We start from the raw sequence: 115,343 nt of genomic DNA, 5'->3' as shown, positions 1-115,343 counted from the left end.
CATTGCTGCAGGCCGATGGTTCTATCGAACCTCGGCAAGACCGATTACAAATTGATATGGGCGCGCGCAATCTACCGCTGTTCCTGGTAGATATTGTCGGTCTCTCTCTCCCTAACTCCCTTGAAGGGGAGTTGAGCTTGGATGGCAGGGTTGATGGGGCTATTTCAAACCCGCAGATTAAAGCCAACCTGATCGCCCAGGGAGAATTTCATCTGGAGCCCTGGCATGTACAGGGTACTTTGGACTATGCAGACAGGAGCCTGGTAACTGATGGTATCGAGCTGCTATGGGCGGGTCGCAACCAATTATCGATACTGGGTAGCTTGAATGCAGAGCGACTGGATTTAGAGTTGCGCGGCCAGGGTGATCTATCGGATTTGGCGAATAGTTTTTCTAGCGGTAGGGCGGGTAATGGTGATGTCAGCCTTTATGCCAGTATTGGTGGAAGCCCCAAGCAGCCTGAATTCCAAGGGGAGTTGCGAGCTACCGGAGAAGCCCTGGGGCGAGGGCAGCGCGGAATCCAGGTTCAACCGCTTTCGATAGTATTGGATTGGCAGACAGAGAATGGAGAGCTGGATGCATCCCTGATTGCCCAACACGGCGGTAGCAACGCAGTAAATAGCCAAGCAAGTGTATTGATTGCACCGATCTTCGAGCAACTATTTGCTGAGAATAATCAAACTGGTGGCCTGCGAAATGTGCCCTTTCAATTGCAGGGGCGCGGTACGGCCGATTTGTCAGTGATTGCGGAATATATTGATCCCCGTGTCCACCGTATGCGCGGCTTGCTCAGTTTCAATGTTGACGGTACCGGGAATTGGCAGCGTCCTCTATTAACCGGTGATATCGAATTGAGTAATGGTCGTTATGAGCACCGGCCGAGCCATACTCGCATTGCGGATATTAACTTCTACGCGCAGCTGTCTCCTGAGGAGTGGCGGATTGTACGAGGAAGCGCTACCGATGGTGATGGTGGGCGGATAAACCTGGGAGGGGCGGTCTTTTTACCTCCGGATAGCTCGCCCAGTTTTGACATCGTATTAAGCCTCAGTCGGGCCCACTTGCTGAACTCACCGGGAGTACGCGGTGCAATATCCGGTGATGCCCGTTTGTCGGGCTCAACCCAGGATGCAGAAATTACCGGGCGATTCACTTTGAAGCCGCTGGCCTTACAGATTGAGCAATGGATTGGCAGCAGTGTTCCGGAAATCCAGGTGGTGGAAGTTCAGGTCGATGGCCCACAGGTGCAGCGATCTTCTCCCCTGTTTAGCAAAATTGGATTGGATGTAGAGATTGTTTTGGACCAACAATCCTATGTGCGCGGACTTGGCTTAAATTCTCAATTGCGCGGCGTGGTGGATATTCGAGGCACCGCAGATAAGCCAAAAGCCTCTGGCGAATTAACAATTGTTCGCGGCAGCTTTGATTTATTCGGTAAGAAATTTGATCTGGAAGATGGAGAAATTCGCTTCGAGAATAATGAGGTCGCTATCCTGGTTGAAGGTGTCTATGAATATAGCGATGGAGAAATAACCGCGCAGATATCAGGTACTGCTGCGGACTTGGATATTACATTTACCTCTGACCCCTCGGCCTCTCAGGATGAGATACTGGCGCAATTGCTTTTTGGGAAGTCATTATCAGATATTTCACCTTTACAGGCTGTTCGCTTGGTTAGTGTTGTTCGCAGTTTGCAGTCGGGTCGAGCGGTATTGGACCCTATCGCTAAGACACGCGAGCTGTTGCACCTGGATACACTCAATATTGAGCAGGAGGAGGGAGATGAAGGTGATGAGTACGCATTGAGCTTGGGCAAATATATTACCAATCGAATTTATGTGGAATTACAGAGAAGTACCGACCCTCTCAGTCCATGGCAGGCGGAGATGCAAATAGAACTTAGGGATAACCTCAACCTGGAGTTTAAAAGTGCCGATGACGGTGATAGCGGTTCCGGTAGTGTAGAGTTACAGTGGAAAAAAGACTATTAGGGTTTTCGCCACTAACCCCCTATCGTTGTAAGAAGCATCGTTAATATTTGGTGATTAGCATATCCGTTATTTTTAACGTGCAACCTGGCTGGGGTGGATTGTTGACGCCCCAGTTGTCGATCACGATCATCATGGATTCATCAAAAATTGCAGGCCCCTTTTCCCGGTAGGCGTGCCAAAGCTGATTTGAATCATCGCACTTGGACGCAGATGCTTCACACACTCTTATATCCCATTGATAGGTTCCACTAGCTTCACCCGATATGATTTTCTTGGATGTAAAAGTTATATGCTGTTGGGCACCACTCTTCACCTTTAGGGGGCCTGTTTGGCTTGTCCACGCCGCCTGACTGGGAAGCCCTCCCCAATTGGAAGCGAAACTTCCCGGACCATTAGAGCCTGTTGTTTCTACAAAATCGACTTCCCGCTGCCCTCCGGCCCAACATCCACCAGGTTGTCCACACCAGGGAAACATATAAACGGCAATCCACTCTTTAGCACCACACTTACCTGGGGGCACGTCAACCTTAAAGTCAATTGCTGAAATATCTTTCATTCTAATCTCGGTATTTCCACACTGAACCGCAGATGTATAAGCGCAGGAGCCTTTGGTATCGTCATCCATAATAATAACGCCGGATCCTTCCGTATTGCTTGGTTGAAAGCTGATTTTAGTGCAGCGATTGTTTTCGGCCACTTTGTCATCTTGATGATTGAATATGGGCTTACATGTTGTTGCTGATGCCAGATTTAAGGTGGATAGGGCAGCAAAGATCAGGAAGAGTCGGGTTGCTTGTAGCATGGTGTGGAGCTTGCAAACTATAAAACTCAATAAATTATAGTTTGTGTCTTGATGATCAGGCTTTAGTAGAAATGTTTAGCCTGTCAATAAGATCAATTTTGGCTGGTAGCACAAAGGTCACTTTCACTTATCCAGAAGGTAACCTTTTTATAGATGAAGTCCAATGATCATTGAGTGCTTACAAATGATTCTGAACGTAACTTAAAACATCTGTTGGAGTGCAATTGTCCATAAATCTATCTTGCAGGCTGTAGGCCATTTTTTCCAGAGGTGCACCGTTGTAGCCGTAGGTCTGAATTTCACTGATATAACGTTTGATAAATGACTCTGCTCCCAAGAGAGACCATTGGTGGACATGGATTAACTCATGGAAATGGAGGGAAATGTCCGCAGCAAAAGGTGTTTTGACAAAGTAGGTATCTTTGTAAGTGATACCGGCTACTTCCATGTCGACAAAGTCACCCAGACCAGCCTGGTAGAGCTCGGGAAACCTCGGTTTTGGAATATTATCAACCACTACAAAGTAGCTTTTGCTAAGAAATTCTTCCGTATAATACCCTGAAAACTTCTCTGTGAACCTTGCGCAAGATTGTCTCTCTTCTTTGAAGTCTATCAGTGTTTGATCAATCCAATGGTCTATTTTTTGCAACATCTATATCGTCCTGATTGGGAGGCAACTCTGGGGCTTTGCTCACCCCAGAACAGAATTTTCAATATACGAAATAAAGTTGTGCTGAGAGTTATACGTAGGAGTATATCACCGATCCACTTTCTTTTTTCTTTTGAAGATATTTCTTACAGGGATAGTAAAGTATCGCAATCAGAGCAATCCAGTAGGCATAGGTTCTCAGTAAATTAGGTGTGTAGCCTTCAGGCCATACTTTGGAGCCGTTGAAGAAGTTGGTTGCTACTCCAAACTCTAAGTAGCTCCATAGGTGTGCGGACAGATTGATCACTGGGACATGGAGTAAATAGAAGAACAATGAGGCCTGCCCAAAGAGGAGCAATACATCCAGTATTCGGTTTTGTCGATTTTCAACGGTAGCCATGATCAGGAAAACTATACTCATTGTCATAAGGATATAGCTGAACGACATTGGGTATTTGGCGGTGTTGATAAAGCCCAGAAGCCCCTGCTGTGAATTCCAATCATTGGGGTCGCCAAAGCCTATTAGTCTAACTGCAATAAATATAATCGATAGCGCAGTTGCTGTTGTTATTAGTAGACGCACTCGTTGCTTGTTTGCCATCTCGTAAAGAGGCCCAAATACATAGCCAAGGTACATAAGAGCAAAGAGGGGAATAATATTGTAAGCAGCAAAAATCCCGGTGTTGAACTCGAAAAATCTAAAACTAGTGCGTACATGCGCAAGAATCCAAAGCCATTCATAGCCACCTAATAGCTGGCGCATGAAGTCATCATTCAGGTATCCATGTAAGGATATTACGGCCAGGCAAACGATGGTGGTCCATATCATTGGCAAATAGATTAAGCCCGCCAGTATGATCATGGATACGCCCAGGGCCCAGATTACCTGTACAAAAGCGTAATTATAAGCAAACTGCCAAGAGAGGTTTACCAAGGTTAGTTCGAGGATAACTAGTACTAACCCTCGAAGTATTAAGAATTTTGCCAACTCCGGCTTGGAGTTAAGTTTTTTACCGTGAAAGTAGGCACTCAACCCTGTAAGAAATATAAATCCAGGGGCACATATATGCGTGATCCAACGAGTTAAAAACAAAGCGATGGAGGATTGGGATAGGTCCAATGGGTCAAACTGGGTCGAAGTCCAATAATCTCGAGTATGATCGAGGGCCATAATAATTACTAATATACCTCTAGTGATGTCTATTGCTGGATATCGCAATTTGTTATCTCCAAAGTTAGTGAGTTCTATAGCGTTTTCTCTCTAAGGGTTCTTGTTACCATGAGGTTGGAATGTAGAGGCGGTTAAAGAGAGCTATAAATGATGTCTCTTGGTCTTTGTTTGTTGTTGTTTGGAGGCAGGTGGGAGCTGTCTGCCTTTCATATTGTACATATATTCTTCAAGCAACCAATTGCTTTTTAATTGTGTGATATGTAGGTGGAGGGACGATAGTGTAGGAATTTTTGGTTCTGGCAAGGCCAAGAAATTTTGCCTATCTAATAATCAATATTATTTAATTTGTTTGGTTTTGCTTTTAGCCTAGGGGCAGCTAGAGGCCGGATTATGGATTTGAAAGTAAAGCAAAATCAGTGATCGCGGCCTGTTCCCAGTGAATATATTTTCCTGTGGTTAAAAGAGGGGTTTTATCAATAACGGCTTCAAAATTATTAAGCTACAGGTGGAGCATATCAGTTTACTTCGATATTACCGTGCTTCGCCTGAGTCACTACGGTATACGGCAAAACAACGGTATCAGCGGCTACAGAAAAAACAGCATCTATAGCTACCAGTGGAACACGGTTGATAGTTGATCCAGTATTTACAGTCTGACTGGGTTCGCTATTTAGCAAGCAAAAGGAGTAAGAGGTTCCGCTATAAACTCTTGGAATACTTTCGCAATAGCTTTTGTGGCCTCTATGAGTGATATCTACCTGATTATTCTTAGGGTTAACTGTCTTCACTGTGGCGCATGAGACACAAACTAGAGAGGCTGATACTAAAGAAATAATACGTTTCACAAACTAATCCTTGCTGATGTGATCTTTTGCGGGGCTATAGAGTAGTATTTTCTAAATTGGTTCCAGATTTTGTGTGTACTATAAGTATTATCTGTACTCAATTGGAAGTGAAGAAAGTCAAAATTTTCACATCTGAGGTTTACTTTGTCGCTGCTTAGCGGTATCTCAAACTTAGAACATTAGTTTCAAGTAATGGGCAGGCTGATATACGGTATTGGTTAGAATTTAAATATTTTTTACCTGATGGTAATTTTTTAGAGTTATACCCATTTGGCTTCTATGCCTTTTCTTTTGAAATCTTCTAAAATTTTTGGATTTTCTTCATTGTAGAAAAGTATGAGCTTTTTCAGGTTTGGTAGGAGGTTTGTGTCTTCGGTGGAATGGATATCAAAGTCGTCAGTAGTTCCACACCAGAAGGGAATGATTTGTAACCAGATATGGCCACCCCCATCCTGATGAAGGTCAGTTATATCGTTTAGCCATTCTTTCTTAATTGGAATGGACCGGAAGTGGTCGAGAGCTTCGGGGATAGGCTCGTACCCTTCTTCTTCTATATCTATATTTCTTTTGGTGTAACTATCGGCAAACTGAAAAATATCGAATTCAGGCTGTATTACCTTATAATGGTACATTAACTTATCCAGGACTAATAACCTGAAGTTTTCATCCTTGAATTCCGCATATTCACTCATTTTTAAGTCTACCTTTACTTTCCATATAAGTATTGTGAGATCCATTTTTTTCATTGTCTACAATATATTTCGCAATAGGGGAAGTTCTTTCGGCTTGAGAGAATAAAAGTAGTTTTTACTAGGTCAATCAAGAATTTTAGGTATATCTTTGGCGGTTAAGTAATGCCGATAAGTTAGAGAATTTGAGTTATCGTACTAATTGCGAATATTGCTTGTTTCAAATGCCCGCCAAAACTCCCGTTCATAGGCTTGGATTAACCGCACGCGAATGGCAATATCATTTTCTCGAACACCTGAAGCTAGTCCTCTTGCAATTATATCGATAGCCTGTTCCCTGAATCCTTCTGGAAGTTGGCTAAAAGTCATTAAGAAACTGAGCTGTTCATTGGTAAAGCGTTTATTTTGTTTGAGAGCTTTTGCAACGCGCTCAGCATTTTTGCCAAAGCTCTGAAAGTTGATTAACAGGGCAGCGGCAATTTCGGCGGGTGTAGCGTAGTTGGCTAGCCAGGTAGTGTAGGCTGGGTAGGCTTGGGCACCTGCGAGTGGTTGGTATTGTGCGATCTGCTCGGGTGAGATACCCAATGCTTGAATCAGGTTAGGTAACAGGGTATTAGCTTGAATTTCTGCTGTCGTAATTCGAGTAAAAAATGCTCTCGTACTATGTCCCGGTAAGCCACCAAAACGATGCAGAGATAGCGCATTACTTCTCAAGTCCGATAAGTTAATAAGGCGTTGCTCCATTGCAAAAGCCTGTAACTTAGCGTCCGGAAGAGTATTTTTTTCCAGCTGTAGAACAAAGACAGGAGTAGGGCCCTTGAGATACAGTTTTTCAAGGCGCTCTATCAGAGCCTTTGCATCCTGTTGGTTTGTGGCGATATCTGCTGTGGCCGGTTGAGTCATGGCCAAAAGAACAACCAGTCCCACAAGAGCGAATCTTAAACAATGCGTATTGGCCACTATTCCAACTCCGCTGGTGCACGAAATAAGCATAGCAGGAAGACAGAAACCGGACTGGTAGCGTATTTGTCAGGCCACAGTACTTTTTCCGCGTATTAATTCGGCGGGATCAATTCGATAGAAATGACTTAACTCCTTATAGAGCTCCGGGTGTAAGGCGTGCATAGCCGTTGGGATCGTATAGAAACTTTCTGTTGCTACAGCAAAGAACTCAGCGGGAGACTGGGCGCCGTATAAATCGAGCACAGAGGGTGTATCACCAGGAAACTCACCGAATTCAGCTCTTTGTCTCAAGCGGTGGAATTCCCGGCTCATAACCTCAGCCCAGGTGGCCCCTTCATCACTGCTTTCAAATAGAGGGCGGCCATCAAAGTAACCATCCTCTTCATCGACTTTGTGGGCGAACTCGTGCAGGGCGACATTGTGGCCCCGTTCAGGCGATTGCAGATCTTTCTCTAGGTCACCCCAGGAGAGGACTACGGGTCCACGATAATGAGCCTCCCCTTCACGGGCACTGTGCCTGGCTGTTTCTATATAGCCTTCCCGACGGGTTTCGTGAGCGACATAGGTGTCCGGGTAGAGCAACAGGCTGTAAAGGTTGGGGTAGCATTCATTCTTGCGGCCCAATAGGAGTAGGCACGCATGGGCAGCGATGGCCACTTTCATGCGTTCATTGACTTGAAGCCCCTCGCAACCGACAAACTCTTTGCCGTGGAGAAATAGGGCGATATTACTGCATAACTCTTGCTGTTGATTGGAGTTAAGGTAGTGATAGAGAGGAAGATTTTCCCTAATGAGTTGTAGTTGTTCCCGTGTTAAGGGTTGTGAGCGGAGGTAAAAAATGCGCCACTGTCGGTAGAAGTGGGGAACCAGCCATATCGCCAGGGCCAGCAGGATAATTGCGATAAAAGCACTCACAGCTTAAACGCCGGTTGTTTGCATGAGATATTATCTTCCAGCTTAAATTCTTGGCAGGGAGTCCCCTGATGAAATTTCATTTGCCACTGCCCTTTACTTCTAACCCAAATAGATGATCGCTTACAAAACCCCTTGTACTCCCCTTGCTGGCCTTGCCGTGCAGATTTATACAACAGCATAATGACTGTGTCAGAGAGAGGAATGCATTCATAGTTTTGGCTGTGAATTTCCCAGCCCGTATTTTCCTCCTGTTGCATTGATCGCACTATTGTCTTGAAATCAAAGGTCCGCCCGGATTTCCCTACCTCTATAAAATCAGGGCTTAGTAGCTTGCTAATGACTTCAGGGTCTTTGCGTGTCTCGAATTGATGCAGCTTTGTTTCATTCTCAATCAGAATATCGGCAATCTCATGTATCACTGTTTTACCCGGTATGGCCCAGTTGCGACAAATTACTATTTGCCTGGTTTTAGAATGGGGAGTTTACTGCCGAATTCAAGGTTTTGGATGGATAGAGTTATCCGGAAGCGAAGCTTGATAAATGGGGGATGCCTGCCAACACTTAGAGCGTCTGGGTGATTTTCCTGTCACTGTGGAGAAGCTTATGCGTTCGCTATTGGCCTTTCTTGTCTTGATGTTTGGAGTCTGTACCCAGGTGCTGGCCCAGTCCGGTGAAACCCCGTTAAAAGTGGCGATCGCCGGGGATGCTCCGCCCTATGTGATTGATGGTGCGACCACTGGTTTGGAAATAGATATCGTTCGGCAAGCTCTCCCTGGCTATAAGTTGGAGTTCGTACAGATGGGGTTTGCGGAGACGGCCCCAGCACTTGAGCAGGGTATGGTTCAGGCAGCGGTGAATGTACTCAAGAAGAATGATGGCCTATTTTACTCGAACAATATGATCAGCTTTGCCAACTATGCCATTGCCAAAGCCAGTGCAGAAATGAAGATTGGCAGTATTGCAGATCTCGCGGGTAAGAAAGTGATCACTTGGCAGGGAGCTCCCATGGATCTTGGGCCCGAATTTGAAAAAATGTTTGGGCCCAATGGCACCCAGAAACAGAATGTTATGCAGGCGCCAACAGCTCGTGACTTGGTTGCCCAATTCTGGAAAATGCCAGATGCGGTCGCCGTGGTGGATATGGAGCTATTTAAGTACTACAGCAATAAAATGGGTCATACCATGGCTCAGGTTGACCTATTCCAGATATTCCCGATGATGACAGACTTTCGAGTTGGTTTCCGCGATGAAAAAGTGCGAGATGACTTTAATCGCGGGCTGGCAGAGCTGTGCAGCAGTGGCCGCTACAAAGCCCTATTGCAGAAATACGATGTGGTGCAAAAGCAGGATATTTGTAAGTAGATAGCCTGAAATTGCGGAACAATTAATCGAGAAAGAAGGGACCTGGATCTTGTGATTTAGGCCTTTCTTGATTGGTGTGGTGGGGCGGGTTCGGACCTACTGCATCTAGTTCGTTGTCGGCAAATAGAAACTTGCTGCTTAATGAATTCTTACGGGGTTATCGATAAATCTTATCGGTCTTAGGTCCCAGTTTCTGAGTGCTCATAACCTCTGGCCAGTTTGATAAAAGCGCTCAGGTATTCAACTTCGCTATCGTCTTCACGAGTTCCTAAGAAAATCTGTTTGGCAATACCTTGTCGCCCGAGGCGCACCACCGATAGTGCCAGCTTGGTAGAGTACTCCTCTGCAAGCCAGCGAGGCAGGGCTGCGACCCCGCGGCCGCTGGCCACCATTTGAAGCATGATATCGGTAGTTTCACTGGTCTTGTGGCGCAGTGGAACCACGCCCGCAGGGTTGAGAAACTGGGTATAGATATCCAGGCGGTCCGGTGGCACGGGGTAAGTTAACAGCACCTGATCCCGTAGGTCTTCTGCTGTCAGGTACTTTCGCTTTGCCATTGGGTGATCTCGAGGGACGACCAGCACCTGCTCGTAGTCAAATACGGGATCGAAGCGCAGTCCGGCTTTATAGAAAGGGTCAGGGGTAACTAGCAGGTCGATTTCGTAACCCAGTAAAGCGCCGAGACCTCCAAACTGAAATTTCTGCTTAACATCCACATCCACGTCCGGCCAATCTTCCAGAAATGGCGACACTACTTTCAGTAACCACTGATAGCAGGGGTGGCATTCCATACCGATACGCAGGGTACCGCGCTCACCTTGAGCCATTTGCTTTAGCTTGCTCTCAGCATGTTCCAGTTGTGGCAGGACACGGTTGGCCAATCCAAGTAGATACTCACCAGCCTGGGTCAAGCGCAAGCTGCGGCCCTCACGCAACCAGATAGGGGCCCCGAGGTTCTGTTCCAGTTTGCGTACCGTGTGGCTCAGCGCCGACTGGGTTAGGCAGAGGTGCTTGGCCGCTGCGGTTAGCGAACCGTGATGGTCTACGGCCTGGATTATTGTTAAGTGCGTGCGCTCTAGCATAGCTTTACCCGAGCAAACCATGAGTAAAATTAATGGATAGTTGAAAATATACCATTTTTGTTCATTTATAAAGAGCCTTATCCTGACTGGCAATGTCAATCACCAAGCAAAGAACTCAGTTTTTGCCTTAGGAATCAGGATACCAGGCCGCAATGAATAAAGAGTTTGCATTCACCATCAAGAACTTACGCTTTGATGAAAACTATCGTCCAGCGGATAGCACGCGGATCACCACCAATTTTGCGAACTTGGCGAGAGGGGAGAGCCGTCGGGATAACTTGCTCAACACCTTGAGAATGATTGATCGTCGTTTCAATGCCTTGGCGCATTGGGACAACCCTAGTGCAGATCGTTACTCTGTAGAGCTGGATATTATTTCCGTTGATATTGATATTGAAGGCAACGGAGTAGCCTTTCCTACCATTGAAGTATTGAAGACGAATATTGTTGATCATAAAAACAATCAACGGATTGAGGGCATAGTAGGAAACAACTTTTCTTCATATGTGCGGGATTATGATTTTAGCGTGTTGTTGTTGGAGCATAACAAGAAGCAAGACAAGTTTAGCCTTCCTGAGGGCTATGGTGATCTTCACGGGAAAATTTTTCAATCGTTCCTGAATTCAAATGCCTACAAGGATAATTTCAGCAAGCCCCCTGTTATTTGTCTGAGTGTATCAAGCAGTAAAACTTATCATCGAACTGAAAACCGGCACCCCGTGCTGGGTGTTGAGTATCGGCAGGACGAATACTCTTTAACTGATGAGTATTTCGAGAAAATGGGTTTGCAGGTTCGCTATTTTATGCCGCCGGATAGTGTTGCCCCTTTGGCTTTTTACTTCCAAGGTGATTTGCTTGGTGATTATACGAATCTTGAGCTTATTGGCACTATCAGCACGATGGAGACCTTTCAAAAGATATATCGACCTGAAATATACAATGCAAATTCTGTAGCGGGGACCTGCTATCAGCCCAGCTTGAAGCACCAGGATTATTCACTGACTAAAATTGTTTATGACCGGGAAGAGCGTAGCCAGCTGGCTATAAAGCAAGGGAAGTTTACTGAAGAACAATTTATCAAGCCATACAGAAGTATCCTTGATCAGTGGGCCGCTAATTACGCGCTTTAATTAACAAATATAGATAAGATTATTTTTCATGAATCGCCTATTGCCAACTTCAAGCGCTGGAAGCTTGCCCAAACCATCCTGGCTCGCAGAGTCTGAGAAACTTTGGTCTCCCTGGAAATTACAGGGCGATCAATTACATGAGGGTAAGCAGGATGCCTTGCGCCTGACCTTACAAGAGCAACAACAAGCCGGTATCGATATCGTTAGTGACGGGGAGCAAACCCGCCAGCATTTTGTGACCACATTTATCGAGCACCTCAACGGTGTTGACTTCGAGAAGCGGGAAACCGTTAAAATCCGCAATCGCTATGAAGCGAGTGTACCGACAGTTGTTGGCGAAGTATCTCGTCAACAACCAGTGTTTGTTCAAGATGCCAAGTTTCTACGCAAGCAAACCAGTCAAGCTATCAAGTGGGCATTACCTGGCCCCATGACAATGATTGATACTCTCTACGATAGCCACTACAAAAGCCGCGAAAAGCTCGCCTGGGAATTTGCCAAAATTCTCAATCAGGAAGCGCGTGAGTTAGAGGCTGCTGGTGTTGATATTATTCAATTTGATGAGCCCGCATTTAATGTGTTTTTTGATGAGGTGAATGACTGGGGGATTGCCACTTTAGAAAAAGCCATTGAGGGGCTGAAATGCCAAACTGCCGTACATATTTGCTACGGCTACGGCATCAAAGCCAATACAGACTGGAAGAAAACTCTGGGGTCAGAGTGGAGGCAATATGAAGAAGCGTTTCCAAAACTGCAAAAATCCAATATCGATCTGATTTCGCTCGAGTGCCACAACTCCCATGTCCCAATGGATCTCCTTGAGCTTATTCGTGGTAAAAAAGTGATGGTGGGCGCTATTGATGTGGCAAGCAACACGATTGAAACACCGGAGGAAGTCGCCGATACCTTGCGAAAAGCACTCAAGTATGTGGATGCTAAGGATCTCTATCCCTGTACGAACTGTGGTATGGCGCCTCTATCCCGTAAGGTTGCGAACGGTAAGCTCAATGCGTTAAGTGCAGGTGCAGAAATTGTCCGAAGAGAGCTCTCGGTTTAGCTGTCCCCAATATTCAGGTGCTCCCATGTCACTTTCCAGTACAGCCATAGAACCGTTGCGCTTTCGCGAAGCACTGGGGCATTACGCTTCCGGTATTACGGTGATCGCATCGCACTGTGAGGGTGAACCGATAGGCTTCACTTGCCAGTCGTTTTATAGCGTATCGACGAGCCCGCCACTAGTGTCATTCAGCGTTATGTCGAGCTCGTACAGCTACCCCAAAATTCGCCAGGCAGGCCGATTTTCGGTCAATATCCTGTCGGATGATCAGGTCAAGATTTCCAACCAATTTGCTCGTCAAGGCGCGGACAAATGGAGCGAGGTCGAATGGCAGGAATCGCCGCTGGGGAATCCCATTATCGCCGGCAGCCTACACTGGCTTGATTGCGAAATTCATGCTGAACACGCCGCCGGAGATCACCTGATTGTGATTGGTGAGGTGAAGGCGTTAAACCTACAAAAAGCTGCTGCCAGGCAGCCACTTCTGTATTTCAAAGGCCAATATCGCAACCTTACTGCGGTGGCCCCAGCCGGGTAATACATGTGAGCAACGGGTTGCGAACTTGCAGCCCCATCGCCTGCTTCCAGAAGGAACCCGTATCAATCAATTCGAGGAATTTATGGAATTTCTACTCTACCTGTTGCTGGGAGCTGTGGCTGGGGTGCTGGCCGGCTTGTTTGGTGTCGGTGGTGGCATCATCATCGTACCTGTGCTGGTATTCAGTTTTACTGCCCAGGGTATCGATCCGCATGTGCTGACCCACTTGGCGGTGGGCACTTCGCTAGCGACTATTGTCTTTACTTCGATTAACTCGGTTCTGGAGCATCAGCGCAAAGGTGCGGTGCTATGGCCAACTTTTGCCTGGATGAGCCTGGGTATTCTTCTCGGTGCAAGTCTCGGCTCCTTCACAGCGGCAGCTATCCAGGGGCCGATGCTGCAAAAGATTATCGGTGTATTTGCTATCACCATTGCCATTCAAATGGGACTGGAGCTTAAGCCCAAGGCCAGTCGCGCTGTTCCCGGCAAGCTGGGGCTGACAGCGGCCGGCGGGGTGACAGGCTGGGCCTCTGCCATCTTTGGTATCGGCGGTGGCACACTGACGGTTCCCTTTCTGACCTGGCGCAGCGTGCCGATGCAGCAAGCAGTGGCAACTTCCTCAGCCTGTGGTTTGCCGATTGCTGCCGTTGGCGCTCTGAGCTTTATGGTTATTGGTTGGCAGCAACCTGAACTGCCGCAGTGGAGTTTTGGTTTTATCTACCTGCCAGCCATGGTCGGTATCGCCATCACCAGCATGTTCTTCGCCCGTTTTGGGGCGCGTCTGGCCCACAAGTTATCTCCACGATTGCTAAAGCGCTTATTTGCTCTGCTATTACTCTGCGTGGGTGGGAGTTTTCTTCTCTGAGGTATTAATGAATTGCAGTCTATCGATTGCTATCTCGGCGTAGGCGCGGCTGCAAAGGTGGAAGGGGGCTTCAATCCTCTTCCGGGTGCGATCGGGCCCAAGTTAGGAGTATTAACTCCTAACTTTCTTTTGTGTGTCGAAATATCTAGTCGAGCACAGGACCCTAGTGAGATGAAAATGGATTAACGTATCTGGAGGTTGCACAGTTGGTGCAATTGCTCCCGCTGATTGATGTGCGTATATCTATCCGCTGTATGGAATGAATGAAAGAGATTACTTCTAACCCTGTTGGGTCATTCAAGCTGCTTGTGATTGCTTAAAGTGAATAGGGATTGCTGGGGTGGGCGAGGCCGCGAAGAGTAAATTGTGTAAAGAGCAGTTTGGCATTAGCTGCTCTACAACAAAAAAGGGCTTACGTCGTGAGACGTAAGCCCTTTTCTTTGTATGGCGCGCTCGGGAGGATTCGAACCTCCGACCGCCTGGTTCGTAGCCAGGTACTCTATCCAGCTGAGCTACGAGCGCGTCGTTATGGGTGCGAACTATAGAGAGTTGATTCGTTGCCGTCAACCTCTTTTTGGAAAAAATCCTTAAAAATCCGCAACTTATCGAGTTTCTGGGCCCCTCTGGGAGCGGTCGACCAGTCTCGACAGGGCGCGAATTCTGCCGTGCCTTCCCTCAATTTGCAAGCCTTACTTTGAAAAATACTGCCTTGAGTGCCGGGTGCGCCAGTTATCCGGGGGCGAGGCATTAAATTCCTCGGTGTGATTGGCGGCGAACTATACTCATTACTCTACCGGGATTCCGATGATTCGCACCTTTTCCATTGCCCATTGCCAGGTCCGGCCTATCTTCCGGCGGCAGGCTTCTCCAGAGATATAGTGAGAATATATGGCGGACGAGCAGGACCAAGAGCGAAAGCTGCCGCAGGGGGAGTCTCCTTCACCGCCATCGGGAAAGCCGGTTCCGCAAGGGCCGCTGAATTGGCTTCAGTACTTCCTGTGGATTTTCCTTTTAATACTGACTGTACAGTACTGCACTAACGGACAGCTTTCTGGCAAGCGGACTGAGTTAGCTTACAGTGACTTTAAGAAAGAGGTCGCCGAAGGCAAAGTTGCCAGCGTGGTTATCGAGGGGGATAGAGTCAGCGGCACTTTTAAGCCGGAGGCGGGCAAGCTGCTGGCGTCAAACACTGGCGAGAAAGAAAAAAAGGCTCCACAGCCTGAGCACTTCACAACCATTCTACCTTCCGTTCAAGATCCCGAACTGCTCCCCCTTCTGGAAAAGGAGAAGGTGGAAATCCTGGCAGAGTCCCCGGGAGGGGGCTTTATGCAGCGAATGTTGATACTGCTTCTGCCCTGGATACTGATTATTGGGCTCCTGGTTTGGATGGGGCGGCGAATGCAGGAAAAGATGGCCAGTGGAGCTCCCGGCAGTCCCTTCGGTTTTGCTCGATCACCAGCAAAGCGGTTTGAGCGCAGTGAGTCTCAAGTGACTTTCGATGATGTGGCCGGGTTGGCAAATGCGAAGAAGGACCTGCAAGAAGTGGCGGGGTACCTCAAGAACCCGGAGCACTATCGCAAGCTCGGAGCGAAGATACCCCGGGGCATTTTGCTAATGGGGCCTCCCGGTACGGGCAAAACCCTGATGGCGAAAGCGCTGGCTGGTGAGAGTGAAGCGCCATTTTTCAGTATTAGTGGCTCTGAGTTTATTGAGATGTTTGTAGGGGTGGGTGCTTCCCGTGTGCGGGATATGTTTGCAGAAGCCAAGAAAGATGCCCCTTCAATTATCTTTATCGATGAGATTGACTCCGTCGGCCGGGCGCGGGGAACGGGTGTTGGTGGCGGACACGATGAGCGGGAGCAGACGCTCAATCAGATCCTTGGGGAGATGGATGGCTTTGATCCCCAGGAAGCGGTGGTGGTGGTTGCGGCAACCAACAGGCCCGACGTTCTCGATGCGGCACTGCTAAGACCGGGGCGCTTTGACCGAAAAATTACTCTGGACCTTCCAGATAAGGCCGCACGCAAGGAAATTCTTGAGATTCATTCCCGCGATGTCCCATTGCACGGCAAGGTGGATCTGGAGCGGCTCGCGGCTCTTACTGCAGGTTTTGCCGGCGCGGATCTGGAAAACCTGATTAATGAGGCCGCACTGTTGGCAGGGAGAGAAGATAAGTCTGCGGTGGATATGGATTGTTTATTGAGGGCGAGGGATAAAGTGGTTCTCGGTGGCGAGCGCGAAATGGTTATCAGTGAGGAGGACAAGCGGATTATCGCATACCACGAAGCGGGACACGCGTTGGTAGCAACGCTATTGCCCAATGCAGATCCTTTGGAGAAGGCGACTATTATCCCCAGGGGGCACAGTCTCGGCGCTACCGAGCAGATTCCCACCGAAGAGCATCACAGTATGCAGGTCAGTTATCTCCGCGATCGTATCGGCGTAATGCTTGGGGGGAGGGTCGCTGAGCGGGTGGTGTTCAAGGAGGTGAGCACTGGTGCCGAGGCAGATTTAAAGCAGGCGACGCGACTGGCCCGTCACATGGTGACGCACTGGGGGATGAGTGAAAAATTAGGTCCTGTTGCTTTCCGCCGGGGAGAGGAACATATATTCCTGGGGCGCGAGATGGCCCAGCAGAAGGACTTCAGCGAACACACCTCAGAGATTATTGATGACGAAATTATTGCTTTGATCAGCGGTATTGAGATGAAAGTAGATCAGTTGCTGACAAAAAATCGCAAGAAATTAGATGCATTGGCTGGGGCTCTTTTGGAAAAAGAAACCCTCGATGCAGCGGAAATAAATGAAATACTTTCCCATGTGGCTGCGGGTGGTGATGACACTTCTATTGCGCCGAAATAGCTCCTGGCTTTAATGGAAATTTATTTTCCAGGTAGACCCACTGGTCAAATTTAATGTATTTAAATGTACCAGGTTAATTGAGTTTATTAGTTTTGAATTGCCGGTAACCTGAAATATCGAAGGGCACTTTCAGGCTAATCTAAAAGAGCTGAGAGCGCATCAATTTAAAATAGACAAAAAGTTTTGTGTTTTTTGGGTGGTTTAGATACATATTGTCATTGGCTTTTTTGAAAATAATCAATTTTCTAAGTAAAAGGGCAACTTAAGGTATCGCCCTTAAACAGTGCATAATTTTATTTTTTCCATTCCCTTTAATTTTTTTCTTCAAGTTGAAAGAACTTTCCAGACTAATTGAGTTATTTTTACAGACATTTACGTTAAATAGACTTCCACACACGGTTGTGAGCCTGTAACCTGTCCATGTCACAGATTCACTACGAAATCTGTGCCTCTTTATCAGCGCGGTCTTGAATCGGAGCTTCACTTAGTCGGAGCCTCTTTATAGAGGTAGAGCGGTGGAGCCAGGCAGTACCGATTGCGATAAGTCCGTTGTTGTACATAAAAAAAATAAAACAATGGAGAGAAAACATGGGAAGTCCGTCAAAACCCAAGCAGCACTCTGCTCTGCTTTCCGCCTGTTCCGTAGCAACTCTTTGGTTAGCCAGTGGTATTAGCCCCAGTTATGCCGCAGAGGGAGCAGTCGGCACCCTTATGGAAGAAGTGCAGGTAACAGCCCGTAAGCGTGCAGACGCAGAATTACTTCAGGATGTTCCGGTAGCGGCAACCGCCTATTCCGGTGACCAACTGGAGGCTCTGCAAACTAGGGATTTACAAAGCCTTTCTTTCAAAATGCCCAACGTCCAGCTGGAGGATGTGGGTACCGTAAAAAATACGGCAAACTTCACTGTGCGCGGTCTTGGAGTGAATAGCTCTATTCCATCAATTGATCCCACAGTAGGGGTCTTTGTCGATGGTATGTACCTCGGTGTGAATGCGGGTGTTGTTACCGATGTGTTTGACCTGGAGGGTATCGAAGTTCTCCGTGGTCCGCAGGGCCTGCTCTTTGGTCGTAATGTTACCGGTGGTGCTGTCGTAGTTAAAACAGCGCGCCCAACTGATGAATTCTCTGCTCGCGTCAAGGTGTCCACAACGGATAATCTGGATGTGGTGACTGCGGGTTCAATTAATGGTGCCATCTCTGACGATGTTAACGGCCGTCTGACCGTTTACTACAACGATGACCGTGGCTGGTTCGAAAATGTTGCCACCGGCAATGATAATGCCGGTGCCTCTGACAGCTGGTTTATTCGCCCAAGCTTTAGTGTTCAACTCAATGAAACGGCAGAACTGCTTGTGCGGATGGAGCACGGCCGCATGGATTCCGATGGGGTGGTTGCGCAAAATCGGGGTTATGCAAGTTATGAGATACCACTAGGAGATGGGAGCTATCAGTTCCCCAGCGCAACCCAGATTGCTGAGGCATACGGTATTCCTGATTGGGACAATAGTGAAGATTCTTTTGAAGTAGCCCAGGACGAAGAGGGTTATCAAAAAGACGAGTGGTCCCAGATCATTACTGAGTTCAATAAAGACGTTGAATTCGGTGATGGCACCATCACAAATATCCTGGCTTGGCGTGAATATGAGGCGCGGGGTTTGGGGGATATTGATTCCCTGCCTTTTGTCGGTTTCCATGCGGACTCAAGCGTAGATCAGAGCCAGTTGAGTAACGAGTTGCGCTATGCCGGCCGTTTCGGTCGCACGGCCATCACTGCCGGTGTCTATTGGTTCTCTCAGGATGTGACCTACCTGGAAAATCGTTTGCTGGCCGATGGTGAGGGCGGCATTATCGATTGGACCGGTGGTGGTGTGCAGGATCACAGCACTTATGGATTATTTACCCAGGCTGATATCGACCTGAACGAGGCCTGGGTGTTGACCCTGGGTGGACGCTACTCGAGTGAGGAAAAAGACGCAAAGATTGCCTCTATCCCGCTGAACTACTGCACCCTAAGTGGTTGCTCTAACTACGATCTTGATGATAGTGAAAGTTGGAGTGCGTTCACTCCCAAACTGGGCCTGCAGTGGACGGTTTCCGATGAAACTCAGCTCTACACTTTCTGGACCAAAGGCTTCCGCAGTGGTGGCTACAACTTCCGCAATACAAGTTGGAACTTCAAGCCCGAGGCAACAGATCAGGAAGAGCAGAGCAGCTTCGAAATTGGTGCCAAGGTAGACTGGCTTGATGGCCGACTGCGCACCAATATGGCGGTGTTCCACAATAGTATTGACAATATGCAGCGGGAGGAGAATTTCTCCTCCCCTGAGGCTGGGGTGGTACAGGTTATCCGCAACACCGCAGATGCGACAATTCGTGGTGCTGAATTGGAGACCATGGCTGCGCTCAGTGAAAACCTGCTGCTTACCTTCAACGTGGGCTATGTAGATGGCGATTACGATAAGGTACTCGGTGACCTGAATGGTGACGGCTTTGTGGATGATGAAGACCTGGGTCTTGAGATCCCACGCCTGGCGCCATGGACTTATGGTATAGGGTTAGTGCACGATTTGTCTCTAGGTTCCTACGGAACAATCACCTCCCGCATTAACTACAATCATCGCGATGAAGCACCTTATACGGATGATAACAAGGGTATGCTGTCTGAAGTAGAAATGGTGGACTTTAGTATCGGTTATACTGCGGATAGCGGCCAATATACAGTTTCTGTATTCGGTAAAAATATGCTTGATGAAGTTACTGAGGGTAATGATACGCAGCTACCAGTTAACCTTGGTGGTATCGGTGCCAGCTTTACCCCGCTAAATAAAGGTCGTGTTATGGGGGTTGAGTTTATTTACGAACTCTAATCTCGGCTGAGAATTTGCTGCTTAGAGAAAGTTATTTTTAAGCCAGCAGACTTCGAAACGGCCAGTTCCTTTTCACAATTAAAAGTTGTGATGGAGCTGGCCGTTTTTTTTGGGTTGCGTGTTGAATAAAAACTGCTTGATGATTTTTGATACTCTTGTTTTGTTAGCGTGGCAATAAAAGTGAACCTATAAAGGGGAAAAATATGCGGTTTATTGATCTGCCTACATTTGGTGGGCCTGAAGTCATGCAATTGCAGGAGATGGATAAGCCTGCTCCAGGTGCAGACGAAGTCCTTATCCGTGTAGCCGCAGCTGGGGTTAATCGCCCTGATCTTGTGCAGCGCCAAGGGCATTATCCGGCACCTCCTGGAGCATCGCCGGTATTGGGATTGGAAGTGGCTGGTGAGGTTGTTGAAGTCGGGGAAAAAGTTGTGCGCTGGCAGGTGGGGGATAAAGTTTGTGCCCTGACCAATGGTGGAGGCTACGCAGAGTTTGCAGTAGCTCCAGAGGGACAATGCCTCCCGGTCCCCGCAGGCCTTAGTCTTATTGAGGCAGCTGCATTGCCGGAAACTTTTTTCACCGTATGGACTAATGTATTTGACCGCGCCGGTTTAAAACCGGGCGAGGTGATTTTAATCCATGGTGGTTCCTCTGGCATTGGTACCACGGCGATCCAGCTGGCCCATCAATTGGGAGCCCGGGTTTTCACTACTGCGGGAACAGAAGACAAATGCGCAGCCTGTGTGGCTTTGGGAGCGGAGAAGGCGATTAACTATCGGGATGAAGATTTTGTCTCCGTTGTGCGCGAGATGACAGATGATCACGGAGCTGATGTTATCTTAGATATGGTGGGCGGTAGCTATATCAATAGCAATATTCGTGTGGCCGCTAACGACGGCAGAATCGTGAATATTGCCTACCTGGCTGGCGCTAAAGTAGAAGTAAATATGATGCCGGTGATGTTGAAACGGCTTACATTGACCGGCTCAACTTTGAGGGCACGCTCGCCAGAAGTGAAAGCCGGTATTGCGAAATCGCTGGAACAGAAGGTTTGGCCGCTGATTGAAGCGGGTAAAGTGCGGCCGCAACTAGCCGCTGAATTTCCGCTGCAGCAGGCGGTTCAGGCCCATAAATTACTGGAGTCCGGCACTATCACCGGGAAAATCGTTTTAACCTTGTGAGGGCTTGTGGTTGCCTAGGGCGAGGAGTAAGTGGGTATCCGCTGAATAACGCCCTCAGGCACATCCCCGGGTTCACAATAGATTTTGCCGGGCAAGCGTTGCAGAGGTGGGCGGACTGTCACATCATCGCTCATCATTTCCACATAGGCTTTGTAGAGATTGCTGATATTGCGTACATACTGCACGGGCTCGGAGCCTCTCACATAGCCGTATCTCGCCCGTTTAAAGTACTGGGGCTGGGCCAGTTTCAGCATGGCGACTTCCACATTGTCAAACCACACATTGGGATCCAGTCCCAATTCTTTAGCCAGCCGTTGGGCATCGAGTAAGTGGCCGTATCCGGCATTGTAGGAAGCGAGAGTAAACCAGAGTTTATTTACGGTTGGCAAAGCGGGATTAAAGCGATCGCGCACCCAATCCATATATTTTACCCCCGCTTTAATACCTCTTTCAGGTTCGAACAGCGGAGGAGGAAATCCCATTTCCTCGGCTGTGGCAGGCATTACTTGCATCAACCCCTGCGCGCCAACTGGAGATACGGCTTTAGGGTTGAAATTGCTTTCCTGCCACATCTGCGCGACGATCATGCGCCAATCAAAATCGTATTTAAAGGCAGATTCCTTCACCAGCTCATCGTAAGGAGAGAGGTTTTCTCCCGGTATTACCCGGGAACTTACTCGCTGGGTAAATCGTTTGTTCGGCTCAAAATAAGCCTGGTATTGTTTTTGATATTGGCTCGTTTTTCTGTAATTTTTCAAAAACTTATTCAAGTTCTGTAACAGGTGCCAATTTTGTCTTAATACCATCCAGCCCTGTGGACGCGGGTCACCGATAAGGGTTCCGAGTACCAGTTGTGGCTGAACGGATGCCTCAATCTTGGCTCGACCGGAGTGGGATATAGTCGCATCTACCAGCCCGTCGGCGATTAGTGAGAAGATTTGTGACTGGGAAATATCTGGCGGCGCCACACGAATATCGACATCAATACCTGCTTCTTTCAGTGTTTCAGCGGTTTCAATAAATGACGAGTAGGCGCGCAGGGTTAACTTGCGACCATTCAGATCCTGAATCTGGGTGATGGGAGGGCTGCCTTTACCACTGACAATCTGGTCTGTGGATTCGACATAGGGCTTGGTGAATACCATGCCCTGGTCTTCACGGGCACTGGTAATATTGAGTTCAGCCCCGGCAAAGTCACCGCGACCCGCCCTCAGCCAGTCGGCAAGGTCTTCTTCGTAGGGGACAACAATAACCTGGAGTTGGAGTTTGTGCTTATTGGCAAAAGCCTGGGCCAGGTCGTAGTCAAACCCCATTAATACCCCTTTCCATAAGAAATAGGTTGTCGGCCCGTTATAAGTGAGTAGCCTGATTACTCCCGATTTTTTAATACCCTTCCAATCGGTAATGCGTTCTTCCTGGGATTTAACCAGGTTGCGGGTCAAAAAATTATCGAGAGTGGTATGCAGGCGTTTGGAGTCTTTGCGTACGCCCCAGGCAATATTTTGTACTTCAGATACATCTGCACCAATCCGCATGTCATCGCGGTAATTGCGCAAATCCTGGGCTGAAAAATCTTCCAAAATAGCAACACGGTTCTTTTGGCCATTAATGATATCCAACAGCGTATCTCGGTTACCATTGATATCAATTTCTCGAATAGTTAGGTTTGAGTTTGGATTTTCGGCAACAAGTTGCTCTGCAGTTTCTTTAATAGAGGAGCCGGCGGGGATAATAAATTCCAGGTCCTTTAATTTGCTCGCATCTGAAATATCTGGACCTTCTGGGCCAGTGACGAGTACTAACCGCGAATGGCGAAGAGGAACCGTGAAGTCAATAATTTCTTCACGGGCGTCAGTGACAGTCAGGTTATAGGCGATTACATCTGCCTGGCCATCGATCAGCATTTGCACCGCATCATCGGGCGTTTCAGCTTTTATCCACTTGGGTTCCAGCTTTAACTGTTTGGCCAGTTTGTTGGCAAGTTCGAAGTGACGGAGACTCACCACATCGTCACGAGGTAGCAGGTCCTCGGAAGCACCAGTTAAATTAACAAACCGAATTGTGCCGTGTTTTCTTATGTCCCTAAGGTCACCGGTTTCGATGTAGTTGACTTGCTGTTCTTTAGCGGGGGTTATTTCAGGCAGTTGCCCTGATCGCTTGTCGGCATCCTGCGCTTCGGCAGCTGACATGGTGACTGATTCGGCTACTCCAGAATCACGCTCTGGTTCCGTGCAGGCTGCAAGGGCAAGCAGTAGTACTGAAAGTAGTATCAAGGTCCACTGGTTGAGGTGGATAGCAGTAGATTCACTATCCATATATTGCTCCGAAGGCACTCTACCTCAACCATTATAGTGTCGCTTGATTTGCGCTCTTTAATTGTTAAAGAAATCAGTTTTCGATGGTTTTAACTTTTGCAGTGAAGTTCCCTTTGGCCAGCTTAATATGGACTTGCTGGTCGGTATCCAATTCTGCACTATCGCGAATTGCGCGATTTTCTGAATCCAGAACAATGGCGTAGCCTCGCTGCAATACTGCCAGGGGACTGATATTTTGGAGTAATTGGGCCCCGTGGGAGAGTTTGTCACTGCCGCGCTGCAATATCAGTTGCATCGCACGCTCCAGGTTTCCCTTGAGTTGGATTAACTGCTTTCGACTGTTGTCGAGTCGGCGTGTCGGTAGGTTGTGGGCAAAAGCTCTGGAGGCGGAATCCAATTGGGATTTGCGACTTTGGATTTTCTGTTGGCAAGCTGCTACCAGGCGCATCTCCAAATGATCCAGCCGTTGGGCCTGGTTGAGGAGCTGCTCCTTGGGGTGGCGCAAACGGTTGCGTCGCAATTGAACCTGTTGAGATAAATGCTTCAGTTGGTTGACCATGGCGCGGTTCAATCTGCGCTGGATGTGCTCAAGCCGTTGTAAAATTTCTGCAGCATTGGCGCTGGCTATTTCCGCCGCGGCAGAGGGGGTGGGCGCGCGCAGGTCTGCGGCTAAATCTGCAATAGTCGTATCGGTTTCGTGGCCGACTGCAGAAATAGTGGGAATAGGGCTTGCGGCGAGTGCGCGGGCGACAATTTCTTCATTAAAAGACCACAGGTCTTCCAGGGAACCTCCGCCGCGACCGACAATTAATAAATCGTGGCGACCACTGTGGCCCGCTTTCTCAATCGCCGCCGCGATTTGCTGAGCGGCACCCTGACCTTGAACGGCTACGGGCCAGATTTCAATTTGTGCAGAAGGGTGTCTCCTGCCCAATACGTGAATCATATCCCGTATTGCCGCGCCTGTCGGCGAAGTGACAATGCCGATATTGGTTGGCAAAAACGGAAGAGAGCGTTTTCTGCTTGTGTCGAACAGGCCCTCGGCATTCAGTTTTGCTTTGAGCTGTTCCAGCTGGCGCATCAGGGCGCCAAAGCCGGCCTCCTCCATATGCTCAACGATTAGCTGAAATTCTCCGCGTCCTTCGTACAGGCTCACCCTGGCCCTGATTAAAACCTCGCGACCATTTTGCGGCCGAAAGGCAATACTGCGATTGCGACCGCGAAACATGGCGCAGCGCACCTGGGCCCGCGCATCTTTAAGGCTAAAATACCAGTGCCCGGAGCTGGGCATGGAAAAATTGGAAATCTCCCCACTGATCCATAGAAGGGGCACACTGCTTTCCAGAAGATGTTTAACTTCCCGATTCAGGTCACTTACCGACAGCACGCTGCGCTTGGCATTTTGACTAGGGGGAATTGTCTGCATCGGTGAATCTCGTCGGGCGTATTGGGCGGAGCAATATTGCAGTATCGCCCTTATAGGTAAAGAGCTTTACTGTACAAATCCGTTTTTCTGCAAATTGATGTTTGCGCTTTGGGCGCGTAGAGGTATAATCGCGCCGATACCCAATCCCGCCTATTCGAGGTTTGAGTGTCAACAATGTCTGAATCCAATCTGCGCATCGCGCGCGAAGCCCTCACTTTTGACGACGTCCTACTTGTGCCCGGATATTCCGAGGTCACGGCCAAGGATGTGAGTTTAAAAACCCAACTCTCCCGCAACATTACCCTGAACATCCCCATTGTGTCCGCTGCTATGGATACGGTGACGGAAGCTCGCCTGGCCATTGCGTTGGCCCAGGAAGGGGGTATCGGCATTATTCACAAGAGTATGTCGATAGAAGAGCAAGCTCTTGCCGTTCGCGCGGTGAAGAAGTTTGAAGCCGGTGTTGTAAAAGACCCCATTACTATTGAGTCCGATGCCACTGTGCGCGAGTTGATCGCGCTGACCAGTCACCACAATATTTCCGGTGTGCCGGTAATGGATCGTGGCGATTTGGTAGGTATCGTTACCAGCCGCGACGTTCGCTTCTTAACTGATCTCGACGTCAGTGTCGCCAGCATCATGACGCCGAAAGAGCGTTTGGTGACGGCCCACGAAGATGCGAGCCCCGACGAAGTACGCGAACTGCTGCATAAGCACCGTATCGAAAAGGTACTGGTGGTTAACGACAACTTTGAGTTGCGCGGCCTGATCACGGTTAAAGACTTTAACAAAGCAGAGCAGTACCCGAACTCCTGTAAGGATTCCGACGGTCGCCTGCGCGTGGGCGCGTCTGTGGGTACCAGCCCGGATACCGATGATCGCGTAGCTGCATTGGTAGAAGCCGGCGTTGATGTGCTGGTAGTAGATACCGCCCACGGCCACTCCCGCAACGTGATTGAGCGCGTGCGCCGCATTAAGGAAATGCACCCCCAGGTGGACGTGATCGGTGGCAACATCGCTACGGCTGACGCAGCGCGTGCACTGGTTGAGGCCGGTGCGGATGCGGTTAAAGTGGGTATCGGCCCCGGTTCTATCTGTACCACCCGTATTGTAACGGGTATCGGTGTACCCCAGGTGACGGCAATTGCAGAGGTTGCCACGGCCCTTAAAGAATTCGGTGTGCCCATGATTGCCGACGGTGGTATCCGTTACTCCGGCGATATCTCCAAGGCAATTGTTGCCGGCGCCTCATCAGTCATGATGGGTTCCATGTTCGCTGGTACCGAAGAGGCGCCGGGCGAAGTTGAGCTCTATCAGGGCCGTACTTACAAGTCCTATCGTGGGATGGGTTCTCTCGGTGCTATGTCCCGCACCCAGGGTTCTTCCGATCGCTATTTCCAGGATGCGAGCAAGGGCGCTGAAAAACTGGTACCGGAAGGCATCGAAGGTCGAGTGCCTTATAAAGGCCCGCTGTCAGCCATTGTTCACCAGATGATGGGTGGTTTGCGTTCAGCCATGGGTTACACCGGCAGCGTCGATATCGAGACCATGCGTACTCGTCCTGAGTTTGTGCGGGTCACGGCAGCCGGTATGGGTGAGTCCCATGTCCACGACGTTCAAATTACCAAAGAAGCCCCCAACTACCCGGTGGGCCGACGCTAAGCCTTCGACCTTCTCCAGGTGAAAAAATTTAGACGGAACAAGCAGCAAACGGACCTTTAAGGTCCGTTTGCCGTTATTTAATCCAGTTATCGAGTAAGTCATGAGCCAAGATATCCATTCCAGCCGAATACTCATTCTCGACTTCGGGTCCCAGTACACACAATTGATTGCCCGCCGTGTCCGCGAGCTGGGCGTATTTTCTGAAATTCGCGCTTTCGATATGACCGAAGAGGAAATTCGTGAGTATCAGCCCAAGGGCATTATTCTCGCCGGCGGCCCCGAGTCGGTACCGGAAGAGGGCTCCCCGCGCGCGCCGGAAGCGGTTTATAACCTGGGCGTGCCGGTACTGGGCATTTGCTATGGCATGCAGACCATGGCTCATCAGCTTGGAGGCACCGTACAGGGCAGCGATATTCGCGAATTTGGCTATGCCCAGGTAAAAGTTGAAGGCCAATCCAACCTGTTGAGCGATATCAAAGATCATATCGCTGATGATGGCAGTTCCCTACTGGATGTTTGGATGAGTCACGGCGACAAGGTAGTGGCGATGCCAGAGGGCTTTGAGCTGCTGGCTTCCACCGATTCCTGCCCAATTGCCGGTATGTACCACGCCGAGAAGAATTTCTTCGGTGTACAGTTCCACCCGGAAGTGACTCATACCCTGCAAGGCATGCGTATTTATGAGCACTTTGTGATTGATATTTGCGGGTGTGAGAAACTCTGGACTCCCGCGAACATTATTGAAGACTCTATTGCTAAAGTCCGCGATCAGGTGGGCGAGGGCAAGGTGCTGCTCGGTTTATCCGGTGGTGTCGACAGCTCTGTGGTAGCCGCTTTGCTGCACAAGGCTATTGGCGATCAGCTGACCTGCGTATTTGTAGATAATGGTCTCCTGCGTAAAAACGAAGGCGACCAGGTAATGCAGATGTTCGCCGACAATATGGGCGTTCGCGTTATCCGTTCTGATGCGGAAGAGGATTTCCTTGGGCGCCTCCAAGATGAAAAAGACCCTGAGGCCAAGCGCAAAATCATTGGTAATACCTTTATTGAGATTTTTGATCGCGAAGCTTCCAAGTTACAGGACGTGAAATTCCTGGCTCAGGGCACTATCTACCCAGACGTTATTGAGTCCGCCGCTGCAAAAACCGGCAAGGCACATGTGATTAAGTCTCACCACAATGTGGGCGGCTTACCGGAGGATATGCAGTTTGAGCTGGTAGAGCCCCTGCGTGAACTGTTCAAAGACGAGGTTCGTAAGATCGGCCTGGAGCTGGGCCTGCCTTACGACATGGTTTACCGCCACCCCTTCCCGGGACCGGGTCTGGGAGTGCGGATTCTCGGTGAGGTAAAGCGGGAGTATGCCGATATTCTGCGAGAGGCAGATGCGATCTTTATCGAGGAGCTGCACAACGCCGATTGGTATCACAAGACCAGCCAGGCCTTTGCCGTATTCCTTCCGGTAAAATCTGTGGGTGTTGTCGGAGATGGCCGTCGATATGAATACGTGGTTGCTCTTCGCGCGGTAGAGACTGTGGACTTTATGACAGCGCGTTGGGCGCATCTCCCCTATGAGCTGATTGAGAAGGTTTCGAACCGCATTATCAATGAGATAGAGCACATCTCTCGTGTGGTCTACGACGTTTCCAGCAAGCCTCCCGCGACAATTGAGTGGGAGTAACTGTAGAATCGAGAGGGGGTGCTTAGCACCCCTTTCTTTTTTTGTTTTGGGCTTCGCGTCTCATTTTCCACAGCGGCCCCTTCTCTCTATTCGATCTTTAATTGGTACGGATTGTCGCTAAACGCTTAGCTAAGTTTTCTCTAACTCGTTGATTTTTTGAGCGTTTCCCGGGTTGTTTATTTTTTCTTCATATTGTCACATAGACCAAATGGCGGGCCTTTGCGGCCTACTACTCTAAGTTAGTCACAGAGATATCCACAGAATCTGTGGGTAGTGGATAATCCTGGTTAGATTGGGATTGAACTCGTGGGATAAGTTGAGGGAGTGGGAGGCGGGCACCTCCCATAGGGCAGAGTTAGATTTTTCGACGGAAGCTAATTAGTGCGGCCGTGACCGCCACATTCAAGCTTTCCACATCGTTTTGCATGGGGATACGCACCAGTTCATTGCACTGAGCTGCGACGGCATCGCTAACACCGTGGGTTTCATTGCCCAGCACAAAAATTGTGGAGACTTTACTGGAGACCTCTTTCAAGGTGGTTCGGGCGTGGGATGACAGCCCACAAACCTGAGCCCCCGCTTCGCGGAACTCCCCCAGGGTGGCTGCCAATTTGTCACAGCGCAAAATCCGGGTTTTAAACAGGGTGCCTGTGCTGGCTTTGATAACGAGGGGGTCTATTTGTGCACAGCCTTTCTTTGGCAGGATGATTCCATCGATGCCGCCGGCACAGGCTGAGCGAATAATCATGCCCAGGTTTTGAGGGTTGGTTATGCCATCCAGGGCCAGAAGTTCATAGGTGTTTTTGTGCTCTGGGGCTGCAACCTTCTGTAAAAAGTCCTCCGCTCTGCCGTAGTGCGGCAGGGCCAGGTCGAGGGCTACACCTTGGTCCTGACGGGAATTCTTCGAAATCCGGGACAGGCCCTTGCGATCCCAGTAAGCAATTTCAATCTGACGCTCTTCCGCCAGGGTTTCCATTCGCTGGATTAGCTGGTCGCGCCGGTTGCTGCTGGCCAGATGTAATTTATGGACGGGTACAGATAAATCCTCGAGAGCCTCGAGTACAGGCTTGCGCCCATAAATTGTAAGGAGGCTATCGAAGAAGGCTTTTTTTTCCAGGTATTCGGAGGAGTCTTTCACCGCGTTGGCTCACTCAGCAGTTCGATCAATCTGGCTGCGCTCTCAGGTGAGAGCGAGCCGCGCCGCGCCAACTCTACACAGGCGAGGCCCAGATGGCGATAGCAAAGTGCCAGTTGGCTATCTACTGAGGCAAGGCTTTCCACCTGGGCACCAACGGTTTCCACATCCCCCCTGGCAATGGGGCCTGTCAGCGACCTCTCTGGTCCCAGCGTCAAATTGTTTTGCAGAGTCTGTGAAACAATCGGCGCCAGCAGGCGAAGAGCGCTGTCCCGCTCTATGCCGGCGGCTGCAAAGCTCTGTAAACTCAGGTCCATTAGGGTGGTGAGGTAGTTGGAGGCGATCACTGACCCAGCGTGGTACAGAGATTTGTTAAGGGGATCAATAGCCAGTGTTTCACAGCCAATGGCTGCAAAAGCCGCAGAAATAACCTCTACCGCATGACTATCCCCTTCGACAGCGACGCTGGTCTTGGCAAATGTTTGCAGCGAGGTTTCCGGTTCGGCAAAACTGTGGACCGGGTGAGCACTGGCAACCAGGGTGGGTCCCAAGGGGGCTAGTTCTTTAGAGCTGAGAGCGCCACTGCAGTGGAATATAATAGTGCGCTCATCGACCAGCCCGCTATCGGAAAGTTTCTGCGCAAATATAGCGATTTCACTATCGATACAACCAATCAGCCATAGGTCTGCTGAAGGCATCTCTGAGAGGGAATCGACAGCATTGCCTGCACCGATAAATCGACAGGCCCTTTGTCCACTTTCGAGACTGCGGTTATAAATTGACTGTATCTCGAATACACCGCTCTCCTGCCACAGCCGCCCCAGGGTTTTGCCAAGGCGGCCCGCGCCAATAATATTGAGGCTTTGCATCAGCTACCAGCGAGGCAGTCGACGTAGGCGTTAACGGCATTCTCCAGGCCCATGCTGATAGCATCGACAGTAAAGGCGTGGCCTATGGAGACTTCCTGCAAGCCCGGTAATGTGCGATAGCGTGGTAGGTTAACCAGGTTGAGGTCATGGCCGGCATTAATCCCCAGTCCCAGTTGATGTGCGTGCTCGGCGGCGGCACAGTGGGCAGAGAAAATTGTTTCCAGCTCTGGGCTCTGTTTGGCTACGGCTTCGGCATAGGGCCCTGTGTAGAGCTCAATACGGTCAGCGCCGACCTGTTTGGCCAGGCTGATTTGGTCCAGGTCTGGATCCATAAACAGGCTGACACGTATTCCGGCATTTTTAAGTTGATCAATTATCGGAACTAATCGATCGCCATCCTGTTTGAGGTCAAAGCCGTGATCAGACGTGAGCTGATCATTGGTGTCGGGAACCAAAGTGCACTGGTCCGGTTTGGTTTCCAAAACCAGTGGTATTAGGCCGGGGTAGTCCCCCAGGGGAGCGGCGAAGGGGTTGCCTTCAACGTTGAACTCTATGTTCTTGCGGCTGGCGCAGAGTTCTGCCAGGTCACGCACGTCGCCGGGGCGAATATGTCGTTGGTCTGGACGGGGGTGTACGGTCAGCCCCTGGGCTCCGGCGTCGAGGCAAGTGCGCCCGTGGGCGACCACATCGGGAAAATTGCCTTCGCGGGAATTGCGAATTAAGGCGATTTTATTGAGGTTTACACTGAGAGCTATCACTGCTTATTCTCCCTTGCTGTGTCCAGCGACACTGTTGTCGCTGGAGGTAACTCGTTTTGCTGAAAGTATGCGGATTGGAATATTGGGGGCCTCTGGGTGCTGGCGATAGAGCCCGCGGGGTTCCCGTTCGATTTTTTCTACGATATCCATACCCTCGATGACTTTGCCGAAAACGGTATAGCCGGGTTTGTCTTCACTGCCATCGAGTTTGAAATTGTCTTTCAGGTTGATAAAAAACTGTGAGGTGGCACTGTCGGGGTCGCGGGTGCGTGCCATTGACAGGGTTCCGCGCAGATTTTGCAGTCCATTGGTCGATTCGTTGATGATGGCGTCGCGCGTTTCTTTTTTGTGGAAGTCGAAGGTGAAGCCGCCACCTTGCACGACATAGCCGGGTACTACTCTGTGGAAAATAATGCCATCGTAAAAGCCGCTGTCGGTATAGGCGAGGAAATTCTCTACGGTGACCGGGGCCCGCTGGGCAAATAGTTCCACGCGGATAATGCCGAGGTCGGTCTTTAGTTCTACCTGTGGGTTTTGAGCAAATAATGGAAGACTGAACAGAGTACAAAAAAGAAAAGTGAGTAACTTACGCATCATCCGTGTCCTTTGAGTGTCCGGGGGCAATCGGTTTACTACTGTGTCAGCGTATGGCTATAGAGAAAGGATAAATATTTGGGTATCGCTGCCTGCGGGGCGCTTCTCAGCACTCCCGCAGTCGTATAGTAAGCGATTTTGGTTGTAGCGAGGGAGATCAGTTGGCCCACTCGGAATTGCGTTTGCGTGGGCGCACATGGGGGGCAATCATCGCCAGAATAGCGCCTAATACAACGGATAGGGCACCGTACACTTGCCACTTGCGGGCATCGCTACCGGACAGGCGCTGAATTTCCGCTTCCGCCATGCTTTTTTCCTGTTTCAGCAATTCGTACTGATGCAGGAGCTTTTGATGGCGATCGTTGAGCGAAATTGCGTCGGCAGAAAGGGACTTCAGGCTCTTGAGTTCGGCGGCCAATTCCTGGCTCTGCTGCTGGGCAGAGGTCAGGGCGCTATTCAGTTCGCCGTTTTCTGTCTCCAGCCGGCGAACTTCTCCCCCCAGGTTACCTTCCATTTTTTCAAAGCGGGCCAGGTTGGCTTCTGCAGTTGCCAGCTTTAGTTTTGCCACGGGCTCACTGACCAAGTATTGGCGCCTGATCCAGCCCTCAGTGCCGTTGGGGGTGCGCACTTTTGCCCAGCCGTCCGAGGCGGCATCTTCGAGTAGGGCCAGTTCGGTACCACTGGCCAGGCCGCGGTGCAGAATCCGGAATTCATTGCCTTTGCCAGAGCGCATGGGCACGTGAAGTTGGTCGGTAATATAGCGGGTCTCCGCTGCAAGTGCTGCTGGCGCTGAGTTCAACAGCGCTACGGCGAGCACACCGGACAGTAATTTCTTCATTGTGATGCAGCTTGTTAGTTAGAGTTTTTATCAGCGCAGTACAAGCTTGTAGGGCTTGACTGTAACCGACGCATAGACACCTGCTTCGATATAGGGGTCACTGTCAGCCCAGGCTTTGGCCTCCTCCAAAGAGGGGAATTCAGCAATTACCAGGCTGCCGGTAAAGCCGGCTTCACCGGGCTCTTCGCTGTCGATGCTGGGGTTTGGACCGGCAGCCAGGAGACGACCTTCATCTTTGAGAAGGTTGAGTCGGGCCAAATGACCGGCGCGGGCTTTTTTGCGTAAAGGGAGACTATCGCTAACATCTTCACTGATGATTGCGTACCACATTGTTTTGAATGCTCTTGTTAGTTTTTTTTAGGTGTTATTGCGCGACCATCACTTCTTCCAGCTTCAACCCGGTCAGCTTGCCGATACGGGAGAACAGGAAAAAGAGAGCTCCCATCAGAATCAGGGTTGATGGGATCGCAATAACCAGATATCCATAGGCGGTCATTTCGCCCAGCTCGGTGTTGTAGGCCTCTGTGCCCGGCGGGCTGGTGACGATCATTTTGGCGAGAATGTAATTCAGCGCCGAGGAGAAAAAGAATGACCCGGCAACGATCCATGAAGTCTGGCGCAAGGTGCGGTCGAAGGCTGGCTGGTTACCATTGGCCTGTAATGACTCGGCGATCTTTGTCGTATTCAGGATTTGATCGTTGTAAAGCAGGGTTTTGACCAGCGGCCAGCGGGTATAAACGGATAGTGCCGTTGCAACACCCAGTAGGCCAGGGATTGCAGCTTCCTTAATCGCAATATACTGCGGGTCCAGCTTGAGCAAGCTGATGCCGCCAGTGAGCAGGATGCCAATAAACCCGAGGGCTGAGAAGAAATTGACCTTGCCCAGGCGCAGCAGGTCGCGAAGGCCATAGCCCAGCGGGAAGGCCAGGGCCACTATCAATGCCCAGGTTGGGCCCAACCAGTCATCCCCGGAAAGCTTGGTCAGTATCAATGTCGGAATAATGACATTGAAGGCGATATTGCTGAGAAACCCTTCCTTTTTAGGCTTCTCGGGAGATGTCGTGGTCGAATTCGTTTCGGTCATACTCAATTCCGGTGATAATGCCCGCTGGAAACTGATGGGGCTGATAGCCCGTTCAATTTCCCCGCTGACAAAACTACTGTCAGACTTCGGCCCTGGCGAGTCACCTGTGAGTGACTACTAGTCCGGGCCTTATCCCTGAAAACGCCGAGTGCCGCATAGACAGCGCAATAGGGCGATTGTTCCTGAAAAGACGGATATGGCGATCTTTTTCATCGCCGAACTGAGTGAGAGCCTGTTGTTGAAGACCCTTTCAGCCGATTTGAATACAGACCTGGTAGATCTGCACTGCCACAGTACCGCGTCTGACGGTATTTTAAGTCCTGCGCAGCTGGTGTCGAGAGCGAAATCCCAAGGTGTGACGATGCTCGCCCTGACCGACCACGATACGGTGGATGGTGTGCCTGAGGCTCAGCAGGAAGGTGACTGTTTGGGCGTAGATGTGGTGGCGGGGATTGAGTTCTCCAGTCTTTGGGGGCGTAGACCCGTACATATTGTAGGCCTGAACATCAATCCCGAATCGGGGCCTCTGCAAGAAGCCATTCAACTTCGTGAGCAGTTGCGCGAGGAGCGGGCAGAGCGTATCGCGGAAAAGCTGGAAAAGCGTGGCTTTAGCGGTGCCTTGGAGGGTGGGCGCGCCCTGGCGGGCGACTCTGTACTGGGTAGACCCCATTTTGCACGATGGCTGGTGGAAGCTGGGCATATAGATGATACCGGTAAGGCGTTTAAGCGTTACCTGGGGGCTGGCAAAGTAGGAGATGTGAAAGTTGAGTGGCCCCAGTTGGGTGAGACCATCGCTACTATTCACAGTGCCGGCGGTTGTGCGGTATTGGCCCACCCGCTTAAGTACGGATTGACCCGCACCCAGTTATTGCGACTGCTGGGAGCTTTTCTTGAAAAAAATGGGGATGCGATAGAGTTGCTGTGCGGTCGGCAAAACCCGACACAGACCCGAGAGTTAAAGAAATTGTTACTCTCGGCCGCGGAAGCGGCGGGCAAATCGATGCCACACTGCTCTCTTGGCAGCGATTTTCACCAGCCGGAGCAGCCCTGGCGTGAATTGGGTTGTGTCAGGTTGCCCGCAGACGTCGAGCCGGTGTGGAATCTGTGGCACACTCTGCACCGGGAACAGCGGGGTCACGTTTCGCTGCCCTGATTCCGGCTTGTGAATTGGGGGCCATCGTCCGGCTTTAAGCCTGGCGGATGGCAGTGAGGTATTTTCAATCGGTAAGGCTTTTGGGGGGCTTTGTGGCGCAGTTTTTTCAGATTCATCCGGATAATCCTCAAGGCCGCCTGATCACTCAGGCAGCAGAGATCGTCGCCCAAGGGGGCGTTATTGTTTTTCCCACCGATTCAGCTTACGCCATAGGCTGTCGACTGGGAGAGAAGCTGGCGGTTGAGCGCATTCGAGGAGTGCGCCAGCTGGACAAGCAGCACAACTTCACATTGATGTGCCGAGACCTATCGGAGCTGGCGACCTATGCCAAGGTCGACAACCAGATGTTTAGGCTGTTAAAGAATCATACGCCGGGTTCCTATACCTTTATTATGCCGGCGACCGCCGAAGTGCCGCGCAGGTTAATTCATCCGAAGCGCAAGACCATCGGTATTCGCGTGCCGGATAATCCCATCGCCCTGGCCCTGATTGAAGAATTGGGCGAGCCGTTGATGAGCTGTAGCCTGATTATGCCCGGCGAAGAACAGCCCCTAACCGAACCTTACGATATCCGCGATACCCTGGAGCACCAGGTGGAATTGGTTATCGATGGCGGTTTCTGCGGATTGGAGCCCACCACCGTGATCGACCTGACGGGTGATGAGCCCCAACTGATTCGCCAAGGATGTGGGGCAACTGACGAAATACTCGGCTGAAAGCTGCGGCGCCGTGTATAATCGCGCGTTTGCACGATTGAGGGTGGGGCAGGGTGTCCAGTGATGAGTTACTAGCAGAGGTCGAGGAGCAAGTGCTGGCCGAGGTTGCGGCGAGCGATGATGAAGCTCCTGCCCAGGCTGGCGATGCGGAATCGCAGGGCCAGGACTCGGATGAGGATTTCCCCCTGGCTTTGGTGCAGGGCGAAATCTTTAACGACCTCCCGCAGGATCTCTTTATTCCACCAGATGCTTTGGAAGTTGTTCTGGAGGCTTTCGAGGGGCCTCTGGATCTCCTGCTATACCTGATTCGCCGCCAAAACCTGGATATTCTCGAGATCAACGTCTCCGACATTACCCATCAATATATGGCGTATGTGGAGATGATGACGGCAATTCGCTTTGACTTGGCCGCCGAGTATCTGGTAATGGCCGCTATGTTGGCGGAAATAAAGTCGCGGATGCTGTTGCCGCGACCGCCTGAAGCGGAGGAGGAAGAAGGCGAGGACCCCCGGGCGGCTCTGATTCGCCGTTTGCAGGAGTATGAGCGTTTCAAAACTGCGGCTGAGGATCTCGATGAAATCCCCCGTGTTGGCCGGGATGTCCATCAGGCCAATGCAGAGGCTCCCGATCGCAGTATCACACGCCCCGACCCTGAAATTGACTTGAAAGAAGTCCTGGTCGCCCTGGCTGATGTGCTGCGGCGTGCGGATATGTTTGAGAGCCACCAGGTTGAGCGGGAGAAGTTGTCCACCCGCGAACGTATGACCCAGGTGCTGGATAAGATCCGCCACGGCCAGTTTGTGCCCTTTGTAAGCCTGTTTACCGTTGAGGAGGGTCGCCTCGGTGTCGTAGTGACCTTCCTGGCGGTGATGGAGCTGGTAAAAGAGTCACTGGTGGAGCTGGTGCAGAATGAAGCTTTTGGCCCGATCCACGTGCGCGCTCGCGCTGCTACCCACAGCAGTGAAAGCGAAGACGGTGCTGACAGCGAGCTTGAGGATCAGACTCTCGAAGAGGTTGAAGATCCAGAGGGCGCTGTAGAGGCCTCGGATAAAGCGTCGGAAATGTATTCGAGTTAGAAAATAGAAGATGACAATCGCCCCCGAATTACTGCGCAAAATCGTCGAAGGCGCCCTGTTGGCCGCTGGCCAGCCTCTCAGTGAAGAAAAACTGTTGTCTTTGCTGGACGAGGAAGAGCAACCCTCCAAGACTACCCTGAGAGATGTGCTTGAAGAAATCGCCCAGAGTTGTGCTGACCGAGGGTTTGAACTGAAGAAAGTCGCGAGTGGTTGGCGTTTTCAAGTGCCGGAAGACCTGGCTCCATGGGTGAATCGGCTGTGGGAGGAAAAGGCGCAACGGTATTCCCGTGCAACCTTGGAGACCCTCGCCATTATCGCTTATCGACAGCCGGTAACCCGTGGTGATATCGAGGATATCCGCGGCGTTGCGGTGAGCTCGCATATTGTTAAAACCCTGCTGGAGCGCGGTTGGATTAAAGTTGTGGGGCAGCGGGATGTGCCCGGTAAGCCGTCTCTCTACGCAACAACCCGGGAGTTTCTCGATTATTTTAATTTGAGCACCCTGGATGATTTGCCGACTCTGGCGGAGATCCGCGATATCGAGAGTCTGAACCAGATTCTGGAACAGGAAGGTTTGCCTCCAGAGCCGGTTCCCGAGGAGGGGGAGTCCGAGGTGGACAATAGTGCTTCGGAAGACTCTGAGTCAGAGCGAGGCTCCGAGGCAGAACCCTCTACTGAAGCCACTGCGGCCGAACATGAAGATATAGACGATGCCCTGGTAGAAGCTTTGGCTGAGGAAGTTGCTGCTGAAGCATCAGGCGCCGAGTCCGAGTCCGAAGTAGACCGCGAAGTAGCGCCCGCCGAGACGGATGCAGAGGAAGACCCAGTGGAAACTGCGGCAGCAGAGATCCAGTGGGAAATGGAGCAGGAAGACTCTGAAGGTAATTCGGAGTTGGATGTAAATGTTGATCTAAGTGAAGAGAGTGAACTTCACAGTGATGAGGGAAGCAGCGCTGAATCGCTGCAAGCAGAAGAAGAGAGCGAGAACTCTCTAACGGCAACGTTACCACCCAGCAGTATGTTTGCCGAAGACGACACAGCTGAAGAGGTCGCCGAGGAGTCGGTGGAGGCAAATGCTGATGTCGATGAAGATTCCAAAGAAGTAGTACAAGTGGAAAGCACCACCCCATGAGTGATGGCACCCCGCCAGCAGGCGAGAAATTACAGAAAGTATTAGCGCGCACCGGCCTCGGTTCGCGCCGTGAAATGGAGCGCGCAATTGATGCGGGCCGCGTAACCGTAAATGGAAAAGTGGCGGAGCTTGGCGAGCGCGTAACTGACGCGGATCTTATCGAGTTTGATGGTAGCCGGCTGCCTTCGGCAGAGCAGAATCGCTGCCGGGTAATACTCTACAACAAACCGGTTGGAGAAATATGCTCCCGCCACGACCCGGAAGGCCGCCCGACGGTCTACGATCGCCTGCCGAGACTGAAAACCGGCCGCTGGATTTCTGTTGGGCGCCTGGATTTCAATACCAGTGGTTTGCTGCTGTTTACCAATAGCGGAGAGCTGGCCAATAAATTAATGCATCCCTCCTCGGTAATCGACCGCGAATACTTGGTTCGAATCCAGGGTGATGTGGATGAGGAAATGAGGCGGCGTCTGCTCAAGGGCGTGTTGTTGGATGATGGGTCGGCGCGCTTTACCGACATCGTAGAGAGTGGTGGTGAAGGTAAAAACCGCTGGTTCTACTGCGTAGTGATGGAGGGCCGCAACCGCGAGGTGCGTCGTCTGTGGGAGTCCCAGGGAGTTAGAGTTAGCCGCTTGAAGCGTGTGCGCTACGGCAGCGTCTTTATTCCCTCCCATGTGCGCGTCGGGCAGTGGATTGAGATGGAGCCCCGCGAGATCGATGACCTCTGCGTAACGGCGGGAATGCCGAAACTGGGCCAGCGCCCATTGACCCAGGGTGAGAAACAAAACCTGGAGCGCCAGCGCAGGAAGTTGCGCAAGTCACCGGCGCCAGCCGCGCGACGCAATCGACCGAAGTCGGTTTAAACAGAAAAAGCCCGCAAATTGCGGGCTTTTTTGTATTTCAGTAATCGCTACTCTTAATTGCTGAGTGTTACTGCTGGTTTTCCGGTGTTTCTCCTGCTTCCTCTTCATTCTGGTCTCGCAGTTCACTGGGGACACCCTGAGGGCCATCACCCATTGCATCATCTACATCGGATGGAATATCTGAAACTGAATCGGTGGAGGTTCCGTCGGAGGTGCTATTTTCCGGTGCTGTTTCAACCAGGTTTTTAAGTTTTTCCAACCCTTGTTCATAAGACTCTCCCACCATTTTTTTCACTGCCAAGCCCATCCAGCGTTCTCTGGGACCACCGCCGGTATCGCTGTGGAAGTTCCAGGTAAGAAGGGTGCCGCCATCCTTTGGTTCCAGCTGGAATTCTGCCGTGGCCTGGCTGCCATCACCAAAATCCAGCTTGGTGGCGACTACAGAATCTCGCTTGCTGGCGAAGATAGTTTGACTACCGCTTCCGGCTTTGGAGTTTTCGCCGCGCCAACTCATTTTGGCGCCGACGCCTTCCAGGGGACCGCTGTACTCATAGAGTACCGAGGGGTCGATATGGCGCCATGGGGACCACTCGTTGAATTTGTGGAAATTATTAACGTAGGGGAAAACCACTTGTGGCGGTTTGTTGATAAATACGCTGCGATGAACAGTGACTTCGCGTGGGAATAAATATCCCGCGAGCACGAGAATTACCAAGGCAATAAGAATATAAATAATCCAGCGCATAGCGGGTTCCTTTGCTATTTGCGGGTGCAAGGAAGCAACCGCCAGAAAACTCTGGCGGTAGAGATGCTTATATTAGCTGCTGCGATGCTTAATCGTCGGCAATATGTAGCAGGGGGAGCTTAATCTCAACACACAGGCCCGCATCCCGACTGTTTTTGGCGCTGATGCTTCCCTGGTGATGTAGGATGGTGCGCTGGGCGATAGCGAGTCCCAGTCCAAAGCCACCACTTTCCCGGGTGCGTGCACTATCTGTGCGATAGAAGGGGCGGAAAATAGCCTCCAATTCCTCATCTGCCACGCCGGAACCTGAGTCAATGACTGAGATAGTGCAGGATTCTGAGGATTCTTTAATCGACACCTTGACCCGGCCGTGCTCGGGACTGTACTTGATTGCGTTGCGCAGGATGTTCTCCAGGGCAGCGGTCAGGGAGCTGCCCCGGGTTGCGACAAGGAGCTCTTCCCCTTCGGAACGAATTTCAAAGGATAGGTCTTTGTCAGCAGCTTCGCTGTGGAGGTCTTCCGCCAGGGCGCTTATCAGGGCATTTACTTCCACTACGTCATCCAGGGGGCGCTGCTCCTGGCTGCTAATAGGAAGTGATAGCACGTCGGCAATAATATCTTCCAGGTAATCCGCTGCCTTGCCGATTTTATCCAGTTCTGTATCGAGCCCGTTAATTTGCTTTTGGCGGGCGATGGCCAATGCCACTTGCAGGCGCGCTAATGGCGAGCGCAGTTCGTGAGAGACATCCTTGATCAGGCGACGCTGCTCGGACATCGACTCCTGAAGCTGGGCAGTCATAGAATCGAAGTCCAGGGCCAGGTCAGTCAGTTCATCATTCCGAGACTTCAGGGATGGAGTCACGCGGTAGTCCAGTTCGCCGGCAGCCACGCGCTTGGTGGCGGCGCGCAACTGTTCAAGAGGGCGGCTCAGGTAGCGGGCCAACCAGTAGCAGGCTAGGCCCGAGGCGATCATGGAAAGCAGTAACATCGGCCAAAAGTTGCGCCACAGGAAGCGCAGCAATAGGCCTTCCTTGCTATCCCCAGCAACGACGACGATACGCAGGGGGTCTCCGGTGCGCAGTGGTAGAAAGAAGCCTACAGTGGGCTTGTTATTTACCAGTTTGTGAGCTTCGCGATTGCGGTAATCAAGACTGTCGATCAACGAGCCCATATTTGATGGCACTTCGCGACCGAGGATGTCGTTGCCTTGTTGATCAACCGCATAAACCCGCCGTTTGACTTTTTTGGGGGCTTTCTCGAGCCAGTGCTGGAATTGTTCGGGACCGTGACGGCGGGCGATTCGCATATTTCGCATGACCTCGCGAAATAGGGCGGGGCCCTCCCAGCGTTCCTCTTGTCGGGGATCGCCGAATTCACCGAAGTGGGTAATGTAAATGGCGGCTACAACCATCACCATGGCGGTGATCCAGGCCCCAAAGAACATTTTCCAGAAGAGACTGCGCATCGTGGAAAACCTACTGCTTGCTCTGGGTGAGCATGTATCCGGCACCTCGGATATTGATAATTAGGTCGCGGCTGGCACCTTTATCCGCGAGCTTCTTGCGAATGTTACTGACATGGACATCAATGGAGCGGTCGTAGGGCATCAGCTTACGGCCAAGGGCACTTTCAGTGAGAACCTCTTTGCCAACCACTTCGCCGGCATGCTGAACCAGTACCTTGAGCACGGCGAACTCTGCGCCGGTCAGAGCCAAAGCCTGGTCGTTCCAATAACCCTGATGCTCTGCAGGCAGTAGTCGAATCTGGCCGCTGCTAAGAGTGTCGTCGCTCTCTTCAGCTTCGACTCGTCCGCGGCGGAGTACTGCGCGCAGTCGGGCCGCCAATTCCCTGGGATTGCAGGGTTTGGGCAGGTAGTCGTCGGCACCCATTTCCAGGCCGACGATACGATCCACAGTGTCCCCTTTTGCAGTAAGCATCAAAACCGGTAGGGAGCGGCTTGCTGCTGAAGCCTCCTCCCTAAGTTTGCGCAGTACTTCAAAGCCATTGTGAACGGGCAGCATGACGTCCAGAACCAGAGCGTCAAAGCTCTCGCTCTGAGCGAGTTCTAGTCCCCGGCCACCATCATTGGCTGCGGTTACTTGAAAACCCTCTCCGGTAAGGTACTCCCTTAGCAAGTCGGTGAGTTCGGTGTCATCGTCGATTAAAAGGATGCGGCTCATGGCGTTCTCTCAGTTTCTGTGTGGCCATTATATGCAAAGCGCTGGCGCTGGTTACCGCTGGCGATAGGGCTTTTTACCGTTCTTAACAAATGTTTACCGGCGTTTTCCCCCGTTTACACAAGCTGGGCTTACTATGTAGTCACTGAACGCGAACATGAGGAAGTAGGAATGAAACACTGGAAACAAGCAATGGGAAGCTTGGCCTTGATAGGTGTTCTGGTTGCCCCTGCGGCACTTGCTTTCGGCGGTGGTGAAGGTGGTCAGGGGCGCGGATTTGAATATATGGTCCGCCAGCTTGAGTTGACCGAAGGCCAGCAGGCACAGTTAAAGGCCAACCGGGAGAGCAACCGAGAGGCGAGAATGGCACAGCGCGAGCAAATGATCGAGCTGCGCAAGGAATTAAATGCGGCGATTGAGTCGGGCGCTGACCAGGCGACACTGGATCAATTGGGCGAAGAGCTAGGCAAGCTAAAGCTTCTGGAGATGCAGAACCGCAACGAAATGAAAGAACAGTTTAAGGCCATTCTGACTGATGAGCAGAAGGCCAAGCTAGAGCAGCTAAAGAGTGAGCGCAAAGCGCGCCAAATGAAACGGCGCGATGAAAGCTCTGCAAGCCAGGATTCAGAGTCCTAGGCCCCCCAACCAAAGACTCCTTGTGCGATCCGCTGGGTGCACCCTTCCCCAAGGCCCAGCAGGTTCATAACCCTTAGCCCCCGCTGCCCCGGGGGCATTTTTCTTTATGCCTGCCGAAACCTGATCAGATAGGTAACTTGCTGAGCCCGGTTATTGCTGGGAGAATACGCCGCCTTGTAATTTAGTATGTAGCGGCCCGGACTGGGCGGAGAGGGTTGACTGTGAGTAAAATCGGCTTGTTCTATGGCAGTGATGAGGGTAATACCGAGTCTGTAGCTTTGCGCATCCGCGCCCGCCTTGGCGAAGACAATGTAGACCTGTTTGATATTGCCGATGTCACCCAGTTGGATATTGCTAATTATCAGTATCTTATCTTTGGAATCCCTACCTGGGACTTTGGTCAGATTCAATCTGACTGGGAAGAGTTCTGGGAGGATGTGCAGGAAATCGATTTTAGCGGAAAGACCGTCGCTTTATTTGGCCTGGGAGACCAATTTGGGTACGGCGACTATTTCTTGGATGCGATGGGCATGCTCCACGATGTTATTGTGGAAAAAGGAGCCACTATAGTCGGTCACTGGTCCACTGAAGGCTACGAGTATGAAGCCTCAAAAGCTGAAGTCGAAGGTGAAGCAAAGTTTGTCGGCCTGGCTATTGATGAAGACCAGCAGGAAGAGATGACCACAGAGCGGCTGAATCGCTGGTGTCGGCAAATAGCTGAAGAGCTTGCGCTTGATAGTGATGTTCTTGAGTTGGATGACTGATTCGCTATGAAAAGCTCCCTGTTGTTCAGCGAGTTTTGGCCCTGGCTGGCAGAGCATACAAATTGCATCGTCAGGGCCGGAAGTAGTGATTCGGTAGTATACGATGATGATGACTACCACTGGCGCTTCACCGCTGAAGATGCCCGTACCAAGTTGGTTCAGGTAATGCGCGGTAAACGACCCGTCGCCGAGCTGTTTATTGAGCCTGAACATATAGCCGCTGTGCGTATTTCTCCCGGGGAGCGGGGAGAGTACAACTTTGACCTGATAGCAGAAGTCCAGGGGCGCGAACAGGTTGTTTATTACTTTGTTCTGACTCACTCACTGGAAGATGTGGATACGAAACAAAATCCCTCCTCAGCCGCTCTCCATTAAAACGATTTTGATCTTGTGGAAGTTATACTAGTCAGGCCTGTATAACTTCCGGATTAAATTTCTAACTTAAATTCTATCCCTCTCTTTTATTTCCCTTCACAACCATTAATTTGAAAATTTTTTTACAGTCGGTGCATTTTGTAAACTGTATTTATTATAAAAAGCGCTTGTTGTGAGTTCTTAACAAAGGTTTACCACAGTTATCCCCCGTTTACACGGCGCCCACTTACTATGTACTTACTGAATGCAAACGAGAGGGTTGAACGATGAAAAACTGGAAAACTGTAGTAGGTAGTTTGGCTTTGGCTGGCGTTGTAGCAGTACCAGCCGTTGGTATGGCATGTGATGGTAAAGGACGTATGGAAGGTCGCGGCCATGGACCAGAAAAAATTGCTAAAGAGCTGGACCTGACGGAAGCTCAAAAGGATCAACTGAAGGAGCTTCGCGAGTCCAACCGTGAAGGAAAAATAGCTAAGCGCGAAGAAATGCACAAAGCGTATGAAGAGTTGCGTGAAGCAATACGTTCCGGTGCCGATCAGCAGACACTGGCAAGCCTGGGGGCCAAGATTGGCAAACTGGAAGTCGCTAAAATGCAGAGCCGCAACCAGATGCGCACTCAATTTGAATCTGTATTAACAGATGAGCAGCTCGCCAAGCTGGAAACCCTGAAGGCTGAAAAAAAGGATCGTCATATGAAGAAGTGGAAGGCATATCGCGATCACAGTTAAGAGTGGGCATAGTTTAACTGCTTTAATGTTGCACCAGGTAGTTTGAGGTGTAGCAGGTCCAGCTGCATCTACAGCAGCTGGTCGTAGTTCATAACGCGGCTTTGAATTAGAGCCGCTCTTTAAATCAATGACTAAGGAATTAAACTACAACCTTCTCCGTCAGAAATACACCGCGCGGATGCATGGATTACTCTTGACCGAGAGAGTTGTAGTTTAAGCCTGTGATAGCAAGATTCAAAATTTCATTGGATCTAAACCAGCTAATGATGAAATCCTTTCGGATCAATCTTTAATAACTACAAATTAGTAGATAAATACAGCACCTGAATTAGGGTTACCGTTGTTTTTCTTATCGCCACCAATACCAGTGGCATTGCTATCTTCACCAGGGGCGCCCACTACAAGTGTATTTCCATCTGCGCTGAGACTTACAGAATGGCTGAATTCATCATTTTTTTCCGTTGTACTTGACTTGATATAAGCTCCTTTGCTCCAGGTAGTATTTGAACGTGTATATATATAAATTGCTCCAGAGTCCTGGGCATTATTATCTTGCTCATCACCATTAATACCACTGGCATGGCTGTCTTCGCCGAGAGCTCCGACTGCAAGAGTGTCCCCATTTTCGCTGAGGCTAACGGAGAAACCAAATATGTCGCCTCCGTTTGCATAGTTGAGTTCGGTATTGTGGGCTTTGAGGTAGGATTGCTGGACCCAATCAGCATTTGTTTGTACAAATATGTATACTGCTCCAGTGTAGTCAAGGGCATCATTGTTTTCCTGGTTTCCATTAATACCTGTAGCAAAGCTACGCTCACCAATAGCCCCTACTGCGAGAGTAGAGGCATCGCTGCTCAGGTGAATGGCAGAGCCAAACAAATCGTATTTATCACTGTTGCTGGCTTTAATATGAGATTGTTGGGTCCAGGTGGTTTCGGATCGGGTGAATATATATACGGCGCCAGAGCTGGCTGCGCTATAACTGGGTAGAAAACTATTTATACCCTTAGCTCCGCTACTTTCAAAGGGGGCGCTAACTGCTAGGGTGTTTCCGTCATTGCTAAGGCTTACACTTCTTCCAAATTGGCTGTTTGGCCCTGTGTTACCAGCTTTTATATAGGCTTGTTGCTTCCAGTTGCTCTTGTTGTAATTGAAAATATATACAGCGCCAGATTTAGAGTGGTCATTGCTAGTTTGGTCGCCATTTATGCCTGAACTACTACTATCTTCACCGCGAGCGCCGACTGCAAGAGTTTTGCCATCGCCACTAAGGCTGACGGAGTAACCAAATGCATCGTCAAGATCACTGTTGCTGGGCTTTATATAAACTTGCTGGGTCCAAGTGTTGCTTGTGCGGCTAAATAAATATACGGCACCAAATCCGAATGAGTTAAAGCTACTATTACCTTGATCACCATTGATTCCGGTGGCACTACTATTTTCACGATGAGCACCAATTGCGAGTTTATTGCCGTCATTACTTAAGCTAATAGAATGGCCAAAATAATCTCCCTTATCAGCATTACTGGCTTGGAGCGAAGCCTGTTCAGTCCAGTTAAGGTTGTTGCGCGTAAAGATATAAACTGTTCCGGGAGGGTTGGAATTTTCAGTTCGGAGTAATTCACCTGGCGCTCCGACAGCGAGAGTATTGCCATCGCCACTAAGAGCTATTGATCCTCCAAAATATTCACCCTCGGTAGAGTCGCTTGATTTTAAGTAACCAATACTATCAATAAGAGGGTCATTAACAGCAAGAATATCTGAGTTGGAACACCCGTGGTTATTGCAGGCCTGTAAGATATACTGAGCGTTTACTCTGGAGTGCAACGGCACTTCTAAGATATAACTTCCTGCCTCGTACTGGATATCACTTCCAATCTGACTAAACCCTGAAGCTCCATCAGGATTCTCTTGAAGTCGGTAGTAGATCGCTCCTTCAACATGATCCCAGTTGAACTCGAAGAGTTTAATTGACTTAAAACTCAAATTAACATTTTGAGGTTGATTAGGTATAGAGTTTGTCGATTCAATATTAGTTTCACTCCTGCTACATGCGATGAGCAAAGGTAAAACTATTGCGAAAGCAGCGAAAAAGGGTTTTATCATATTGATTGTGGAGTTTTAGGGTAAATTAAGATTAGGGGTTTGGCCGGTTTAGATATAGGGAGTTTGTCAGGTAACTTTAAAGCTAATTATGCGTTAGGTAGGAAGTAGGAGGCAAATGTGAAAAAGAGCGGGCTTTGAAGGCCCGCCTAGACGATTAGCTAAAATTAACTAGTGCCGATAGTTAATTTCTTGCTAGATCTTCGCTTTCCCTATCAGGCTTGTGCTGGTCAAACCAATATAAAATCGATGCAACTTTTGCAACTAACTGACTTGGCCTGGCAGCGATACTGTGGGATGCCCCTGGTATGCGAACCATGGCAGCGTCAACGTCATTAAGTTTTAGTGCTTGATAAAACTGTTCTGTTTCTGACATCGGTGTGCGGTAGTCCTCTTCCCCGGTTAAGAGCATGGTGGGAGTGGTAACGTTTCCGACATAGGTGAGCGGTGAGCGGCGGCGGTATTCCTCAGGTTTCTCCCAGGGCATCCCTGAGAACCAATAGTTGGTAAAGAACCTGGAATAATCGGCAGTTAAGACAAAGCTTTCCCAGTTGATAACAGGCTTGGCAACAACAGCGGCCCTAAAACGGTCAGTTTTACCAATGATCCAGGCTGTCAATGTGCCTCCGCCACTGCCACCAGTAACAAACAACTGCTCTTCATCAATATAACCTTGAGAAATTACAGCATCGACGCCAGAGATCAGGTCGTCGTAATCCTGGCTCGGGTAGTTATGGTGAATTAAGTTGGCAAATTCATGGCCGTAGCTGGTGGAGCCTCGGGGGTTAGTGTATAGAACAACGTACCCAGCAGCGGCAAATAACTGGACTTCGGCGGCAAATCTGGGGCCGTAATTAGAGAAAGGGCCACCGTGAATTTCCAATAGAAGGGGATATTTCTTCTCGGGATCGAAATTGGGTGGGTAAGCGACCCAGCCCTGAACATTTCGGCCGTCAAAGCTCGATTTGTAGTTGATCTCCTCAATGTTTGCCATCTCGCGCAGAGGCATCAGGTCGCCATTGAGCTGGGTGAGTGCCTGGGTTTTGCCGTTGCGCGCTAGAGCCAGTTCGGCGGGACTCTGAGGGGTTGTTTGTGTGTAGGCGATATCCCCGCGTTTGGAGACTGCAAAATTGGCACCGGAGTAAGGGCGTCCCAGCGACAGACCTCCAGCGTCGCTGGCCATCAGGGTTTCGCCGGAACCAATTTTCTTGATGGCTATTTTGGTGGAGCCGTGATCGTCGTAGCTATAGGCAATTCGCTTGCTATCGTCCAGCCAGTGGAAATTGGAGATGCTGCGATCCTTGGCTGTTTTTATTTTACGGGACTTCCCGCTATTGATATCCAGGATGTGCAGAGTATGTTGCTGGTATCCTAGCTTCTGATCTACAAAGCCTAAATAGGCCAGCTTTGAACCATCAGGAGACATCTGCGGGTGATGGTCGGGACCATAACGTTCGGTAATCTGCTCGATACTGCCGTTTTTTAGGCTCACCTTGTAAATTTCCGAGTTCATCAGCTCGATTTCGTGATCGGGATGACGATTGGCTGAGAAGTAAATTGCACTATTATTTTTACTCCAGGCGAGACTGCTGTGGTGATCGTACTCACCTTCGGTAAGCTGGCGAGGAGTACCGCCCTCTCGAGGAATCACAAAAACCTGTACATGTCCCTGCTTTAAATAGCCCATGCCATCTGAACGATAAATGCTGCTGTCGATAAACTGTGGTGGCTTAGCCCACTCTGCGCCTTCCGGGGCACTGGGGAGCTGTACTGGCAGAGGTTTGCTTTCCGGTACGAACATAGTGAAAGCTATTTGCTTTCCATCCCGTGACCACTGGATATTTGAGGGGGATTTTGGCAGGTGAGTAATCTGCAGATCCTGGCCATTATCTAACCACAGCAGGTGGATCTGTGGGCTGCCACTGCGGGTGCTGATAAAAGCGATGGTCTTCCCGTCTGGGGATAGCTGTGGGGAGTAATCGGAGTAGTCTCCAGAGGTCAGAGGGCGGTGATCTTTGCCATCGGTACCGATACGCCAAAGGTTCGCGCGCTTGCCGTCTTTCATTTTGTTCATTGAGTTGCGGACGTAATAAATACTTTTCCCGTCACTGCTGAACTGAGGGCTACTCGCGTATTCGAGGTTAAATACATCCTCGTAACTAAAATTAGGTAGTTGGTTATCAGCGAGCGCAGGGCTGGCGATAAACATCGCTGCGACAATTTTTATTAGCCGGTTCATGATGATCTTTAGGCTCCTCCTTTTTGTTTCCTAGAGGATACCTGAGGAAGGGGGGTAAAGGGAGTGATTCGTTGACTGGTGTGCTCGATGGGATAACCCGTGATGGAGCAGCAGGGTGGCTGACCTGCTACTCCATTATTTGGCCGAATATGCCTGTAAAATTTTGAATTAGTTGGTTGCCAAGTCCTCGCTTTCATTTTCTCTATCGGGTTTGTGTTGATCAAACCAGTAAAGGGTCGAGGCTACTTTAGAGATTCTCTTGCTGGGTCTATCAGAAAAGTTATGGGATGTGTTTGGAAGGCGCACCATAGCCGCCTCTACATCATTTAACTTGAGTGCTTGGTAAAACTGTTCGGTCTCAGATATCGGGGTGCGATAATCGTTTTCTCCAGTCAATAGCATGGTCGGTGTAGTGACATTGCCAATATATGTGAGTGGAGAGCGGCGTCGATACTCCTCGGGGGCCTCCCAAGGCATCCCGGAAAACCAGTAGCGAGTAAATATTTTGGAGTAATCGGCAGTTAGAACAAAGCTCTCCCAATTGATTACCGGTGCGACAACTACCGCAGCCCTGAATCGTTCAGTTTTACCAATAATCCAGGCTGTCAGTGTGCCGCCGGCGCTTCCACCTGTGACAAATAATTGATCTTCATCGATATAGCCTTGGGCGATAACTGCATCGACACCCGCCATTAGGTCATCGTAATCCTGGCTCGGGAAGTTGTGATGGATCAGGTTGGCAAACTCATTGCCGTAGCTGGTAGAGCCGCGAGGGTTAGTGTAGAGCACGACATAGCCTGCGGCGGCAAATAGCTGCATTTCGGCAGAAAAGCGCGGGCCGTAGTTAGATAGTGGGCCACCGTGAATCTCAAGTAACAGGGGGTATTTATTTTGCGGGTCGAAATTTGGGGGGTAGGCGATCCAGCCCTGGATATTGCGACCATCGAAGCTGGATTTATAGTTGATCTCTTCCACATGGGCCATATTGCGTAGAGGTATCAAATCACTGTTGATCGCCGTGAGAGTTTTTATCTTACCGCCACGAGAAATTGCAAGTTCTGCGGGAATTTGAGGTGTGGTTCGGGTATAAACTACGTTTCCAAGTTTGGAGACAGCAAAATCTGAAAAACTATAGGGCGCGCCTAGTGTCAGTCCACCAGCGTCATCCGCTATCAAGGTTTCCTTTCCGCCAATTTTCTTAATGGCAATTTTGGTTGAGCCATGATCGTCATAGCTGTAAGCAATACGCTTACTGTCAGCGAGCCACTGAAAATCGGAAACGCTACGATCGCTGGCAGTTTTTATTAGCTGGTTTTTTCCACTAGCGAGGTCGATCACTCGCAAAGTGTTTTGGTGGTAGGAAAACCGCTGATCTTCATAGCCTAAATATGCCAGCTTTCTTCTGTCGGGTGAGATTTGAGGTTGAAAATCGGGGCCAAATCTCTCGGTTACTTGCTCAATATTTCCATCGTTGATATTTACCTTGTAAATTTCTGAATCCAGCAGTTCAATTTCATGATTTGGGTGGCGATTTGCTGAAAAGTAAATGGCCTTATTATTTTTGCCCCAGCTGAGCTGGCTGTTGTGCTCGTAGTCCCCACTGGTGAGCTGACGGGGAGTGCCTCCTTCATGGGAAATCATGAAAACCTGTGAATTACCCTGCTCTAAGTATCCCTGGCCCTCAATGCGATACAAGCTCTTGTCGATAAACTGAGGTGTTTCCTCCCACTCGCCCCCTTCTGGTGGTGTGGGAAGCTCCACTGGCAGCGGTTTGTTCTCGGGCACGAACATGGTGAAGGCTATATGCTGACCATCGTGGGACCACTGGATATTTGATGGGGCTTTGGGTAGATGGGAAATTTGCTCACTTTTACCATTGTCTAGCCACAACAAATGTATCTGGGGCTTTCCACTCCTGTCGCTGATAAAGGCAATGGTTTTTCCATCTGGAGATAGATGTGGCGAGTGGTCGTGAAAATCTCCCGAGGTTAGGGGGCGATGATCTTTGCCATCATCGCTGATATACCAGAGGTTTGCCCTTGTGGTATCTGCCATTTTGTTCAGGGAGTTGCGCACGTAATAAATATTTTTATCGTTAGTGCCAAACTGTGGGTCGCTGGCGTACTCCAGGTCGAAAATATCCTCGTAGCTAAAATTGGGTGAATGTTCATTTGTATTTGCGTGGGTGGAAAATGCCGGGCTTGCAATAACTGCCGCAGCAATAAACTTTATAAACCTATCCATGGTCCGTGAGCTCCTTTTTCTTGTTAGATACAGCATACCGAAGGGGTGTCAACAGAGGGGATAAATACGCTGAAGTGTAGTATTGAAGGGATAGTCAGTTTATTTGGCGGATAAACCTTTTGGAGTTTTACTTTCTCAAAAAGGAAAGCCGGGGTAGATCAAAATTAAACTTGGTGCTTTCGTCTTTTTTGAGCCTGTAAAATAAGCCAGATTAATCGAAATAGTAGCTATGTTAATACTTTCCGATAAATATCTTTGAGAGTATCAAACTGGTCGATCCCAACCATTTCGTCACACTGTGTGAATAGTAGTTTTTCGGGTTCTAATTCGGTAACCACAATTCTGGTGGGCACGGTTCTAATGGGACCTGGGTGTGTATTGGGCTAACGGAACAAAGGGTGACCTACCACTACGATAATAGCGGCTGTATTGAAAAGGAGGTGAGCTACGGTACTTGGTGGCTTTAGGTTTCACTCTGCCATGTGTTGGCCGTTTCCTCTACGAAACTTCGATAGCTTCGCGGACCCTGCGGCAAAAGTGCGGCTTGAGCCTCGAGATCTTCCTGATGGATTGGGTGGCCGTTTGTTTTGAACCAGCGATGCATGACCAGAAGATCGAAATTCAGCCACGGAGGCACCATGGTTTCGATGCTGTTGGCAAATTCTTCCGGCGTTAGGTCAGGGTAGATGACGGCGTGACCTAGTGCTATAGACCAGAGTGCGGCGGTTTCATTGCCGTTAGGGGCATCCAAACTCGACAAAAGAAATACTTCGTTCTTCGCCCTTATGTCTAAGAGTGCTGACGCTGCTGCGAGCGCAACATCACGGATATCAATACGTGCAACCGGGTGGGGCCCCAACGGCGTTGCATAAGCACCTGCAGTGATTACATCCTTCTGAATAAGATCATTCTGAGCGAAGTAGGTGGGCCGTAGTATCGTGTGCGCGATCCCACTTGCTCGCAGCGCTGTTTCAATGGCGAATTTTCCACCCGCATGGGGAATCATCGGTGCGCGAACTGCAAGATCGCTCGATAGATAAACGATGTGCCTGGGGGGTGATTCAGCGGCGATCGCCAGTGTGGAGAGGCCTTGATGAGTCTCCTTGGGACTATTTGCGATGAGAAGAAAGACACTCTCAACTCCCTTAAATGCGGACCTCAGGGTGGAAGGGTCGTCCATATCGGCAATGACTGTATCAATATCATCGGGGAGACTTGCGGCATAGGCAGTCGATCGTGTGGCGACCCGGATCTTTGCTCCACTCGCATATAAGATCGGAATGAGGGCCCGGCCGACGTTTCCTGAGCCGCCAAAGATGAGGACAGTCATCGATGTGATCCATTGATACTCAGGGCCAGACTGCGCAAAAGAATGCGCGAAAAGGTTTGTCGGCGTGCCACCCTACCGGGGCATTCAATGGTATGAAGAAGCTATCACCGGCGAGGAAGGTCTCCTCGCCGTTTGATGTTGTGACCCGTACCGACCCCTCCAGCATACATATCAGCTCGCTCCGACTGAAATCTGTGATATCGCAATGACAAGGGCCGGATATTAATGTGCCGGCCTGGATCCTGCCATCACCAGACTCGTATGCCAGATGCCGGGCTTGGTGTGGCTCTAGAGCGCTGAGACTGGTCTCTCTGCAGTCGTCTTCTGAAATATTTGGAAGCGGGCGCACGACTCTCAGCTTAGACGGATCAGTCTCTGCAGGATACTCATCATTGAATAAATTGATAAAGTACTTGCGGTAGTATACCGGCATGTCCCATGCGCAATTAAGGCCTTGCGGGAGGAAAAATGGCTCTCCAGCAGAGATAACTTCTTTGTGTCCTGTTTCGTCGATAATGCCGACGTGGCCCTCGATCAGAAGCATGAACTCAAAGAGTGGATAGGGATTGAGCCCTGTGCTGCTTCCGCCAGAGCAATCCCAGGTCCCAGTGCAGAGGCCGTTTCGCTCAAAGGCTTTATACCCTCGCTGGATAGGTGTCGGGCCGGTAAGAAAAGAGGGAGGGATGACAGCCCAGGACTCAAGGCCTTCGCCACTTGGGTTGTGCGGGTCCAACTTGATTACGCTTTTCATGGCGTCTTTCTCGAGGGCTCGAGTTGGTGGCAGGAGCCGCGCGACTCGAGAATCAGTGAGCGGTTGGTGGTCGTCGGCGCGATTCACTAAGTATTTCTGCCGCAACTCATTTAGTAGTTTAATCCAACTTGGCGATAGATGTTGCTCTCGATAAATTGTGTCGGCCCGAGACACCCTGCACGGTCTGGAGCAATGGGATGTTGTATTGGCAGAGTTGGCAAATATGCTGAATAGTAATATTCAAGAGGTAGCCAATTGTTGGCAAGATAAACCTACTGGAGTTTTACTGCCCCAGCCATGAAAGCCGGGGCCTCTCAAAAGAATACTTTGAGCTTTCGCCCTTTTCGAGCCTCTAGGGGGGCGGATCAATTTAAGTGAGTAGCTCTTTTAAGACTTCCCGATAAATATCTTTGAGGATATCCAGGTGGTCGGCCTCAACCCTTTCGTCCACTTTATGAATGGTGGCATTTACCGGTCCCAGTTCTACGACCTGGGCTCCGGTAGGGGCAATAAAACGGCCATCGGAAGTGCCGCCGGCGGTTGATAGCTCCGTTTTTTCCCCGGTGATGGTGAGAATTGCCTGCTGGGTTGCCTGAACCAGTGGGCCTGCGGCAGTGAGAAAAGGCAATCCGGATAATTTAAAATTCGCCTCGTATTTGAGGTTGTGCTTATTCAGGATTGCGCGGGCCCGAGTCTCAAGGTCTTCGGCTGTTAATTCAGTGGAAAAACGCCAGTTGCAGAGTAAATCCACTTCGCCGGGAATAACATTGGTTGCGCCGGTGCCGCCATTGATATTGGAAACCTGGAAGCTGGTTGCGGGGAAGAATTCATTCCCCTGGTCCCACTCTTCGGCAGCGAGCTCGGCGAGAGCAGGGGCCAGGGTATGTATCGGATTCTCGGCCAGGTGAGGGTAGGCTACATGGCCTTGGGTGCCGAGAACTTTTAGTTCCAGGCCGAGTGAGCCCCTGCGCCCATTTTTTATAATATCGCCAACCCGTTCACTACTGGATGGCTCGCCGACGATACAGCAGTCAATCTTTTCTCTCTGCTCCTCGAGCCACTCGACAACCTTAACGGTGCCGTTTGTTGCGGGGCCCTCTTCGTCGCTGGTGATCAGAAATGCTATGCGACCAATGTGGTCTGGGTGTGCCGCAATGAACTCCTCACAGGCAACCACCATGGCTGCCAGGGAACCCTTCATGTCCGCCGCACCGCGGCCATATAGAAAACCGTCGCGAATTTCAGGCTCGAACGGGGGGCAGCTCCAGTTTTCTTCTGGGCCTGTGGGTACGACATCGGTGTGTCCGGCAAAGGCGAGCAGGGAGCCTTCACTAGAGCCATCGCGTACTGCCCAAAAATTATCGGTGTCACCTCTGCGCAATTTTGTTACCTGGAATCCTATTTTTTCCAGGCGCTGGATCATAAGGTCCATACACCCCGCATCTTCGGGGGTGACAGAGCGGCGGCGAATCAGGTCGAAAGCGAGTTGGAGGGTGGGAGTCACTTGGGCTTTCCTTGTATAGGGAGATGGGCCGCAAAGAGGCGGCTAGAGGGGTGGGATGCAGCAGTGCGGAACTGAAGTTCCGCACTGTGCAATTTTAATTGCTGTGTAGAGCTTCATTGAGCTCGATAGCACTCTTGTTGGTGAGACATTCCACTGCACCATTAGTGGAGTTACGGCGGAATAGTAAATCGGATTTTCCGGCCAGGTCTCTGGCCTTGATGTGCTCTACCAGCTTGCCGCTGTCATCGAGCAGGGCGATTTTAGTTCCAGCGGTAATGTAGAGCCCAGCTTCTACTGTGCAGCGGTCGCCAAGGGGAATGCCGATGCCGGCATTAGCGCCGAGTAGGCAGTTATCGCCTACCGAGATAACGATATTCCCGCCGCCGGAAAGCGTGCCCATGGTGGAGCTGCTGCCACCGAGATCGGAACCGGCGCCGACAAATACCCCGGCGGAAATACGGCCTTCAATCATACCGGGCCCTTCGGTGCCAGCATTAAAGTTAACAAAGCCCTCGTGCATGATTGTGGTGCCTTCCCCAAGGTATGCGCCCAGGCGCACTCGAGCGGTGTGTGCGATACGAACCCCAGCCGGTACTACGTAGTTGGTCATTTTGGGGAATTTATCAACGCAGGAGACATCCAGGTACTCGCCTTTGAGTCTTGCATCCAGTTGTCGCTGCGGTAATTCCTCGAGATCGATGGCCCCCTGGTTGGTCCAAGCGACATTAACCAGCTTGCCAAAAATACCATCGAGTTTGGTCTCGTGGGGTTTTACCAGACGGTGGGAGAGAAGATGTAGCTTTAGGTAGGCCTCCGGCACGGACTGCGGGGCTTCGTCAGTAGCCAAAATAACTACTGCGAGTGGTCTTTGAGAATTGGCGAATTGCTGCAGGATTTCGGCCTGGTCAGCGGCGCCTGCACTGTGGAGAGCATCGGCTAATTTCTGTAGCTGGGTGGAGTCCAGAGGCAGGCTGTGATTTCCCTCTGCCACGCCCAGAGTTTCAGTAACTGCGTTAGCGATTTCTGCGCTGGGTTTAAACAGGGGTTTGGGGTAATAAACTTCGAGCCAGTCGCCCTTGCTGTTACAGGTGCCGACACCAAAACCGATGCTGTAAATATTGCTCATGGTGGTTATCTCCTAATTCGACTAGCTTTGCAGTTGTTCGAAGGTCGCCTCTTTAAAACCGAAAAGGGTTTCCTTTGAGGTGGTGGTGACCGGGCGTTTGATTAAGGTAGGGGTCGCACTGGCCAGATCTAAGGCGAGTGCTTTGTCCATTTCGTTTTTCTGTTCATCGCTCAGTTCACGCCAGCTCGTTGAGCGGCGATTTAGGACCTCTTGCCAGCCAAATTTATCCAGCCATGCTTGTAGGGGGACATCTTCCATGCCGTCTACGCGAAAATCGTGAAAGCGATAATCGACTCCATTTTTCTCCAGCCATTTGCGGGCTTTTTTTACGGTGTCACAGTTTTTAATGCCGTACAGAGTAATCACGGTTACGCCTTTTTGGTTTTCTTTGGGTTTTTACGGTTGGGGTAGCAGGTTGTGCAGATTTCACAGACGGTGCCGTCGCAGCCCCGCGCAGAGCAGAACTCGCGACCGTAGAAAATAATCTGTAGGTGCAATTTATTCCACTTGTCTCTTGGGAACAGCCGCTTCAGGTCTTTTTCTGTCTGGGTGACATTTTTGCCATTCGTCAGGCCCCAGCGCTGGGCCAATCTGTGAATGTGGGTATCGACGGGAAACGCTGGGTGCCCAAAAGCCTGTGACATAACCACGCTCGCCGTCTTGTGTCCGACCCCGGGCAGGGTCTCCAGCGCGGCCATATTCTCGGGCACTTCGCCGTGGTATTCGTTGATCAGGATCTGCGAGAGCTTGCTGATGGCTTTGGATTTTTGCGGTGAGAGGCCACAGGGGCGAATGACTTTTTGGATCTCCTCTACTGGGACCTGCGCCATATCGCTGGGGTTGTCTGCCAGCTGCCAGAGCGCAGGGGTTATCTGGTTGACACGCTCATCGGTGCATTGTGCGGATAGGAGTACCGCAATCAACAGGGTGTAGGAGTCATTGTGATCGAGAGGAACGGGAGTTTCCGGGTAGAGTTCCTCCAGGCGCTGCAAAATATAAGTGACGCGCTCTTGCTTGAGTAGATTTTTTACTGCCATTGTTAAGATATGCCTGGGCGTGGAGTTCCTGTATGTGCTCGAGTTGTCAGTTGTTCTTGAAAAGTGAGTTGGCCTTACCTGCAAAATGCCTTTATGCGGTGCGCTGCGTCGATGCACTCTTGCAGTGTCGCTACCAGTGCCAGACGCACATACTCGCGACCGGGGTTCAAGCCGATGCTATCGCGGGCGAGAAATGCACCGGGAAGTACCGTGATATTTTGCGCCTCATAGAGTTCCCTGGCAAAACGCTCACCATCCTCGACCTTGGGCCATAGATAAAAGCTTGCCTGTGGCTGTTGTACCTCTAGGCAGCCGTCGAGAATTTCGAGAACTGAAGAAAACTTTTCACTGTAAAGCGCGCGATTCTGGCGGACGTGTTCCTCATCCTGCCAGGCTGCGATCGAAGCATATTGATTGGGCAGCGGCATGGCGCAGCCGTGGTAAGTTCGATAGAGCAAAAACTTTTGCAGCAGATCGGCATCACCGGCGACGAAGCCCGAACGAAGCCCGGGTAAGTTCGAGCGCTTTGATAGGCTGTGGAATACTACACAGCGGCGAAAGTCAGTTCGCCCCATTTCCTCGCAGGCCTGTAATAGTCCTACCGGCGGTGATGACTCGTCAAAATACAGCTCCGAATAACATTCATCGGAGGCGATGGTGAAATCGTAGCGGTCTGCCTTCTCTATCAGCTGTTTGAAATCTTCAGCTTCGAGAAGAGCGCCGGTGGGGTTGCCGGGAGAGCAGAGGTAAAGCAATTCGCATTGCTGCCAAACCGATTCCGGCACCGAGGTGAAATCTGGTTTGAATTGGTTTTCTGCCACACAGTTAATAAAGTGCGGCTGCGCCCCGGCGAGAAGGGCCGCGCCCTCATAGATCTGGTAGAAGGGATTGGGCATCAGGACTTTGCTGCCTGCGGAAACGGTCGCCTGGGCGAATGCAAAAAGTGCTTCCCGGGTCCCGTTCACCGGCAGCACCTGGCTATCTGCGCTCACATTGGATAGCTGAAAGCGCTGGCTCAGCCAATCGGCGATCGCCTGCCGCAGGGGCTCTATTCCCTTGGTCAGTGGGTAGGCGGCAAGCTTGTCTAGGTGCCGAACAAGCTCTGCACTGACAAACTCTGGTGGCGCATGCTTGGGCTCACCGATGGACAGTGCAATATGCGGCTTGTCCGCCGCTTGGAGGCCCTCTTTCAGGGCTTGCAGCTTGGTAAATGGATAGGGCTGCAGCTGTTCCAGATTTGGGTTCATGGTCGTGAGCGGGCCTCGGGCGTTTTTTCGGTTAGGCGTCTTGGTTGTTCAGTTCCAGGCAAATGGCTTTTTCCAGTGCGCCGTTGGCCTCGATGTCGGTAAGTGGTGATCCCTCGGCGTCGGTAATGTGAAAAATATCTTCGACTCGTTCGCCGAGTGTCGAAATTTTTGCATTGTGCAGGCGCAGATCGTGGGAAATAAAAATACGCGCGATGCGGGCCAGCAAGCCGGGTCTGTCGGCACTGGTAATTTCCAGGGTGCTGTAATGATCGCCGGGCTCAGTGGAGAGATGAGCCTGGCTCTTCAATTCAAACATTTTAAGGCGGCGGGGCGTACGTCGCTGAATGATCTTTGAGTAGTCCTCAACCAGGGCCAATTCCTGCTGTAGAGTGTCGCGAATCTGCGCTAGGCGCTGGGGTTCGTCCAGTAGCGGTTGGCCCGCTTCATCCAGCACGTAAAAAGTATCCAGCGTATAACCAGAGGCAGAATTGTACAGGCGCGCATCGTGAACGTTCAGGTTGAGCATATCCAGCCCGGTAACCGCTGCGGCAAATACGTTGGCTCTATCAGGCGTGTAGACAAAAACCTGGGTAGCGCCGTCGTGCTCGCCAGGCCCTGAGTTTCGCGTTAAAACCAGAGTGTCTTTTTGGCTGGTGTCCGGGCTGCTGTGCAGTTCGTGGATGGCTGAAGTGTGCCAGGTGATATTGTCAGCGGTTTCGCGAACAAAATAGTCATCCCCCATTTGTGCCCAGATATTTTCCACAGAGGCTTGCGGAAGTCCCATAGCGTCCAGTTTTTCCATTGCCTGGCAGCGGGTTTCCTCGATGATTTCTTCCCGGTCGATGGGATTTTCCAGGCCTCGGCGCAGGGCGTGCCGGGTGGCCTGGTAGAGCTGGCGCATCAAACTGGCCCGCCAGCTGTTCCAGAGTTCCGGGTTGGTGGCATTGATATCTGCGACTGTGAGGGCGTACAGGTAGTCCAGATGTTCGCGGTCACCCATTTCACGGGCGAAAGCGTGCACGACTTCGGGATCACTGATGTCCTGCTTCTGTGAAACCTGGCTCATCAATAGATGCTTTTCTACAAGCCAGCAAACCAGACGCCGGTCGCGGGCGGGCAGGTGGTGGCGCTGGCAGAATTCCGCTGCATCCACAACGCCCAGTTTGGAGTGGTCGCCACCGCGTCCTTTGGCGATATCGTGGTAGAGACCGGCAATATACAGCAGTTCCGGTTGGCGCATGCGCTCGAGAATTTCCGCTGCAATCGGGAATTTTTCCCGCGCCTCGGGGCTCCGGAAGCTGCGCATATTGCGCACAACTTGCAAGGTGTGGGCATCCACGGTGTAGATATGGAATAAGTCGTGCTGCATTTGCCCGGTTACCTGCCCAAATTCTGGTAGGTATCGCCCTAGAATGCGGTAGCGGGTCATTCGGGATAGCTGGGTCGACAAGCCCCGGGGTGAGCGAAGCAGCTGCATAAACAACTGGGTATTTTTCGGATCTGCGCGGAACTGGTCGTCGATCAGGTGTCGGTGCTCGCGAATCAGGCGGATGGTGGAGGCCCGTACTCCGCTAATATCCGGGTTGTTGGCCATCAGCACGAAGATCTCGAGCAGGGCCGAGGGCTCCTGGTTAAATACCTGGGGGTGGGTAACCTCAATATTGCCGTCGCGCAGCTGGAATCGCTCATTTAGCGGAATGACCAGTTGGCTGCCTTTGCGCTGAAGGATGGCTTCGCCGAGATATTGGAGAAGTACATCGTTCAATTCCTGCAGTGCCATCACGATGCGGTAGTAGTTGTGCATAAACTGCTCAACGGCGAGCTGGGTGTCGCTATCCACATAACCGAATTGCTTCGCCAGTTCTCTTTGGTAGTCAAACAGCAGTCGCTCTTCCGCGCGGCCGGCGAGCAGGTGCAAGCCGTAGCGCACACGCCAGAGGAAGGTTTCCCCGGACTGTAATATGGCGAACTCTTCCTCGGTAAAAAATGCCTTGCCCTGCAGTTGCTTCAGGGTGCGCACTTGGAAAAAATATTTGGCAACCCAGGCAATTGTCTGGATATCCCGCAGGCCCCCGGGAGAGTTCTTAATATTGGGCTCGAGAATATATTCAGCAGCCTGCTGATTGCTGTGCCGCTTTTTTTGTTCGGCGAGCTTGGCCTTGAAGAATTCTTCGGTGGGCCATAGCCTTTTGTGTTCCATTTGCGCAGTTAGCTGCTCGCCAACAGTACTGTCGCCGACAACTGTGCGGGATTCGGTGAGGTTGGTGGCCACGGTAATGTCCTTCGCGGCCAACTCCAGGCACTCCTCGATATTTCGTACAGAGTGGCCGATATCCAAGCCCAGGTCCCATAAAAAGGCCACCAAGCGCTCTATGTTGTCGATGGTATCCGGGGTTGGGTGATCGCTGGAGAGGATGAGTAAATCGATATCGGAGTGGGGGTGTAGCTCTCCGCGCCCGTAGCCGCCCACAGCGAGAAGCCCTATACCGTCTCTCCACTCGAACTGGTGCCAGGCGTAATGCAGAAGGCAGTCCACAAACAGGGCGCGCTCGTGTACCAGTGTGACAACGTCCTCTCCTTCGCGAAAGCGCTCTGCCATTTGCCGTTCGGCTGCGCCGACAGCATCTTTGAATATCTCCAGAGTGGGTTTGTCGCCGGAGCTTAAATCCCTGCGAAAACGGGACTGATCAAAGAAAAACAGGGGGCGTTCAAAATAGGGAGGGCTGACCGGCTGCATGGGAAGTCCGTTTGGCTCTTGGGCTGCCGCAGGTGGGGAGCGGCTTGGGTTCGGTTTGCGGAGATCCGCTACTGTAGTGCCGCGAGTAATGCACTTATTCCTCGCGGCCCGTCAGTACGGCTTTAGAAGTTCTCCTCGCTGCGTGCTGTGAGCACTTCTACGCCGTCGCTAGTCACAGCCATGGTGTGTTCCCATTGGGCGGAGAGGCGGCGGTCCTTGGTTACCGCAGTCCAGCCATCTCCCAGCACGCGCGTGGCCGCTTTGCCTGCGTTAATCATGGGTTCAATGGTGAAGGTCATGCCCTCTTTGAGTACTTCCCCAGTTCCCGGCTGACCGTAGTGAAGAATTTGTGGGTCTTCATGGAAGACGTCGCCGATGCCGTGTCCGCAGAAGTCGCGTACCACTGAGTAATAGTTTTTCTCAGCGTGCTGCTGGATGACGTGGCCAATATCGCCGAGGGTAGTGCCGGGGCGGACAATTTCGATGGCCTTGTACATGCACTCCTGGGTGATTTGTACCAGGCGTTCGGCGTGGGCGGCGGGCTTGCCGGCAAAGAACATCTTGCTGGTGTCACCGTACCAGCCATCTTTGATAACGGTCACATCGATATTAATGATGTCGCCCTTCTTGAGAATTTTGCTCTCGGAGGGGATACCGTGACAGACCACTTCGTTGACGGAAGTGCAGATAGATTTTGGGAAGCCGCGATAACCGAGGCAGGCCGGGATCGCTTTCTGTACCTTCACGATGTGTTCGTGGCAGCGTCGATCCAGTTCTTCGGTAGTGACTCCTGGAACGACATACTCGCCAATCATTTCCAGCACCTCTGCGGCGAGGCGGCCTGCGGTGCGCATCTTGGCGATTTGTTCTGGGGTCTTAATGGCTGAGGTCATGCGTATCCTTTGTTTCTGGGTTGGGGCGGGTAGCGCCCAAGAGGCGGGCTATTGTAGCGGATTGCTGGCTGTAGGACACATTTTGCCGCTATTGGCGCAAGGATGGCTCAGGCGTCCCGCCAATAGCATTGAGGCGTGATCATTTGCGCGAAATCGGCGCCAATTCTTCACTATGGGGTGCACTTGTGGTATAAAGCGCGCCGCCTGGGGATACTCCCTGGGCGAGTAAAAGCCGCACACGCATCGACACATGTGTCTGGGTGCCCTGAAAGGGGTTGACGCATGGGATACGTGGAGGACTAACCCGTATATATAGAGGTTTATTATGCCGCAAGTAAGTATGCGCGATATGCTGCAGGCTGGTGTTCACTTTGGTCACCAGACCCGCTACTGGAACCCGAAGATGGGTCAATTCATCTTTGGTGCCCGCAACAAGATTCACATCATCAACCTTGAGCACACTGTACCGGCTTTCAACGAAGCCCTGCAGATCATCAAGGGCATGACTGCTCAAAAGAAAAAGATTATGTTTGTTGGCACCAAGCGTGCTGCACAGAAGTCTATCAAAGAGCAGGCAGAGCGTTGTGGCCAGCCTTACGTCAGCAACCGCTGGCTGGGTGGTATGCTCACCAACTACAAAACCATCCGCGCTTCCATCAAGCGTTTCCGTGAGCTGGAAGCCCAGTCTCAGGACGGTACTTTCGAGAAGCTGACCAAGAAAGAAGCTCTGATGCGTACCCGTGCCATGGATAAGCTTGAGCGCTCCATCGGTGGTATCAAGGATATGGGTGGCCTGCCTGACGCGATCTTCGTAATCGACGTTGAGCACGAGCGCATTGCTATCCAGGAAGCTAACAAGCTGGGTATCCCCGTAATCGGTGTTGTCGACACCAACAGCGATCCCGCTGGTGTTGATTACGTGATCCCCGGTAACGACGACGCTATCCGCGCAATCAAGCTGTACACCACAGCTGTAGCCGACGCAGTACTTGCCGGCGCTGCAGAAGCTGGTAATACCGTTGCGAAGGACGAGTACGTCGAAGCTAACGATGACGAAGCCGCTGCAGAGTAATTTGCAGGGCTAAGTGGTGTAACACAGTCGTTTTACACTGCGAACTCAAAAAGGGGCCCGAATTACGGCCCCTTTTTTCTAATTTTTAGTGACAGAACCCCGAGGATTGAATCATGGCGATTACCGCGTCTATGGTAAAAGAACTGCGCGAGCGCACCGGCCTGCCGATGATGGAGTGTAAGAAAGCTCTGACGGCTGCTGATGGCGACATCGAAAAGGCGATTGAAGACCTGCGCAAAGCCTCCGGCCTGAAGGCCGCTAAGAAAGCTGGCCGCACCGCTGCTGACGGCGTTGTTGCCGCTAAAGTTGCAGAAGATGGCAGCTACGGCGTACTGGTTGAAGTGAACTCCGAGACTGACTTCGTTGCTCGCGATGAAAACTTCCAGGCGTTTGTTGCCAAGGTTGTGGAGAAGGCATTTGCCGATCGCCAGCAAGACGTAGCTGCCCTGATGGAAGGCGAGCTGGAAACTGCTCGTGAAGCTCTGGTTCAGAAAATCGGTGAGAACATCGGCGTGCGTCGTATCGAGTTGGTTGAAGCTCCAGTTGTAGGTGCTTATGTTCACTCCAACAACCGCATCGCTGCCCTGGTAGCTCTGAGCGGTGGAGAGGTCGAGCTGGCCAAAGATGTTGCCATGCACGTGACTGCGGTTAATCCGCAGGTGAACAAGCCGGAAGATATGCCTGCTGACGTCCTGGAAAAAGAAAAGGACATCATCAAGGCTCAGCCGGATATGGAAGGCAAGCCGGCTGAAATCGTAGAGAAAATGATGGGCGGTCGAATCAAGAAGTTCCTGAAAGAGAACAGCTTGGTAGAGCAGCCTTTCGTTAAGAACCCGGATGTAAGCATTGGCAAACTGGTTAAAGATGCCGGTGCCGATGTGGTTTCCTTTGTTCGCTACGAAGTGGGTGAAGGTATCGAGAAGGAAGAGGTGGATTTCGCAGCGGAAGTTGCGGCCCAGGTTAAATCCTCTTCTTAATCGCATATTATTGGGTGCCCTCGGGCGCTCAATCGCAGTGGGGTGCTTCCGCTGGGGTTTCTTACCTACAGCGGAGCACCCCTCTGTGTAAATGACTGAAATTGTTGTAATGTTCAGCGGCAAGGCCTGGCCACTAACAGGTACATTGAAGGGGACTAACGAATGCCCGGTATTAAAGACCGCAAGTATAAGAGAATTTTGTTAAAGCTCAGCGGCGAAGAGCTGATGGGTGATCAGGGTTTCGGTATCAGTCCCAAGGTGCTGGACAAAATGGCCCTGGAGATTGGGCAGCTGGTCGGTATTGGGGTCCAGGTGGGTTTGGTTGTTGGTGGTGGCAACCTGTTCCGTGGGGCTGCGTTGAGCGCTGCAGGTCTCGACCGTGTGACCGGTGATCACATGGGAATGCTGGCCACGGTAATGAACGCCCTGGCACTGCGCGATGCCCTGGAAAGATCTGACATCTCCTCGAGAGTGATGTCCTCGATTCAAATGAGCGGTATTGTCGATCACTACGATCGCCGTGCGGCTATTCGCTACCTGGAGCGTGGCGAAGTTCTGATTTTTGCTGCCGGTACCGGCAACCCTTTCTTTACCACTGATTCTGCAGCTTGCCTGCGCGGTATCGAAATTGAAGCCGAATTGGTTTTGAAGGCGACCAAGGTCGATGGCGTCTACTCTGCAGATCCCAAACTCGACCCGACAGCAACTCGCTATGACCAGTTGACTTACGATGAGGTTCTCGACAAGAAGCTCGGCGTGATGGATTTGACCGCTATCTGCCTGTGTCGCGAGCACAATATGCCTGTACGTGTATTCCGCATGGATAAAAGCGGGGCGCTGTTAAATATTGTGGTTGGCGGCGTGGAAGGCACCTTAATTGAAGAGGAAGTGAAATCGTGATTGAAGATATAAAAACAGACGCGAAAGCTCGTATGGGTAAGGCGCTTGATGCCCTGGCTGGAAATTTCAACAAGATTCGCACCGGCCGTGCACACCCGAGTATTCTCGATGGCATCCACGTCTCCTATTACGGTTCTGATACTCCGTTATCTCAGGTTGCCAATGTTACTGTTGAGGATGCGCGCACTCTTTCCGTAACTCCCTGGGAGAAAAACCTGGTCCCGGATATCGAAAAGGCCATTATGAAGTCCGATTTGGGCCTCAACCCCAGCACAGCTGGTGCGGTTATCCGTATTCCAATGCCTATGCTGACCGAAGAGACCCGCAAGAACTTCACTCGCCAGGCAAAAAGTGAGGCAGAGACGGCGCGGGTTTCCATTCGCAATATTCGTCGCGATGCGCTGGCGGACGTGAAGTCACTGGTCAAGGACAAGGAAATTTCTGAGGACGATGAGCGTCGCGCAAGTGACGACATTCAGAAAATTACCGATCAGTTTGTCGCTGATGTGGACAAAGCACTGGCAGCGAAAGAAAAAGATCTGATGGAAATTTAATGAGCATCGGTGGTACCGAGCTACATGCTCCCGGCCCACGTCACATCGCCATTATTATGGATGGCAATGGGCGCTGGGCTGCCCGAAAGGGCCTTTCCCCTTCAGCCGGCCACAAGGCCGGTGTCGAGCGTATCCGCGACCTGCTTTCAGCTTGTAAAGCTCGCGGCGTTAAAGCGCTTACTCTGTTCGCCTTCTCCAGCGAGAACTGGCAGCGCCCTCCGAAGGAGGTCGAGCTGCTGATGAGCCTGTTTAATTCCTATTTGCGCAAAGAGGCCCGGCGGATGCGGGAGGAGGGGGTTCGCCTGAGAGTTATTGGTCGACGGGACCGATTTTCTCCTCGCTTGCAGCGCGCTATAGCCGAAGCGGAAGATATCACCCGCGCAGGGACTGAGGGCGACCTGATAATTGCGGCTGATTACGGCGGGCGCTGGGATATTGCCCAGGCGGCCCGCAGATTGGCTCAAGAGGTTGCCGATGGCACGCGCTCCCCAGAGTCGATTACTGAGGATGGACTTGGCGAATACGTACAACTTCAAGATCTGCCGCCGGTAGACCTTTTGATCCGCTCCAGCGGCGAGCAGCGTATTAGCAACTTTATCCTCTGGCAGGCCGCTTACAGTGAATTCTATTTTACTGATACGCTTTGGCCCGACTTTGACGAAGCCGAACTGGATAAGGCTATCGCAGAATATGAGTTACGTGATCGCCGCTTCGGCGGTCGCGCGGAGGGGGATGACGCGATCGCTCAGGCGTGATCCGGGCAAGTCTGCGGCGCCAGGCTTGCTATACAAATTGGTTGGAAATCTTTGCCGACACGCTCTTGATCTGTACAGAGTATCCAGACAGAGTGGTCAAGTTACTAACAAAGGGGTTTGCGGTGCTAAAACAAAGAATAATTACTGCTTTGGTGCTATTGGCACTGTTTATGGGGGTATTGTTTTTACTTCCAATGCAGTGGTTTTCACTGATATTTGTGGCGGTTATCTTGCTGGCGGGCTGGGAGTGGGCCAACCTCTCGAATTTGAATCGAGCCTTGCGCTTCGTTTTTTTGGCCGCATTGGGGTTAACCCTAATGGTCACGGCTCAATACGTCTTTTCAATGAATTTTGATGATCCAGATATCGATCGCGGCCGCCAGATTCTGGCTGTAGCCTGTGGTTGGTGGGCGCTCGCATTTTTGTGGGTGCAGAGCTACCCGTCCAGTGCTGCTCTGTGGGGCAACCGATGGGTTCGGGGTCTTATTGGCCTTGTAGTGCTTGTCCCAACCTGGTTATCACTGGTAGTTTTGCGGGGCTTGGATCACGGCGCCTGGCTGGTTCTCTATGTGGTGGCGATCGTTGCAGCGGCGGATGTCGGTGCTTATTTTGTCGGCCGCAAGTTTGGTAAGCGGAAGTTGGCTAGAGAAGTTAGTCCGGGCAAGTCCTGGGAGGGCTTTTTCGGTGGCCTGGGTGCTTGCTTGATTTTGGCTCTCGTAACTTCCTACCTATTTGAGCTTCCACTGAAAAATACTGTCTTGTTCACTTTTGGTGTCTTGGTTACTGCACTGGCTTCAGTTATTGGGGACCTGGTGGAGAGCATGTTTAAGAGGCACAGAGGGATTAAGGACAGTAGTCATATGTTACCGGGGCACGGTGGCATCCTCGATCGGATAGATAGCCTTTCCGCGGCTCTTCCAGTGTTTACGATGGCCGCACTAGCGAGCGAGCTGCCGAAATACTTGTAGAGGCGTTTCCGCTCCAGCTTTGTGTTTTATTCGCTAGCGCCCAGCTTAATGCTGGGCGTGCAATTGTTTGGTGGCAGCAATATTGCTATCAGAGGTACGAAAAGGGCCTATGCAAGTAATTCCCCCGCAACAAATTACCGTTCTCGGCTCCACTGGTTCGATCGGCGTGAGCACCCTGGATGTGTTGGCGCGACACCCGGAAAAATATTCTGTTTTTGCCCTTACCGCCCGTGAAAGGGTTGCCGACCTTGCTCAGCAGTGTCGGAGGTTTAATCCTCAATATGCTGTTGTTGTCGATGGGGCGCGAGCTGAAGAGTTGCGAGTACTGCTTGGCGATGAAGTGGATACGGAAGTCCTCAGTGGGGTGGAGGGCTTGTGTCGTGTTGCCTCCGATACTCAGGTCGATACAGTCATGGCGGCGATCGTAGGAGCTGCGGGATTGCGCCCAACCTTGGCGGCAGTAGACGCGGGCAAGAAAGTGTTACTGGCGAACAAGGAAGCGCTTGTTATGGCGGGCCCAATATTTCAGAGGGCCTTGAATAAGAGTGGTGCGCAACTGTTGCCGATTGATAGTGAGCACAATGCAATCTTTCAATGTTTGCCATTCCCCTGTGAGGATCTCGAAGCTGCGGGCGTGGAAAAAATACTGCTTACGGGTTCGGGCGGGCCATTTCGCACACGGGCTGCGAATGAGTTGGGGGCGGTGACGCCGGATGAAGCTTGTGCACACCCCAATTGGTCGATGGGCCGGAAGATTTCTGTTGACTCCGCCACAATGATGAATAAAGGGCTCGAATTTATAGAAGCGTGCTATTTGTTTAATGCGCGCCCTGAGCAGATTGAGATAGTCGTGCACCCCCAGAGTATTATTCACTCGATGGTACAGTACCGGGATGGCTCTTTACTGGCGCAGATGGGTAATCCGGATATGCGCACGCCTATTGCCCATGCCCTGGCTTTTCCCCAGCGCATTGATGCAGGGGTGCCAGCTTTGGACCTGATTGCGCAAGGCAGGCTGGATTTTGAGGCCCCGGATTTTAATCGTTTTCCTTGTCTGCGTTTGGCGCGAGAGGCTGTAAATGAGGGAAAAAGTGCTCCAACAGTCTTAAATGCAGCGAATGAAATTGCAGTAGAAGCCTTCCTGGAGGGGCGTTTAGCATTTACTGATATTGCATTGGTGATAGAAAAAGTGATGAATAGGGCTCCCGTTGTTGAACTGTCGGGGCTCGAGGCAGTCGAAGCCATTGATTTCAATGCGCGAGAACTGGCCAAGCAGGCGCTTGCCGCCCTCTAAACACATTGCCCGGCGTATAATGGCCGCTAAATTGCGTATGACAAGAAGTTGTAGCTGAGTATGGATCTAATTCAGACGGTAATCTGGGCCTTGGTGGCTCTCGGTGTACTGGTATCTTTCCACGAGTTTGGGCACTTTCTTGTAGCACGTCTATGTGGTGTTAAGGTGCTACGCTTTTCTGTGGGGTTCGGCCGCCGGTTGATCTCTCGCTATGATCGCCACGGTACCGAATTCACTATTTCCGCTATCCCCCTCGGTGGTTACGTAAAAATGCTCGATGAGCGCGAGGGGCCTGTAGCGGCTGAAGAGCTGGATCAGGCGTTTAACCGCAAGAGCGTATGGGCGAGGATGGCGATTGCCGCTGCCGGCCCTGCCGCTAACTTTCTTTTGGCGGTAGTCTTTTTCTGGGCTGTGTTCCTCGGTGGAACAGCGGGCCCGGTTCCTATTGTGAAATCCGTTGAGCCCGGGAGTATTGCTGCGTCGGCAGGCCTTGAGTCCGGGCAGGAAATTGTTGCTGTTGATGGTGAGGCTACCCCTACTTGGCAGGCCCTCAATTGGCGCCTGGCAAACCGCCTGGGTGATAGCGGCACCATAGAATTCTCTGTGCGCTATCCGGATTCCAACCTCGAATACCATATGGTGGCGGATATCAATCGCTGGCTTGCCGGCCGTGAAGTTCCCGATCCGCTCGGGGAGATTGGACTGCAGCTCTGGACTCCACCGGTGAGTATGACTCTTCATAATGTGGTGGAGGGAAGCCCGGCAGCCTCAGCTGGACTAAAGGCTGGAGACAAGATTGTCTCGACCGATGGCCGTGACTTTTCATCTTTTCAAAGCTGGACCGATTATGTGAGAGCCCGCGCTGGTGTTCCAATGGATATCACTGTCGAGCGTGGAGGCGAACCGCTGACGGTGTCCGTAACACCGGCGCAGATCAAGCTGGACAGCGGTGAAACCATAGGGCAGGTCGGAGTGCAGCCGGTATCAGAGACTTGGCCGGATGATCGAGTACGGATTTACCACTATGGGGTGGGCGGCGCTTTAGTAAAGGGCTTGCAGGAGACCTGGGATAAAACAGTCTTTACCCTGAATAGCTTGAAGAAACTATTATTTGGTCAACTTTCGACCAAAAACTTGAGTGGCCCCATTACCATTGCTAAAGTGGCGGGTACTTCCGCGGAAGCGGGATGGCAGTCTTTCCTGTCATTGCTGGCGTTGCTCAGTATTAGCCTTGGTGTACTCAATCTGTTGCCTATCCCGGTACTCGATGGTGGTCACCTCCTTTACTACGGTATTGAGGCGATCAAGGGGTCCCCTGTGTCAGAGAGGGTGCAGGTGATTGGTTTACAGGTGGGCATGGCCCTGGTGCTCTGCATTATGGGGCTGGCTCTGTACAACGATATTTTACGTTTGTAGTGCCCAGGACAGGCTTTTTTCCGGGCTGATAATGTGAGTGAGATTTTTATACGTGTGAGACGTTTTGTCTTGGCACGAGTTTGTTGTGAGTAAAAGCGACTCGGAAGCGGTATGAAGTATTTGCTGAAAGCGATCTTTCTGGGCCTGGTGCTGCCTCTCAGCGCTTTGGCACAGTCGTTCGTTCTCAGCGATATCCGAGTAGACGGGTTACAGCGGGTTTCTGCAGGTACAGTTTTTTCAGCGCTTCCGATTCGGGTAGGCGACGAAGTTGAGCCTGGCGAGATTCAGGATGCAACCCGAGTATTGTTTCGCACTGGTTTTTTTGAAGATATTCAGATTGGCCACGAAAACAGCGTTCTTGTTATTACCGTGAGAGAACGACCGGCTATATCAAAGATAGATATATCCGGGAACAAGGCGATTGCCACTGAGGATCTACTGAAGGCGATGAAGGAATACGGTCTCGCCGAAGGCCAGATCCTAAAGCGTTCGACCCTCAGGGGGTTGACCCAGGAGTTTGAACGCCAGTACGTGGCGCAGGGTCGATATGGCGCCAGTGTTAAAGCGGAGCTCAAGGAGCTGCCGCGCAACCAGGTTGAACTGCGGGTTGCTGTCGATGAAGGGGTTGTTGCTGCGATTAAACATATTAATGTCGTAGGAAATCGAGCCTTTTCTGATAAAGAGCTGGAAGAGATTTTTGAGCTTAAAACTACTGGCTGGCTCTCTTGGTTGCGCAGCGATGATAAGTATTCTAGTGAGAAACTCACTGGTGATTTGGAGCGCTTAAAGTCCTATTACCTGGATCGTGGATATCTTGATTTCCAGATTGATTCGGCTCAGGTATCTCTAGGGCCGGACAAGAAGAGTGTATTCATTACCATTAACGTGGTTGAGGGTGGTGTTTACACGGTTAGTGAGGTGGAAATTGCTGGAAACCCGATAGTAGCGGAGGAGGAAATCAACCGCCTGCTATTGGTGCGAGAAGGTCAGCGGTTCTCCCAGGCGAGGGTGACGACCACTTCAGACTATATTGCTAAACGCTTGGGCAACAAAGGTTACGCTTTTGCCGAAGTGAATGGTGTTCCTGAGGCCAATGAAGAAGAGAGTACAGTAAAAATTACCTTCTTTATTGATCCGGGAAAGCGCACTTATGTGCGACGTATTAGTTTTCGCGGGAACACTCGCACCGCAGATGAAGTCTTGCGGCGTGAACTGCGCCAGATGGAGTCAGCTTTGGCTTCCTCTGCGCGTATAGAACAATCCAAAGTGCGTCTCGAGCGCCTTGGATACTTGAAGGTAGTGAAAGTTGAAACAACTAAGGTGTCCGGCACCTCAGACCGGCCCGATGTTGATTACATGGTAGAGGGGCAACCCTCTGATTCTGGGGGAGCGGGGCGCTAGTTTGCGTTGTAACTCCTGGATTGCGAATAAAAACACCTGGAATTAGTAGATGAAACATTTCCTGAAAGCGGCTTCTCTTAGCCTGGCACTGCCTCTCAGTGCTTTAGCACAGTCATTTGTAGTTGATGACATCCGTGTGGAAGGGCTGCAGCGCGTCTCTGCCGGTACCGTATTCTCAGCTCTCCCTGTGCGAGTAGGGGATGAGGTGGAGACTTTGGAAATCCAGAGTGCCACTCGGGCACTGTTTCGCACAGGTTACTTTGAGGATATTCAAATCGGCCAGGAAAATGGTGTCCTGGTCATTACTGTGCGCGAGCGACCTGCAATTTCCAAGATCGAGATTACGGGCAACAAGGCGATTGCAACAGAAGACTTGTTGAAAGGCATGCAAGAGAATGGCCTTTCAGAGGGGCAGATCTTCAAGCGCGCAACCCTTGAGGGGTTGGCCCAGGAGCTGCAGCGTCAATATGTTGGCCAGGGACGCTATGACGCCAGTGTTAAAACTGAAGTAAAAGAGTTGCCGCGCAACCAGGTTGAGCTTCGCGTAATTGTTGATGAAGGCTCAGTAGCTGCGATTAAGCACATCAATATTGTCGGCAATAAGGCGTTCTCCGATGAAGAGCTTGGAGAGATTTTCGAACTGCAAACCACCGGGTGGTTGTCGTGGCTGCGCAGTGATGACAAGTATTCCCGGGAGAAATTGACCGGCGACCTGGAGCGTCTCGAATCCTATTACCTGGATCGTGGGTATCTGGATTTTAAAATTGACTCTACCCAGGTTTCCCTGAGTCCCGATAAAGAGAGTGTATTTATCACCGTCAATGTTTATGAAGGCGATGTTTACACCATTAGTGAAGTGGACCTGGCGGGTGATCCTGTAGTCCCAGAGGAAGAAGTTAAGCGCTTGCTGCTGGTGCGGGAAGGGCAGACCTTCTCCCAGGTTCGTATGACAACAACCTCGGATTATATTACCAAGCGCCTGGGGAATGAGGGCTATACCTTTGCTGAGGTTAATGGCATCCCCGAGCCCAATAAAGAAGAGAAAACGGTAAAAATCACCTTCTTTATTAATCCCGGCAAGCGGGCTTATGTTCGCCGAATTAATTTCCGAGGTAATACTCGCACTACAGATGAGGTTTTGCGTCGCGAGATGCGCCAGATGGAGTCAGCTTCTGCTTCCTCTGCCCGTATAGAGCAGTCTAAAGTCCGCCTTGAACGCCTGGGCTATTTCAAGGAAGTTGAGGTGGAAACCTCAGAGGTGCCGGGTACATCCGATCAAATTGATGTTGAATACACGGTTGAAGAACAGCCTTCAGGATCTATCGGCGGCACAATTGGCTGGGCCCAGAGCAGTGGCTTGGTACTGGGGGCCAATATCCAGGAAAATAACTGGTTAGGCACCGGTAAATCCGTAGGTATTGGGATGAATGCCTCGACCTACCAGACGTCTGTGAACTTCTCTTACCTTGACCCTTACTTCACACCGGATGGTGTGAGCCGTGGCTTTAATGTCTTCTACACAGAGAATGATTACTCCGAGGTCAACCTCTCTGACTACAACACCACGACTTATGGTGGTGGAGTTAGTTTTGGTTACCCGATGTCGGAAATTTCCCGCCTCGGACTGAATGTTAATTTCAACCACTTGGAGCTTTCTGCTTCGAGTAGCTCAGTCCAGGAAATTCAGTCCAGCCCACGCCTCTTCGATGATACTTCTCTGGATGGTATTACTGAGGCAGAGGCGGTCGAGATAGTAGAAGCATTAAATGATGGGGTAGCTGAAGATCTAGCGATGACAATAGATACAAGCCAGTTTAATACTTCGGCTGATGGGTTTATCGATCGCTATGGTGATGCATTTAATAATCTGAGTTTAACTGCTTCATATGCTCGATCTACGCTCAATCGAGGTGTTTTGGCAACCCGTGGAGCATCGCAAAATTTTTCTGCTGAGTTTACTGTGCCGGGTAGTGATTTGGAGTACTACAAGCTTGTGTACACTGGGCAATATTTCCGTCCGCTAACGAAGAGTTTGACTCTGCGTTTACGTACTCGTTTGGGTTATGGTGACGGTTTCGGGGACCTTGATGAGCTGCCGTTCTTTAAGAATTTTTATGCTGGCGGTTTTGGGTCTGTACGAGGCTTTGAGCGCAATACTTTAGGGCCCAGGTCTACACCGGCAGAATTCTATACACGCTTGCCGTGTGCAACAAATGGCGAAGAGTATACACAATACTGCTACGAAGTTGACAGTGAGGGTAACTTGGAGATTGATAGCTATAGTGACGCTGATCCCTTTGGCGGTAATATCCTGATTGAAGGCAGTGCAGAAGTTATTTTCCCATTGCCATTTGTCAAGGATCAGCGATCGCTTCAATCTGCTTTCTTTGTAGATGCGGGTAATGTATTCGATACCAGCTGTGGTGATACCCAAATCAACTGTTACGATGTGGACTTTGGTAAGATGAATGTCTCTGCGGGGATAGGCTTGACCTGGATTACCGGTTTTGGCCCGCTGACATTCAGCTTGGCGAAAGCTCTTAAGAAAAATGATGATGACGATGTGGAAGTATTCCAGTTCACCCTGGGTAACAGCTTCTAAATTTGTCAGATAAAATGAATTAGGCGTATATCAGCGCAATTAAAATAAAATCTATTGGAGAGACCGACGTGCTTAAGAATGTAAAAATTGTTGCAGTATTACTTGCAGGTATGACCTTGTCCGGCGCAGCGCTGGCGCAAACCAAGGTTGCGGTACTTAACCTACAAGCTGCGATCATGAGCACAGATGCAGCTAAAACCAAGGTTAACTCCTTGAAGACCAGCTCTGAATATTCGAAGCTGCAGAGCAGTGCCGAGTCAATTCGTTCTGAACTGCAAAAAATGGCTGAAGATGCCAAGAAAAACAGTGTGACCTGGTCCGATGAGCAAAAGACTGAGTACCAGCGCAAAATGAATTTCCAGCGCTCAGATTTTGAGACAACGGTGAAAAAATTGCGTGCAATGGAAGCTCAAGTGGGTCAAGAGATCCAGGCTTCTATGGGACCAAAGGCTAGGGATGCCCTGGACGCACTGATTAAAGAGCAAAAGCTTGACGTAGTGCTGGATTCCAATACTGCCTACTATGTAAGTCCCAGCGTCGACCTGACAGAGGCTGTTGTTAAGCGTATGAACGCAGCCAAGTAAGTCGATAGTCTTCTATGAAAGATAGCTTTTCTCTTGCCCAGTTGGCGCAAGAGCTGGGGGCCGACTTGCGGTTGGCGCCCGGTTCAGATTCCAATCAAAAAGTTCAGGGTTTAAATACACTGCAGGATGCCGGTGCAGAGCACTTGGCTTTCCTCGCAAGCCCTAATTATCGACGCTTTCTGAAAACGACCAAAGCTGCCGCAGTGCTGGTATCGGAAGAGTTTGTTGAAGAGTGCCCGGTAACGGCTTTATGTGTTGTGGACCCCTACTTGGCCTTTGCTCGAGCAACAGCCCTGTTCGATACAACTCCTGAAGCACCTATTGGTATTCACCCCTCTGCAGTGGTTCACCCCGCGGCAGAGATTGGTGCTGGTGTCAGTGTGGGGCCCGGCTCTGTGGTCGAGGCCTACGCAAAATTGGAGCCTGGAGCGATTGTTGGTGCTAACTGCTATGTTGGCGAGGGCAGTTTAGTCGGTGCAGGAACACGCCTGTATGCCGGCGTTGTTTTTCATCATAACTGCTCTATCGGTGCACACGGTATTATTCACAGCCAGACGGTTATTGGAGCCGATGGCTTCGGGTTTGCGCCTAATAAAGGCAGTTGGGTGAAAATTCACCAGCTTGGTGGAGTGCAAATTGGCGAAGATGTGGAAATTGGAGCCAATACCTGTATAGACCGTGGAGCTTTGGGTGATACGGTGATTGGGCGAGGAGTCAAGATCGACAATCTGGTCCAAATCGCGCACAATGTGAAGATTGGTGACTACACGGCCATAGCCGGGTGTGCCGTAATTGCCGGTAGTGCTGAGATAGGGAAGCATTGTCTTCTCGGTGGCTGTAGCCGTATTAACGGGCACATAACGATTGCAGATGGCAGTCAGGTGTCGGGTAACACGTTTGTTACTAAGTCGATAAAGGATACTGGTAGCTACTCTGGAGCGCTATCCTTTGCCGATAGTTCTACCTGGCGTCGTAATGCTGTGCGTTTTGGTCAGTTGGATCAAATGGCGCGTAGATTGAAAGATTTGGAAAAACAGGTTCAGGCACTGTCCCAAAAGAGTGGGACAGACGATTGAACTTTAGTTATTAATTAATTTGGCTTTGTTGTTTTCGGGGCGTTTTACGCCCCGAAGTGGTTTCTGGGGGCATTTGGAATGATGGATGTACGTGAAATTCGCGAGTATCTGCCGCACCGTTATCCTTTTTTGTTGGTGGATCGTGTAGTAGAACTCGAAGAAGGGAAGTATATAAAAGGCTATAAAAACATTTCTGGAAATGAAGAAGTTTTTAATGGCCACTTTCCGGAAATGCCTATTTTCCCGGGAGTGATGATTGTTGAAGCCCTGGCCCAGGTCTCGGGAATCCTCGGCTTTAAAACGTTTGGTAAAAAACCGGAAGATGGATATCTGTATCTGTTCGGTGGGGTTGATAAGGCGCGCTTTAAGCGTCAGGTGATCCCGGGTGATCGCCTTGAGCTCGAGTCTGAAGCGGTATCTGTTCGCAGAAATATCTGGAAGTTCGCTTGTAAAGCCAGTGTTGATGGCGAGCTGGCAGCTTCTGTTGATATCCTATGTGCCGTCAAAAAGGTTCAGTAATTCTGTAAAGCTCGCTGGAGAGTTAGATTCAGGATTTTCCGGGTAGCCTTTGTTTTAAGGGTACAGGTTACCCAGTACGATTAATGCCGAGGAGTAGATCCCAGAATGCAGACAAGTATCCACCCTACAGCTATTGTCGACTCTACGGCAGTAATTGGTTCCGGGGTGAGTATTGGTGCTTACACCATTGTTGGAGCCGGCGTAGAGATAGGTGATGGCTGTGATATTGCCTCTCATGTGGTGCTTAGTGGGCCGACCAAACTGGGGAAGAACAACCGAATCTACCAGTTTGCTTCCGTAGGGCAGGATACCCCGGACAAAAAGTATCGTGGTGAAGAGACGACACTCGTTATTGGCGACAATAACGTGATTCGCGAGGGGGTTACGATCCACCGTGGTACCGTTCAGGACCGAGGTGAGACCACTATTGGTGACGAAAACCTGATCATGGCCTATGCCCATATTGGCCACGATAGTGTTGTTGGTAATCACACTATTATGGTGAATAACTGTGGTTTGGCCGGTCATGTTGTTGTTAAGGACTGGGCGATTCTGAGTGGTTATAGTTTGGTTCACCAGAACTGTACTGTGGGGGAGCATGCTTTCCTGGGAATGGGCGCTGCTATCGGTAAAGATGTTCCTGCTTATGTTATGGTTGCCGGAAACCCTGCTGAAGCAAAGACCATTAACTCGGAAGGGCTGCGGAGGCGGGGCTTTTCTAGAGAAGATATTGCCCTGATCAATAAAGCTTACAAGACTGTTTATCGTCGCGGTCTCACTATGCAAGAGGCGCTGCAGGCCTTGATGGAGTTGCGTGAACAATCTCCAGTTATTCAGCCGTGGATAGAGTCTTTGCAATCTTCCACCCGCGGCATTGTTCGCTAATTCACTTCTCTTTGGAGCTGTTTTATGCGGCTCCGATTGCACTTTATGCAACTCCCATTTAGTTCCAACATAAACAGCTCCCCAAGAGGAGGGATTTAGGCGTGTCAGAAAAAAATAAGCCGATACGAATTGGTATTGTTGTCGGTGAAGCGTCAGGAGATATCCTCGGTTCTGGTTTGATGGCCGCATTAAAAACTCGGCTTCCCAATGTAGAGTTTGAGGGGATTGCCGGGCCGCGCATGCTGGAACTGGGTGCTAAAAGTTTATTTCCTATGGAGCGGCTATCGGTAATGGGGCTGGTAGAGCCTTTGAAGCGCCTTCCAGAACTGTTGAAAATCCGCAGATCTCTCCGTCGCTACTTTACTGATAACCCTCCCGATCTATTTATTGGTATAGATTCCCCGGACTTTACATTGACTCTTGAGGCTGCGCTCAAGGCTGAGGGTATCCCCACCGTCCATTATGTCAGTCCTTCGGTTTGGGCCTGGCGGCAGGGTCGAATTAAAAAGATTGCGCGGGCTGTCGACCATATGTTGACCCTGCTTCCATTTGAAGCGAATTTCTACCGAGATAACCAAGTACCGGTGACCTTTGTTGGCCACCCTTTGGCTGATGAAATTCCCCTGCAAGTGGATGTCGCCGGCGAACGCAAAGCATTGGGCTTTGAGAAAGACGACCGGGTAATTGCCCTTTTGCCTGGCAGTCGTGGAGGTGAGGTTCGCATGCTGGGGCCGTTGTTTTTGCAGACGGCCCGATGGTGCTATCAGCGTCATTCGGATATTAAATTTGTTATTCCCGCTGCCAACAAGCAGCGTATGGATGAGATTCAAGAGCAGCTAAAAGATTACCCTGAACTCCCTATTACTTTACTTGAGGGGCAATCGAGACGGGCCGTTTCAGCGGCAGACTGTGTGCTTATTGCATCGGGTACAGCAACCCTTGAAACGATGTTGCTTAAAAAGCCCATGGTCGTTACCTACAAGCTGGGCAGATTGACGTCTATGATCGTCTCGCGGATGCTGCATACCCCATGGGTTTCGCTACCAAATTTACTTGCCCAAAAAGAACTGGTACCGGAAATTTTGCAGAATGATGCCATTCCTGAGAATCTTGGTGCGGCGGTGATGCAGTACTTTGAAGATCCGCTTCTTGGGGATCATTTAGAGCGCGAGTTTTTCGAAATGCATCAACAGTTGAGACGCAATGCTTCTGAGCGGGCTGCCGATGCCGTGGTGGGGCTACTGGAAGCTAAGCCTGAATCTGCCGAGTAGTAAGTTATGAGTAGTAAAACAGAATTGCCCCCCTATGTTTGCCCTTTCAAGGGTGATTTGATTGCAGGTGTCGATGAGGTTGGGCGCGGCCCCTTAGCTGGTGATGTAGTTGCCGCAGCTGTGATTCTTGATCCTAACAAGCCAATCGCCGGGCTTGCCGACTCCAAAAAGCTGACTGAAAAAAAGCGCGAGCAGTTGTTTGATGAGATTTGTGAGCGAGCGCTCAGTTACTCCATAGCTCGTGCAACAGTTGAGGAAATTGACCAGCTAAATATTTTGCAGGCAAGTTTACTGGCGATGCATCGTGCAGTTGCACAGCTATCCGTGCAGCCTGAATTTGTGTTGGTGGATGGCAATAAAAAACCGAACTGGGATTACCCTTGCGATACCGTTGTAAAGGGCGATGGTCGTGTCGCTGCAATTGGGGCGGCATCTATTTTGGCTAAGGTGACCCGTGATAGGGAAATGGTGGTGCTGGACTCTGAATATCCCGGTTACGGCCTTGCAGGTCATAAAGGGTATCCCACCAAGGCGCATATGGAAGCTTTACAGTTGCAGGGTCCCACTCCAATACACCGCACCAGCTTTGCGCCGGTAAGGCGCTTGCTAGAAGAGGTTGAGTGATAAACGGTTGTAGCGCTATTTATCGATTCGCTTGATTCTGGCCCGGGTAATCATCTTGTCTGAGACCTCCTCAATTTCCACCAGGTAATTGAGGATGTACAGGCTGATATTGCCGTCGGGGATGCTCTCCAGGTGTTCCATTGCCAGGCCGTTAAAAGTTTTCGGTCCGTCAGTGGGTAGCTCCCAGCCCAGGGTACGATTAATATCGCGAATAGAAGTGCCGCCCTCGATCATGTACCAGCCATCTTCTATGGCGACTATCTCCTCGTCATCGCTGGGTACTGGACTTGCGGTGAAGTCGCCGACAATTTCCTCCAGCAGATCTTCTAGGGTAACGATACCCATTACCTCTCCGTACTCATCAACTACCAGCCCCATGCGGCGCTTGGTTTTCTGGAAGTTCATCAGCAGTGTGGGGAGTGGTGTTGCCTCGGGTACGAAGTAAGGCTCATCGGTGAAGGAGTTGAGCCGCTCTGCCGTTAAATTATCCGGTCCGTCCCGCAGTATTTGCGCCGCTTTTCGCAGGTGAAGTATGCCTACTACTCGATTGATGTCACCGCGATATACGGGGAGGCGAGTGTAGGAACTTTCCGCTAGCTGCTGCAGGATCTCTTCGGCGCTGTTTTCCAGGTCAACGCCCATGACTTCATTGCGCGGAATCATGATGTCTTCAACGGTTGCTTGGTCCAGGTCCAGCACGTTGAGCAACATGCCTTTGTGCTTGCTGGGAAGCAGGGCGCCTGATTCGAATACAACGGTTCGGAGTTCTTCGGGGGCCAGGTGTTCCGCTTCGCTATTCGCTTTTGTTTCGACTCCCAGCATACGCGCCAGGCCGTTGGATATGCCACCAATCAAAAGCACTAGGGGAGTGAGCAGCCATTGCAGTGGGCGCAAAATAAATGAGGCGGGGAAAGCAATTTTTTCCGGATGTAGAGCGGCAATAGTCTTTGGTGTGACCTCAGCAAAAATCAGCAGGGCAAGAGTTAAGACTATGGTGGTGAGTATTTCTCCGTATATCTGCGCGAATACCGAGCCGGCGATTACAGATACAAGAACGTTAACGAGATTGTTGCCGATTAGAATTGAGCCGATCAGCTTGTCCGGGCGTGCGAGTAGCTCTGTGGCGCGCTTTGCCCCGCGGTGCCCGCTTTTGGCTTGGTGCCGCAGGCGATAGCGGTTAAGCGCCATCATGCTGGTTTCGGAGCTGGAGAAGAAGGCGGATATCAGTATCAATAGGGCCAGCAAACCGAATAGCAGGCCCGTGGGCATCTCGTTCAAGGGAGAACTCTTTTTATTTCCAAGCGGAGATATTGGAACATATTGCCGACCTCCGCAAGCTTTGCAGTCGTATATTCGATTACCCGCGCTGGAGAATGACTTCCATAACCAGCTTACTACCAAAATAGGCAAGTAGTAGGGCGGCGAAAGCGCTTAAGGTCCAACGCACAGCGGTATTGCCTCTCCAGCCCAACCTCCAGTGTCCCCATAGGAGTATGGTGTAAAGAACCCAGGCGACCATAGAGAGGATGGTTTTGTGTATTGGTCCCTCTTCAAACAAATTGCCAACAAAGACGAAACCGGTCAGCAGGGAGGCGGTGAGCAGTAGTTGCCCGAAAGTGATCAGGCCAAACAGCAGTGATTCCATGCTCTGCAATGGTGGCAGAAGACGGGTGGCGCCTACCGGCCTGTGGTTGTGCAGCTGCTGGTTGAGGTAGTAGAGGTAGATCGCCTGAAGGGTAGCCAGGGTCAGCAGCGAATAGGCAGAAATAGACAATAGAGCGTGTACCGCAATGCCGGCAGAGATTTGTTGATGTGGCGTTACGGTGCCCCAAATATGGGATGCGGCAAATTCAGTGGCGGCTCCCACTGGTGCGAAAATAAGAATAAGTAGCGTAAGTGGCCGGCCAACGGCCAGGATCAATAATAGAAAGTTAACTACCCAGGCAATCAGCGAGAGCATTGCTAGCAGGTCAAAGCGATAGCCTTCGGGTGAAAAGAGAACGTGTCCCAGGGATATTCCGTGGGTGACAAGTGCACCCGCCAAAAGGCTGAGAAGCAGTTTGGAATTCGGCTGTTGTTTTCGGGCCAGAGCCGCACCTGCAACTATGGTTGTGGCCAGGTAGAGAGCGATAGCTGTCCAGTGGGCGAAAGCCGCCATGGGTAAATCCGTGTCTTCATTATTGCGTTAGGGCAGGAGTGTGTCATAGCCAGTTGAAACAAGGAAGACTTGCGATATTTCGGCTGTGGCGAGACCTGGGCTATACTGCCGCGCCTCAGAGAGGGAGTTGCAGTTTGCTCCCCCCTAATTTCGCGCCCCTCCGCACTGGGGTTGAGTCCGTAAACGGAGAGATCGAGACGAATTTATGTTCGATAACCTGAGTGACCGCTTATCGGCGGCCTTAAAGAAAGTTACCGGTAAAGCGCGCCTTACGGATGACAATATCCGCGATACTTTGCGCGAAGTGCGCAAGGCGCTGTTGGAGGCGGATGTCGCTCTGCCAGTGGTTAAGGCATTTGTTCAGCAAGTGCGCACCGCTGCGGTAGGACAGAAGGTTAGCAAGGCTCTCAACCCGGGCCAGCAGTTCGTCAAGATTGTTCAGGATGAGCTGGTTAAGGTGATGGGTGCGGCTGCAGAGCCTCTCAACCTCGCCGTACAACCTCCGGCGGTAATCCTGATGGCGGGCCTCCAGGGCGCTGGTAAAACCACCAGTGTGGCCAAGCTGGCCAAATACCTGCAGGAGCGTGAAAAGAAAAAAGTCATGGTGGTGAGTGCGGACGTCTACCGCCCCGCTGCAATCAAACAGCTGGAGACCCTGGCCGGCGAAGTGGGGGCGCAATTCTATCCTTCTACTGCCGAGCAAAAGCCGCTGGATATTGCCAGGGGTGCTGTGGACGCTGCCCGCAAACAATTTGCCGATGTGCTGATTGTGGATACTGCTGGTCGACTGCATGTGGACTCCGAGCTGATGGATGAAATCCGTGAGCTGCACAGCGAGTTGGCCCCAGCTGAAACCCTGTTCGTGATCGATGCAATGATCGGTCAGGATGCGGTAAATACCGCAAGTGCCTTTAATGATGCACTGCCGCTGACCGGTGTGATTCTCACCAAGGCCGATGGCGATGCCCGTGGTGGTGCCGCTCTCTCCGTGCGTCACGTCACCGGTAAGCCAATCAAGTTTATCGGTGTTGGTGAAAAGACCGACGCTCTGGAAACCTTCCACCCGGATCGTATCGCCTCCCGTATCCTGGGTATGGGTGACATTCTGTCTCTGATTGAAGAAGCAGAGCAGAAGATTGATAAAGAGAAAGCCGAAAAGCTGGTTAAGAAGGTCCAGAAGGGTAAAGGCTTTGACCTGGAAGACCTGCGCGATCAGTTGCAGCAAATGCAAAATATGGGTGGCTTTGGCTCCCTGTTGGAGAAAATGCCCGGCATGGGCGGTGTAGCGCAGGCTGCACAACAGGCCGATATGGGCAAAGAATTTAAGCGTATGGACGCATTGATTTCCTCCATGACGCCGGCCGAACGCCGCAATCCTGACCTTCTTAACGGTTCGCGCAAGCGCCGCATCGTTGCCGGTTCCGGCACCCAGCTACAGGACTTGAATCGCCTGCTCAAGCAGCACAAGCAGATGGGCAAGATGATGAAGAAGCTCAAAGGCGGGGGCATGGGTAAAATGATGCGCGGCCTCGGCGGCCTGCCCGGTATGGGCGGTGGTATGCCTGGCGGTATGGGCGGTATGCCTGGAGGCCTGCCACCGGGCCTCAAAAAGAAGTAGAGAACCGCGGTTCTCCGGGCGGCTTGGCGACCCTATACAAATCTGGGGTGGTACATTAGAATACGCCGCCTTTCTGCCGGCCCTGCTGCCGGTAAAAAGTTGTTGTGGTGACTGCTTAGTGCGGTTGCCTAGTGTTGAACCTATAGGAAAGTTACATGGTAACCATTCGTTTGGCCCGTGGTGGTGCTAAAAAGCGCCCATTTTATCATCTGACCGTTACCGACAGCCGCAAATCTCGCGACGGTCGTTTTATTGAGCGTGTTGGTTTCTTCAACCCGGTTGCCCGTGGTCAGGAAGAGCGTCTGCGTGTTGATCGCGAGCGTGTTGATTTCTGGCTGGGTCGTGGCGCACAGGTTTCTGACCGCGTCGGCAAGCTTCTGAAAGAATCTGCTTAATTTGCGCGTAAGTGGTGCTCCTGTGACAGATAACGGAAAACCTTCCGAAGAGTTGGTCACGGTTGGGCGCGTTACTACCGTTTATGGTGTGCGCGGCTGGGTCAAGGTTCACTCCTATACCGAGCCGATGGACAACATCCTGCAGTTCCCTAATTGGCGCTTGCAGGGGCCGAAAGGTTGGGAAGCTCTCGAAATTGACGCTGGTAAGCGTCACGGCAAGGGCTTGATCGTACATGTGAAAGGCATTGATGACCGCGATTTGGCGGCTCGACTTTGCCAGCGCGATATTGCTGTAGCTCGTGAACTGATGCCTGAGCTTGAGCATGGTGAGTATTACTGGCACCAGCTCGAAGGGTTAAAGGTTGTCAGCCATTTCGATGGCGAAGATCACGACTTTGGTACCGTCGCTCGCATGATGGAAACTGGCGCCAACGATGTAATGGTGGTGCGCGGTGGAGCGGATAAGCGCGAGCGCTTGATTCCCTATCTACCTGATCAGTTTATTACCAATATTGACCTGGAAGTCGGTGTAATAACCGTCGACTGGGACCCGGCTTTTTAAGGCGTTGGAGCGATGACAAAACGAATCGCTCTGGTAAGCATTTTTCCGGAGATGTTTGCCGCATTGACCGAGTATGGCGTCAGTGGACGGGCTGTGAAAGATGGCCTTTTAGAAGTTCGCTGCTGGAATCCTCGGGACTTTACCAGTGACAGGCACCGGACTGTGGACGATCGCCCTTACGGCGGCGGACCGGGAATGGTGATGTTAGCTGAGCCCCTTTACCAGGCTCTCGAGGCTGCTCGAGCTTGGGCTGGTGAAGACGGTGAATCTGTACGCAGTATCTACATGTCTCCCCAGGGTCGACAGCTCGATCAGGGTGGAGTGGAGCAGCTGTCTGCAGCTGGCAACCTGGTGTTGTTGGCGGGGCGCTACGAAGGTGTGGATGAGCGTATCGTCGAATCTTTGATCGACGAGGAGTGGTCCATTGGTGACTATGTCCTCAGCGGTGGCGAACTGGCTGCTATGGTGATGGTGGATGCTATTACCCGCTTGATTCCCGGCGCACTTGGACACAACCAATCGGCGGTTGAGGACTCTTTCTCCTCTGGCCTGCTGGACTGCCCACACTACACCCGACCGGAGCAATATCGGGGAGTAGCGGTACCGGAAGTTTTGCTTTCCGGCAACCATGAAAGAATACGCCGCTGGCGCCTGAAGCAGGCATTGGCGCGCACGCAACAGCGACGCCCGGACTTATTGCAAGGGTTGGAGTTGAGCGATGAGCAGAAGTTGTTGCTGGATGAGATCCAGCGGGAACAGAAGCTCGAAGAAAATTGAGGCCGAATTCGCCGGGAGGCGCGAGTAGTTCGGTGAACTAGCTGAGAAGCTACACAATCTGTATTTGGGAGCGATCCAAATGACTAACAAAATTATCCAGCAGCTGGAGCAGGAACAGCTGAAGAGCGAAGTACCTCCCTTCGCACCGGGCGACACTGTAATCGTTCAGGTAAAAGTAAAAGAGGGCAACCGTGAGCGTCTGCAGGCGTTCGAAGGCGTGGTTATCGGTAAGCGCAACCGTGGTCTGAACTCCTCCTTCACCGTGCGTAAAATTTCCCACGGTGTTGGCGTTGAGCGTACTTTCCAGACTCACAGCCCGATGGTTGACAGCCTCAAGGTTAAGCGTCGCGGTGACGTGCGTCAGGCCAAGCTGTACTACCTCCGCAGCCTGACTGGTAAAGCTGCACGTATCAAAGAGAAGCTCAACTAAGCTCTCCTTGATCGCAGAAAAAGGCCGAAGCGTACGCTTCGGCCTTTTTTGTATGTGGGTTACGAGCAGCATATTTGGTGCCCCTCATTGGGTCTGCTTGCCTTAACTGACATAAATGGACACGGGCTTGCCCTGGCGCGGGGATACAGTCAATTTCGCTAAAGCGCTCACGTCTTGCGGTGTTTTGCGTAGTCCAAGGTGACTGGATATGTTAAAACGTGCCAATTAGGTTCGCAGCGGCAAAGAGCTGCCATACTGGCTGGAACTGAAGGCCGATGATTAAGTCGAAGCCCAATGAGAATTTAAGGAGCAATTGGTAATGACGCTTATCAAGAAGCCGCTGGCAATCGCTGGCGCGCTACTCAGTCTGGTGGGCTCTGCAGCGTTGGCAGAAGTCGATACCAACGTTGTAAAAACCATCAAGACACGCCTTGAGGCGAGTAATCCCAAAGCAACCTATGGAGAGGTGCGGGAGAGTCCAATTGAGGGGCTTTACGAAGTGGATGTCGATGATGGCAACACGACCCTGTTCGTCTCTGCTGATGGTAATCACTTTGTTTACGGCGATCTCTATCAGGTGAAGGCTGGCGGTGTTGCCAACCTTTCCGAGCAGCGTAGAGCGACGCGCCGCGCTGCGGTTATGGGCGCCCTTGATACAGAAGATATGATTGTCTTCTCCCCAAAAGGTGAAACCAAGGCAAGCGTTTATGTATTTACCGATGTGGACTGCGGTTACTGCCGCAAGCTGCACCAGGATGTGCCCGAGCTGAACAAGCGCGGTATCGAAGTGCGCTACCTGGCATTCCCACGCGGTGGTCTGAATTCCCTGGGGTATCGCAAGCTGGCAACTGCATGGTGTGCGGAAGACAGCAACAAGACGCTGACTGCACTTAAGAACCGTGAAAATGTGCCTTTGGATGTCTGTAAGACAAACCCGGTGGCAGCTCAATACAAGCTGGGCAACGAGGCTATCGATGTGCGCGGTACGCCGACTATCGTGATGGAAGATGGTCGGGTTGTTCCCGGTTACTTACCACCGGATCGCCTGCTTAAAGAGCTGGGAATTTAAGCCCGGCTGATAGCTAAAAAACCGGCAGCCGAGAGGCCGCCGGTTTTTGTTTTTAAGCAGGGTTTTTAATTTCTACTTTTCTCGGCTGGGTCATATTCTCCGGCGCGAGGATATCGTTCAGTTCCTCCTCACTCAGTAACCCCTCATCAAGGATTAACTGCTTCACACTGGCACCGGTAATTAGTGCCTGCTTGGCGATGCGGGTGGCATTTTCATAGCCAATAAACGGGTTTACCGCAGTAATCAGGCCGATGCTGTTCTCAACCAGTTGCAGGCAGTGCTCTTCGTTGGCAGTGATGCCGCTCACACAACGATCCGCAAGCGTGGTCATGGCTTGGGTCATCAGGCGCATGGACTGTAGCAGGTTAAAGGCGATTACTGGCTCCATTACATTGAGCTGCAGCTGGCCGGATTCAGCAGCCAGGGTAATCGTGAGGTCGTTGCCGATCACCTGGTAGGCAACCTGGTTAACCACTTCGGGAATAACCGGGTTGACCTTGCCGGGCATAATGGATGAGCCGGGTTGCATCGGCGGCAGGTTAATTTCATTGAGGCCAGCGCGAGGGCCGCTGGAAATCAGGCGTAAATCGCTGCAAATTTTCGAGATCTTAACGGCGATGCGTTTCATGACGCCGGAGAACATCACGAAGGCGCCCATGTCGGAGGTGGCTTCCACCAGGTTTTCTGCGCAGATAAAATCGATGCCGGAAATTTCTGACAGCGCGTTAACAACCAGCTGGCGATATTCCGGGTCGGTATTAATGCCGGTGCCGATCGCGGTACCACCCATATTGATCTCTTTGAATAGGGCGACCAGCTCCTTAACTCTGTCGGCATCTTCGCGCACAGTGGCGGCGAAGGCGGCAAACTCCTGGCCCAGGGTCATAGGTACCGCATCTTGGAGTTGGGTGCGCCCCATTTTAATTACTGAGGCAAACTCTTTGGCCTTCTTGTCGAACTCAACGCACAAGCTCTCCATGGACTGAACCAGGTCGCTGTAGCTGAGCAGAATGGCCAGGTTTATTGAGGTTGGATAAACATCATTGGTAGATTGCGACAGGTTTACATGGTTGTTGGGGTGTACTTTTTTGTACTCGGCTTTGTTGTGACCGAGTAATTCCAGTGCGCGGTTGGCAATCACCTCATTGGCATTCATATTGGTAGAAGTGCCGGCGCCGCCCTGAATCATATCTACCAAAAATTGATCGTGCAGTTTGCCATCGATAATCTCGTCACAGGCAGTGGCAATGGCATCTTGCAGTTTGGGCTCCAGGTAGCCGAGCTGTCCATTGGCGCTGGCTGCAGCTTTTTTTACCATCGCCAGTGCTTTTACCAGGTTGGGGAAGTGATTCAGGGTAATTCCGGTAATCTGGAAATTTTCCAAAGCGCGCAAAGTTTGAATGCCAAAATAGACATCGGCCGGTACTTCGCGCTCACCCAATAAGTCTTTCTCCAAGCGGGTTTCTGCACCTGCACTAAAAACCGGCATTGGTTTGAGTGTGTGGAAATCGTTGGTCATCAGTTTCTCTTCTCTTCATCGTATGGGCCTGTGTGGGGTGGGGTAATATCTCCACCTCCCGCAAGCCTCGTGTTGGGGTAATTTAGTAATTAATTGGGAAGTATTTTTAGAGTGGTGTCGCAAAGAAACTCTGCGGCCCCTCTGTAGAGGTTGCGCGAATATTCTCGCGGATGTTTTTGTTTATCTCTTCGGACTCAGGACCAAAAACACCACATAATTTCAGTGCATTTTTTATGCTGATGTTGTGACCGAGAGATTCGAGAACTACTTTTGTGCAGACGGGCTCACGCCTGTCACTGGCGGATGCTCCCAGCTTTAATCCGGATAGATAGCTGACTCGGCTTTTATAAGTAGGGTATAAAATAGTTTGTGCGATTTCATTGTGAGTCAGTGATTCATAGCCAACCAGAAAAATACGATCGGCAAGAAAGAGCAGCATGCCTTTATAGCGGGATTTATACCACTCATCCCTGTCCGGGTAGCGCATTCGTTCGAAGCGCTGAAAATAATACCCATCACCATCCGACTCAATATGCAGCAGGCTGCGAATAATATGGTCGGAGAAGGTCATGGAGTAGTGGTACTCGAAATAGAAGCCTAAATATTTATCGGCCCGCCCCTGGGACTCCCGCATCAGAATATCAATATCGCGATTGTAGGGCCTGGCGGGGAGGCTGTCGTAGACGGGCGCGTTGCGCACGCGAACAATTTGGCTGAATTGCTCGTGGGGCATCACGATTTCATGGGGCTCTACGCCAAAAAAATGACATATCTTTCCCAGGGTATACTGGGAGGGTTGAGTGTTACCGTTGAGATATTTATTGAACTGGGCACGGTTCACCCCAATTCGCCGGCACACCTCGGCTATGGATGGGTAGAAGCTGCACAGAAGGCGGAGGTTTTGCGAAAAATCGTTGCTCATCGGTATTTTGCTTCTGGATAGAGGTTATCCCTTCAATCCCTGTTAATCACTCGGTCCTTTTTTAAAGGCGAAGCCATATGGCTTCGCCAATAGTTTCAGTTTTTATCAGTTGGGGTGATTGCACTCACCGCACAACGGGCGCTGTAATAGGGTTTTAATTTCCATATCGGAATAGCCCATTGCCAACAGGTGGTTGAGTTTTACAAAACAGGCTTCGCTGGTCATATCCAGACCACTTATAACACCGGCATCAAGCAGTGCGGAGCCCGCAGCGTATTTACCCAGATCCACCTGGTGCTCCAAACACTGGGACACTGCTACACAAATAGTGCCGAGCTTTGAAGCCTTCTCAAGCTGCTCAGTAAACGCACTGTCGTCAGTCGGCGCATTGCCGGTGCCGTATGTTTCAATAATCAGGCCCTTGGGGCGGCTCTCTAAAATTTTCTCAATCAGTGAGGGAGATATACCGGGAAATAGTTTCAGTAAAATCACTCCGCCATTGGCATTGGTGGGAATCTGAAACTGCGGTTCACCGGTGGGCACCAGCAGGGCGTTGTGGTCGATATTGACCTGGATACCCACTTCCCCGAGGCAGGGATAATTAGGGCTGCTAAAAGCATCCAGTGAGCCAGAGCTGACCTTTACTGCACGGTTGCCGCGTAGAAGTTTGCCGTTGAAGTAGAGGCAGACCTCCCTGATATCGTCGGACCCGCTTAATAATAGCGCCGCAATTAAGTTGTTATAGGCGTCGCTACGCATCTCCCGCAAGGGAATCTGGGAACCGGTGACGACCACGGGCTTTTCTATGCCTTGCAGGGCAAAGGACAGTGCTGAGGCGGTGTAGGCCATGGTGTCGGTGCCGTGCAACACCAAAAAGCCTGAGTACTGGCTATAGTTGTCGCGTATCAGGCTGGCAATGTGATACCAGTCCTTTGGTCGCATATTGGCGCTATCCAGCAGTGGGTCGAGTGCCTGGAAATCGTATTGTGGAAGCTGGCCGATAACATCTTGTAAGAGGCGGCCCAGTGCGCCTTCCAGGTCGGCGTCAGGCACATAGCCCGATTCGCTTCGGCGCATTCCCAGGGTTCCGCCTGTATAAAGGATTAGGGTTTTCTTCATTACTCGACCACTATCTGAGTCCGGATTCAGTACGCCCCTATTTTGTGCAAAGGCGCGGTGGATGCAATTTCGCAGGTTGCTGTTACCTGATGCTAGTAGATGCTTATATAGCATCTACTGAGGACGCTGTTGGTTTCAAGAGGTGATTTTGGGTGACAGAAGTTTCGACTCTACTCTAGCCGGAAGCGGTGCCTTTATGGCGCAATTATATTGACTTTTTTACGTTCCGCTCGGTAAGGTTGATGATCTTTTGTCAATTTTATTTGCATTTATTGCGCGGCTTCCTGTGGTGGCACTTTCTATGTAATCGGGGGTAGATCCCGGTCTGGTTCGCTGCCCCTATAGTTGCGCGGAGGAACATTGTGAGCGCAACAGTGGAAGAGACTGCGGAGGCGGAGGCTCAGGTGGTTGTAAAAAAGGCACCCCGTGCCGTGCGGATCGGTATCTGTGGCCTGGGTACTGTCGGCAGTGGAACGGTGAATGTATTGGCGCGCAATGGGCGGGAAATTGCAGCCCGCTGTGGTCGCGCCCTGGTCATTGAGCAAATAGGTGCGCGCCGCGATAACGCACACTGTGATACCAGCCAGATAAACGTTACCCGGGAAATTTTCGATGTCGCCAATAATCCCAACGTGGATATTTTGGTGGAGCTTATCGGTGGTACTACGGTAGCCAAGGAGCTGGTGCGCACAGCGATTGAAAATGGCAAGCATGTTGTCACCGCTAACAAGGCGTTGATTGCCGAACACGGCAACGAGCTATTTGAGCTGGCCGCAAAGCACAATGTCACCATTGCCTATGAGGCGGCGGTAGCTGGCGGTATTCCTATTATTAAATCCTTGCGCGAAGGATTGGTGGGCAACCAGGTGCAGTGGCTCGCCGGAATTATTAATGGCACCGGCAATTACATTCTCACTGAGATGCGGGAAAAAGGGCGCAGTTTCGATGAAGCTCTGGCCCAAGCCCAAGCTTTAGGATATGCGGAAGCGGACCCCACTTTTGATGTGGAAGGTATCGATGCTGCTCACAAGCTGGTGATTATGGCTTCCCTGGCATTTGCTATGCCGCTCGCTTTTGACAAGGTGTACACCGAAGGCATCAGCCGGATCTGTAGTGAAGATATTCGCTACGCCGATGAGCTGGGATACCGTATCAAGCATCTGGGGATTGCGCGTCGCACTGACAAGGGCGTGGAGTTGCGGGTGCACCCGACTTTAATCCCCCAGCGCCGCCTGATCGCCAACGTAAACGGCGTTATGAATGCGGTGCTGGTCAGCGGCGATGCTGTGGGACCAACCCTGTATTACGGCGCTGGTGCGGGCGATGAAGCCACGGCATCGGCAGTGATCGCCGATCTTGTTGATGTGGCCCGCACTCTTGAGGCCAAGCCGGAGCACAGAGTGCCGGCAGCGGGTGTCGCCCTTGCGAACCAAGGGGGAACCCAGGTTCTGCCGGAAGAAGATGTTATTACCAGTTATTACCTGCGTATCGCCGCCCACGACAAGCCCGGTGTTATGTCTCAGGTGGCCACCATTTGCAGTGATCAGGGCATCAGCATCGAGGCCCTGATCCAGCACGAACCGGTTGAAGGTGAAGCACTTGTCCCGGTGGTGATTTTGACCAGTCGAGCCGATGAAGCCAGCCTCCGCCAAGCGGTTGCACAAATAGAGGCTTTGGAAACGGTCGAAGGTGAAGTCGTCAGGATTCGTGTCGAGAGCCTCGGATAAACCCCGCGGGCGCCGAGTGACATAACCCCGGGCTCGGTGCCCCAATCAATAAACTCCCCAGCCAGCGATAAGAGCCAAGAAATACTGTGAAATTTGTCAGCACACGCGGCAGCGCGCCGTCTCTCTCCTTCGCCGATACCGTACTAACAGGCCTTGCCAGCGATGGAGGCCTCTATGTTCCCGAGAATTTGCCGAAGTTTTCTCGCGAGGAAATTGCCTCTATGGCGGGGCTTGATTACGAGCAGCTGGCCTTTCGCATTATCCAGCCGTTTGTGGGGGATGATCTCAGTGATGAAGAGCTGAGCGGTATTATCGGACGCTCCTACAAGCACTTCCGCCACAAGGCTATTGCCCCGCTGGTGCAGACGGACACCAATGAGTGGGTGCTCGAGTTGTTTCACGGGCCCACCCTGGCATTCAAAGATTTTGCCTTGCAGTTCCTCGGTCAACTCTTTGATCACCTGCTGAAAAAGCGTGGTGAGAGAGTGGTGGTTATGGGGGCAACTTCTGGGGATACCGGTTCGGCCGCGATCGAAGGTTGCCGCCACTGCGACAATATCGATATTTTTATTCTGCACCCCCATAACCGTGTGTCTGAAGTCCAGCGACGCCAGATGACCACAGTGCAGTCGGACAACGTATTTAATATCGCTCTCGAAGGTAATTTCGACGATTGCCAGAATATGGTGAAAGCGAGTTTTGCCGATCAATCATTCCTGCCCGATGGACGCCGCCTGGTAGCGGTTAATTCCATTAACTGGGCGCGGATTATGGCGCAGATCGTCTATTACTTTTATGCTGCCCTGCGCCTGGGGGCGCCGGATAAAACCGTTAATTTCTCCGTGCCCACCGGTAATTTTGGCGATATTTTTGCCGGTTACTTGGCGAGGCAGATGGGATTGCCTATCGACCAATTGGTAATTGCGACCAATGCCAACGATATTCTGCATCGTTGCATCAGCGGCAATGACCACACTCCCAAACCTCTGGTGCACAGCTTGTCTCCCAGTATGGATATTATGGTGTCGAGCAACTTTGAGCGATTGCTGTTTGATCTCTACGGTCGCGATGGCGCGACGGTTGCTGAATTGCTGGCGGATCGCAGCCAACCCATGCATTTGAGTGAATCGGCCCTGGGCAAAGCGAGAGAAGTTTTCTCCTCCAGTCGGGTGGATGACAAGCGCACGGTTGAAGTGATTGGTGAGACCTTCAGCTCCTGCGAATATCTGCTCGATCCGCATACAGCTATCGGGGTTGAAGCCGCACGACAGGTACGCCACTCTACCGAACAGCCCATGGTTTGCTTATCTACCGCACACCCGGCAAAATTCCCCGATGCCGTGGCCCAGGCCCTGCCAGAAAAAGAGATTCCCCTGCCGAGTCATATGCAGGATCTCTGGCAGCGGGAGGAGCGCTTCAAGGTATTGCCCAATAACTTGTCCCAAGTACACGACTATATGGCGACGATGCTGTCAGAAGGCAGTTAATCGGCACACTGTCGTGCAATAAGCGGCAACCGATTAGCTATTAGTTTGCTGAGAAATACATTGAGTACAAAAATTCAGCGACGGCCAGTGGATTTGTCTACTGGCCGTTTTGCTTCTGAAACACCAAAAATATTGCAGCGTGTCCTGTTGGGGCGGGGGATTGTCAGCGAAGAAGCGCTGGATCACGGCCTCTCTCAATTACAGAGCCCGCAGAGTATGCGAGGGCTGGAGGCTGCCGTTTCCTTGCTGGTGGATGCTATCCACGGGCAAAAGAAAATCCTTATCGTGGGGGATTTCGATGCGGATGGAGCCACAAGTAGCACCTTGGGGGTGTTGGCCCTGGGTGCAATGGGCGCGCCGGGAGTGGAGTACCTGGTGCCGAATCGCTTTGACTTCGGCTACGGGCTGACTCCAGAAATTGTCGAGGTAGCCAAAGATTATCAGCCCGATCTGCTGATCACCGTAGATAACGGTATTAGCAGTATCGAGGGCGTGGCAGCGGCAAAAGCTGCTGGTATGAAAGTGATTGTGACGGATCACCACCTGCCCGGCAGTGAGCTGCCGCAGGCGGATGCCATCGTAAACCCGAACCAGCCGGACTGTGACTTTCCCAGCAAGAACCTCGCTGGGGTGGGGGTGATCTTTTATCTGCTCAGCCGTTTGCGCACGGCCCTACAGCAGAGTGGGTGGTTTGAGCAGAGCGGTATCGCCCCGCCCAATATGGCCGAATACCTGGATTTGGTCGCCTTGGGTACTGTGGCCGACCTGGTCCCGCTGGATCACAACAACCGGATTCTGGTTCACCAGGGTATCGCCCGTATCCGCGCCGGCCGCTGCCGGCCCGGTATTGCCGCCCTGATGGAGGTTGCCGGGCGCGACCAGCGCAGGCTCTCCACCACAGATATTGGTTTTATTTTGGGGCCGCGTATTAATGCGGCTGGCCGTCTCGACGATATCGGCACCGGTATCCGCTGCCTGCTCACCCGCGATCCCAGTGAAGCGCGGGAGCTGGCCGGCGAGCTGGACGCCCTGAACCGGGATCGCAAAGCGATCGAGCAGGGGATGCAGAGGGAAGCAATGGCGGCCCTGGATGAGTTGCGCCTGGAGGGCGAAATTCCCTGGAGTTTGTGTCTGTACGATGCCAACTGGCATCAAGGTGTGGTGGGTATTTTGGCCAGCCGCATCAAAGAGAAATTCCATCGCCCGGTGATCGCATTTGCTGAGGGTGATAACGGCCTGGTGAAGGGCTCTGCGCGTTCGATTCCAGGGCTGCATATTCGCGATGCCCTGAGTGACGTAGCTGCCGCTCATCCGGACCTGATCAGCAAGTTCGGTGGCCACGCTATGGCGGCGGGGCTGAGCTTACCCCAGGAAAACCTGGAGGCTTTCCGCAAGGCTTTTGAGCAGGTGGTGCGCAACCGCCTGAATGAAAACCAGCTGCACGCGGTTATCGACTCTGACGGTGAGTTGGAATCTGGGGATTACACTTTGCACACGGCAGCCATGTTGCGCGCTTGCGCGCCCTGGGGACAGGCGTTTCCAGAGCCGGTATTCGACGGTGAATTCCTGTTGCTCCAACAGCGCATTGTCGGCGAGCGCCATTTAAAAATGGTGGTGGCGCCGCCCCAGGCACCGCAATTAGCGCTGGATGCTATTGCTTTTAATGTGGACACCGAGCAGTGGCCGCAGCCCACGGAAAGAGTGCGCCTGGCTTTTAAGCTCGATGTTAATGAATTTCGCGGGCGGGAATCCCTGCAATTAATGGTGAGCCTGTTAGAAGCGGTATAGGGTTTACTTTATTTCTGGCCGCTGGGAAATCAGGAAGTTTTTCGCAGTGGCTCCCAAGTTGTTTGGAAGTAAAAAGTAGTGAAACGTAAACAAGTTCAGGCCGAAGTCCTACTGTTATTAGCCGCTCTTTTCTGGGGCGTTGCCTTTGTGCCGCAAAAGATTGCCATGGCGGATATTGAGCCGCTGGCATTTAACGCATGGCGTTTTATTCTCGGCGGTTTAATCCTGATCCCTATCGTTTACTGGTTGTCCTCCCGTCGCGATGCCCAGCCCGGTGAAGCCGAAGGGCAATCGGTGAATCACACCTGGCGCGCCTGCCTGCCCGGTGGCGCACTGTTGGGTTTTTGGCTGTTTCTAGGCGCGGCACTGCAACAGGTGAGCCTGCTGTATACCACTGCCGGCCGCGCTGGATTTATTACCGGTTTTTATTTACTGCTGGTGCCGGTGATCGGTTTGTCCCTGGGGCATAAAACCAATCGCTGGACCTGGATGGGAATTGGTCTCGCTTTGTTCGGTCTCTATTGGTTGGCGGACTTCAGTGAAGAATCCCAGCTGGTGGGCGACTTAATGGTATTTGCCAGCGCCTTTGTTTTTGCCATTCAGGTATTGACGGCAGATCGATTGGTAAAACGCTACGATGCCCTGAGGCTGGCCTGTATCCAGTTCCTGGTGTGTGGCCTTTTGTCCGCCGTAGCCTCGCTATTTACCGAAGAGGCGACACTGCAATCGGCGATCGATGCGGCTTGGCCTATCGCCTATATGATGATTTTCTCCACGGCACTGGCGTTTACTTTCCAGCTCTTGGCCCAACGCTACGCCGCGCCTTCTCACGCTACCGTAATTATGAGCCTGGAGGCAGTTTTTGCCCTGGCGGCGGGCTGGCTATTCCTCAATGAAATGCTCAATACCACGGAGTTAATTGGTTGTGGTTTGATGCTGGCGGGGATGCTGGTCAGTCATTACGGCAACCACAGCGGTACTCACCACTAGGAATATCAATGGAATTATCGACACTGGCACTCTTTGTTCCCGCAAGCTTCTTTGCCTCGGTCACACCGGGGCTCTGCATGATGCTATCGCTCAGCCTGGGAATTACCCTGGGCGTGCGCCAGACTCTGTGGATGATGGTGGGAGAGTTGATCGGTGTTGCGTCGGTGGCGATTACCTCTGCACTTGGTGCTGCGGTATTGATGGTTCAGTATCCGACTTTATTTCAGCTATTCAAATACTGCGGGGCCGCCTATTTGGCCTGGATAGGCGTGCAGATGTGGCGCTCCCGAGGGCAGCTGGCTCTTATGGATCAGGGTGATACGGTCGACGCTAGCCGACCGTCGCGAAGAGCGCTGGCACTACAGGGTTTTGTTACAGCTGTGGCTAACCCCAAGGGCTGGGCGTTTTTTATTGCGTTATTACCGCCATTTATTAACGATACCAAACCCCTGGTACCGCAGCTCTCAGTCTTGCTGGCGATATTGCTGCTTTTGGAGGCGTTGTGCCTGCTGATTTATGCCAGTGGCGGCCAGGCCCTGAGTCGATTGTTGGAGCGGTCTGAAAATGTGCGTTTGGTTAATCGGATTTCTGGTACTTTGATGCTATCGGTGGGAGCCTGGTTGGCGTTATCCTGACACGGCTATTTATCGCTTTATGGAGGATGTTCTGTGCTGAAAAAACGGTTGTCATTCTTATGGGTATGGGCCCTGATTATCTCGGTGGCGGCTTGCGGCCAGTCGAGGGAGGAGAAAGCGATGGAGAACGAGGTTGAGAACACACCCGGCGCGGCGGAACCCGAAGTCGCACCCACACCTCCCGCAGCGACTATGAGGCCAGGGGATATGGTGTGGATTTACCGCGGTAGTGGCAGCAAGCAGTGCGAAGGGGGTGGCATGACCCTTCAGCAGAGTCAGGCCAAGTTGAGTGACAATGGGGTGAAGGTGCAGGAGTCCCGCTGTGGAGTCCGCACCGACAGGATGTTCCCCGCCGTATGTGGCGCACCCACAGGAGATATCCTGATGCACCTGATCGGTATGGATGCCCTGGATGCCTCAATTGAGCTGGGATATAGCCCCGCCGAGAAAGTGCAGTATCAGTTTGCTGCCTGTCGGGACAACAGTGCCTGAATTGAAACCTTAAGTGGGGTAATCGTGAACATTTCCCAGGCCGCAGAGAATTCGGGCCTCAGTGCAAAAGCCCTGCGGCACTACGAAAATATTGGCCTGGTGGTGCCCGGCCGCTCTGCTAATGGCTATCGGGATTACTCCACTGCCGATGTCGAAACCCTCTGCTTCGTGCGCCGCGCGCGGGCCTGTGGCTTTACCACTGAGGAGGTCCGGGCGCTACTGGGGTTGCGGGATAACCCGGAGCGCCACAGCCGCGAGACCAAAGACCTGGTCAATCACAAGCTCGGGCAGCTCGAAGAGCAGTTGCAGACTCTGCTGGGGATGCGCGCAACCTTGCGGGCCTTTGCCGATAGCTGCGCCGGCAATGAGTCCCCAGACTGCGCAATTCTGGAAAAGCTCTCGGGACAGACCGCCTAGTAGAGGATTTGCCGCCATATCAGCCTCTATCTGACTGGAAGGACCCCCGCGCGCTGCGGTAGAATGCGCGCCGCTTTTTATTTTGTCCGGACACCGAAAGTTCATGGAAATCAATCCCCTCATCAATCAATTAAAAGACCTCGAAGAGCGCACCGACGTTCTTAGGGGGTATCTTTGACTACGCCAGCAAGAAAGAACGCCTTACCGAAGTAGAGCTGGAGCTGGCTGAGCCGAGTGTTTGGGACGACCCCAACCGCGCACAGGAACTGGGGCGCGAGCGCTCTTCCCTGGAAACGGTGGTTAATACCATCGAAAACCTCGACTCCGGCATCGCCGATTGCCGCGAGCTGCTGGAAATGGCAGTCGAGGAAAATGATGAGGACTCCGTAGGGGAGGTCTCCACTGAGATCGAAGGTCTCCAGCAGCAGCTGGGGATTCTGGAATTCCGCCGTATGTTCTCCGGCGAGAACGACGAGAACAATGCCTACCTGGATATCCAGGCCGGCTCCGGTGGTACCGAGGCCCAGGATTGGGCGGAAATGATCCTGCGCATGTACCTGCGCTGGGGTGAAGCCCACGGCTTTAAGACCACCCTGGAAGAGGTCTCCGCAGGGGAAGTTGCCGGTATCAAGAGTGCCACTGTGCATTTCGCCGGCGACCACGCCTTCGGCTGGCTGCGCACGGAAACCGGCGTACACCGCCTGGTGCGCAAATCGCCATTTGATTCCGGCAACCGCCGTCACACTTCTTTCAGCTCGGTATTTGTGTCACCGGAGATCGATGACAATATCGAGATTGAAATCGACAAATCCCAGGTGCGTGAAGACACCTACCGCGCCTCCGGCGCCGGTGGTCAGCACGTGAACAAAACCGATTCTGCGGTGCGTTTGACCCACACAGAATCCGGTATCGTCGTACAGTGCCAGAGCGAGCGCTCCCAGCACCAGAACCGCGACAAAGCCTGGAAAATGCTGCGCGCAAAAATGTACGAGCAGGAAATGCTCAAGCGCAACGCAGAGAAGCAGGCCATGGAAGACAGCAAGGCCGACATCGGTTGGGGCAGCCAGATCCGCTCTTACGTGTTGGACGACCAGCGTATCAAGGACCTGCGCACCAATGTCCAGACCAGCAACTGCCAGGCAGTACTGGACGGAGACCTGGACCAATTTATCGAAGCCAGCCTAAAAGCCGGCCTCTGATTTAAAGTCTCCACTCTCACCGCGCCCCTCGTCGATGAGGGGCAATATCAATCACAAAACTGATAGATCACCATGACTGATATCCAGCAAGACGAAAACAAACTGATCGCCGAGCGCCGCACCAAGCTTTCCGCTCTGCGCGAGAAGGGCAATGCTTTCCCCAACAGTTTTCGCCGCGAGAACCTCGCTGCCGACCTGCAAGCTGAGTTCGGCGATAAACAGAAAGAGGAGCTGGAAGAACTGGGTAAACGGGCGTGCGTAGCAGGGCGAATCCTGGCTAAACGCGGACCCTTTATGGTGATCCAGGATGTGTCTGACCGCATCCAGCTCTACGCCGATAAAGCGGCACAGAAAGATATTAAAGAGCGCTTCGGTGCCTGGGATATCGGCGATATCGTCGGCGTAAAAGGCACACTGCACAAATCCGGCAAGGGCGACCTCTACGTCAACTGTGAAGAGTACAGCCTGCTGACCAAAGCACTGCGCCCGCTGCCGGAAAAATTCCACGGCATCGCCGATCAGGAAATGCGTTATCGCCAGCGCTACGTGGACCTGATCGCCACGCCGGAAGCCCGCGAAGTGTTTCGCGTGCGCTCCAAAGTGATCGAGTACATCCGCGATTTCCTCAACGCCCAGCAGTTTATGGAAGTGGAAACGCCCATGCTGCAAGTTATTCCCGGCGGTGCCAGCGCGCGTCCGTTCGTTACCCACCACAATGCGCTGGATATCGATATGTACCTGCGTATTGCCCCGGAGCTGTACCTGAAGCGTCTGGTCGTGGGTGGTTTTGAGCGGGTTTACGAGATCAACCGCAACTTCCGCAACGAAGGTCTGTCCACGCGCCACAATCCCGAATTCACCATGCTTGAGTTTTACCAGGCGTACGCGGACTACAACGACCTGATGGATCTCACCGAGAAGATGCTGCGCGGTATCTGTGAAGATGTACTGGGCTCTACCACTGTGGAATACCAGGACAGCAGCTACGACTTCTCCAAGCCGTTCGCGCGTTTGTCTGTGTTCGACTCCATCCTGCACTACAACCCGGAACTCACGGCGGCCGATATCGACAATATCGAATCCGCCCGCGCGGTAGCTGAGAAGCTGGAAATCCCGCTGAAAGACAGCTGGGGCCTGGGTAAGGTACAGATCGAGATCTTCGAGAAGACTGTAGAGCACCGTCTCGACCAGCCGACCTTTATCACTGAGTACCCAACCGAAGTGTCTCCGTTGGCTCGCCGTAACGATGACAATCCGTTTGTCACCGACCGCTTTGAATTCTTCGTAGGCGGCCGCGAGATAGCCAATGGTTTCTCCGAGTTGAACGACGCGGAAGATCAGGCCGAGCGCTTCAAAGCCCAGGTTGCGGAGAAAGATGCCGGTGACGACGAAGCCATGCACTACGACGCCGACTATATCCGCGCGCTGGAATACGGCCTGCCGCCCACGGCTGGTGAGGGCATCGGTATCGACCGTCTGGTAATGCTGTTTACCAACTCTCCGTCGATTCGCGACGTACTGCTGTTCCCGCATATGCGCCCTGAAGCGAACGACTAATCGCTTCTCACTGCCGGGTAGTTTTACCTGCCCGGCAGTATTTCCTCCCCCTATGCCGCATATTTCCTCACTCTGAAACTTCCCTCAGCTCTATCTATCCTTATTCATTGGTGCTCTATCGAGCCTCGAATGATTTGGAGCGGTTGCTGCTATGAAACAGGGACAGGGGAAAGTGAAAAGCGCAAAGCAATTATTGGCGCTGGCGCTCTGTAGCTTTATCTCCTGTGCCGCCGCTGCGCAAAGTTCGGAACCTGCACCAGCTGTCAGACTAACTTCCAAAGAGCCCGATGACTGGCGCTTCCTTGCCACTCCCTATCTTTTTCTCCCGCTTCGCACTAAAGGGACTTCTACTGTCGCTGACACCAGTGTCGATATTGATCTGGATTTAAGCAAAACCCTGGAGCTCCTCAACGCTGCATTTTCTGTACGTCTGGAAGCCTGGAAAGGGCGCTTTGGGGTAGTGGCGGATCTCTACTATGTGCACCTCAGACTGGACAAGGGAGCAACCATCACCCCGCCGCGAAACCCACAGCTGGATATCGATGTAGATATTGATGTGGAAGTGGATGCTCGCCAGGGCTGGATAAATGCCCTAGCCGGTTACCGGATTTTGGAAGGGAACCTGGCTAATAGTGGGCGAAAGTACTTCGTTGATGTGGGAGCGGGTTTGCGCTGGAACCGATTAAAGCAGGAAGTGAAAGCACGAGCGGGAATTAATATAGGCCCCAGACCCGAGTTCAGGAATCGCCTCGGAGGCAAACAGAGTTGGTGGGAACCTACACTATCTGCGCGAGGTGCAATCGGAATTACTGAATGCCTAACCATTGCTGTACGCACGGAATTGGGAGGCTTTGGCGCTGGGGGTGATGACTTACAGTGGAATCTACTAGCCGGATTCGACTGGCGCGCCTGGAAGACAACCTCGCTGCGTTTTGGGTATCAGTATTACAGTATTGATTATTCCGATCGACTCTCTGATGGGCGTTTTGCTTATGATATTACTCAACATGGGCCGTATATAGCGGCGACTTGGCGGTGGTAGTTGAGCGAGTTCTATTTTTGATTAAAGCGTGTGGGGTCGCTCAATGATCTTCTTAGTGACCGTTATTTATGAAGAGGCTAAGATTTTTAGAGTAATAATCTTAAAATCAAAGAGTTGGTTATCTATCTGCAACATTTGATAGTGGTTATATTGATCATACTTTTTTATTTGGTTCGATGGTCTCATTTATGTACATCTAATTGAAATGATAGTGAAAGGTAAATGTGAGCAGTTGATTTACATTTGAAATAGTAGTCAAGATAATAGTGGTTAGGGTGACTACTATATAAATGCTGCATGAATGGATGATTAGGTGGGTTGGCCAATATTTTTAGAGAAATATTACTCTTTGACAATTATAGGTATGGTCGTAGGGCTGATTTATCCAATGTATATGACCTGTTGGAGTAACCAAGCTAGGCGTGGAGAGTTGTCGGAAGAATCTAGAAGTCGAGCTTCTCTTATGCTCAGTAGCATAATCTGTTCATTTAAATTTGGAGTTTTTACATTCCTGTTTTTAACAATAGTAGCTCTTTTGTGCGGTATAGCGCTTACGACCTGGGCAATATTCCATGAATTATACAGCTAGTGGCTGTTATCGATCCTATGGGGCGGAATGGCTTTTCTACTGCTTTAAAGTTAGGCACTACATTCATTAAACGTGAGTCACTATGGAAAATCCTGCAGTCTACATCATTACATTGATAGCTGGCGGACTGGCTCCACTTTGCTGGTTCCTCATCCGACGTAATCATGTCCTCTCCGAAAAAATTGGAATCCTCCAAGCATCGATTGATAGTAAAGATAAAGAGTTGCAAAGGCTTATTGCCGAAAGGGAAGAGGCTGATAAAGTATATAACGAAGCGATCAAGACTCTCACAAAAGAAAATAAAAACCTTAAAAGTGTAATTTCTCAATACAAAAAACCAATTCATATGCCACAACCTATAAAGCCCATGGGTAGTGGTGTAAAGTAAATGTAACAAGTTTAGGCTTTGCTCCTGAATAATGACCCATATTTGGACGTTAGGAGTGAATAAATTTCCTGAGATCTTCGAGAATATGAAAATTGATAAAAGTGATGCTCGAAAAAGAGCCGATGAAATTAAGCCTTATCGTTGTAAAAATCTGATAGCTGTTCTCGAGTGTCCAATGGATATGAAGAACATTGGAGCAGTCATTAGAAACGTCAATGCATTGGGTGTTGAAAAAACGTATATTATTGATCCACGCAACCTAATACCCGATGACTGGCAGGAAATGAGAGAAAGGAAATCACTCTCAAAACCGTCTGTCTCTGCGATCAAATGGAGTTTCGTAAAGCGTTTTGATAGTACCAAAGAATGCCTGGATCATTTGGTGAACAACGGATTTATCTCGATTGTCACCTCTCCCCATGTAAAAGGAAAAAACAACTTTATATTGCATGAGGCTGATTACACTCAGCCAAAACTGGCTGTTTGGTTTGGTAACGAATCTAGAGGTATAAGTGATCTAGCAGTCGAAAATAGCGCTTTCTGCGTATCCATTCCAATGTTTGGAATGATTGAAAGCTTGAACCTCGGAACAACTTCTGGAATTGTATTGTATGAAGTTACTAAGCAGCGCCGTGAATACCAGGAAAAGTACAAGAGAGCAAACCGTAGCGACTAATAGAACGATGAAGTTGATGTCCTATTTGTGTGTTTTTTACACGGTGGCTGCATTCTTTTCCTCAAATGGGTTAAGAAACTTTCCTTATTGAATAGGCACCTACCTTTCGGTCGCAATTACTCTTGGGTAACTTATAAAACAAGCAAAAATTATTTCGTCCTTAAAAGCACCCCAAAACGATAAGGTCAAAGTTACTTTAATATGAGCAGAATAGAGTTTAAGGAACTAACCCAAGCGAATCGAGGTGAGCTGTTAGCTGTACTCAATGAGGATTCACTTAGGGAGCACTTAATTAAACATGAATATTTTGATGACCAAAGCCTTAATGGGTGGATCAAGTCTAAGTTAGAAGTAGACTCCCTGCCTGGGTGCCGTGTTCGACTAATTTACATCGGTGGAGTATTAGCTGGGTGGTGTGGTATTCAACCTGACGATAGCGGCTTTGAGATGGCCGTTGTCATATCTCAACAGTTTTGGGGTTCTGGACTCTCGGTATTCAAAACAATGATCGGTTGGGCTAAGGAGTTAGGGCATAAGGAAATGGTGTGTCATTTGCTTGACAGTAGGCCAGAATACAGAGCTTTGAAAAGAATATCCAAAACAGTACATAAAACTGAGCTGTTGGGTCGATGTTTTACGACATACTGTATCGAACTCGATAAATATGTATAGATTAAACTATAACTGGTCGGTGTATCGTTTCTTTCTTGTTATATGAAAAAATAAACTATGGCTTGGATTTTGGTTTCAGATATTTTTGGTCGTACAAAAGCGTTAGAGCGATTTGCAGCTGATCTTCCTGGTAGTGTAGAGATAGTTGATCCGTATAATTCAGAATTGATGAATTTCGATTGTGAAGTTGAGGCGTATTCACACTTTACATCAAAGGTTGGGCTCGATAAATACGTTGAAAAATTATCAGAACGAATCAGCGCATCATTTGGTCATGTGAGTTTAGTAGGTTTTAGTATTGGTGCATCGGCCATATGGAGATTATCTGATCATCAAGCTTTGAGTAATGTTTCAGGGGCAATTTTATTTTATAGTTCACAAGTTCGCCATTACGTCAAAATTGATCCTATATTTCCTACGCGCTTGATATTCCCGGCGATGGAGCCTCACTTTTCTGTATCAGAGGTCATGCAGACGTTGAAGCAGAAAGAGCAAGTGGAGGTTCATCATTCCACTTACCTTCATGGCTTTATGAATCCCCATTCCAGAAATTATAATGCAGAATCTTATGCTAAATACAAGCAGATAGTATGTAATACGCCCTTCAATGACCCCATCTGTAAAGGTTTCAGTTGAGTGCAGTTCGTATTGGAGTTTGAAAAATATCACATAGAGACAGTTGTTGTTGGTTAGTTTGTGCAAGTATTTAGCTAACCGAGGCCTTTCTAAAGGTCATAGACTAACTGGAAAGCCGCTGGGAAGACCGAACATTTGCTTCTCAACGGCTTCGACACTTCACCATCTATTCCTTTTGGATGCGCCTATATATTTCTTCTCGATGAACAGGTACGGATCTGGGGGCATGTATCCCCATCTTCACTTGATTGCCTTTAACCTCTAATACCTTAACCGAAACTTTGGTGCCGATTCGTAGGCTTTCACCTATTCGGCGTTTCAACATCAACATATTCGTTTCCTATTGATACAAGCTACAAGAAAGGGCGTTCTCTTGGGTGAGTATTGAAAGAAGCGGCTAGAAGAGGGGGAGCACGAGAGCGATAAGCATAGAAGAAGAAAAGGCGAGCGCAACGCTCCCAGGGCTTGGGGACACGCCTCAAGCTGCTGAATGTACACCACTTTATTGAAGACGAGCGGGTATCTAGCGTATGATGCATATAGCCAGTGCGTCCTGAGTATTTTTTTTTTATTTATTTTTTTATAAATAAAAAAATACGTGCTATCCAGGAGATGGAGGTCGGCCCTCCGTTATCGCTTTGCAGGAAGTGGTAACAAACCGCCTCAAGGTGATCGGAGTAAAGAGCTTTGGTTAGAAGCGATTGAGGAAAAGGCGTACGAGATACGTCAGGTATGTTGTGTAGAGACGAATGCAAATGAACCACTGATGAGGTGTCGAAAGCGTATTACCAAGATGATGTCAAAACCCGTGCACTGGCTAAGTGCGGGGATAAGCTTGGAGGTTACCTGTTTACCGACCGAGTGGCATCCGGCATAGAGGTGGCGTGAACACACAGCAGGCTTTTGGGTGGAACAGGAGAACCTGTCGTCCAGGTGTTAAGGAAGAGCGTCAAGTAGAGGCCCTACAAGACGTTGAGTACCAAGACTGGTCACAGGGGCGGAACAACCCGTAGTAGTGGAGAAGCGGCTGTAATGGACGTGGAGCGAAGGGGTTGTCGTATTCGGCGACTAACCGTGTAATCAACCCAGATGGGGAGGAATTAACGATTAGCGCAAAGCCATTCAATATTCCCAAGCGAGCGGTTTGGGAAGCGTGGAAGCAGATCAAGGCTAATGGCGGCGGAGCGGGGATTGATGAGATAACGATAGAGCAATACGAATCGAGTCTCGTCAAAAACCTTTACAAGCTATGGAATCGGATGTCATCTGGCAGCTATTTTCCATCAGCCGTCAAACGAGTGGATATTCCGAAACTCGATGGCAGCCTGCGACCACTGGGTATCCCCACAATCGAAGATCGCATTGCACAAATGGTGGCTAAGCAACTGCTGGAGCCAGAATTGGAGAAGGTATTTCACCCTGACTCCTACGGCTATCGGCCAGGCAAATCTGCTATAGACGCAGTGCGTCGAGCTCGACAACGATGCTGGGATAGAATCTGGGTAGTTGATTTAGATATCAAAGGTTTCTTTGACAATATTAATCACGAACTTCTGCTGAGGGCATTAGATAAACATAATAATCATCGGTGGGTCAGACTCTATGTACAGCGCTGGTTAACGGCTCCAGTACAACATCGGGACGGACAGCTTGAAGAGCGAACACAAGGTACTCCACAAGGGGGTGTAATCAGCCCGCTACTGGCAAACTTGTTTTTGCACTACACGCTGGACGCCTGGATGGTGAGAACGCACAGAGATATTCCTTTTGAGCGTTACGCGGATGATGCTGTTTACCATTGTCGTAATCCTCGTGAGGCGGATCGCTTACTGGCGGCTCTAAAAGCACGCCTGGCTACCTGCGGGCTTGAGGCTCATCCAGAGAAAACGCGCAAGGTCTATTGCAAGAATAGTAATCGTAAAGACTCCCACCCAGTGATCCACTTTGACTTTCTGGGGTTTCGATTTGGTCCCAGAAAAGCAAGGAATCGCCAAGGACAGATCTTCACCGCATTTAGTCCTTCAATGAGCCCTAAAGCTTTCAAGAGGATCAAGGATAAGGTTAGGCAGTGGCGTGTGATTAACTGGGTGGATCGATCACTATCTGAAATGGCAAAGGTACTTAATCCCGCAATACAGGGTTGGCTGAACTATTATGGTCACTTTGGGCGGAGATATGGTGTTTATCGGTTACAGAAGTATCTTGATCAAACGCTGATGCGTTGGGCTAGGAAGAAGTTTAAGCATCTGAAGCGAAGCTGTTTCAAGAGTTGGGCCTTTATTGGAAAGGTTCGTCAACAAATGCGCGGCTTGTTTGCACACTGGAGAATGGGAAGATTGAAAATGTGCTGAATACGAAGAGCCGTATGAATTGAGAGGTTCACGTACGGTTCTGTGAGAGGTCGAAGGGGAAGTTCCTTTGGTCTACTCGACTTTTGATAATTATGGTATCAATTTGGTTAGCTGGCCCCGGGTGTTGGTAGCACCTTGGGTCAGCGCCTTTTACTTATTCTTATATCTCGCTACCGTTCTCCTCTTGAAGAAATAGATCGTTTAGGAAGTTCTGGTACTTCTATTTAGGTGAGAGCCGAATCAAGCCCAACCAAAAATAACAAAATATTAATAGAGATCTATCGATTTTACGCATCTTTGATATGGAAACAAACTTAATTGTTTCTAATAGGATAATTTAAGCGCCTTTTATTTACCTATGCGCTAGTGTGATGAAGCTCAACCAAAGAGTTTCTCTCGTAAAATACAAGCACCTGGTAGGTCAGCTTCAAATTCTTAGAATCTATATATTAAACATAAAGAATCTGAAAAATTTTGGTCGAAATATCGTAAGTGTTTTTTAATGAAAACCCTGAAGCTTTAGGAATAATTGCCAAAGGTAACTTGCTACGGGGCCCATTGGATTAGAAGCTTGTCTTGCCACGCGTACTTCCAGTTCTTGCGGTTTTGGGATCCCTTCCACTGCAATGGGAGATAATAAGCCCTGTTCAAGCTCCGCTTCTATCATATGTTCTGGTAGCGTACCCCAACCCATACCTTGAAGAATAATTTCTTTTTTAGTTGGAAAATCGTTGACTCTCCATTGATCGCCCCCTTCAAGCACCCCGTAGGTTTTAGTGGATGACTTCCTACCACTGATGATCACCTGGGGATGGCGTAGCATAATCTGCCTTGGGACTTCCTCGTATTGGGTAAGTAGGGGAGAGTCGCCAGCGATCACAGAAATGAATTTCATATTCATTAGATGAATGGATTCAAGCTGGTCGTAAGTTTCAGTCCACGGAATAATAGCTATGGAAACCTGGCCTCCCTTCAATAAGTCCAGTGGCCCAAGGCCATTTTCGGAATAGACCTCCAAGCGTGTTTTTGGGTACTCAATTTTGCACTGACGGATTGCGCTGAGTATTGGGCCGACTGGTATGGCGGAAGTAAACGCAATACCTACTTCCAGTTCTTCTCCTGCGACTAGCTGTTTAGCTAAGCTCTCAAACGAGTGGGCTTCAGCTAGTACATGTTTGGATTGTTCATACAGGGCTTTGCCGTCAGCTGTGAGTGTGCTCCTGTATTGGTCCCGATCAAACAATTGTAGATTGAGGTCCGCCTCTAATTTCTTGATGGCGGCGCTTATAGTGGGCTGTGTTCGGTGAAGTGTTTGGGCAGCAGCTTTTAGCGAGCCACCTTCAACTATCGCCTTAAAATATCGTAATTGTTCCAAAGTCATAGTGGCGTGAGCTTAGAGAAAATATAGGTAAGTTTCTGATGCAGCATATTTGAGGATCTTAAACTGAAAATAGCCATTAACTGGCTTTCTTTTGTGAAGCATCTTTTCTGTTGTGCTGACAACATGAGTAATCTGCACTTGATACCATTTGCCAGTGCTTGCAAACTGGACAGCATCAACACCGCTGATCATTTTGAATGAGTAACGTAAACCAGCTATTTGTTTTTCTTCTGCCAGCAGAAGCTGGGAGTCTGCATACACCTTTTTACTACATACCTGCGCGGTATCATCACCCGATATCAGCTAAACCAACATGTTAGTCAAAAGCTAACAAGAGGTTAGATTATAGTTAATATCATTAGCTTAAGTCTAACTTTATCCTTATCTCCCTATCAAGAAGTGACCTGTTCGTGAGGCATTGCGAACGGTCGCGCTTTATCCGAACATTTGGACGATATTGAGGCGAGTTATGATCAAACGGACAGACGTGTTAATCGTTGGCGGAGGCTTTGCTGGTGTTTCTGTGGCCCAAAAGTTAGCTAAGCAGGGTATGCAGGTGGTGTTGGTTGATCGAAAGGACCATTTTGAAGTGACCTTTGCCACATTGCGTAATGCGATAGCTCCTAGCTTACTGACTGCTAATCCACGTAAGTATTATCGTGACTTTATTCAGAGTGATTTTGTTCAAGCAGATGTGGTTTCCATGGATGACCGGATAGCAAAGTCATCGAATGGATTAGAGATTTACTTTAAGCGGGCAGTTATCGCGACAGGCAGCCGCTACCCAACCTTGCCGATAGCTAAATCTACATCAGCTTATACAATTTCCGAGCGTGAGCAAGAAATGCGGAATGAGCAAAAAATACTGTCGAAATCTCAGTCAGTTTTGATTGTAGGAGGCGGTACGGTTGGCGTGGAGCTGGCCGGGGAAATTAGCAGCGCTTATCCCAATAAAACCGTGACGTTAGTCCATTCTAAAGATGTACTACTTGGCCATCTTAAGCCTAAAACTCAGAACAAGGCGCTAGAACAGCTTGCGGCTAAGGGTGTTAGCGTACATCTCAATACCCGGCTAGTTAAGGAAGGTGCAATTTACCGTTCTATGAATACTCAAGAAACTTTCAAGGCAGACTTGGTTTATGAATGTGTAGGTATGTCGCCAAATACCGAGTTTCTGAAAACAGAATTACCCGGTGTGTTAGATAAGATGGGATTAATTAAAGTGGACGAATATATGCGAGTTAGGGGTTATTCTAACCTTTATGCGATAGGTGATTGCTCTACTCTGGATGAAAATAAGCACGGCTATATAGCAAACGTTCAAGGAGGCATCTTAGCGAGCGTTATCATTAATCAAGCCAAAGGTAAAAAGGTTAAGCCTTATAAAACACCTAGTTATGCCATTGTTACACCGACCGGTACAGAGACTGGTGTAGCTCAAATGCCCTTTGGTGTATTTACCTCAAAGCTATTCGTTAACTTAAAACAAAAAGACATGGGGATAGGCCATATGCTTAAAGCGAGCGGTACAACTCCAGACTTACTTAGCTAGAGCTTTTTGATATGCAGTAGAGTATCTCTGATGAAAATCTACTAGTCTTTAAGGTTCCTTTGAGTAGACATTCTCACTGGCCATTGAAAATTAAGTAAGAGGTAGTCCAGATACTAGCCATACTTGCCAGATGCGTATGAGGCGGCATAGAGGTGTTACTGCCATTAGTAGTAGTTTATTTGCGTAGGTAGGTTCCCCCCTCTGAATTGATTACAGGAAACCAGGTGGCCTTTTCTTCTTAATTTGCGGTATTGCGTATTTACTTTCTTCAACGTAATGTTTATGCCGAAAGCATGAAAATGTAAGAAGTGAGTTCCCGCTCTTATGGGGTTCTACGGGGCACCCGTAAGGGCTGGTGAAGGTCCAAACTTATGGACGGCTCCTTTCGTGTGATGAATATTTTTCATAGGCTGTAATCTGAATGGGAAATTGAGCATAGGTAGGAGGTCTGTATGTTTATAGGAGAGGTGTCAAGAAGGACGAATCTCACTGTAAAAGCGATAAGATTTTATGAGGAAAAAGGCCTCATTGCCGTTCCTAAAAGGCAGGGCAGATATAGAGTCTATACAGCAGAAGATGTTGAAATTCTTACTTTGATCTCAGAAGCCAAAGTACTTGGGGTGACTTTGGCTGAGTTGAAGGATGTTATTCGATACCATAATGGAGAGGTTGATTGGGCTCGAATCAGTGTCTTTCTGAAGAAAGTAAAAAGAAAAATTGAGGCTGAATTGGAATCACTTTCTAATAAAGCTGAAAAGGTTGATCAATGTATTGCGTCTATAGATTCCTGTCATAAAAGCCTTGACCCTCCCCTTAAGGGGAGACGGTAGACTTTTCATCATGTCTTTAAGCAATAGTATGACGAGATGAAAAATATCCTACTTATAAATGGCAATCCAAAGAAGAACAGTTTTGTTAAGCAGTTGAGCGATGTCTATGAGTCTGAAGCAAAGAGACAGACTAATGTTCGACGATATAACCTGTCGGAAATGGACTTCAATTCGAATTTAGAGTTTGGGTACGATGACTATCAAGTATTGGAGGATTGTCTATCTGAATTTCAAGAGGCTCTTAAATGGGCACAGCATATTGTTGTGGTGTCGCCTATTTGGTGGGGCGGATTGCCAGGAAAGCTTAAAGGCTTGATTGATCGATCTTTTCTTCCCGGAATTACCTTTAAATTTGAGAGTGGTAGTGCAGAACCGATACAACTTCTTAAAGGCAAAACATCAAGAATAATTTTGACAATGGATGCCCCTACAGAATATTTAGAAGAACAAGCAAAGCCAGTATTAGAGCAGCTTGATCGATTTACTCTTCAATACTGCGGCTTCTCGAAAGCAGAGGTTAGTTTATTTGGTTCAATGATTATGTCTGATAAGAAACAACAGGACTCCTGGTTGAAAACTGTTAAAGCACTTGGTGCTAGCTGTATTTAGCCTAGAACAAATCAATCTATGTTAGTTATGACTTCCTAACGACAACCAATACACTTGACGATACCTTAACTTCAATAGTTATGATTATTGGCAACAAATCCTGTATAAAAGCCATTTACCCTATGGAACTTTCGGGGAAAATTTGACAGTCTCTGGGCTTATCGAAGATGAAGTCTTTATCGGCGACCAACTTAGCATAGGCGATTGTCTCCTCGAGGTAAGTCAGCCAAGAATTCCATGTTTTAAACTCAATATGGCTTTAGATAATGATAATACCGTTAAATTATTTAAAGATTACTTCAACACTGGTGTGTATTTTAGGGTGCTTGAGGAAGGTTATATAGGACAAGAAAAAAACTAAGTAAAGTTGCTGAGGCACCTGGTTCTGTCAGTGTAAATGCCATGTTTAGAGCCTTATTTGATAAGGAGTATGCTTTTAGCAAACAAGTACTTGAGGCCGTCCATCAATTGCGGCCCCTCTCCCAAGAGTGGCGAGAAAAAGTGGAAAGACGCCTGAAGAGGATTGATTAGATAAGCAGTTTTGTGATGGCTCGTAAGACCTTCCTGTTTGTATCTTTGGTCAATGGCGCTAAAGCATTATGCCTGCACTTCAGATTGATTTGCACTGCCAAGATGCACGGCCTTGCCCCCTAAATGTATTACGTCAAGTTGCTTGAGCAGATTCCTCACTGTCAATCCGTTGAGGGTTATGAGTCACTGCTACCTTGGGGCATCCAACTTGAGAGAGTGGAGTGGCCATTAATAGTTAACGCCTTTAAGTTTTGATAATTATTTCAAATCTGCTTTGAGCGCATTGATACCGTGCTTGCCAAGAACACATTTCACAAATACGCTTTACTAAGTACAGCCCTTGCCCCAAGCCGGAACTATGTTTGTTTTTTGCACTTTCAGTAAAAGGATCTTTTATCAACTTCTGCTGAATCTCATCAATATTATTCGAAAAATGTAAATTTCCTTGTGAAAATTTAATGCTCAATTTATGGTCGCTGGCGTAATGATCTGCATTTTCTATGAGGTTAGTAAAAAGGTGCAGCAACAAATTTTCATTAGCTCGCACCTTTTCTTCAGCAGAAACCTGAAGTTCAAAAGTTAAAAGGCTATCAGGGCTTGCTTGTACATGATTTAATATCGATTTTTCAAGTACAAACAATAAGCTTACCTCCTGGCGTTCCAGTGACTCCTGCCTTGCCAGAGCCAGCAGAGTTGATATAGTTCTTTGCATCTCTGATGAAGATTTTTGTAGTCTCTCAATCTCCATTAAAGATATTCTGCCAGTACCAGCTACTTTGCTAATAATATTACGTAATACACTCAATGGAGTTCTGAGTTCATGACTAATGTCCCGAGTAAAGTCGGACTCACGCTTTAAGATGACTTGTTTATACAATAAGGTATCTTCAAAAGTCTTTGCCAAATAACCTATTTCATCTTTAGGGTAAGCTCTGGCGAAGCCCGGCGAAATGGGCTGCTGCTTACTTCTTGAGATTGCATAAGCAAGAGATTGTAGAGGCTTTAAAGTATAACTTGATACCCAGAAGGCCAGCAATAAACCTAAAACTACGAGTAACACAAGCATCAATGATAGCCATATCGTTACTTCTGGTAGAAAATCAGTACTAACTTCGTAAGCGGAAATGTCTGCAACTAATACCATTTCCAGCTCCCCCAGAATTACTGGTTTGATATGGAGAGTTGGGCCTCGATCTAATACAAATTCAACTCTTTCTGGATCTTGCTCTAGCAAAACAGGAATATTACCTGGCAAAGCACTTCTACTTCCATACAACTGAATAAACTGCAATCTTGGAGTTGTAATTTCTCCCGATGATTTATAGACTTCCTTGAGATATATGGCCTCATTATTGACTAATCTATTAAAAATATTATCTTCTACTACCCAAGCATAAGCCACTATTACAAGACTATAAAGCAAACCCAAAAAAATTGAGTAAATTGCAATTAAATACAAGGTGCGCTGCTGTATGCCTTTCTTTGGCCACTGAGCTGGGTTATTCATATGGCACATCTAATTTATATCCAACCCCATGAATATTTTTTAGCATGTTATATGAAAAAGGCTTATCCAATATACTTCTCAATATATAGATATGTGATCGTAATACATCACTATCAGGAAAATTATCTCCCCAAATTTTACTTAATAGTTCAGAGCGGGTCATAGCTTGAGGGAACGCCTTGGCGAGTAACAATAGTAGTTTGAAGTCTGTACGACTGAGCTTTAGAGTCTGCCCTCGGCGGGTAGCTTTATGCTGGCGTATATCAATACACAATTCTCCAATATTAAGGATTTGAGATCGATAAAGGTTATGTCGACGATATAAGGCCTTACACCGCATAGCCACCTCTTCCAATGAAAATGGCTTGGTTAGATAATCATCAGCACCAGCTTCAAAACCAATCCCTTTGTCATAAATACTATCTCTAGCGGTGAGCATCAACACCGGGGTATTCACTTCATAATTAGTTTTGATCTGTCGGCATAACTTAATACCATCAATATCAGGCAACATTAAGTCCAGCAATACTACATCATATTGATGTTGTTGAAACAGGCTATACCCCATCTTGCCACTACTGGCATAGTCTACCTGGAACAGTTGTTGCTCTAAAAAGTCGCACACCTGGCAAGCGATGTCTGTATTGTCTTCAATTAATAAAGCTGTCAGGCTCATGATTACCTCTTAGTCAGCACTATTTCGTAAAGATAACACTTTGTTGATGGCCAAGTCATATCCGGCAGCGATAGCTTCTGCATTCGGAGTTACTGGGATATCTGGTATTACACCGCTAACTTTATTGTCCCCATTGGGCCTTACCAGCTTGCGTGTAGTGATATAAGCCCTCAATTGTGAATGTGGCAAATTAAACAAGTTACCTTGCGCAGTTTGGTTAGAGTAGCCTTCCGTTTTCTGACCAATCAATGTAGCAAATCGATGATCTTGAGCCGCACTAGAAAATACGATAGCAGCAGAATAAGTAACCGGGCTAATCAGTATATAAACTTCTCCTTCAAATAAGTTATTATTATCTATGGGGCGGTGCCATTCATCCCAGTCGTATTGAATCAATTCTCCAGCTTTTCCCTTATAGTTAAAAAGCCCTCGATTTTGTTGATTCAATTTTTCTGTCATATAAGAAATCATACGAAACTCTTTGTGGGCAATATAGCTTAATAAATAGGTGGCGCTATCAGTATTACCCCCTAAGTTTTCGCGCAAATCGATAATCAAGCATGTAATTTTTCTATTTTTGATATCAGTAAAAGCTTGATCGATAAACTTGCTAAACCAGTCCAATCCTACATCAAAGCTGCCTATATGAAGATAAGCAGTGTCATCTGATATGACTTTAAAATAGAAGTCCTGCCTGCCATTGATAATTTCATCTTGAAGGTGCCAGTTTTGTTTGGAAAGTAACTGGGTAGTATGATTGGATCGGCTTACAGGCTCCTGCCATTTCAATTCAAAATCGTCAATAAACCCAAAGACAGCCCATAACATTACACCAAACCGTTTAGTAATAATTTGCTCTCTTAGAAAGCGAGACTCCCCACCTGCAAACTTCTGCATATGATCCATCAAGGTTTGAATACTTTGACCATTAATTCCTGTAATTCTTGCCCCTGCCGGCACTGATTGCCTACCATTTATATACGTATTCTTTGTTACGATACTACCATCAGGAGTTAAAGTAACAGCCAATGGAAAGGGCTTTTTGCCACTGGCTATAAGTTTTTCATACTCCTGATAAGGCCATATCAGAAAAGAATGACCATCATTAAACTTGTGCGCCAGTTGCCCTACAATTCGATAGAAATGGAGTCGATTCATAGAATCAGAGATTTGTAGCTGTAAGTCTCTCACCGCTTCTTCCAGCTCCTGCAAATCGGTATAATGATCTAGTGCCGGATGTCTTTCTAAAGCCCCCAAGTAGAATGCCTCCACATCTTCTCGCATTTCAGCAACAGTTAATTTTTTTTCCAACAAAGAGCTGTCTGTTAACTCAGGAAAAATCTCTAGATGTGATGAGTTACAAGCAATAACCAATACTGAACTTACCAGAAAAAAACAAATTTGATATAACCTTTTCATTTCGAAAACTCAAGTTTGAAATGAGCAGCTTAACAATGGGGTTGTGAAGATTCTGTCAAGCTACGTAATAGCAAAGCTAGAAGCTATTCCATTAACTCAACAGGCCTAGTTAAACACCCAGTTCAACTTGCGTCAGCTAAAGGCAGGTAGTTTGTTTGGCATTGCATCTCTGTTATTTGGGTAAGTTACAACCCCAGGAGCAGTTCTGGAAACCCAGCAAATAGAGTATTGACACCGGAGCTGATAAAATGTTGTAAATTCAATAGCTTGTCTAGTTCTAGGAACCTAACGCCCAGGGTTCTTTCTCCCAATCCAACCTCTAGACATCACTTACCAAGCCTCCCACCAAGGAAAGCGCTCTCACTTCAATAGGTAGAGATCTAAGAAAGTGTGTTTCATGCAATGTATCTAATTGAGTGTATTTTCTACCAGGTTTATGTCTATCTGGTAGAAAGTGCAGTAGCTATTGGGGCTATAGTATCGCTCAATCTTAATCCCGCAGAATAAAAATTGATCATTCGATTGATATTAGAAAATAGTGCTCGTTACTCCATAGTTTCCATCATCATCTATTCTTTTGGACAGACTTGTGGATTTACTTACAGCGAATAGGTGGATATCTGAGGGTGTATCTATAAATTTAAGATCGTCGTGTCCCGATAACTCTCTCTGTAACTGAGTGCTCAGTGTGGATTGGCAATACTAAATGAGCCGCAAGGTCAGTATATATGGAGGGCAAGAGGGAGGTCTGAACCTTCGCTATAGAGTCGCTTTTGTGTATATTTCATACAAATAGTCGGCGGATCACACCTCTTCTCACAAGAATCAGACAAAATTCATATGGACGTCAGGTCTTATAAAGCCTGAATAGATACATTGGTTGCTTATTACTTCATGTTTAAGCAAGGATATGTCATGAGGCACCTTTGTATTTCAATTGCTCTACTCTCACTCCTAATTTTGAGTGTTCACAGTTATAGTCAGGATACACCGACAGCTCTTGAGGGGCCCTATCTTGGACAGAAACCTCCTGGGTTAACTCCAAAGTTATTCGCTCCTAATCCCTCGAAAGAGTATCGGGATTGGGGTGGCTACTTCACGCCTGATATGCAGGAGTACTACGTTACAAGAAGATATCACCAAAGTGGCGAGTCTTCGAAGGTTGTATTTAAGCTTGAGGGTAATCGCTGGTATGAATCGGAGGTGGCCTGGGGTGGCTCTATCTCACCTGATGGTCAAATAATGTATTCTAGAAATCGATATAGAGAGCGCACTGACAATGGTTGGTCAGAACCTAAAACCATGGGGCCACTATTTGAAGACTTTCGTATCATGCGCCTTACGGCTTCTGCAAAAGGAACGTTTGTATTTGATGAAGTAGGTTCAAATGGAGATGGTATTCTTCGCTATTCGCGTCTGTTAGATGGTAAGCGTGAAGCGCCAAAACCTTTTGGAGAGCAGATAAATACAGGCAAGTGGACTGCTCATCCGTTTATTGCCCCTGATGAGTCCTACATTATCTGGGATAGTGAAAGAGAGGGTGGATATGGTGATAGCGATATGTACATCAGTTTTCGTCAACAAGATGGCTCATGGGGTGCGGCTATTAACTTCGGTGATAAGATCAATACAGAGGGGGAAGATGGTGGTGGATATGTAACGCCCGATGGGAAATACCTTTTCTACTGTCGGCGTTGTACTCCACCGAATTTTGAAATAATGTGGGTAGATGCGAAGTTTATTGAGGCCCTTAGGCCTAAATAAAATTTACACTAAGCTACGCCTAGTTCTCTGTATCTATCATCATGTTGCTAAATTTA

The 115,343-nt window shown here is 50.2% G+C and carries 107 protein-coding genes, 1 tRNA gene and 1 pseudogene (1 of these 109 only partly in view); 64 read left to right on the top strand and 45 right to left on the bottom strand.

Translation table 11 applies throughout. The annotated features are described in order from the left end of the window. Positions 1–1,991 carry the end of a translocation/assembly module TamB domain-containing protein gene (locus tag ACJJIM_RS14205; RefSeq protein WP_444911290.1) on the top strand. It extends 2,017 nt beyond the left edge of the window, so the window shows 1,991 of its 4,008 coding nt (coding positions 2,018–4,008); its start codon lies beyond the left edge, outside the window; the stop codon is at positions 1,989–1,991. 40 nt (positions 1,992–2,031) lie between these two features. On the opposite strand, the gene ACJJIM_RS14200 is transcribed toward ACJJIM_RS14205, so the two are convergent. From ACJJIM_RS14200 to ACJJIM_RS14165, 8 genes are all read right to left on the bottom strand, one after another. Then, a complete protein-coding gene (locus ACJJIM_RS14200) occupies positions 2,032–2,793 on the bottom strand; it encodes a hypothetical protein (RefSeq protein ID WP_444911289.1) in 762 nt (253 codons plus the stop codon). Positions 2,794–2,971: 178 nt separating this feature from the next. Continuing rightward, positions 2,972–3,445, bottom strand: coding sequence for a hypothetical protein (locus tag ACJJIM_RS14195; RefSeq protein WP_444911288.1), 474 nt, complete (start codon positions 3,443–3,445; stop codon positions 2,972–2,974). Positions 3,446–3,533: 88 nt separating this feature from the next. Then, the gene (locus ACJJIM_RS14190; protein ID WP_444911287.1) at positions 3,534–4,661 is read right to left on the bottom strand and encodes a DUF1624 domain-containing protein; all 1,128 of its coding nucleotides are present in this window, start codon (positions 4,659–4,661) and stop codon (positions 3,534–3,536) included. 467 nt (positions 4,662–5,128) lie between these two features. Next, complete coding sequence (locus ACJJIM_RS14185; RefSeq protein WP_413662864.1) at positions 5,129–5,458, bottom strand: YceK/YidQ family lipoprotein; 330 nt, start codon at positions 5,456–5,458, stop codon at positions 5,129–5,131. A gap of 260 nt (positions 5,459–5,718) precedes the next feature. Further along, a complete protein-coding gene (locus ACJJIM_RS14180) occupies positions 5,719–6,204 on the bottom strand; it encodes a DUF6892 domain-containing protein (RefSeq protein ID WP_444911286.1) in 486 nt (161 codons plus the stop codon). A gap of 141 nt (positions 6,205–6,345) precedes the next feature. After that, complete coding sequence (locus tag ACJJIM_RS14175) at positions 6,346–7,074, bottom strand: hypothetical protein (RefSeq protein ID WP_413662862.1); 729 nt, start codon at positions 7,072–7,074, stop codon at positions 6,346–6,348. Positions 7,075–7,176: 102 nt separating this feature from the next. After that, positions 7,177–8,025: a M90 family metallopeptidase gene (locus tag ACJJIM_RS14170; protein ID WP_413662861.1), complete on the bottom strand. Its 849-nt coding sequence runs from the start codon at positions 8,023–8,025 to the stop codon at positions 7,177–7,179. After that, the gene (locus ACJJIM_RS14165; protein WP_444911285.1) at positions 8,022–8,444 is read right to left on the bottom strand and encodes a nuclear transport factor 2 family protein; all 423 of its coding nucleotides are present in this window, start codon (positions 8,442–8,444) and stop codon (positions 8,022–8,024) included. The genes ACJJIM_RS14170 and ACJJIM_RS14165 overlap by 4 nt, the downstream gene beginning before the upstream one ends. A 184-nt stretch (positions 8,445–8,628) precedes the next feature. On the opposite strand from ACJJIM_RS14165, the gene ACJJIM_RS14160 reads away from it, so the two are divergent. After that, positions 8,629–9,387: a substrate-binding periplasmic protein gene (locus ACJJIM_RS14160; protein WP_444911284.1), complete on the top strand. Its 759-nt coding sequence runs from the start codon at positions 8,629–8,631 to the stop codon at positions 9,385–9,387. 179 nt (positions 9,388–9,566) lie between these two features. Here ACJJIM_RS14160 and ACJJIM_RS14155 read toward each other — a convergent pair whose 3' ends face one another. Further along, positions 9,567–10,469: a LysR family transcriptional regulator gene (locus tag ACJJIM_RS14155; protein WP_108734058.1), complete on the bottom strand. Its 903-nt coding sequence runs from the start codon at positions 10,467–10,469 to the stop codon at positions 9,567–9,569. 152 nt (positions 10,470–10,621) lie between these two features. Here ACJJIM_RS14155 and ACJJIM_RS14150 point away from each other — a divergent pair, with 152 nt between their 5' ends. Genes ACJJIM_RS14150 through ACJJIM_RS14135 form a run of 4 tightly spaced genes read left to right on the top strand, consistent with a single transcriptional unit; the run spans position 10,622 to position 14,059 of the window. Continuing rightward, positions 10,622–11,599, top strand: a complete 978-nt coding sequence (locus ACJJIM_RS14150) for a DUF1852 domain-containing protein (RefSeq protein WP_444911283.1) — start codon at positions 10,622–10,624, stop codon at positions 11,597–11,599. Between the two features lie 28 nt (positions 11,600–11,627). Further along, positions 11,628–12,656 (top strand): methionine synthase, encoded by a 1,029-nt coding sequence (locus tag ACJJIM_RS14145; RefSeq protein WP_444893153.1) that lies wholly within the window; start codon positions 11,628–11,630, stop codon positions 12,654–12,656. A gap of 25 nt (positions 12,657–12,681) precedes the next feature. Beyond that, positions 12,682–13,194: a flavin reductase family protein gene (locus ACJJIM_RS14140; protein WP_444911282.1), complete on the top strand. Its 513-nt coding sequence runs from the start codon at positions 12,682–12,684 to the stop codon at positions 13,192–13,194. 25 nt (positions 13,195–13,219) lie between these two features. Continuing rightward, entirely contained in the window at positions 13,220–14,059 is an 840-nt protein-coding gene (locus ACJJIM_RS14135; RefSeq protein ID WP_444911281.1) for a sulfite exporter TauE/SafE family protein, read from the top strand. 445 nt (positions 14,060–14,504) lie between these two features. On the opposite strand, the gene ACJJIM_RS14130 is transcribed toward ACJJIM_RS14135, so the two are convergent. Continuing rightward, positions 14,505–14,581: transfer RNA gene (locus ACJJIM_RS14130), tRNA-Arg, on the bottom strand. A 366-nt stretch (positions 14,582–14,947) separates the two neighbouring features. Here ACJJIM_RS14130 and ftsH point away from each other — a divergent pair. From ftsH to ACJJIM_RS14115, 3 genes are all read left to right on the top strand, one after another. Further along, positions 14,948–16,921, top strand: coding sequence for an ATP-dependent zinc metalloprotease FtsH (gene ftsH, locus ACJJIM_RS14125; RefSeq protein WP_444911280.1), 1,974 nt, complete (start codon positions 14,948–14,950; stop codon positions 16,919–16,921). A 588-nt stretch (positions 16,922–17,509) separates the two neighbouring features. After that, on the top strand, positions 17,510–19,789 hold the full coding sequence (locus ACJJIM_RS14120) for a TonB-dependent receptor (protein WP_444911279.1): 2,280 nt from the start codon (positions 17,510–17,512) through the stop codon (positions 19,787–19,789). A gap of 203 nt (positions 19,790–19,992) precedes the next feature. Continuing rightward, positions 19,993–20,970, top strand: coding sequence for an NAD(P)H-quinone oxidoreductase (locus ACJJIM_RS14115; protein ID WP_444911278.1), 978 nt, complete (start codon positions 19,993–19,995; stop codon positions 20,968–20,970). Between the two features lie 14 nt (positions 20,971–20,984). Here ACJJIM_RS14115 and ACJJIM_RS14110 read toward each other — a convergent pair whose 3' ends face one another. Next, positions 20,985–23,285, bottom strand: coding sequence for a transporter substrate-binding domain-containing protein (locus ACJJIM_RS14110; RefSeq protein WP_444911277.1), 2,301 nt, complete (start codon positions 23,283–23,285; stop codon positions 20,985–20,987). Positions 23,286–23,358: 73 nt separating this feature from the next. Then, positions 23,359–24,711: an exodeoxyribonuclease VII large subunit gene (gene xseA, locus ACJJIM_RS14105; RefSeq protein ID WP_444911276.1), complete on the bottom strand. Its 1,353-nt coding sequence runs from the start codon at positions 24,709–24,711 to the stop codon at positions 23,359–23,361. A 174-nt stretch (positions 24,712–24,885) separates the two neighbouring features. On the opposite strand from xseA, the gene guaB reads away from it, so the two are divergent. Continuing rightward, entirely contained in the window at positions 24,886–26,373 is a 1,488-nt protein-coding gene (guaB, locus tag ACJJIM_RS14100) for an IMP dehydrogenase (protein ID WP_282933710.1), read from the top strand. A gap of 100 nt (positions 26,374–26,473) precedes the next feature. Further along, positions 26,474–28,051: a glutamine-hydrolyzing GMP synthase gene (gene guaA, locus ACJJIM_RS14095; RefSeq protein WP_444911275.1), complete on the top strand. Its 1,578-nt coding sequence runs from the start codon at positions 26,474–26,476 to the stop codon at positions 28,049–28,051. A gap of 355 nt (positions 28,052–28,406) precedes the next feature. Here the strand turns inward: guaA and rlmB are convergent, their stop codons facing one another. The 7 genes from rlmB to ACJJIM_RS14060 all read right to left on the bottom strand — a co-directional run bounded on the left by rlmB (position 28,407) and on the right by ACJJIM_RS14060 (position 33,329). Continuing rightward, positions 28,407–29,189, bottom strand: coding sequence for a 23S rRNA (guanosine(2251)-2'-O)-methyltransferase RlmB (gene rlmB, locus ACJJIM_RS14090; protein ID WP_444911274.1), 783 nt, complete (start codon positions 29,187–29,189; stop codon positions 28,407–28,409). After that, a complete protein-coding gene (locus tag ACJJIM_RS14085) occupies positions 29,186–30,055 on the bottom strand; it encodes a Rossmann-like and DUF2520 domain-containing protein (protein ID WP_444911273.1) in 870 nt (289 codons plus the stop codon). The genes rlmB and ACJJIM_RS14085 overlap by 4 nt, the downstream gene beginning before the upstream one ends. Continuing rightward, positions 30,055–30,813 (bottom strand): pyridoxine 5'-phosphate synthase, encoded by a 759-nt coding sequence (locus ACJJIM_RS14080; protein ID WP_444911272.1) that lies wholly within the window; start codon positions 30,811–30,813, stop codon positions 30,055–30,057. The genes ACJJIM_RS14085 and ACJJIM_RS14080 overlap by 1 nt, the downstream gene beginning before the upstream one ends. Before the next feature lie 3 nt (positions 30,814–30,816). Further along, positions 30,817–31,407: a peptidylprolyl isomerase gene (locus ACJJIM_RS14075; protein WP_444911271.1), complete on the bottom strand. Its 591-nt coding sequence runs from the start codon at positions 31,405–31,407 to the stop codon at positions 30,817–30,819. Positions 31,408–31,564: 157 nt separating this feature from the next. Further along, positions 31,565–32,245, bottom strand: coding sequence for a TIGR04211 family SH3 domain-containing protein (locus ACJJIM_RS14070; protein WP_282933705.1), 681 nt, complete (start codon positions 32,243–32,245; stop codon positions 31,565–31,567). Between the two features lie 30 nt (positions 32,246–32,275). Continuing rightward, complete coding sequence (locus tag ACJJIM_RS14065) at positions 32,276–32,575, bottom strand: YciI family protein (protein WP_444911270.1); 300 nt, start codon at positions 32,573–32,575, stop codon at positions 32,276–32,278. 34 nt (positions 32,576–32,609) lie between these two features. After that, positions 32,610–33,329 (bottom strand): VC0807 family protein, encoded by a 720-nt coding sequence (locus ACJJIM_RS14060; RefSeq protein ID WP_282933704.1) that lies wholly within the window; start codon positions 33,327–33,329, stop codon positions 32,610–32,612. On the opposite strand from ACJJIM_RS14060, the gene ACJJIM_RS14055 reads away from it, so the two are divergent. The 6 genes from ACJJIM_RS14055 (at position 33,307) to rluB (ending at position 38,269) form a co-directional block, all read left to right on the top strand. Next, the gene (locus ACJJIM_RS14055; RefSeq protein ID WP_444911269.1) at positions 33,307–33,450 is read left to right on the top strand and encodes a hypothetical protein; all 144 of its coding nucleotides are present in this window, start codon (positions 33,307–33,309) and stop codon (positions 33,448–33,450) included. The genes ACJJIM_RS14060 and ACJJIM_RS14055 overlap by 23 nt on opposite strands. Positions 33,451–33,525: 75 nt before the next feature. Next, positions 33,526–34,482: a PHP domain-containing protein gene (locus ACJJIM_RS14050; protein WP_444911268.1), complete on the top strand. Its 957-nt coding sequence runs from the start codon at positions 33,526–33,528 to the stop codon at positions 34,480–34,482. A gap of 92 nt (positions 34,483–34,574) precedes the next feature. Then, positions 34,575–35,198 (top strand): L-threonylcarbamoyladenylate synthase, encoded by a 624-nt coding sequence (locus tag ACJJIM_RS14045; protein WP_282933701.1) that lies wholly within the window; start codon positions 34,575–34,577, stop codon positions 35,196–35,198. A 53-nt stretch (positions 35,199–35,251) separates the two neighbouring features. Further along, complete coding sequence (locus ACJJIM_RS14040; protein WP_444911267.1) at positions 35,252–36,274, top strand: segregation and condensation protein A; 1,023 nt, start codon at positions 35,252–35,254, stop codon at positions 36,272–36,274. Between the two features lie 10 nt (positions 36,275–36,284). Next, on the top strand, positions 36,285–37,406 hold the full coding sequence (gene scpB / locus ACJJIM_RS14035) for an SMC-Scp complex subunit ScpB (protein ID WP_413662839.1): 1,122 nt from the start codon (positions 36,285–36,287) through the stop codon (positions 37,404–37,406). After that, the gene (gene rluB, locus ACJJIM_RS14030) at positions 37,403–38,269 is read left to right on the top strand and encodes a 23S rRNA pseudouridine(2605) synthase RluB (RefSeq protein WP_413662838.1); all 867 of its coding nucleotides are present in this window, start codon (positions 37,403–37,405) and stop codon (positions 38,267–38,269) included. Before scpB ends, rluB begins: the two co-directional genes overlap by 4 nt. 67 nt (positions 38,270–38,336) lie before the next feature. On the opposite strand, the gene ACJJIM_RS14025 is transcribed toward rluB, so the two are convergent. From ACJJIM_RS14025 to ACJJIM_RS14015, 3 genes are all read right to left on the bottom strand, one after another. After that, positions 38,337–39,014, bottom strand: a complete 678-nt coding sequence (locus tag ACJJIM_RS14025; protein WP_413662837.1) for an SRPBCC family protein — start codon at positions 39,012–39,014, stop codon at positions 38,337–38,339. Positions 39,015–39,102: 88 nt separating this feature from the next. Further along, positions 39,103–40,479: an ATP-binding protein gene (locus ACJJIM_RS14020; protein WP_413662836.1), complete on the bottom strand. Its 1,377-nt coding sequence runs from the start codon at positions 40,477–40,479 to the stop codon at positions 39,103–39,105. A gap of 10 nt (positions 40,480–40,489) precedes the next feature. Further along, complete coding sequence (locus tag ACJJIM_RS14015; RefSeq protein WP_413662835.1) at positions 40,490–41,194, bottom strand: response regulator; 705 nt, start codon at positions 41,192–41,194, stop codon at positions 40,490–40,492. A gap of 168 nt (positions 41,195–41,362) precedes the next feature. Here ACJJIM_RS14015 and ACJJIM_RS14010 point away from each other — a divergent pair, with 168 nt between their 5' ends. From ACJJIM_RS14010 to ACJJIM_RS13995, 4 genes are all read left to right on the top strand, one after another. Further along, positions 41,363–41,827: a Spy/CpxP family protein refolding chaperone gene (locus ACJJIM_RS14010; protein WP_413662834.1), complete on the top strand. Its 465-nt coding sequence runs from the start codon at positions 41,363–41,365 to the stop codon at positions 41,825–41,827. A 221-nt stretch (positions 41,828–42,048) separates the two neighbouring features. Then, on the top strand, positions 42,049–42,591 hold the full coding sequence (locus tag ACJJIM_RS14005) for a flavodoxin (protein WP_413662833.1): 543 nt from the start codon (positions 42,049–42,051) through the stop codon (positions 42,589–42,591). Between the two features lie 6 nt (positions 42,592–42,597). Beyond that, positions 42,598–42,966 carry a hypothetical protein gene (locus ACJJIM_RS14000; RefSeq protein ID WP_413662832.1) on the top strand — a complete coding sequence of 123 codons (369 nt, stop codon included), beginning with the start codon at positions 42,598–42,600 and terminating at the stop codon, positions 42,964–42,966. Between the two features lie 266 nt (positions 42,967–43,232). Beyond that, positions 43,233–43,694, top strand: a complete 462-nt coding sequence (locus tag ACJJIM_RS13995; protein WP_413662831.1) for a Spy/CpxP family protein refolding chaperone — start codon at positions 43,233–43,235, stop codon at positions 43,692–43,694. 303 nt (positions 43,695–43,997) lie between these two features. Here the strand turns inward: ACJJIM_RS13995 and ACJJIM_RS13990 are convergent, their stop codons facing one another. The 5 genes from ACJJIM_RS13990 to ACJJIM_RS13970 form a co-directional block, all read right to left on the bottom strand. Continuing rightward, positions 43,998–45,680 carry a histidine kinase gene (locus ACJJIM_RS13990; RefSeq protein ID WP_444911266.1) on the bottom strand — a complete coding sequence of 561 codons (1,683 nt, stop codon included), beginning with the start codon at positions 45,678–45,680 and terminating at the stop codon, positions 43,998–44,000. Between the two features lie 301 nt (positions 45,681–45,981). Further along, positions 45,982–48,036, bottom strand: a complete 2,055-nt coding sequence (locus ACJJIM_RS13985; RefSeq protein ID WP_413662829.1) for a S9 family peptidase — start codon at positions 48,034–48,036, stop codon at positions 45,982–45,984. Positions 48,037–48,204: 168 nt separating this feature from the next. After that, complete coding sequence (locus tag ACJJIM_RS13980; RefSeq protein ID WP_444911265.1) at positions 48,205–50,280, bottom strand: S9 family peptidase; 2,076 nt, start codon at positions 50,278–50,280, stop codon at positions 48,205–48,207. A gap of 463 nt (positions 50,281–50,743) precedes the next feature. Beyond that, positions 50,744–51,610, bottom strand: a complete 867-nt coding sequence (locus ACJJIM_RS13975; RefSeq protein WP_413662827.1) for an SDR family oxidoreductase — start codon at positions 51,608–51,610, stop codon at positions 50,744–50,746. Between the two features lie 19 nt (positions 51,611–51,629). Further along, positions 51,630–52,361, bottom strand: coding sequence for a cupin domain-containing protein (locus ACJJIM_RS13970; RefSeq protein ID WP_444911264.1), 732 nt, complete (start codon positions 52,359–52,361; stop codon positions 51,630–51,632). A 157-nt stretch (positions 52,362–52,518) separates the two neighbouring features. Between ACJJIM_RS13970 and ACJJIM_RS13965 the strand changes: the two genes are divergently transcribed. Then, positions 52,519–52,662: a hypothetical protein gene (locus tag ACJJIM_RS13965; RefSeq protein WP_444911263.1), complete on the top strand. Its 144-nt coding sequence runs from the start codon at positions 52,519–52,521 to the stop codon at positions 52,660–52,662. A gap of 69 nt (positions 52,663–52,731) precedes the next feature. Here the strand turns inward: ACJJIM_RS13965 and dapE are convergent, their stop codons facing one another. The 7 genes from dapE to map all read right to left on the bottom strand — a co-directional run bounded on the left by dapE (position 52,732) and on the right by map (position 60,905). Further along, positions 52,732–53,865 (bottom strand): succinyl-diaminopimelate desuccinylase, encoded by a 1,134-nt coding sequence (gene dapE / locus ACJJIM_RS13960; protein ID WP_444911262.1) that lies wholly within the window; start codon positions 53,863–53,865, stop codon positions 52,732–52,734. A gap of 94 nt (positions 53,866–53,959) precedes the next feature. Beyond that, the gene (dapD, locus tag ACJJIM_RS13955) at positions 53,960–54,991 is read right to left on the bottom strand and encodes a 2,3,4,5-tetrahydropyridine-2,6-dicarboxylate N-succinyltransferase (protein ID WP_444893179.1); all 1,032 of its coding nucleotides are present in this window, start codon (positions 54,989–54,991) and stop codon (positions 53,960–53,962) included. A gap of 21 nt (positions 54,992–55,012) precedes the next feature. Further along, positions 55,013–55,357 (bottom strand): ArsC family reductase, encoded by a 345-nt coding sequence (locus tag ACJJIM_RS13950; protein WP_444911261.1) that lies wholly within the window; start codon positions 55,355–55,357, stop codon positions 55,013–55,015. A 2-nt stretch (positions 55,358–55,359) separates the two neighbouring features. Continuing rightward, the gene (nth, locus tag ACJJIM_RS13945; RefSeq protein ID WP_444911260.1) at positions 55,360–56,028 is read right to left on the bottom strand and encodes an endonuclease III; all 669 of its coding nucleotides are present in this window, start codon (positions 56,026–56,028) and stop codon (positions 55,360–55,362) included. Between the two features lie 74 nt (positions 56,029–56,102). Then, positions 56,103–57,275, bottom strand: coding sequence for a succinyldiaminopimelate transaminase (dapC, locus tag ACJJIM_RS13940; protein ID WP_444911259.1), 1,173 nt, complete (start codon positions 57,273–57,275; stop codon positions 56,103–56,105). Positions 57,276–57,306: 31 nt separating this feature from the next. Next, on the bottom strand, positions 57,307–60,012 hold the full coding sequence (locus tag ACJJIM_RS13935) for a [protein-PII] uridylyltransferase (RefSeq protein ID WP_444911258.1): 2,706 nt from the start codon (positions 60,010–60,012) through the stop codon (positions 57,307–57,309). Positions 60,013–60,134: 122 nt separating this feature from the next. Further along, entirely contained in the window at positions 60,135–60,905 is a 771-nt protein-coding gene (gene map / locus ACJJIM_RS13930) for a type I methionyl aminopeptidase (RefSeq protein WP_282933678.1), read from the bottom strand. 325 nt (positions 60,906–61,230) lie between these two features. Here map and rpsB point away from each other — a divergent pair, with 325 nt between their 5' ends. The 16 genes and pseudogenes from rpsB to rnhB all read left to right on the top strand — a co-directional run bounded on the left by rpsB (position 61,231) and on the right by rnhB (position 77,803). Beyond that, entirely contained in the window at positions 61,231–61,977 is a 747-nt protein-coding gene (rpsB, locus tag ACJJIM_RS13925) for a 30S ribosomal protein S2 (protein ID WP_282933677.1), read from the top strand. 113 nt (positions 61,978–62,090) lie between these two features. Further along, positions 62,091–62,954: a translation elongation factor Ts gene (tsf, locus tag ACJJIM_RS13920; protein WP_108734016.1), complete on the top strand. Its 864-nt coding sequence runs from the start codon at positions 62,091–62,093 to the stop codon at positions 62,952–62,954. Between the two features lie 162 nt (positions 62,955–63,116). Further along, entirely contained in the window at positions 63,117–63,854 is a 738-nt protein-coding gene (gene pyrH, locus ACJJIM_RS13915; protein ID WP_282933675.1) for a UMP kinase, read from the top strand. Next, complete coding sequence (gene frr / locus ACJJIM_RS13910; RefSeq protein WP_282933674.1) at positions 63,851–64,408, top strand: ribosome recycling factor; 558 nt, start codon at positions 63,851–63,853, stop codon at positions 64,406–64,408. The genes pyrH and frr overlap by 4 nt, the downstream gene beginning before the upstream one ends. Continuing rightward, on the top strand, positions 64,408–65,163 hold the full coding sequence (uppS, locus tag ACJJIM_RS13905; RefSeq protein ID WP_444911257.1) for a polyprenyl diphosphate synthase: 756 nt from the start codon (positions 64,408–64,410) through the stop codon (positions 65,161–65,163). The genes frr and uppS overlap by 1 nt, the downstream gene beginning before the upstream one ends. A gap of 122 nt (positions 65,164–65,285) precedes the next feature. Next, positions 65,286–66,131: a phosphatidate cytidylyltransferase gene (locus ACJJIM_RS13900; RefSeq protein WP_413662816.1), complete on the top strand. Its 846-nt coding sequence runs from the start codon at positions 65,286–65,288 to the stop codon at positions 66,129–66,131. Positions 66,132–66,240: 109 nt separating this feature from the next. Beyond that, positions 66,241–67,425 carry a 1-deoxy-D-xylulose-5-phosphate reductoisomerase gene (gene ispC / locus ACJJIM_RS13895; protein WP_444911256.1) on the top strand — a complete coding sequence of 395 codons (1,185 nt, stop codon included), beginning with the start codon at positions 66,241–66,243 and terminating at the stop codon, positions 67,423–67,425. Positions 67,426–67,485: 60 nt separating this feature from the next. After that, positions 67,486–68,841 (top strand): RIP metalloprotease RseP, encoded by a 1,356-nt coding sequence (gene rseP / locus ACJJIM_RS13890; RefSeq protein WP_444911255.1) that lies wholly within the window; start codon positions 67,486–67,488, stop codon positions 68,839–68,841. Between the two features lie 111 nt (positions 68,842–68,952). After that, positions 68,953–70,230 (top strand): annotated as a pseudogene (gene bamA, locus ACJJIM_RS13885) (outer membrane protein assembly factor BamA); the annotation flags it as partial. 61 nt (positions 70,231–70,291) lie between these two features. Further along, positions 70,292–72,844 (top strand): outer membrane protein assembly factor BamA, encoded by a 2,553-nt coding sequence (gene bamA, locus ACJJIM_RS13880; protein WP_444911254.1) that lies wholly within the window; start codon positions 70,292–70,294, stop codon positions 72,842–72,844. A 68-nt stretch (positions 72,845–72,912) separates the two neighbouring features. Continuing rightward, positions 72,913–73,428 (top strand): OmpH family outer membrane protein, encoded by a 516-nt coding sequence (locus tag ACJJIM_RS13875; RefSeq protein ID WP_413662813.1) that lies wholly within the window; start codon positions 72,913–72,915, stop codon positions 73,426–73,428. Between the two features lie 14 nt (positions 73,429–73,442). Continuing rightward, positions 73,443–74,504 carry a UDP-3-O-(3-hydroxymyristoyl)glucosamine N-acyltransferase gene (gene lpxD / locus ACJJIM_RS13870; protein WP_444911253.1) on the top strand — a complete coding sequence of 354 codons (1,062 nt, stop codon included), beginning with the start codon at positions 73,443–73,445 and terminating at the stop codon, positions 74,502–74,504. Positions 74,505–74,582: 78 nt separating this feature from the next. Beyond that, on the top strand, positions 74,583–75,023 hold the full coding sequence (gene fabZ / locus ACJJIM_RS13865; RefSeq protein WP_108734005.1) for a 3-hydroxyacyl-ACP dehydratase FabZ: 441 nt from the start codon (positions 74,583–74,585) through the stop codon (positions 75,021–75,023). Positions 75,024–75,128: 105 nt separating this feature from the next. Further along, positions 75,129–75,908 carry an acyl-ACP--UDP-N-acetylglucosamine O-acyltransferase gene (gene lpxA, locus ACJJIM_RS13860; protein ID WP_444896539.1) on the top strand — a complete coding sequence of 260 codons (780 nt, stop codon included), beginning with the start codon at positions 75,129–75,131 and terminating at the stop codon, positions 75,906–75,908. 101 nt (positions 75,909–76,009) lie between these two features. Further along, positions 76,010–77,179, top strand: a complete 1,170-nt coding sequence (gene lpxB, locus ACJJIM_RS13855; RefSeq protein ID WP_444911252.1) for a lipid-A-disaccharide synthase — start codon at positions 76,010–76,012, stop codon at positions 77,177–77,179. A 6-nt stretch (positions 77,180–77,185) separates the two neighbouring features. Beyond that, the gene (rnhB, locus tag ACJJIM_RS13850; RefSeq protein WP_282933664.1) at positions 77,186–77,803 is read left to right on the top strand and encodes a ribonuclease HII; all 618 of its coding nucleotides are present in this window, start codon (positions 77,186–77,188) and stop codon (positions 77,801–77,803) included. 15 nt (positions 77,804–77,818) lie between these two features. On the opposite strand, the gene ACJJIM_RS13845 is transcribed toward rnhB, so the two are convergent. Both ACJJIM_RS13845 and ACJJIM_RS13840 read right to left on the bottom strand, forming a co-directional pair. Next, positions 77,819–79,081: an HlyC/CorC family transporter gene (locus ACJJIM_RS13845; protein WP_444911251.1), complete on the bottom strand. Its 1,263-nt coding sequence runs from the start codon at positions 79,079–79,081 to the stop codon at positions 77,819–77,821. 79 nt (positions 79,082–79,160) lie between these two features. Further along, on the bottom strand, positions 79,161–79,961 hold the full coding sequence (locus tag ACJJIM_RS13840) for a cytochrome C assembly family protein (protein ID WP_444896543.1): 801 nt from the start codon (positions 79,959–79,961) through the stop codon (positions 79,161–79,163). A 205-nt stretch (positions 79,962–80,166) separates the two neighbouring features. On the opposite strand from ACJJIM_RS13840, the gene ffh reads away from it, so the two are divergent. The 6 genes from ffh (at position 80,167) to ACJJIM_RS13810 (ending at position 84,812) form a co-directional block, all read left to right on the top strand. Continuing rightward, complete coding sequence (gene ffh, locus ACJJIM_RS13835; protein ID WP_444911250.1) at positions 80,167–81,579, top strand: signal recognition particle protein; 1,413 nt, start codon at positions 80,167–80,169, stop codon at positions 81,577–81,579. A 155-nt stretch (positions 81,580–81,734) separates the two neighbouring features. Further along, positions 81,735–81,974, top strand: coding sequence for a 30S ribosomal protein S16 (gene rpsP / locus ACJJIM_RS13830; RefSeq protein ID WP_108733998.1), 240 nt, complete (start codon positions 81,735–81,737; stop codon positions 81,972–81,974). A gap of 22 nt (positions 81,975–81,996) precedes the next feature. Continuing rightward, the gene (gene rimM / locus ACJJIM_RS13825) at positions 81,997–82,536 is read left to right on the top strand and encodes a ribosome maturation factor RimM (protein ID WP_108735295.1); all 540 of its coding nucleotides are present in this window, start codon (positions 81,997–81,999) and stop codon (positions 82,534–82,536) included. Positions 82,537–82,548: 12 nt separating this feature from the next. Beyond that, positions 82,549–83,313 carry a tRNA (guanosine(37)-N1)-methyltransferase TrmD gene (gene trmD / locus ACJJIM_RS13820; protein ID WP_444911249.1) on the top strand — a complete coding sequence of 255 codons (765 nt, stop codon included), beginning with the start codon at positions 82,549–82,551 and terminating at the stop codon, positions 83,311–83,313. A gap of 73 nt (positions 83,314–83,386) precedes the next feature. Then, on the top strand, positions 83,387–83,743 hold the full coding sequence (rplS, locus tag ACJJIM_RS13815) for a 50S ribosomal protein L19 (RefSeq protein ID WP_282934563.1): 357 nt from the start codon (positions 83,387–83,389) through the stop codon (positions 83,741–83,743). Between the two features lie 319 nt (positions 83,744–84,062). Continuing rightward, positions 84,063–84,812, top strand: a complete 750-nt coding sequence (locus tag ACJJIM_RS13810) for a DsbC family protein (RefSeq protein WP_282933659.1) — start codon at positions 84,063–84,065, stop codon at positions 84,810–84,812. 52 nt (positions 84,813–84,864) lie between these two features. On the opposite strand, the gene aspA is transcribed toward ACJJIM_RS13810, so the two are convergent. The 3 genes from aspA to ACJJIM_RS13795 all read right to left on the bottom strand — a co-directional run bounded on the left by aspA (position 84,865) and on the right by ACJJIM_RS13795 (position 88,372). Then, positions 84,865–86,331 (bottom strand): aspartate ammonia-lyase, encoded by a 1,467-nt coding sequence (gene aspA / locus ACJJIM_RS13805; RefSeq protein WP_444911248.1) that lies wholly within the window; start codon positions 86,329–86,331, stop codon positions 84,865–84,867. A 106-nt stretch (positions 86,332–86,437) separates the two neighbouring features. Then, a complete protein-coding gene (locus ACJJIM_RS13800) occupies positions 86,438–87,253 on the bottom strand; it encodes a helix-turn-helix domain-containing protein (protein WP_444911247.1) in 816 nt (271 codons plus the stop codon). Positions 87,254–87,358: 105 nt separating this feature from the next. Beyond that, positions 87,359–88,372 carry an asparaginase gene (locus ACJJIM_RS13795; protein ID WP_444911246.1) on the bottom strand — a complete coding sequence of 338 codons (1,014 nt, stop codon included), beginning with the start codon at positions 88,370–88,372 and terminating at the stop codon, positions 87,359–87,361. Positions 88,373–88,776: 404 nt separating this feature from the next. Here ACJJIM_RS13795 and ACJJIM_RS13790 point away from each other — a divergent pair, with 404 nt between their 5' ends. The 14 genes from ACJJIM_RS13790 to ACJJIM_RS13725 all read left to right on the top strand — a co-directional run bounded on the left by ACJJIM_RS13790 (position 88,777) and on the right by ACJJIM_RS13725 (position 102,667). Beyond that, a complete protein-coding gene (locus ACJJIM_RS13790; RefSeq protein ID WP_444898218.1) occupies positions 88,777–90,099 on the top strand; it encodes a homoserine dehydrogenase in 1,323 nt (440 codons plus the stop codon). An 86-nt stretch (positions 90,100–90,185) separates the two neighbouring features. Continuing rightward, a complete protein-coding gene (gene thrC / locus ACJJIM_RS13785; RefSeq protein ID WP_444911245.1) occupies positions 90,186–91,586 on the top strand; it encodes a threonine synthase in 1,401 nt (466 codons plus the stop codon). Positions 91,587–91,646: 60 nt separating this feature from the next. Continuing rightward, positions 91,647–93,374, top strand: coding sequence for a single-stranded-DNA-specific exonuclease RecJ (gene recJ / locus ACJJIM_RS13780; RefSeq protein WP_444911244.1), 1,728 nt, complete (start codon positions 91,647–91,649; stop codon positions 93,372–93,374). Positions 93,375–93,452: 78 nt separating this feature from the next. Next, entirely contained in the window at positions 93,453–94,364 is a 912-nt protein-coding gene (locus ACJJIM_RS13775; RefSeq protein ID WP_444893194.1) for a DMT family transporter, read from the top strand. Between the two features lie 8 nt (positions 94,365–94,372). Next, positions 94,373–94,999 carry a LysE family translocator gene (locus ACJJIM_RS13770; protein WP_444907658.1) on the top strand — a complete coding sequence of 209 codons (627 nt, stop codon included), beginning with the start codon at positions 94,373–94,375 and terminating at the stop codon, positions 94,997–94,999. 33 nt (positions 95,000–95,032) lie between these two features. Further along, positions 95,033–95,491 carry a hypothetical protein gene (locus ACJJIM_RS13765; protein ID WP_444911243.1) on the top strand — a complete coding sequence of 153 codons (459 nt, stop codon included), beginning with the start codon at positions 95,033–95,035 and terminating at the stop codon, positions 95,489–95,491. 24 nt (positions 95,492–95,515) lie between these two features. Next, the gene (locus tag ACJJIM_RS13760) at positions 95,516–95,908 is read left to right on the top strand and encodes a MerR family transcriptional regulator (protein ID WP_444893197.1); all 393 of its coding nucleotides are present in this window, start codon (positions 95,516–95,518) and stop codon (positions 95,906–95,908) included. Positions 95,909–96,011: 103 nt separating this feature from the next. Next, positions 96,012–97,107, top strand: a protein-coding gene (gene prfB / locus ACJJIM_RS13755; protein ID WP_444893198.1) for a peptide chain release factor 2 whose coding sequence is annotated in 2 segments (ribosomal slippage) — positions 96,012–96,083 and positions 96,085–97,107 — 1,095 coding nt in all. Because the reading frame shifts where the segments join, the coding sequence is not laid out codon by codon here. A gap of 72 nt (positions 97,108–97,179) precedes the next feature. Further along, positions 97,180–98,664, top strand: coding sequence for a lysine--tRNA ligase (gene lysS / locus ACJJIM_RS13750; RefSeq protein WP_108733981.1), 1,485 nt, complete (start codon positions 97,180–97,182; stop codon positions 98,662–98,664). Positions 98,665–98,836: 172 nt separating this feature from the next. Continuing rightward, positions 98,837–99,706 carry a hypothetical protein gene (locus tag ACJJIM_RS13745; RefSeq protein WP_444911242.1) on the top strand — a complete coding sequence of 290 codons (870 nt, stop codon included), beginning with the start codon at positions 98,837–98,839 and terminating at the stop codon, positions 99,704–99,706. Positions 99,707–100,377: 671 nt separating this feature from the next. Then, positions 100,378–100,683: a hypothetical protein gene (locus ACJJIM_RS13740; RefSeq protein ID WP_444911241.1), complete on the top strand. Its 306-nt coding sequence runs from the start codon at positions 100,378–100,380 to the stop codon at positions 100,681–100,683. A gap of 55 nt (positions 100,684–100,738) precedes the next feature. Next, positions 100,739–101,359, top strand: coding sequence for a TrmH family RNA methyltransferase (locus tag ACJJIM_RS13735; RefSeq protein ID WP_444911240.1), 621 nt, complete (start codon positions 100,739–100,741; stop codon positions 101,357–101,359). A gap of 201 nt (positions 101,360–101,560) precedes the next feature. Beyond that, positions 101,561–102,031, top strand: a complete 471-nt coding sequence (locus ACJJIM_RS13730) for an N-acetyltransferase (protein ID WP_444911239.1) — start codon at positions 101,561–101,563, stop codon at positions 102,029–102,031. 57 nt (positions 102,032–102,088) lie between these two features. After that, positions 102,089–102,667 (top strand): dienelactone hydrolase family protein, encoded by a 579-nt coding sequence (locus ACJJIM_RS13725; RefSeq protein WP_413662784.1) that lies wholly within the window; start codon positions 102,089–102,091, stop codon positions 102,665–102,667. Between the two features lie 166 nt (positions 102,668–102,833). On the opposite strand, the gene csrA is transcribed toward ACJJIM_RS13725, so the two are convergent. Next, positions 102,834–102,998 carry a carbon storage regulator CsrA gene (gene csrA, locus ACJJIM_RS13720; RefSeq protein WP_413662783.1) on the bottom strand — a complete coding sequence of 55 codons (165 nt, stop codon included), beginning with the start codon at positions 102,996–102,998 and terminating at the stop codon, positions 102,834–102,836. Between the two features lie 721 nt (positions 102,999–103,719). On the opposite strand from csrA, the gene ltrA reads away from it, so the two are divergent. Then, positions 103,720–105,018, top strand: coding sequence for a group II intron reverse transcriptase/maturase (ltrA, locus tag ACJJIM_RS13715; RefSeq protein ID WP_413662121.1), 1,299 nt, complete (start codon positions 103,720–103,722; stop codon positions 105,016–105,018). Between the two features lie 499 nt (positions 105,019–105,517). On the opposite strand, the gene ACJJIM_RS13710 is transcribed toward ltrA, so the two are convergent. Then, positions 105,518–106,399 (bottom strand): LysR family transcriptional regulator, encoded by an 882-nt coding sequence (locus tag ACJJIM_RS13710; protein ID WP_444911238.1) that lies wholly within the window; start codon positions 106,397–106,399, stop codon positions 105,518–105,520. A 12-nt stretch (positions 106,400–106,411) separates the two neighbouring features. Further along, the gene (locus ACJJIM_RS13705; RefSeq protein WP_444911237.1) at positions 106,412–106,660 is read right to left on the bottom strand and encodes a hypothetical protein; all 249 of its coding nucleotides are present in this window, start codon (positions 106,658–106,660) and stop codon (positions 106,412–106,414) included. A gap of 208 nt (positions 106,661–106,868) precedes the next feature. Between ACJJIM_RS13705 and ACJJIM_RS13700 the strand changes: the two genes are divergently transcribed. From ACJJIM_RS13700 to ACJJIM_RS13685, 4 genes are all read left to right on the top strand, one after another. Further along, positions 106,869–107,951, top strand: coding sequence for an NAD(P)/FAD-dependent oxidoreductase (locus ACJJIM_RS13700; protein WP_444911236.1), 1,083 nt, complete (start codon positions 106,869–106,871; stop codon positions 107,949–107,951). Positions 107,952–108,403: 452 nt separating this feature from the next. Next, positions 108,404–108,781 carry a MerR family transcriptional regulator gene (locus tag ACJJIM_RS13695; RefSeq protein ID WP_413662780.1) on the top strand — a complete coding sequence of 126 codons (378 nt, stop codon included), beginning with the start codon at positions 108,404–108,406 and terminating at the stop codon, positions 108,779–108,781. A gap of 36 nt (positions 108,782–108,817) precedes the next feature. Further along, positions 108,818–109,390: an NAD(P)H-dependent oxidoreductase gene (locus ACJJIM_RS13690; RefSeq protein ID WP_444911235.1), complete on the top strand. Its 573-nt coding sequence runs from the start codon at positions 108,818–108,820 to the stop codon at positions 109,388–109,390. Positions 109,391–109,487: 97 nt separating this feature from the next. Continuing rightward, the gene (locus ACJJIM_RS13685) at positions 109,488–109,751 is read left to right on the top strand and encodes an MOSC domain-containing protein (protein WP_444913397.1); all 264 of its coding nucleotides are present in this window, start codon (positions 109,488–109,490) and stop codon (positions 109,749–109,751) included. Positions 109,752–110,165: 414 nt separating this feature from the next. On the opposite strand, the gene ACJJIM_RS13680 is transcribed toward ACJJIM_RS13685, so the two are convergent. Genes ACJJIM_RS13680 through ACJJIM_RS13670 form a run of 3 tightly spaced genes read right to left on the bottom strand, consistent with a single transcriptional unit; the run spans position 110,166 to position 113,523 of the window. Beyond that, complete coding sequence (locus ACJJIM_RS13680) at positions 110,166–111,428, bottom strand: sensor histidine kinase (protein ID WP_444911234.1); 1,263 nt, start codon at positions 111,426–111,428, stop codon at positions 110,166–110,168. After that, positions 111,421–112,104 carry a response regulator transcription factor gene (locus ACJJIM_RS13675; protein WP_444911233.1) on the bottom strand — a complete coding sequence of 228 codons (684 nt, stop codon included), beginning with the start codon at positions 112,102–112,104 and terminating at the stop codon, positions 111,421–111,423. Before ACJJIM_RS13675 ends, ACJJIM_RS13680 begins: the two co-directional genes overlap by 8 nt. Positions 112,105–112,113: 9 nt before the next feature. Further along, the gene (locus ACJJIM_RS13670) at positions 112,114–113,523 is read right to left on the bottom strand and encodes a S41 family peptidase (protein WP_444911232.1); all 1,410 of its coding nucleotides are present in this window, start codon (positions 113,521–113,523) and stop codon (positions 112,114–112,116) included. 915 nt (positions 113,524–114,438) lie between these two features. On the opposite strand from ACJJIM_RS13670, the gene ACJJIM_RS13665 reads away from it, so the two are divergent. Then, positions 114,439–115,287 carry a hypothetical protein gene (locus ACJJIM_RS13665; protein WP_444911231.1) on the top strand — a complete coding sequence of 283 codons (849 nt, stop codon included), beginning with the start codon at positions 114,439–114,441 and terminating at the stop codon, positions 115,285–115,287. The last annotated feature ends 56 nt before the right edge of the window (positions 115,288–115,343 follow it).

The organism is Microbulbifer maximicatervae (SeqCode) (assembly GCF_052467615.1).
This window is presented reverse-complemented; position numbering and strand designations above follow the sequence as displayed.

What these genes read in the sequence shown, in the direction of transcription:
- ACJJIM_RS14200 (WP_444911289.1), bottom strand. Translation starts at nt 2,793, where the DNA reads ATGCTACAAGCAACCCGACTCTTCCTGATCTTTGCTGCCCTATCCACC.
- ACJJIM_RS14195 (WP_444911288.1), bottom strand. Translation starts at nt 3,445, where the DNA reads ATGTTGCAAAAAATAGACCATTGGATTGATCAAACACTGATAGACTTC.
- ACJJIM_RS14180 (WP_444911286.1), bottom strand. Translation starts at nt 6,204, where the DNA reads ATGAAAAAAATGGATCTCACAATACTTATATGGAAAGTAAAGGTAGAC.
- ACJJIM_RS14160 (WP_444911284.1), top strand. Translation starts at nt 8,629, where the DNA reads ATGCGTTCGCTATTGGCCTTTCTTGTCTTGATGTTTGGAGTCTGTACC.
- ACJJIM_RS14155 (WP_108734058.1), bottom strand. Translation starts at nt 10,469, where the DNA reads ATGCTAGAGCGCACGCACTTAACAATAATCCAGGCCGTAGACCATCAC.
- ACJJIM_RS14150 (WP_444911283.1), top strand. Translation starts at nt 10,622, where the DNA reads ATGAATAAAGAGTTTGCATTCACCATCAAGAACTTACGCTTTGATGAA.
- ACJJIM_RS14145 (WP_444893153.1), top strand. Translation starts at nt 11,628, where the DNA reads ATGAATCGCCTATTGCCAACTTCAAGCGCTGGAAGCTTGCCCAAACCA.
- ACJJIM_RS14140 (WP_444911282.1), top strand. Translation starts at nt 12,682, where the DNA reads ATGTCACTTTCCAGTACAGCCATAGAACCGTTGCGCTTTCGCGAAGCA.
- ftsH (WP_444911280.1), top strand. Translation starts at nt 14,948, where the DNA reads ATGGCGGACGAGCAGGACCAAGAGCGAAAGCTGCCGCAGGGGGAGTCT.
- ACJJIM_RS14120 (WP_444911279.1), top strand. Translation starts at nt 17,510, where the DNA reads ATGGGAAGTCCGTCAAAACCCAAGCAGCACTCTGCTCTGCTTTCCGCC.
- ACJJIM_RS14115 (WP_444911278.1), top strand. Translation starts at nt 19,993, where the DNA reads ATGCGGTTTATTGATCTGCCTACATTTGGTGGGCCTGAAGTCATGCAA.
- ACJJIM_RS14110 (WP_444911277.1), bottom strand. Translation starts at nt 23,285, where the DNA reads ATGGATAGTGAATCTACTGCTATCCACCTCAACCAGTGGACCTTGATA.
- xseA (WP_444911276.1), bottom strand. Translation starts at nt 24,711, where the DNA reads ATGCAGACAATTCCCCCTAGTCAAAATGCCAAGCGCAGCGTGCTGTCG.
- guaB (WP_282933710.1), top strand. Translation starts at nt 24,886, where the DNA reads ATGTCTGAATCCAATCTGCGCATCGCGCGCGAAGCCCTCACTTTTGAC.
- guaA (WP_444911275.1), top strand. Translation starts at nt 26,474, where the DNA reads ATGAGCCAAGATATCCATTCCAGCCGAATACTCATTCTCGACTTCGGG.
- ACJJIM_RS14085 (WP_444911273.1), bottom strand. Translation starts at nt 30,055, where the DNA reads ATGCAAAGCCTCAATATTATTGGCGCGGGCCGCCTTGGCAAAACCCTG.
- ACJJIM_RS14075 (WP_444911271.1), bottom strand. Translation starts at nt 31,407, where the DNA reads ATGCGTAAGTTACTCACTTTTCTTTTTTGTACTCTGTTCAGTCTTCCA.
- ACJJIM_RS14070 (WP_282933705.1), bottom strand. Translation starts at nt 32,245, where the DNA reads ATGAAGAAATTACTGTCCGGTGTGCTCGCCGTAGCGCTGTTGAACTCA.
- ACJJIM_RS14065 (WP_444911270.1), bottom strand. Translation starts at nt 32,575, where the DNA reads ATGTGGTACGCAATCATCAGTGAAGATGTTAGCGATAGTCTCCCTTTA.
- ACJJIM_RS14060 (WP_282933704.1), bottom strand. Translation starts at nt 33,329, where the DNA reads ATGACCGAAACGAATTCGACCACGACATCTCCCGAGAAGCCTAAAAAG.
- ACJJIM_RS14050 (WP_444911268.1), top strand. Translation starts at nt 33,526, where the DNA reads ATGGCGATCTTTTTCATCGCCGAACTGAGTGAGAGCCTGTTGTTGAAG.
- scpB (WP_413662839.1), top strand. Translation starts at nt 36,285, where the DNA reads ATGACAATCGCCCCCGAATTACTGCGCAAAATCGTCGAAGGCGCCCTG.
- rluB (WP_413662838.1), top strand. Translation starts at nt 37,403, where the DNA reads ATGAGTGATGGCACCCCGCCAGCAGGCGAGAAATTACAGAAAGTATTA.
- ACJJIM_RS14025 (WP_413662837.1), bottom strand. Translation starts at nt 39,014, where the DNA reads ATGCGCTGGATTATTTATATTCTTATTGCCTTGGTAATTCTCGTGCTC.
- ACJJIM_RS14020 (WP_413662836.1), bottom strand. Translation starts at nt 40,479, where the DNA reads ATGCGCAGTCTCTTCTGGAAAATGTTCTTTGGGGCCTGGATCACCGCC.
- ACJJIM_RS14015 (WP_413662835.1), bottom strand. Translation starts at nt 41,194, where the DNA reads ATGAGCCGCATCCTTTTAATCGACGATGACACCGAACTCACCGACTTG.
- ACJJIM_RS14010 (WP_413662834.1), top strand. Translation starts at nt 41,363, where the DNA reads ATGAAACACTGGAAACAAGCAATGGGAAGCTTGGCCTTGATAGGTGTT.
- ACJJIM_RS14000 (WP_413662832.1), top strand. Translation starts at nt 42,598, where the DNA reads ATGAAAAGCTCCCTGTTGTTCAGCGAGTTTTGGCCCTGGCTGGCAGAG.
- ACJJIM_RS13995 (WP_413662831.1), top strand. Translation starts at nt 43,233, where the DNA reads ATGAAAAACTGGAAAACTGTAGTAGGTAGTTTGGCTTTGGCTGGCGTT.
- ACJJIM_RS13985 (WP_413662829.1), bottom strand. Translation starts at nt 48,036, where the DNA reads ATGAACCGGCTAATAAAAATTGTCGCAGCGATGTTTATCGCCAGCCCT.
- ACJJIM_RS13980 (WP_444911265.1), bottom strand. Translation starts at nt 50,280, where the DNA reads ATGGATAGGTTTATAAAGTTTATTGCTGCGGCAGTTATTGCAAGCCCG.
- ACJJIM_RS13975 (WP_413662827.1), bottom strand. Translation starts at nt 51,610, where the DNA reads ATGACTGTCCTCATCTTTGGCGGCTCAGGAAACGTCGGCCGGGCCCTC.
- ACJJIM_RS13970 (WP_444911264.1), bottom strand. Translation starts at nt 52,361, where the DNA reads ATGAAAAGCGTAATCAAGTTGGACCCGCACAACCCAAGTGGCGAAGGC.
- dapD (WP_444893179.1), bottom strand. Translation starts at nt 54,991, where the DNA reads ATGAGCAATATTTACAGCATCGGTTTTGGTGTCGGCACCTGTAACAGC.
- nth (WP_444911260.1), bottom strand. Translation starts at nt 56,028, where the DNA reads ATGGCAGTAAAAAATCTACTCAAGCAAGAGCGCGTCACTTATATTTTG.
- dapC (WP_444911259.1), bottom strand. Translation starts at nt 57,275, where the DNA reads ATGAACCCAAATCTGGAACAGCTGCAGCCCTATCCATTTACCAAGCTG.
- ACJJIM_RS13935 (WP_444911258.1), bottom strand. Translation starts at nt 60,012, where the DNA reads ATGCAGCCGGTCAGCCCTCCCTATTTTGAACGCCCCCTGTTTTTCTTT.
- map (WP_282933678.1), bottom strand. Translation starts at nt 60,905, where the DNA reads ATGACCTCAGCCATTAAGACCCCAGAACAAATCGCCAAGATGCGCACC.
- rpsB (WP_282933677.1), top strand. Translation starts at nt 61,231, where the DNA reads ATGCCGCAAGTAAGTATGCGCGATATGCTGCAGGCTGGTGTTCACTTT.
- tsf (WP_108734016.1), top strand. Translation starts at nt 62,091, where the DNA reads ATGGCGATTACCGCGTCTATGGTAAAAGAACTGCGCGAGCGCACCGGC.
- pyrH (WP_282933675.1), top strand. Translation starts at nt 63,117, where the DNA reads ATGCCCGGTATTAAAGACCGCAAGTATAAGAGAATTTTGTTAAAGCTC.
- uppS (WP_444911257.1), top strand. Translation starts at nt 64,408, where the DNA reads ATGAGCATCGGTGGTACCGAGCTACATGCTCCCGGCCCACGTCACATC.
- ispC (WP_444911256.1), top strand. Translation starts at nt 66,241, where the DNA reads ATGCAAGTAATTCCCCCGCAACAAATTACCGTTCTCGGCTCCACTGGT.
- rseP (WP_444911255.1), top strand. Translation starts at nt 67,486, where the DNA reads ATGGATCTAATTCAGACGGTAATCTGGGCCTTGGTGGCTCTCGGTGTA.
- bamA (WP_444911254.1), top strand. Translation starts at nt 70,292, where the DNA reads ATGAAACATTTCCTGAAAGCGGCTTCTCTTAGCCTGGCACTGCCTCTC.
- lpxD (WP_444911253.1), top strand. Translation starts at nt 73,443, where the DNA reads ATGAAAGATAGCTTTTCTCTTGCCCAGTTGGCGCAAGAGCTGGGGGCC.
- fabZ (WP_108734005.1), top strand. Translation starts at nt 74,583, where the DNA reads ATGATGGATGTACGTGAAATTCGCGAGTATCTGCCGCACCGTTATCCT.
- lpxA (WP_444896539.1), top strand. Translation starts at nt 75,129, where the DNA reads ATGCAGACAAGTATCCACCCTACAGCTATTGTCGACTCTACGGCAGTA.
- rnhB (WP_282933664.1), top strand. Translation starts at nt 77,186, where the DNA reads ATGAGTAGTAAAACAGAATTGCCCCCCTATGTTTGCCCTTTCAAGGGT.
- ACJJIM_RS13840 (WP_444896543.1), bottom strand. Translation starts at nt 79,961, where the DNA reads ATGGCGGCTTTCGCCCACTGGACAGCTATCGCTCTCTACCTGGCCACA.
- ffh (WP_444911250.1), top strand. Translation starts at nt 80,167, where the DNA reads ATGTTCGATAACCTGAGTGACCGCTTATCGGCGGCCTTAAAGAAAGTT.
- rpsP (WP_108733998.1), top strand. Translation starts at nt 81,735, where the DNA reads ATGGTAACCATTCGTTTGGCCCGTGGTGGTGCTAAAAAGCGCCCATTT.
- trmD (WP_444911249.1), top strand. Translation starts at nt 82,549, where the DNA reads ATGACAAAACGAATCGCTCTGGTAAGCATTTTTCCGGAGATGTTTGCC.
- ACJJIM_RS13810 (WP_282933659.1), top strand. Translation starts at nt 84,063, where the DNA reads ATGACGCTTATCAAGAAGCCGCTGGCAATCGCTGGCGCGCTACTCAGT.
- aspA (WP_444911248.1), bottom strand. Translation starts at nt 86,331, where the DNA reads ATGACCAACGATTTCCACACACTCAAACCAATGCCGGTTTTTAGTGCA.
- ACJJIM_RS13800 (WP_444911247.1), bottom strand. Translation starts at nt 87,253, where the DNA reads ATGAGCAACGATTTTTCGCAAAACCTCCGCCTTCTGTGCAGCTTCTAC.
- ACJJIM_RS13795 (WP_444911246.1), bottom strand. Translation starts at nt 88,372, where the DNA reads ATGAAGAAAACCCTAATCCTTTATACAGGCGGAACCCTGGGAATGCGC.
- ACJJIM_RS13770 (WP_444907658.1), top strand. Translation starts at nt 94,373, where the DNA reads ATGGAATTATCGACACTGGCACTCTTTGTTCCCGCAAGCTTCTTTGCC.
- lysS (WP_108733981.1), top strand. Translation starts at nt 97,180, where the DNA reads ATGACTGATATCCAGCAAGACGAAAACAAACTGATCGCCGAGCGCCGC.
- ACJJIM_RS13740 (WP_444911241.1), top strand. Translation starts at nt 100,378, where the DNA reads ATGGAAAATCCTGCAGTCTACATCATTACATTGATAGCTGGCGGACTG.
- ACJJIM_RS13730 (WP_444911239.1), top strand. Translation starts at nt 101,561, where the DNA reads ATGAGCAGAATAGAGTTTAAGGAACTAACCCAAGCGAATCGAGGTGAG.
- ACJJIM_RS13725 (WP_413662784.1), top strand. Translation starts at nt 102,089, where the DNA reads ATGGCTTGGATTTTGGTTTCAGATATTTTTGGTCGTACAAAAGCGTTA.
- csrA (WP_413662783.1), bottom strand. Translation starts at nt 102,998, where the DNA reads ATGTTGATGTTGAAACGCCGAATAGGTGAAAGCCTACGAATCGGCACC.
- ACJJIM_RS13710 (WP_444911238.1), bottom strand. Translation starts at nt 106,399, where the DNA reads ATGACTTTGGAACAATTACGATATTTTAAGGCGATAGTTGAAGGTGGC.
- ACJJIM_RS13700 (WP_444911236.1), top strand. Translation starts at nt 106,869, where the DNA reads ATGATCAAACGGACAGACGTGTTAATCGTTGGCGGAGGCTTTGCTGGT.
- ACJJIM_RS13695 (WP_413662780.1), top strand. Translation starts at nt 108,404, where the DNA reads ATGTTTATAGGAGAGGTGTCAAGAAGGACGAATCTCACTGTAAAAGCG.
- ACJJIM_RS13690 (WP_444911235.1), top strand. Translation starts at nt 108,818, where the DNA reads ATGAAAAATATCCTACTTATAAATGGCAATCCAAAGAAGAACAGTTTT.
- ACJJIM_RS13680 (WP_444911234.1), bottom strand. Translation starts at nt 111,428, where the DNA reads ATGAATAACCCAGCTCAGTGGCCAAAGAAAGGCATACAGCAGCGCACC.
- ACJJIM_RS13675 (WP_444911233.1), bottom strand. Translation starts at nt 112,104, where the DNA reads ATGAGCCTGACAGCTTTATTAATTGAAGACAATACAGACATCGCTTGC.
- ACJJIM_RS13670 (WP_444911232.1), bottom strand. Translation starts at nt 113,523, where the DNA reads ATGAAAAGGTTATATCAAATTTGTTTTTTTCTGGTAAGTTCAGTATTG.
- ACJJIM_RS13665 (WP_444911231.1), top strand. Translation starts at nt 114,439, where the DNA reads ATGAGGCACCTTTGTATTTCAATTGCTCTACTCTCACTCCTAATTTTG.